Source organism: Labrenzia sp. OB1, from assembly GCF_001624695.1.
Lineage (GTDB): Bacteria > Pseudomonadota > Alphaproteobacteria > Rhizobiales > Stappiaceae > Roseibium.
In genome coordinates, this window is the sequence record NZ_JSEP01000002.1 from 401,214 (window position 1) to 485,519 (window position 84,306).

Below are 84,306 nucleotides of genomic sequence, written 5' to 3' on the forward strand. Positions count from 1 at the left end.
GTCTACGAGGCAGAACTCCTGTTCGACGTGACCAATGAAAAGGGCGAAGTGGTCCAGTTCGGCTCCGTCGGTGGCGGTGGACGCTATGACGGGCTGGTCAAGCGCTTCACGGGCCGCGACGTTCCCGCCACCGGCTTTTCCATCGGCGTTTCGCGCCTGATGACGGCGTTGAAGAACCTCGGCAAGCTGAACACGTCCGACGTGAGCGCGCCGGTGCTGGTCACCGTCATGGACGGCGACGTGGAGGCGCTCGGCCGCTACCAGAAAATGGCGCAGGACCTGCGCAATGCAGGCATCCGGGCGGAGATGTACCAGGGCAACTGGAAGAAGTTCGGAAATCAGCTCAAATACGCCGACCGGCGCGACTGCCCGATCGCGATCATTCAGGGATCGGACGAGCGGGACGCCGGCGAGATTCAGATCAAGGATCTGATCGAGGGCAAACGCCTGTCCGAGGAAATCACCGACAACATCACCTGGCGCGAAAGCCGTCCGGCGCAGATCACCGTCAAGGAAGCGGACCTGCTGACGGCGGTCAAGGGCATTCTGGAGAGCCACGCCGAGGACCGCAAACGGGCGAGTGAGGGCTGAGCCATGACGGCAGCACAGACAACCGGACTGGATCCGGCGAAGATCGACGCGGTTCTGGAGCGGTTCTCGGCGGAAGGCCATGCTTTGGTCAGCCCGCCGATCCTGCAGCCGGCCGACGTCTTTCTGGACCTGACCGGCGAGGACATCCGCCGCCGTCTTTTCCTGACCAGCGGTACGGACGGTGCCGACCTGTGCCTGCGGCCAGACTTCACCATCCCGGTCTGCCGTCATCACCTGGCCCGCTCCGACGCGAAGCTGCCTGCCGCGTATTGTTATAACGGGCCGGTGTTCCGGCAGCGTCCGGACGGTCTTGGCGAAATTCCGCAGCTTGGCGCGGAAAGCCTCGGACGCACCGATACCGCACAGGCGGATGCGGATCTTCTGGCACTTTCTGTCCGGGCTCTGGAGACATTCGGTCTCGATGATTGTTCCATCCGCATCGGCGACGAGACACTGTTCGCCGCCGTTCTGGAGGGCCTCGACCTTCCGGCCGTCTGGCGCCGTCGCCTGCGCGATCTCTTCGGCGAGACCTACCGGCTTGCCGACGCCATCGGCCGCATGGCCGGCGGATCGGCGTCGGATGACGACAGCCGTGATGTTCGCCTCGGCTTCCTCTCTGCACTGGACGGCACCGATCCGGAAGCGGCCCATGCGGTTGTGGAAGATCTTCTGTCCATCGCAGGAATTTCCGCTGTCGGTGGCCGCACCCCCGGTGAAATCGCCGACAGGTTTCTGGAACAGGCTGCCCTTTCCAGCGGCGCGCGCGGCCACGACAAGGCCGCGGAGACGCTGAGCGCCTATCTCGCCCTCAAGTCGGACGCCGCCGCCGCGCCTGGCGTGCTGCGCGATTTCAGCAGAGAGTACAGCCTCGGTCTCGATATGCCTCTGACCGCCTTCGAGCAGCGTCTCTCGGCGCTCGACGCGGGTGGGATAAGCCCTTCACGGCTGAGTTTTGCCGCCGATTTCGGCCGGCGCCTCGATTATTATTCCGGTTTCGTTTTCGAAATCCACGCAGCTTCCGGAAAAGTCGAGGGACCGCTTGTCGGCGGTGGCCGTTACGACAAGCTGGTGACGTTGCTGGGCTCGGAACAGGACGTTCCGGCTATCGGCTTTTCCATGTGGCTCGACCGCATTGCCTTGAGCGTGAGGGGCTGACTCATGAGCAAACTGATCATCGCCATTCCCTCGAAGGGACGCCTTCAGGAAAACACTCACGACTTCTTCGGCCGTGCGGGCCTGAAGGTGATACAGCCGGGCGGCGCGCGCAATTATCGCGGCGCCATAGAGGGTCTTGGCGATGTGGAGATCGCCTTTCTGTCCGCCTCAGAGATCGCCCGCGCGCTTGCCGACGGCACCGTTCATTTCGGCATCACCGGGCTCGATCTGGTGCATGAGAACATTACCGATCCGGAAAATTCGGTGCACATCGTCACCCCGCTCGGCTTTGGTCCGGCGAATGTGGTCGTCGCCGTGCCGAAAGCATGGATCGATGTGGAAACCATGGCGGATCTTTCCGACGTCGCCTCCGATTTCCGCAACCGCCACGGCCGCCGTCTCAGGGTCGCGACCAAATATGTCACGCTGACCCGCGCCTTCTTCGCCCGATATGGCATCGCCGACTACCGGATCGTGGAAAGCGCCGGCGCAACGGAAGGCGCCCCGGCTGCCGGTTCCGCGGAACTGATTGTCGATATCACCACCACGGGGGCGACCCTGCAGGCCAACAACCTGAAGATCCTGCCCGATGGCGTGATCCTGAAAAGCCAGGCCAATCTGGTCGCCTCTCTCAAGGCCGACTGGTCCGAGACCGCGCTAGCGGCGGCACGGGCCATTCTGGACCGGATTGCGGCCGAGGAGGCCGCCCGCGATGTCAAACTGGTCAAGGCCGTCGTCGATGACCGCACGCAGGCGCTCAGATCCGTCAGCCAGATCGGCGCACTGCAGCGGTTTTCCGACACGCCTGATGGCCATCATGTCAGCGTGCTGTGTCCGAAGGACGCCGTCGCCGACTGCGCCCAGTTGCTCATTCAGGAAGGCGCGGAGACGGTCACCGTGGAAACGCTCGACTATGTCTTCTCAAGGGAAAACTGCCTGTTTGCCCCGCTGAAGGACAAAGTGGGCAGTTAGAATTTCAGGCCGGTCCGGCATTGCCGGCTTCCGGCCGGCCCGCATCTCCCGGGTGTCAACAGCAACCGATAGCGCTATCGCTTTCGTGCGCTGAAGACCCCGGGATCCCTCTGCCCGTCACGCCGGCCTTTTGAAGTCTGCCCGCGCCTTTTCGATCCGATCGCGGCAGCAGCAGCCCTCCAGATGGTCGTTGACCATGCCCATCGACTGCATGAAGGCATAGATGGTGGTGGGACCGACGAAACTCCAGCCGCGTTTTTTCAGGTCCTTCGAGAGCGCTGTGCTCTCCTCAGTCTTGCCGAGCGTTCTTACCGTAGCGAAATCGATTTTTTCCGGCCGGTTCGCCGGTTCGGGCTCAAAGGACCAGAAATAGGCGGCGAGCGTGCCGAATTCGGCTTTCAGTTCCAGTGCGCGTTTCGCGTTGTTGATGGTCGATTCGATTTTCTTGCGGTGACGGACGATGCCGGCATCCTCCAGACAGCGCTCGACATCGGCTTCGGTGAACGTGGCGACCGTTTCGAATTCAAAATTTGCGAAGGCCGCCCGGAAGGCGTCGCGCTTGCGCAGAATGGTCAACCAGGAGAGGCCGGACTGGAACCCTTCCAGGCAGACCTTCTCGAAAAGGCGGCGATCCTCGTCGATCGGCCAGCCCCATTCGGTGTCGTGATAGAGCAGGTAGTCCTCCAGGTTGCCGTGCCACCAGCACCGCTGCCGTCCGTCGCTTCCGGCCAGCAGTCCCGTGACCGGATCGCGCTCCGCCTTCGTGGCACCGCCACTGTCCTGTTCTGCCATCGCAATGCCCTTTATTCACTTTTTGTTCTCATGTTGATAAGATCGAAAGGACCGGAGCGCAAGGGCGAATGATGTCGTGGCAATCCGGTATGAAACAAAAAACCCGGCACAAGGCCGGGTTTTTCGAAAACGGTCTGGAAGCTGTCAGGCAAACAGGGCGTCGATGTCGTCCTGACTTGCGACATCCACGTCGTGGTCGAGCGATGGGCCGTTGAGCAGCGCCGCATCGCCTTCCTTCTGCTCGCGTTCTTCGATCTCGATGTCCTGGAAGCTTTCGATGCCGCCCCAGATATCCATCATCTGCGTGATCCGGTCCTCGACGAAGCGCAGGGTGTTGACCACCTTGGTGATGCGCTGACCGGTCAGGTCCTGAAAGTTACAGGCTTCGAAAATGTGAACGACCTTGTCCTGAATGTCGTTCGCCAGATCCTGATCCTGAGCACTGAGCCTGGCGGAAAGGGTGTTCGCGGTCTCGTCGATAAACTCGGCCGCCGTCAGAATGGATTCCGTCGCACCCTCGGTACCGTCAACGACAGCGTCCAGCTCGTTGGTTACGCGAGTCATTTCCTCACCTTCGGACCCGGTGGTCTGGTGAAGAGTCGCGATTTCCTTCTTGGTCTGCGCTATTGCTTCATAGATCGCATCGAGTTCGGTCTTCAGCTTGGCCGCTTCAGACATTTCCTTGCGGAACTCCGACAGGACCTTGGCGCTCATGGCTTCCGGATCCATCGCGGCCTGCTGCTGCCCTTCTCCGCTACGGATCAGGGATTTTACGCTGGCCAGTTCTGCCAGGAGCTCCTGATGGCGGCGTTCTTCAGCAAATGCAGGGCTGTCGGAGGCCCCGGAATTCATGCGTATCAAGCTTTCCGCTCGAAAGGATCTTTTCACCGCGGCCATGCCTACTCCCGTCCCGCGCCTTTCCAGGCGTATTCAAATCAATCTGTCCTGCTCTTATAGCCGGGGAAGCTTAAAGAATTGTTTTTGAGATGCTTGCCGAAGAGGGAGGACCGATTTGACCTTTGGTAACTGTTTCTTGGCTTTCCTCTTCGCAGACCATTCGCTATCCTCGCGTTGAATCAACGGAGCAGCCCATCGCATGCTAAAGTTAGCGGAACTCTGCCAATTTCAAAGAGCTGACGGACCCTGCGCGACACGCGAAGGCGAATTGACCTGAATGCCAGCGATGCGTTTTCTTTCGGCCATTCTGTTCGCAGGATTTTTTTCCACGGCCCCGACTCTGGCCGCGAATGACACTTTTACCACTGAAGAACTTCTCTATGGATTTGAGAAAACAGTATTCGGACTAGAATACCGCAGTTGGAGTTGGCGTCCTTACCTGGTTAAAAAATTCACGCGGCCAGTTTTATTTCAGATCCACAATCTTTCTTCACGCGACCGGACAAAGACCGTCCAGCAATTCGTGCGCGAAATCGACAAGCGGGTCGACGGGTTGAAGACGGCTATCGTCCGCGATCCCGCCGAGGCGAATTTCGAGGTCTATGTGGTCGACCGCGACCAGTATGAGCGTGTCGTCAAAACGGAAATCTACAAGAGCGAGCGCGCAAACGTGCCGGGACGCTGCCTGGTGCGCGTCGTCTCCGGCCGCAACGGGATCAAGCGCTCCGCTGCGGTGATCGTTTCCGATGAAGGCGAATTCCTCTTCAAGCGATGCCTGGTGGAAGAGGTTCTGCAGGGCCTCGGCCCGATGAACGACGACGAGGACCTCACACATTCGGTCTTTAACGATTCCTCGCGTCACAGCCGGTTCACCGTGTTCGACCAGCTCATTTTGAACATGCTTTACGACCCGCGTATCAAGCCGGGCATGTCGCAGAAGCAAACACAGTCGGTTTTGCCACTGGTGGTGCGCGACGCCCGGCAGCGGGTTCGTTAACCAAGGTCTTCACGAAAGACCAAGGATTTCAAGCGCGGCCAAATTGACTTGCCAGCACCTCCCCCAGAGGAAAGTATTTTATTAAGGCTGTTTCTCAACCAACAGATAACCATAAGGAACAATTACCGAAATACACCGCAGCGGATTCACTTTTGAAAGAGCTGGAACCCTTATTATCATTTCCAATCCGTTAATCGGCGGCTAGAAAAGCCGCTGAACGTGGTCGATGACAAGTATCAAGAGTACAGCCATGTTCCAGTTACGCATTGTATCTTCAAAATTGCTGATCCTGGGCGGCGCTTTGTTATTCAGCGCTGCGCTTTTCCTTCCCCAGGCAATCGCCGGACAGGTGTCTCCACCGCCGCTCGTCCTCAGTCCGAACCTGGCGGAACCCTGGGTGCTGCAATTGCAGCCCCGCGCCACCCGACGCGCCGCGGCGCCCGTTCAGCGGCGCCAGGTGGCGCAGCCGCAGGTCCGCCGCGCCAACTGGTGGTCGCCCCGCCAGCAACCGGTGCGCCAGCAGCCGCAGCGCCAGACCAGTGCACTGCAAAGCCGCCAGACCGCGCCGGAATTTCTGCCCACGATCGTCAACTATGACGGCAAGCACAAACCCGGCACGATCGTGATCGACACCAATACCAGGCATCTCTATCTGGTGCAGAACGACGGCACCGCCCGGCGTTACGGCGTCGGCGTCGGCAAGCCCGGCTTCGAGTGGGCCGGAACACACAAGATTACCCGCAAGTCCGAATGGCCTGACTGGCGTCCGCCGGCCGAAATGCGCAAGCGCCGCCCGGAATTGCCGACCTTCATGGCTGGCGGTCCGCAAAATCCGCTCGGTGCCCGCGCGCTCTATCTCGGATCGACGCTTTACCGTATCCATGGCTCCAACCAGCCCTGGACCATCGGCCACGCCGTTTCCTCCGGCTGCATCCGCATGCGCAACGAGGATGTGATTGACCTTTACGAGCGGGTTGGCGTCGGCACCAGGGTCATCGTGATCTAAGGCGAACTGCCATCAGAATACTCATGACTTCCAGGAAACCGCGCGGATAGGCCGTGCGGTTTCCCTCGTCTCTCCGCACTTGCAAGAGCATGGGACCGATATTGATCGCAGCATCCCTTGCAGACCTTCCGCTTTCCCTGCAATTTGTCGATACAGTCGACTGAATCGTCACCCTTCCCCTGACAAAGCCGGTCCGAGGCATGACAGAACGCTTGAAATTCTTTTCTCCCGGATCGGACGCCGCCTATTTCGCCAAGGCAGCTCTGGTGGGCGTGCTCGTCGGAGTGCTCGGCGCCGGTTTCCATTCCGGCGTGGAAATTCTGCTTGCGCAGTCTTCGGCGCTCAGGACTTCACTGGGCACCGGTGTATTGGCCTATGCGGTGTCGATTGCGATATCCGGTGCCGCGGTCGTCGGCGCGTTCTTTCTGGTCCAGCGTATCGCGCCGGAAGCTGCCGGCAGCGGCATTCAGGAGATCGAAGGCGCCATGGAGGACAAGCGGCCCGTACGCTGGGCCAGAGTCCTGATCGCGAAGTTTTTCGGCGGATTGCTCGCTCTGGGATCCGGCCTGGTGCTCGGCCGCGAAGGCCCGACCATTCACATGGGGGCGATGACGGCCGAAGCGCTTTCCAGATCGCAAGGGCTTTCGTCGTCCGATCACAAGGGACTTCTGGCGGCAGGAGCCGCCGCCGGTCTGGCCGCGGCCTTCAATGCGCCGCTCGCGGCGATCCTGTTTATCGTGGAGGAAACCAGGCGGCAGTTTCCGTTCGGCTACCGAACTTACATGGCTGTCATCATCGCCTCGATTCTGAGTGCGGCGGTCACGGTGAAGCTGACGCATATCGGCCCGCCGCTGCTGGTCACGGTGTCCTATGTGCCGATCTGGAGCTTCTTCCTGCTCGGCCTTCTCGGCATTTTTCTCGGCGCACTCGGCGTGTTCTTCAACTGGGCTCTGATCAAGGTCATGGACCTGTTCCAGACAATCCGGCTCGGGCTGCGCTGGCTGCCGGCGCTTGCCGTCGGCGGGATCACGGGGGCTCTCCTGATCGCGTTCCCGGACGCAACCACCGGCGGTGAAGATCTGGTGCGCGGGCTGATCACCTCCCATCAGGGTGTGCTGGTCCTCCTCCTGCTCACCTTGCTGCGCTTCGGCGGCGTGCTGTTTTCCTATGCCTCGGGCGTTCCCGGCGGGATCTTCGCACCGATGCTGTCCATCGCAACCTGCGCCGGGCTCGCCTTCGGCACCGGGGCGGCGGAACTCCTGCCCATCGTGGATGACGACTTCCGGGCCGCCTGCGCGGTGGCTGCCATGGGCGGTTTTTTCGCTGCTTCCGTCCGTGCGCCCCTCGTCGGCGTCGTGCTGGTGATGGAACTGACGGGCGCCTACGCCCTGATCATGCCGGTTCTGGTGACCTGCACCACGGCGTCCCTCACGGCGCATCATCTCGGGGGCCGGCCGATCTACGAGCAACTGCTGGAACGGACCTTGAGACTTGCAGGCCAGGAGCCGGACAAGCAGCCCGAAGACACCCCGATTCAACTGGGTACGCGCGAAGGCTGACCGGGAAAAGCCGGGCGCCCTATTCCGCAGCTTCCAACGGAAGCAGGACGGAGGACAGGCTTTCCGGCTGCCGTCCGCCATAGACCCAATCCAGAAGCTCCACCGTATGCAGGATCGGTATGCCGGTCCCCAGGCCGATCTGGGTCATGCAGCCGATATTTCCGGTGGCGATGACATCAGGCCTGGTTTTCTCGATATTGGCCACCTTCCTGTCACGCAGGCGGCGGGCAATGTCCGGTTGGAGAATGTTGTAGGTTCCCGCCGATCCGCAGCATAAATGCCCTTCCGGCACATCCTTGACACTGAAGCCGGCCGCCGTCAGGAGATCTTTCGGCTGACGGGTAATCTTCTGGCCGTGCTGCATGGAACAGGCGGAATGATAGGCAATGGTCAGCTCCGGTGCGACGGCGGGCGCGCCAAGATCAACCCCGGTCAGGAATTCGGTGACGTCCTTTGCCAGCGCGGAGACCCGGGCTGCCTTCAGGGCATAGTTCGCATCGTCTTTCAGCATGTGGCCGTAGTCCTTGATCGTCGTACCGCACCCCGATGCGGTGATCAGGATGGCGTCAAGTCCACCTGTCTCGACTTCGCGCATCCAGACGTCGACATTGCGCCGGGCGTTTTCCAGAGCGGCCTCTTCCTTGCCCATGTGATGGACAAGCGCACCGCAACAGACCTCACCTTCGGGCAGAACGATCTCATATCCCGCACGGGTCAACAGCCGGATCGTGGCGTCGTTGATACCGGGATTGAGCACCGGCTGGGCACATCCGCCCAGAAGGGCCACGCGGCCCTTGCTGGCCGGGGTTTCCGCCGCAAACACGCCGGGTCCTTCATGTTCCCCGCGTCCGGGAGATCTTGCGGGTGCCAGTTCCAGCATCGCACCGATCTTTTTCATCGGGCCGCCCAGCGCCTTCAGCGCACCGGCAAACGGACGGGCGAAGAATGCGCCGATCAGTGCGAGGCGGAACCGTTTCGGATAGGGCAGCACAAACGCCAGGACGGACCGCAGCAATCTGTCTGACGCCGGCCGTCTGTAGGTCTTTTCGATGTGGGCGCGGGCATGATCGACAAGATGCATGTAGTGCACCCCGGAAGGACAGGTGGTCATGCAGGCAAGGCAGGACAGACACCGGTCGATATGCTTGACGATCTTTTCGTCTGCCGGACGGTCGTTTTCCAGCATGTCCTTGATCAGATAGATCCTGCCACGCGGGCTGTCGAGCTCATCTCCCAGCAACGTGAAGGTCGGGCAGGTTGCCGTGCAGAACCCGCAATGAACGCATTTGCGCAGGATCTTTTCAGACTGCGCGACATGGCTGTCCTTCAGCTGCTCTGCGGTGAAATTGGTCTGCATGGTGTCCGCCGTCCCTCAATTGCCCGCATTCGCTGCGGTATTCTCCTTGCGAGTGATCCGGATCGTAGGGGCTGGGTTTTCACCGCACAAGGTATCATTCCGGCACAAGAGCACCATCAATGCGGAATGAATTGAGCTGAATAAACACAAAACCCGGCCGCAGGATCGCGGCCGGGTTTCGTGTCTTGTCGTCAATGATCGTCAGAACGGCTCAGAACAACCAGGTCTGCGGGTCCGGCACCGGTTCACCGCGGGAGGCAAGCTGAAGACCCTTGATGCAACGAATGATCATCCAGATCAAAAGCGCGATCAGCAGGAAGATGCCAACGACAACAAAGGTCAGGAGAACACCGAGCACGCTGCCGAGCAAACCGATCCAGAAAGTCCGGATCTGGTAGGTATAGTGCGTGTCGACCCAGCCACCGGCCTTGCCCCTGTTCAAATAGGCGAAGATGATGCCGACCAGCATGGTGATACCGAACAAAATGCTCACCAGATACAGAATATAGACAAGGCTGACATTCTTGCCGCCTGGCTCCAGATAACCTTCAGTACCGGATTGTTGTTCCATCATGCTCTCCGCTAGAAATATCCACGTAAAAATACGCTGATAAGACTACACACCCGCGACCATTCGTCCAGCATTCAGAATGCCTTTTGCATCGAACTGCTCCTTCAGGCGCCGGGACAGCGCCGCCAGGGAGCCAGGTTGGGGCTGGAACACCGGCACGGTCGAGCGGACGGACGGATCCGCGCGCACCAGTGTCGCGTGACCTCCGCCGGTTTCCTCTAGCGCCGCGCGAATTTCCACCTCGTGAATTTCTCCGTCGTCGCAGGACAGCCAGACAAGACCGCCGCTCCAGTCGAAGAACGCCCTCATGTCGAAGGCCGCCTTCAGACGCTCCACCAGCATCGGGCCGGAGGCCGGGGCGACGGACACCCGCCACACGGGAGTATGGGCACCTGCGAACGGCACCACATCACGGATGTTCCGCCACAGTTTTCCGGACTCCGCTTCCGCAAGGCGGGCGGGCGCACCAAATTCCGCAAGAAGCTTTTCCAGAGATTTGAACCGGTAGTCGACCGAGGTTTCAAATCCTTCCAGCCGAAGGACCGTCTTGCCGACCTCGCCGTCGATGCCACCGGGCAGATGGGCAGCACCGGACACTTCCGCCGACGAACCCATGGCCCGGCACAGGGCGTCAATTGCGTCTGCCTCTTTCAAACCAGCAAGCAGGAACGTCGCCGAGGTTTCCGGTTTCGGATTGACCTTGAGCGTCACCGTGGTCGCAACAGCCAGAGTGCCGAAAGACCCGCAAAGCGCCCGCGGCAAATCATAGCCGGTGACGTTCTTGACCACCTTGCCGCCGGAATTGAAAATTTCCCCGCGTCCGGAAACGGCTTCCATGCCAAGCACATGGTCCCGCGCCGCGCCCGCCTTGATGCGGCGTGGACCGGAGAGATTTGCCGCCAGCACGCCGCCCAGGGTTCCCCGTCCGGGCTCTTCCCCCAGCAGCGGCCCGTAGTCCATCGGCTCGAACGAGAGTTCCTGGCCGTTGTCCCCGACCAGTTTTTCGACCTCGGCGATCGCCGTTCCCGCCTTGACGGTCAGCACAAGCTCCGCCGGCTCGTAACTCTCGACGCCGGTGAGGTCCGACAGGTCCAGAACATGCGCCGCCTGCACCGGGCGGCCGAGCTTTCTCTTGGATCCGTGCCCGACGATCTCCAGCGGCTGTTCCTCCGCGGCCGCCCATTTCACCGCATCTTCGACCTGCCGCGTATCCTGCGGCTTGAACGTTGCATCCATTTCGGAAATTCCTCAGAAGCGCGGGATATCGGGGAAGGGCAACTGGCCCTTGTGCACATGCATTTTACCCAGTTCGGCGCAGCGGTGCAGCAAGGGGAAGACCTTGCCCGGGTTGAGCAGATGCTTATCGTCGAAAGCACATTTGACCCGCTGCTGTTGCTTGAGATCGTCCTCGGAGAACATTTCCGTCATCAGATCGCGCTTTTCGATGCCGACGCCATGCTCGCCTGTCAGCACACCGCCGACCTCGACGCACAGCCGCAGGATATCGGCACCGAAGGCTTCGGCAGCCTCCAGTTCCCCCGGCTTGTTGGCATCGTAAAGGATCAGCGGATGGAGGTTGCCGTCGCCGGCATGAAAGACATTGGCCACGCGAAGCCCGTGCTTTTCGCCCAGGTCCCGCATGCCGGCGAGCACCTTCGGCAGTTCGCGGCGCGGGATCGTGCCGTCCATGCACAGATAGTCCGGCGAAATTCGCCCGACGGCCGGAAATGCAGCCTTGCGTCCCGCCCAGAAGGTCATGCGTTCCTCTTCGCTGGCCGAGATCCGCACGTGGCTGGCTTCGTTGGCCCGGGCAATTTCCTCGACGCGGCCGATCAGGTAATCGACCTCCTCCTCCGGCCCGTCGAGTTCAACGATCAGCAGGGCCTCGACATCAAGCGGATAGCCTGCGTGGACAAAATCTTCCGCAGCATGAATGGCGAGCCGGTCCATCATTTCCATACCGCCCGGGATGATGCCCGCCGCGATGATTTCTGCGACGCAGCGGCCGCCGTCCTCGCTGGCCGGAAAGCCGATAAGCAGCGCGCGTGCCGTTTCGGGTTTTTGCAGGATGCGGACGGTAACTTCGGTCACCACGCCGAGCAGTCCCTCCGACCCGGTCATCAGCGCCAGAAAATCGTATCCTTCGCTGTCCAGGTGCTTGCCGCCGAGGCGGATCACCTCACCGGTGATCAGCACCATTTCCAGCCCAAGCACGTTGTTTGTGGTCAGCCCGTATTTGAGGCAGTGCACACCACCGGAATTTTCCGCGATGTTGCCGCCGATGGAACAGGCGATCTGGGAAGACGGATCCGGCGCATAATAGAAGCCCTCGCCTTCCACCGCGCGCGTGATGCCGAGATTGGTCACACCCGGCTGTACCACGACGGCCCGGTTGGGATAGTCGATGTCGAGGACCTGATTGAACTTCATCATCGACAGCAGCACGCCGTCCTCCAGCGGCAGGGCGCCGCCGGACAGCGAGGTCCCCGCTCCGCGCGGCACCACCTTGACGTCGTTGTCGTAACAGTACCTGAGGACCCTGGAGACCTGATCGACCGTTTCTGGAAGAACCACAATGAGGGGGAGCTGCCGATAGGCCGTCAGAGCATCCGTTTCATAGGCGCGCATCTCGCGCTCGTCGTGGATCACGCCCTCTCCGGGAACGATCGCCTGAAGCGCGCTCAGGATCTCTCGGCGACGGGCAAGGACATCCCGGTCCGGGGCAGGCATGGCGATCGCGGTCACAGGCTGGACTCCTTTCACATATACGCTTGATGATCCACGGGATTTGCTCGAACGTAAGCAGTGGTGGTAGATCAACGGCTTCCCCGAAGTGTGACAAGTATCTTGGCCAAGGGAAACGCCCGCACGATACTAGATGTCTTTCTGAGAGATTGAAAATGAGCAATCTGACCGACATGGAGATTTTCGCCCGAGTGGTGAGCGCCGGCAGCATGTCCGCCGCCGGGCGAGAAATGAACCTGTCGCCAGCCGTGGTCTCCAAACGCATCCGGCGTCTTGAGGAAAAACTCGGAACGCGTCTCCTGCAGCGAACGACCCGCCAGATCGCCATGACGGAGGCGGGCCAGGGCTTTTATGAAAGGGTCATTGCAATTCTGGCCTCGGTGGAGGAAGCCGAGTCTTTCGTTTCGCGCGGATCCGCCAGGGCCCGCGGCATTTTGAAGGTGGCTGTACCGACGTCCTTCGGCCGTCTTCACATCGCCCCGCATATGGGCAAATTCCTGATCGAGAACCCGGACCTTTCGGTCAATCTCGATCTCTCCGACGACTTCGTCGATATCGTCGGAGATGGTTACGACCTTGCGGTCCGCATTGCCGAGTTGTCCGATTCCAGCCTTGTCGCACGCCGGCTTGCTCCCGTGCACCGGATCCTGTGCGCCAGCCCGGACTATCTGAAACGACACGGCGCGCCCCAGAGCATCGAAGATCTGGCGGCCCACCATGTCACGCTTGCCGCGACAAATCAGGATCCCTGGCGGCTCGCCGGTCCGGACGGCTCCGTGACCATCCGCACCCGCGCGCCCATCAAGACCAACTCCAACGAAGTTGTGCGCGAATGCCTGCTGGCCGGAGTCGGGATAGCGCTTCGCTCGACTTGGGACGTGGGTCCGGAGTTGCGGGCGGGCAAGCTGCAGATCCTTCTGCCGGAATACAGGGCTTCGAAAGATGTCGGCCTCTACGCGGTTTACCCGAGCCGCCAGTTCCTGCCGGCGAAAGTACGGGTCTTCATTGATTTTCTGGCTCATCTATACGGCTCTTCGCCCTATTGGGACGCCGGTCTGGAAGACTGGCTGCACCTTCCGAGCGAGGCGCGGGCGAGCTGATCGCGACACAATGTACCTGCGACCGTGCGTCACTTGCGTCGATCTCCTGCATCCTGTTGTGTGATTGAGAGTTAAATCCGAGGGAGAATACTATGCAGCGATTGCTGATGATCGCCGGAACGGCGCTTCTGGCGCTTACCGTGCATGCAAGTGCCGAAGGCGATCCCGCCAAGGGTGAGAAGGTTTTCAAGAAATGCGCCGCCTGCCATGCGGTCGGTGAAGGCGCCAAGAACAAGGTCGGGCCGGAGCTCAACGGCATTGTCGGCCGGCCCTGGGGTCAGGTCGAGGGCTACAAATACTCCAAGCCGCTGATCGAACTCGGCGAAGGCAAGGTCTGGGACGTCGAGATGCTGGATATCTACCTGACCAAGCCGAAAGACCTCATTCCCAAGGGCAAGATGGCGTTCGCCGGGCTGAGGAAAGAACAGGACCGCGACAACGTGATCGCTTATCTGGCTCAGTTCAACGCAGACGGCACGACCCAGTAAGCTCCATTGGGCCGACAATACGCGAGAGGCCGGGATTTCCCGGCCTCTTTTGTTTTCCTGGCCGAGTTACCAGGCAGCGTTGCCCGATGGACCATGGACGCGGCCGCGTTGCCGGCACCAAATGCTCAGTGATCATTGTGCTTCTTGCGGATGCGCCGGACCAGCCACCAGATCAGGATCACAACGACAGGCACGGCGAGCCCGGTGGTGACATTCGCATCCGGGACGGGCAGTCCGGTCTCCCTTGCAGCCTTGGCCAGATAGGAAATCAGCCCGACCACATAATAGCTGACAGCCGCGACCGACAGCCCCTCGACCGTCTGCTGCAGCCTCAGCTGAAGATGGGCACGGCGGTTCATGGACTGAAGCAGCCTGCTGTTCTGCTCCTCCAGTTCGACATCAACGCGTGTGCGCAGCAAGGTCGTCGCCCTTGCGAGCTTACGGGACAGCATGGCCTGGCGGTCTTCGGTCGCCTGACAGGTCTGCATGGCGGGCGTCAAACGCCGGGTCAGGAACGCAGCCAACGACAGATCTCCGGGAGCAGCCTCCTCCTTCAGCGCATTCAACCTGGCCTTGACGATCCCGTCATAGGCCCGGCTGGCGCCAAAGCGGAACGCGCTCGCCGTCGCCCCGGCTTCCAGGGCAGCTGCCATTTCGCTCAACCTGCCGAGCAACTGCTGGTTCGCCCCCAGGCCGGAGTTTTCCTTCAATTGGTTCGTCAACTCGGCCAGTTCGATCTCGAACCGTCTGATCTCCGGTTGCAGCTCCGTCGCCTTGAACAGGCCCAGCATGGCCAGCGTTCGATAGGTCTCCAATTCCAGGAGGCGCTGCGCGACCGCGCCGAGACGCACGTCGCTGAGCGACCGGTTGAGTACAAGAAACCGGGTCAGGCCGTCGCCGTCCTGGCGGAAATCGGTCGCCACCAGAGCGGCGCTGTTCTCCACCTCCGACACGGTCAGACTGCCGGTGTCGAACCTCTCCCGCCAGTCCTCAAGGTCGCCGGACCCTCGCACTTCCAGACGGACAGCGACCAGCAGGTCTCCAGGAGCCCTGAAAGCAGCACCGAAGGGATGAGATGCCGGAACCGGTCCGAAAAGCGCCTCCGACTTCGCGGCCCCATCCCAGGTGTAGGTGGTGAATTCCGCATGCTGTTCCCAGCTGAGCGTACCGCCGCCGAAGGAAAGCCTGTGATAACGCGCGCCGGGCGCCGGGCCGTGCCAGCCTCTGGAAACGCAAAATTCGTTCAGCCAGACATGATCTCCGGCCGCTTCCTCCACATTGGTCAAAAAGGCGTAGTGCAACACGGTGCGCGGACTGCCAAGCGGGCGCAGCGGGCGGGCATGCACTTCCCCCAGAACCTTTTCGCGCAGCGGCGATGTCCGGAATACGGGTAAGGACGATCTGTTTTCCGAGTCCTGATCCAAGCTGACAACCCCGTTTGCACACATTCGTTCCTGGAGCTCACCTTCGCCCCGTGACATCCGGAGACCAACCAAGATCAACGCGACCGGGACAATATGACACTGGTGTATGGTGTTTGCGCATTGCCGAATTGGATAAGAAAATTGACCAATTCTTGTTTCAACGCTATTTTCCGGCCTTGAGTGAAGAGGCTGGCCAGCATGTTTCAACCCGTAGACCATCAGAAAACGGCGAACGCCGCCGTGGAACAGATCGAGGATCTGATCCTGAAGGGGGTGCTCCAGTCCGGTGACAGACTGCCGCCGGAAAGAAATCTGGCTGAGCTCATGAAGGTGTCGAGGCCGGTTCTCAGGGAAGCCCTGAAGCAACTGGAGGAGCGGATGCTGATCGAAGCCCGCCAGGGTGGCGGCACCTTTGTCTGCGACTTGATCGGCCCGATTTTCTCCGAGGCCATCGTTCAGCTGATCGCCCGCCATCCCTCCGCCATCAGCGACTATTTCGAATTCCGGCGCGGTATCGAGAGCCAGGCCGCGGCGCAGGCAGCCGTTCGGGCGGCGCCATCCGACATCGCTCGCCTCGACGAGATCGTCCGGCGGATGCAGAGCGCCCATGACGCGGAAGATCTGGCCGCTGAAGCCCGGCTGGATGTCGACTTTCATCATGCCGTCGGCGAGGCCGCCCACAATGTGGTGATGCTGCACACCTTGCGATCCTGCTACCGGCTCCTGGAAAACGGCGTTTTCTATAACCGCGGGCGTCTCTATGACCATCCGACCGCGCGCATTGAACTGTTGCAGCAGCACAAGACTATCGCGGAGGCCATCCGCCGGCGGGACCCCGATGAGGCCCACCGGGCGTCGCAGGATCACATCGACTATGTGCGCGGCACCCTGGCCGACGCGCAGGCAATGGACCGGCGCGAACAGCTCGCCGGTCTGAGAATGAATAAACCCATGAAGAATTCTGCTCGTTCCTGAGCATCCTGGAGGAAACCCCATGACAATTGTGACCGATGTTGCGGATCTGCAGGCTCTGGCAAAACGCCGGGTGCCGAAAATGTTTTACGAATATGCCGACACGGGGTCCTGGACCCAGAGCACCTACCACGAGAACGAGGCGGCGCTGCAGCGTCAGAAGCTGCGCCAGCGGGTCGCCCGCAACATCGACAATCGCTCCGTCACGACGACGATGATCGGTGAGGAAGTAGCCATGCCGGTCGCTCTCGCGCCGGTCGGCCTGACCGGGATGCAACACGCCGATGGCGAAATCCTCGCCGCCCAGGCGGCCGAGGAATTCGGTGTCCCTTTCACCTTGTCCACCATGAGCATCTGCTCAATCGAGGACGTCGCGGAACACACAAAGTCGCCTTTCTGGTTCCAGCTCTACGTGATGCGTGACCGCGGTTTTTCCGAAAGGCTGATGCAGCGGGCGCACACGGCCGGCTGCTCGGCGCTGGTACTGACGCTCGACCTGCAAGTGCTCGGCCAGCGTCACCGGGACATCAAGAACGGTCTGTCGACACCACCCAAGCCCGGACCGGCCGTTCTGGCGGATCTCGCGCTCAAGCCCCGCTGGTGCTGGCAAATGCTGCAGACCAAGCGGCGTCAATTCGGCAACATTCACGGCCACGTCTCGGGCGTTGACGACATGACATCGCTGGCCGAATGGACCAACAGCCAGTTCGACCCGACGCTGGACTGGTCCTCCGTCGAATGGGTGAAGAAACACTGGGACCGCAAGCTCATCCTCAAGGGCATCAACGACGTCGAGGACGCGAAAATCGCAGCCGATATCGGGGCCGACGCCATCGTGGTTTCAAACCATGGCGGCCGCCAGCTCGACGGTGCGCTGGCCTCCTACGAGGTTCTGGGAGATATCGTCGATGCGGTCGGCGACAGGATCGAGGTTCATTTCGACGGCGGCATCCGCTCCGGCCAGGACATTTTCAAGGCCGTCGCCATGGGCGCCCGCAGCACCTATATCGGCCGCGCCTTCATCTATGGCCTCGGCGCCAACGGCAAGGACGGCGTGACCAAGGTGCTGGAGATCCTGCACAAGGAACTCGATGTCACCATGGGACTTTGCGGTGAAACCGATATCGCCAAGGCCGGCCGGCACAATATGGTTCTTTGAGGAGCGGCACGGCGCACCGGGCAACGCAAGACAGGCCGAGAACGCGCGGCGCCGGTCATGTCGGCCCGCACGGCATGGAGGCAGGCGTCGCTTTCGAAGCGCCGGCCTGAATCGGCAGATTCGCTTCAGACTTATCGCCTTTGCTGATGAGAACATCAAAAACAATCACTTGTTCTGATAAGGCGGGGCGATCAGATTACCCTCCATCACATTCTGGATCGGTTCTCACATGAGCGTTGCCACGCCTGCCCTGCGCCGGGAAAACGCCGGTTTCACTCCGGCCGACTACGGTCTTTATGCCACCACCGTGCTCTCCTGGGGCTTCAGCTGGATTGCAATGAAGAGCCAGATCGCGACTGTCTCACCGGAAGTCTCCGTCTTCTGGCGTTTCGTGCTGGCGGCCGCGGTCATGATGATCTGGGCGAAAGCGCGGGGGCACAGGATGTCGTTCCCCTTCCGGGACCATCTGCGTTTCGCCGGTCTCGGCGCGTTCCTGTTCTCGACCAATTTCACGCTTTTCTACTATGGCGCTTCCTACCTGCCCTCCGGCCTGCTCGCGGTGATTTTTTCCACGGCGTCCATATTCAATCTGTTCCTGGGCCTCATTCTCTTCCGTCAGAGGCCTAATCTCCTCGCGCTCACCGCCGGTTTCCTGGGTTTCATAGGCATCGGCCTGATGTTCTGGCCGCAGCTCACGGGCGCCGAGTTCAATTTGCAGGCAGCCATCGGACTGGCCTTCTGTATCGGGGGGACGCTGTCCTTCTGCTTCGGGAACATGCTGTCGGCCGACACTCAGCGGCGCGGTATCGGCGTGACGCCGGCCACTGCCTGGGGCATGGTCTACGGCATGGCGTTCCTGGGGATTGTCTCGCTACTCAGAGGGCAGAGCTTTGCCGTGGAGTGGTCGCTCGCCTATTTCGGCGGCCTCGTCTATCTGGCGATCATCGCGTCGGTGATCGCCTTCGCCTCCTACCTGACACTACTCGGCCGGATCGGCTCGGCGCGGGCGGGTTATGCCACCGTTCTGTTCCCCGTGCTCGCGCTGACGCTGTCAACGATCTTCGAAGGCTATCACTGGACGCCCCTGGCCGTGGCCGGGCTCTTCTGTGTCCTGGGCGGAAATCTGATCATGCTGCGCGCACGCTGAAAAACCCCGGCTGCCGGTATTTTCTGCTGAAAGGTTGATACGGCAGACTATTCGGCGGCCAGTTGTACGGATCCGGCGCCGACATTGCCGATGGCCGCAACCAGGTGATTGCAGAGCGTGTCATGCATGGCTTCGCGCGCCTCATCGGACCGCAGCAGAGCAATGTCGCAGAACGGCAACGAGGGGAACCCGTCCCGTTCATCCAGAATGCGCATGCCGTCGCGGATAGCGCTTTCCGGGAAAACCGTAACGGCCAGACCGACCTGAACCGCACCTACGAGCCCGGCCGCACTGGCGCTGGTGTAGGACACCCGGTAGCGAAGTCCGGCGCGGTCGAGTGCGTCCATGGAAAGTCGTCGCCAGTTGCAGGTCGCCGGGCCCAGCGCCAGACGGATCACATCCTGAGTGTGAGCACAATGCTGGGCCGAAGTGACCCAGTAAAGCGGTTCCCGCCGGATGATCTCGCCGCGCAGGTTGAGGGTGTCTCCGGACGTGGTGATCGCCACGTCGAGCTGCCCGTCGCGGATCGCTTCGGTGAGTTTCGCGCTACTCGAGCATTCGACCTGAACCTCGATGGAAGGATTGAGGCGATTGAATGCCGCCAGAACCTGCGGCAGCAACCTGTCCGCATAGTCGTCCGGCACGCCGAGCTTCACATGACCGACTTCCTTCCGGCCATTGAAAGCCGACAGGGTTTCATCGTTCAGAAGGATCATCCGCCGGGCGAACTCGACCAACCGAAGACCATCTTCGGTCAGCCTCGACTGGCGGCCATCCTTGATGAAGATCGGTTGCCCGACGCGCTCTTCAAGACGACGCATCTGCATGGAGACAGCTGACTGGGTCTTGTGCACCGCTTCACCCGCCTTGGTAAAGCTTCCCAGCTCGGCAATCGCCAGAAACGTGCGCAACTGGTCAATATCTAGTGCGTGACTCATAAAAGACCCTGTAGATGAGCTGTATCCAGCCCGGAAGATTTGAGATTCGAATTAATAAATGGATTATACATCACAAATATTTACAACTCAATGACAATTTAAGCCCGGGAGGATGGGCGAAATTTGAATAAGCCCTTATAAAACAATCTTGTATCCGGTCACTTCGCAACTATTCTGCGGCCTGAGGGACCGAAAGGTTGTCCAGTGACGACACGATGTGTTCGACCAGGGCGTCGGTGACCCTGGAGCTGTTGTGCCAGGATCGCATGATGCCGATCTCGCAATCGGGCAGGCGTGGAAAGCCTTCGGCTTCCGTCAGAACGCGCATGCCGGATCGCAAAGCGGATTCCGGCAGAACCGAAATCGCCAGACCGGCAAGCACCGCCGCGCCGACAGCGGTCGAATTCCAGCTTGAATAAAGCAGCCGGTGCTCACGTACCTGATCGCTCAGGGCATTGATCGCCGCCTTGCGCCAGTCACAGGTCGCCCGGCCGAGCGCCAGGGGAAGCGGGGACTCGTTTTCCACCGCATGACGGGCCGACACGACCCACAGCAGCGGCTCGCGGCGGACCAGATCGACATTCTTGCGGCCCTTCCTCTGAACGTGGGTGATAATCGCCACATCCAGCTCACCTTCCGAAATCATGTCGGCCAGGTTGGGTGTCGGCGCGCAGACCACACTCACTTCCGCCTTGGGATTCGATCTCGAAAACCGCGCCAGAATTTCCGGAAGAAACCGGTCGGCATAGTCGTCCGGCGTCCCCAGCCGGACCAGACCGGCGAGCTCGGTGTCATCGAAGGCCGCGAGGGTTTCATCGTTAAGCTGAACAAGTCGGCGCGCGTAATGCAGCAGCCGTTCGCCGTGTTCCGTCAGGCGGGACTGGCGGCCGACACGGACAAAAAGCGGTTTTCCAACGCGCTCTTCCAGACGGCGCATCTGCATGGAGACCGCCGATTGGGTCTTGTGCACATTGTCCGCAGCGCGCGTAAAGCTGCCGCCTTCGGCAATCGCCACAAAGGTTCGAAGCTGATCCAGATCGAGCATAAGCGCCTCAAATATAAGACAAACTGATGTTTGCCACCAAACCTATTCAAAGTTGAAATGTTTCGGCCGGCTGTCAGCATTTGTCAGCGCTCCGGAACACCTTGCTCCATCACATCACAATTTTCGATCAATGGCATCAAAAACATTCGTTGGAATAATATTTGAAATACCGCCATCTATGGAGTGTTCCACAAACAGGACTGCCAATAGTTGGCCGGGAACAGGCTGCCGGAAATTCCTTCGGCCGCTCACAGGAGAATTATGCCATGACCCATACAACAAGCACCCCGTCCTTCGCGCTCTTCGGGCAGATGGTTGCCCGTGCATGGCGTGTATTCAAAAACCGGCGTCAGTTTACCGAACTCACGCATTGGTCTGACGAGCAGTTGAAGGATGTCGGCCTCACCCGGAGCGACGTTCGACGCGCCTTGGCACAGCCATTCTATCGCGATCCGACCTCCTCCCTATTGAGCGCTTCCCCGGCGCTTAACCGCAGGCTGAGCCTGCAGGCGGCGAATGCGCCCCGGGAGAGAGCGAACCTTACGCTTGTGGACACCGGCAAGACCGCTGACAACGGCCAGATTGCCGCCTGATTCCGGGCCTGGCGGCCCGACGAGCACTTGATTTGCAGCCCCTGTCGGCAATTAGCCTTGCTGACGCAACTGACCCGCCTTCCGGCGGGTCTTTTTTTGCGCAGGTATGGCTTTAAGATCAGGTTGCCCCGAAATCCTTCGCCGCTTTCTTGAAAAAGCTGTCGAAGGCGTTGAACTGGCTGGACTGAAAGTCGCGACCTGCCTCCATCCAGTCGGCGACCATTCCGTCAAATTCCGAGGCTTCGCCGGAACTACCCTCATCTGAAGCGTCATCCTCCGGCTGAAGGTCCTCTTCCTCCGGTTCCGCCTCCTCCTCAGGCTCGACGTCAGCTTCGACGACCCTGGCAGGCTGCAGAAAAACACCCCAGAAGGCCTGCATGGCCTCGGCGTAACCCTGCAGGTAGTCGGCCGGCGTCGGCTGCGGCTTGGGCCGCCCGCGCGCGAAGCCGCGCAGGTAGGCGTCAAGAAGGTTGCGCGCTTCGCCGTGCACGAAGGGCCGGGCGACCTGGCCCATTGCGAGGGTCGCGGCCACGGGCATCATTTCCTGGATGGCATCACCCTGCAGTCCGGTCAGCGTGGCGATCTGCCCGGCCAATGCCTTCTGGACCGCTTCCGGCCCGAAGAACGGCGTCAGCGCCTCCTGCGAAGGCCCCTGATACAGTCCGGTGTAGCCGGCGAAGGGATTTTGCGCTGCGGAGCCGAATGGTGAAGAGCCGAACGGTGAAGATTGGCCGAGGAACTCGCTGAACCCGGGAATGGTGCCGCCGAAATAGCGAAAACCGTTGAGCGCGGCTGGCATGAGCTGCCCCATGACGCTGTTCAGATCGTCATTGGACCAGCCGAATCGCTCTCGCACATCTTCCGTCAGCGAAAAGATATCGAATGGGGGAGCTGCCGTTTCGTTGCCAGTCATCGCACTGCTCCGCTCGGGGTTCCGCCAGGTCTTGAGAAACAGGACCAACCTAGGGAACAGGCTCAGAATATTGTATTTTCAGGCATCAAACCGGCAAAGAAGAACGAGGAAAAGCCTGCTGAGCCATGCTGGAGCACGACCCAAAGGCTTTGACTCAGCCCTCGCCGCCGGGCTGGTGCCTGAAAACACAGTTTGTTGAGCCCGTACCCTATGCAGAGAGTGACCCTTTGTAGGCGTTAGGTCAATTCACGGATGACAGCGCGAGTTTTCCTTGCCCTTGGAAACTTTCAGGCAGCGGGTTTCTCGGCGCGCTGCCTGCCTCAATAGGCATAGTCGCTGAACACACGGGTAACATCGCCGTTCCAGGACCCGTGGTAACGCTGCAGCAGGACATCGGCCGGGCTCATGCCCGAGGCAAGCCCCTCCTCGACCGGCGCCAGATGCACCCGCTCGTCCAGATCACCGTCACTCATCCTGTTTCGGCGTTTCAGGCCTTCCTGGGAGAGTGACAGAACCTGTCTGGCGACATCCAGTACCGTCCCGTCGCGGAAAGGTGTCTGCAACGCCGTCTTGGGAACATCCCGGCGCAGTGCCGCACGCTCTTCGCGGGTCCAGTCCTTCACCAGCTCATAAGCCTGGTCGAGGACCCCCTTGTCATAGAGCAGACCGACCCAAAGTGCGGGCAAGGCACAGATGCGCCGCCAGGGGCCACCGTCGGCACCGCGCATCTCGATATATTTCTTCAACCGGACATCCGGGAACAGGGTCGACAGATGGTTGTTCCAGTCGCCGAGCGTGGGGGTCGCATCCGGCACCCTGCTTTTGAGAGCACCGTTCATGAACTGCCGGAACGTCGTGCCGGTGACGTCGTAATAGGTCTCGCCGCGCTTGACGAAATACATAGGCACATCCATCGCCCATTCCACATAGCGCTCGAAGCCAAAGCCTTCCTCGAAGGCGAAGGGCATGTCGCCGGTCCGGTCCGCGTCGGTGTCGGTCCAGATCTGGGCACGGAAGGACTTGAAGCCGTTCGGTTTGCCGTCGGTAAAAGGCGAATTGGCGAATATGGCGGTTGCGATCGGCTGCAGCGCGAGGCCGACACGCATTTTCGTCACCATGTCGGCTTCGCAGGAGAAGTCGAGATTCACCTGGATGGTGGACGTCCGGTACATCATGTCCAGGCCGAGGGAACCGACCTTGGGCATGTAGTTGGTCATGATGTCATAACGGGATTTCGGCATGCGCGGCATATCGGAGCGCGCCCAGGTGGGCGCCATGCCGATGCCCAGAAAACCGACGCCCATCGGTTCGGCCACCTGACGGACCTGCGCCAGGTGCTGGTTGGCTTCCCGGCAAGTCTCGTGAAGTGTTTCAAGCGGCGCGCCGGAGAGTTCGAACTGGCCACCCGGCTCGATGGAAATGGCACCGCCGCCGCGATCGTCCGAGAGGCCGATGATCTTTCCGGCATCCTCGATCCGTTCCCAACCGATCAGCTTTTCCATTCCGGTCAGGACGGCTTCCACGCCGTTGGGGCCTTCATAGGGGATCGGGCCGAGTTCCTTCAGGCAGAACCCGAACTTTTCGTGTTCGGTGCCAATCCTGAACCGGACTTCCGGCTTCGAGCCCTCATTGAGCGTCGCGGCCAGATCCGCCACAGTTTCAATCGGTGTGGTGTCGACCGTGTCGCGGGCCATGAAACCGTCCTAGTTGCTGAGCGGTGCGTCAGCCGGAGTGTCGTAAGACCCCGCGAACCGCTTGAATCCGGCGCGTCCGCAAAACGAACGCTTTTGAGCTTCGGTGATTTAGGTTTGTTGCGGCCAGAATGCAAGGATGGAATACGAGCGTAGTCCGCGCTCAAGCCATTCCGGCCCCGGGAAAAGCAGCGCGCCAGGCACGCTCTCCGTTCCGGACGGATCGGACAGGGCTCAAAATGTCGCGCCCAGTCGCCTTACTTCCAGTCACCCAGCGTTGCCTGAATGATCGTGAGCGCGGCGACCGCGGCTGTATCGGCTCGCAGAATGCGGGGCCCGAGCGGTATCGGCGTGACGAACTCCAGCGCGCGCAGTTCCGCCCGCTCCTCTTCGGAAAACCCGCCTTCGGGGCCGATCAAAACAGCCAGTGGCTGATCGCCCTTGTCCTTCATCTGGGCCAGGGCAAGAAGAGGATTGTTCGTGCCTTCCGCCTCGTCGCAAAAGAGCAGCCGGCGGCCGGGTTGCGCTTCCTGCCAGACTGCGAGGACATCGCTCAACGGTTGCGGTGCAAGCACGTCGGGAACGCAGAGCACGCCGCATTGTTCGGCGGCCTCGATCACATTGGCCTCCATGCGCTCCAGATTGACCCGGCTTGACTGGGTATGCCGGGTGATGACCGGCTTCAGGCTGCCGGCGCCCATTTCCACGGCCTTTTGAACCATATAGTCGAGACGGGCGTGTTTGAGCGGGGCGAACATATACATCAGGTCATTGGGCGCGGTCTGTTCGCGCACGCGCTCGATGAGTTGCAGCGCGCAATCCCTGCGCCCGTTGCTGGCGATTTTCGCCAGCCATTCGCCGTCACCGCCGTTGAACACCAGAACGTAATCGCCGTCCTTCAGGCGCAGGACATTCATGAGGTAATTGGCCTGGCCACGATCCGCCTCGATCCGGGCACCGTCCGCGAGAATATGCCGTAAGAACAAACGTTGCATTTTGAACTCGTATTTTGCCATGGGTTTCAGGTAGTCGATGGAATGTGAGGGTTTCAAGGCGGAACGCGGTGCGCGCGGCACTGTTCACATTATTCGATTCCCCACGCCATCCCCACCCGAGTTGTTTGCTCCTGTTACCGTTCCGAAGCCGCCTCTTGACCCTCCCCGGCTTTATGGCCAGTTTCGCAAGGTCAGAAGGAATCATCCGTGGACGAAAAACCCTCGAACGCCGCCGAATTCACCGTTTCCGAAATCTCCTTTTCCATCAAGCGCACGATGGAGGACGCCTTCGGCTATGTCCGGGTGCGCGGCGAGCTGGGGCGGATCTCGCGACCCGGGTCCGGGCATATCTATCTGGACCTCAAGGACGACCGGTCGGTGCTCTCCGGCGTGATCTGGCGCGGTGTCGCCTCGAAGCTGAAAATTCAGCCGGAACAGGGACTGGAGGTGATCGCCACGGGCAAGATCACCACCTTCCCCGGCCAATCCAAATACCAGATGGTGATCGAGGCGCTGGAACCGGCCGGCGCGGGAGCTCTGATGGCGCTGCTGGAAGAGCGCAAGAAGAAGCTTGCGGCAGAGGGTCTGTTCGCCGAGGAACGCAAGCGGCCGCTGCCGCCGCTGCCCAGGATCATCGGTGTGGTCACCTCGCCGACCGGCGCTGTCATTCGCGACATTCTGCACCGGATCGATGACCGTTTTCCCCTGCATGTGCTGGTGTGGCCCGTGCGGGTGCAGGGCGAAACCAGCGGCGCGGAAGTCGCCAACGGCATTCGCGGTTTCAATGCGCTCCTGCCCGGCGGCCCGGTCCCGCGTCCGGATCTGCTGATCGTCGCGCGCGGCGGCGGCAGCATCGAGGACCTGTGGGGCTTCAACGAGGAGGCCGTCGTGCGCGCCGCCGCCGAGAGCGAGATCCCGCTGATATCCGCGGTCGGCCACGAGACGGACTGGACACTTCTCGATCTTGCCGCGGATGTGCGCGCGCCGACGCCAACAGGCGCGGCGGAAATCGCCGTGCCGGTCAAGGCCGAGCTGATGGCAATGGTCGACGACCGGTCGCGGCGCCTGAATTCCGGCCTGGTGCGTTTCGTCACCACCCGGCGGACCGAACTGCGCGCCGCGAGCGCGGCCCTGCCCGCCCCGCAGGACCTGCTGGCCCTGCCGCGCCAGAAGTTCGACACCCTTGCAAGCGGCCTCGGGCGGGCGCTGATCGTCAGCACAAGAACACATCGCACCCATCATCAGAATCTCGCGGGACGCCTGTCGCCGGTCCTGCTCTCCCGTCTGACCTCCAAGGCCAGGCAGGATCTTGCCAACCACAGCGAACGCCAGCAACGGGCGCTGCTTGTCGCGGTATCGCAGAAGCGCCAGACCTTCGCTGCGCTGGCGGTCCGGTTGACCCCGGTGCGCCTCGCCCAGCAGACAACGCTAGGCAAGGAACGCCTTACCGGCCTGACGGGCCGGCTGGACCGGGCCTATCTCTCGCGTGTCGGTCAGGAGAAGGCACGGCTGGACGGCCTGCAGAAGCTGCTGAAGTCCCTGTCCTACAAGGACGTTCTTGCGCGCGGCTATGCGGTGGTGCGCGACGACGGCGGACAGCCGGTCCGCTCCGCCGCCGCTGTCGCATCCGGCGCGGCCCTGTCGATCGAGCTTGCGGATGGCAGCATCGATGCGGTCGCCATGAGCGACAGCGCCGCGCCCAAGCCGGCGAAGCCCAAGAAAGGCGGCTCAGCCAAACCGGCACGGACAGATCAGGGTACGCTGTTTTAGGTCTGTGGAGTGAAAACGCCGCTTTCCTTCAGTTTTAACGAACTCCCTAACGTCAAATTTAAGCATCTCACCTAAGGTCACCTTCGTTCGATCATAAAATATCGGTGACGGAGACTATGGTGACAATGCAGCGCAAGGAATTCGGAAGGCGCGGCCTTTCGCAGGAGAACCCGTCTCAGCGGGGGAAACGGCAGTCGCATTATTCATCCGGCCGCATGACGGCGTCCTACGCTCAGGCGGGAGGCGCTCTTGCCCTGGACGATGCAGACAGCTTCTCCCTCTGGACAGCGTTCTCAACCACCCTTGCGCTGTTGTTCAGCTTTCAGGGGCGGATCGGGCGGATGGAATACTGGTCCATCGGCATCGCCCGATGTGTGCTGCTGCTGGCGCTTTTTTTCGCTCTCATCGACACGACCCAGCCCGGACTGGCGGAGATGGACGAGGCCGCTCTCGCCATTGCCCTTTTCACGTCGACTTCCGGCCTGGTGTATACAGCGCTCTTCATCGCCGGGATCGTCAATTACTGGTCGCTGGAAGCTCGGCGCTGCCACGACAGGGATGTTTCCGGCCTGGTGCTGCTCCTCCTGTTCGTACCGATTTTCGGCACTTTCTACGCCCTGTATCTCTTCATCATGAACGGCTTCTTTCCGGGTACACCGGGAACCAACCGGTTCGACACGGCACAGGGTCTGGCGCCGGTCTTCGACTGAGAAGACCGGCCAGTTACCGGACCTGAATTCCAAGAGATTTGTTGTCCCCGCAACAAACGAAAAGCGCCGCCGGAAAAATGTCTCCGGCGGCGCTTTGTTTTTTTCAGGTAACGTTGCGCGGGATCAGCCCATCAGTTGTGGCAGGATGGTGATGATCGACGGGAAGGCAAGCAGGCCGCCGATTGTCAGTACATCCGCCACGAAGAACGGAACGCAACCCCGGAAGACTTCCTGGACCGGGATGTCCGGCCGCACGCCGGAAACCACGAAACAGTTGAGTCCTATCGGCGGCGTTATCAGACAGAGCTCCGCCATCTTGACCACCAGTATCCCGAACCAGATGGCACAGGCCTCGCCCGACATGCCGAAAGCGCTGTCGGCCGCGGAAACGCCTTCACCGCCATTCAGGGCCATGACCGCCGGATAGACCACCGGCAACGTCAGGATCAACATGCCGATCGCATCCATGAACATGCCGAGCACGGCATAGGCCAGGAGAATGCAGATCATGACTATCCATGGCGAGAATTCGAGCGCCACGATGAAGTCCTTGAAGGCTTCCGGCAGCCCGGCGAAGCCCAGAAAGCGCACATAGACCAGCACCCCCCAGATCAGCGTGAAGATCATCACGGTCAGTTTTGCCGTCTCATGCAGCGCCTGGCCGAGCTGTCGGGTCCTCATGCCTTTCGCGAAGGCGACCACCAGAACCACGAAAGCCCCCAGGGAACCGGCTTCGGTGGGCGTTGCCAGTCCGAAGAAGAACGAGCAGAAGATGATCGCCACCACGGCGATGATCGGCAGGGTGCCCGGAACGCTTTCGAAACGCTCTTTCCAGGTGAACCCCTTGACCGCCGGAGCATCGCCGCGCCAACTGGCGACAGCGACGATGATGCCGACATAGACCAGCGCGGAAAACACGCCGGGCAGAAAACCGGCGATCAGCAGCTTGCCAACCGACTGTTCCACCAGGATGGCGTAGATCACCAGAATGGCGGAGGGCGGGATCAGGGAGGCCAGCGTACCGCCCGCAGCGACGACCGCCGACGACAAACGCTTTGAATAGCCGGCCGCCAGCATTTCGGGAATGGCCACGCGGGCAAAGACGGCCGCGGTCGCGACGGAGGCGCCGGACACGGCCGCGAATCCCGCCGTGGAGAAAACCGTGCCGACGGCCATGCCGCCCGGCAGCCAGCCCAGCCAGCGTTTGGCCGCCTCGAAGAGCTGTTTGGTGAACCCGGCGTAGAATGCCAGGAACCCGATCAGAATGAAGGTCGGCAGCACCGACAGGGCATAGGTGACGGATTTGGAATGCGGGATCGTCCCGGCCATCTTGAGCGCAACGAAGAAGCCGCGTTCAAAGCCCATCTTCATCGAGAACAACACGATCAGGCCGACAAGGCCGGTGAAGGCGGCGGCGAAGGCCACACGCACGCCGATCACCACGAGAACAAGCAGGACGCCGGTCATCATGATGCCTACTTCGAACGGCGTCATTTGGCATCTCCTTCGCCGGTTCCTGCGCCGTTTCCGTCATCACTTCCGGCGACGGCATCGGCCCCGAGGGCATCTTCGATTTCGTGTCTGGCGTGGTCTTCCACATTCTCGATCATCGGCACCGCGACAGGGTCCCGGCCGGGATTGGCGACCAGTCGGCCATAGCCGTAGATCTGCATGAGAAGACGGAGAAACAGAAGGCCGAGCGCCGCCGGGATGATCAGCTTGGAGGGCCAGGTCGGCAGGCGTATGTCCATGGTGCTGTCGCCGATGCCCCAGGACCGGTCGAAATGAAACCACGACCCCCAGATCAGCAACGCGACCGTAAACGCGATCAGGATGACGCCGAGCATTTCGCAGACATAGAGTGTGCGCCCGCTCAGCTTGCCGAGCACGATCTCCATACGGATGTGCCCGCCGACACGCTGGCAATAGGCGACGCCCGCGAAAGCGAAGATTGCCATCGCCTGCTCGGTGATGTCGATGAAGCCCGGGACCGGCATGTTGAACAGCAGCCGGCCCACCACCTGGGCAACGGCCAGCAGCATCAGGGCAAGGATCGAAAAGGCCGCGAACAGGTTGAAGGCGTTTTCGACCTGGCCGAGCCAGCCGTCGAAACGGATAAAGGTGACCGGGCGTTCCGACGCGGAACGGCCACCGGGATCAATTGTCATCATGAGTATAAGCCCCGCGCAGGGCTTTCCGGCACCCGTTCAAATGAACGGCGCCGGAAAGCATGAGGTCAATCCGGTTGGACCGGATTATTCGGCGATGGTCTTCTTGACCATGTCGAGCAGTTCCTGGGCGGGCAGCCCGTTGGCGGATTGCTCTTCGATCCAGGCAGCATGGATCGGCCCGGCCTTTTCAGCGAAGGCGGCCAGTTCCTCGTCGGAGAACTCGACCTGCGTAACGCCGCGGCTTTCCAGCTCCGGCCACCACTTGTCATAGACCTTGGCGTAGGTGTCGAGGTAATGCGCGATCGCCGGATCGACCGAAGCGTCCAGCGCGGCCTTCATGTCGTCCGGCAGTTCGTTGTAGGCATCCACATTGACCACCACCGGGCAATGCACGGTGCCGGGGTTGAGGTTCTTGGTCCACCAGTCGGCGACCTCGACCACCTTGAAGGAGAGGTGCGCATGCGGCGCGAAGCCGGCGGCCTGAACAGTGCCTGAATCGATGGACTGATAGGTTTCAGACGCGGTCACGGACGTAGGCACGGCACCAACGGCTTCCATCAGTTTGCCAAGACCGCCCAGCGCGCGCACGCGCATACCGTCGAAGTCAGATATGGATTGCGGCACATCGCCCTTGCCGGCGAAATTATACTGCGGCATCGGCGACGGCATCAGAAGCTTGGCATTCCAGCGTGCGAGATCGGCCTGAACGGCGGGATGATCGTAAAGGGCCTTGGAGACCTTCACTTCGGTTTCCAGATCGGAAACTCCGAGGAAGGGCAGTTCCAGAACCGTCAGGCTCGGGTTCTTGTCGGCATGGTAGGAGGCACAGAATTGCGCCATTTCGAAAGCACCGAAAGAGATCCCGTCCAGATTCTCGCGGGATTTGGACAGCGCGCCGCCGTAATGCAGCTTGATTTCGAATTTGCCGTCGGTCCGGGCGGACACTTCCTCTGCCAGTTTCTCGATATGCTCGGTGAAAGCGCGCCGTTTGCCCCAGAGCGAGACGTTCCAGGTGACGTCCGCTGCAAAGGTTTCGGTGGCGAAAACGACGGATAGAGCAACCGCGGATACGGCGGTCGCCGACTTGAGTGAAAAGAGCATGAAATCCTCCCGAATTATTTTGCTCATTTCCTTGGTCGCTCAGCCTGCACGCTCCCCGCGCCGCAAGCCCGAACCAAGTCGAAGAACCCATAGCATGACCCGTGCCAGTTCCCTTTGACAACACTTCTTTCGCGGAACCTCGCCCGTTCCCGCACCGTCCGGAAACAATACCGCACCGCACCTCGGCAAGATCTTGCTTGCGCATATCCTCCATCGGCAAGATTCCGCCGAAGCCTGCAGCCGACCTCACGTCCAGATTATCGCCTGGCAGATGCTTTCGGTCAGGTCTCCGTCGTGTCCGCAAGGCCGGTCCGCTCCCGGCTCAGGCCCAGGCGGGTCATTTTCTCGTTCAGGGTCCTGCGCGGCAGATTGAGTTCGCCCATGACCTCCTGAATGCGGCCGCCATGCCGGCGCAGGGAACCTTCGATCAGGTTGCGCTCATAGGCATCCATGAGGTCCTTCAAACCGCCTGCCGCGGGAAGTGCACCGGTGTCGTGCCGGCCTGTCACCAGCGCCTCGAGGGGCTGCGGACTGACCGGCGCGTTCAGCACGAACCGTTCGGCCGCGTTGCGCAGTTCACGCACGTTGCCGGGCCAGGCATAGGTCAGCAGAAAAGCCTCGTCGCGGGCACTCGCGGCGGGCGCATCGAGGCCATAACGGGCCGCGAAGCGGTTGACGAAGGTGTCGAACAGAAGCAGGGCATCGCGGCCGCGTTCGCGCAATGGCGGCACCCGTAGCTCGATCGCATTCACCCGGAACAGCAGATCCTCGCGCAGGTGACCCGACCGCACGGCTTCCGCCGGGTCCAGATTGGCGGCGCTGACCAGACGGATATCGACATCCACCGGCTGTGTCCCGCCGATCCGGTCGACCTTCTTCTCCTGCAGGACCCGCAACAGCTTCGGTTGCAGGGGCAAGGGCATGGAAACGATCTCGTCGAGGAACAGCACACCGCCGCCCGCGGCCTCTATCCTGCCGACCCTGCGGCGGTCCGCGCCCGTGAAGGCGCCCGCCTCGTGACCGAACAGTTCGGCTTCCACCATGGCTTCCGGCAGCGCCGCCGCATTGATCGCCATGAACGGTCCGTCCTTGCGCGGACTGAAGTCGTGCAACGCCTGCGCAATGACTTCCTTGCCGGTGCCGGTTTCGCCGACGATCAGCACGGCGGCGTCCGTCGCTGCGAAATGCAGGACCTGACGCCGCAGCGCCTCCATCGCCGAACTGGCTCCGAGCAACCGGCTTTCCAGGCCGGCGCTGTCTGTAAGCTGCATCCTGAGGGCGCGGTTTTCCATCACCAGCATTCGCTTGTCGCAGGCCCGGCGAACCACATCGGCGATATGATCGGGATCGAAAGGCTTTTCGACGAAGTCATAGGCGCCGGCCCGCATGGCCTCGACCGCCATCGGCACGTCGCCGTGGCCGGTGATCAGCACCACCGGCAAATCGGCGTCCAGTTCCACGATCCTCCGCAGCAGCGACATGCCGTCTTCACCGTCAAGCATGACGTCCGTGACCACGCAACCGGTGAAGTCCCGCGACAGGCGGGTCAGGGCCTCATCCGGTGTCGCGACTTCCCGGGTCTCGAACCCGGCCAACCGGATCCATTGCCGGAGCGCCGCCCGCATGGACGGATCATCGTCGACGATCAGGACGGGCACTTTGGCAGGATGATCTGTCATTCAGCGGCTTCGGATTTCAGTTCCGGCAATGGGCCCTGACCTGCAATCCCGGCGGTAAGCGCAGGCAGGCGAAGTTCGAACACCGCTCCTTTAGGCATGTTCGCACGCACTGACAAGCCGCCGCCCAGATCCTCTGCAAGACGGATCGAGATCGCCAGGCCGAGCCCCATGCCATCGGAACTGGCCTTGGTCGAGAAGAACGGATCGAAGATCCGCTCGCGCAGGTCATCCGGGATGCCCGGGCCGTTGTCTGAAATCTTGAGGATCACCTGCCCCTCCAGCCGCGCCGCCGTCAGCGTGACCGTGCCGCCTTGCTCTGCCGCCGCCGCATCCGCACCGTTGCGCAGAAGGTTGACGAGGATCTGTTCAATCCTGAGCGGCGCCGTTTCAACCTCCAGCGGGGAGTCCGGAAGATCGAGCTCAAGCGTGACGCCTGTCTCCTCAAAACGGGGCCGTACGATCTTTTCCGCGACCCGGACACTTTCCCTGAGATCGATTTTCTCGATCCGGCTTTCCCTCGGACGGGCAAAGCGCTTGAGCTCCTGGGTCAGGGAGGCCATGCGCATCTGCAGGGAATCGATCTCATCGAGATTTTCGGCGGCCGTGGCCGTATCGCCCTTTTCAAGGAACTTGCGCGTGCCGGCAACGAACATCCGCAGGGCCGACAACGGCTGGCTGAGTTCATGCACGACCGCCGCGGACATCTCGCCGACGGCGGCCAGCCTGTTCGACCGGGCGAGGCCGCGCTGAGCCTCCAGCAGTTCCCGTTCCACCCGGCGGCGTTCCTGGACCTCGTCCACCAGACGGGTGTTCAATTCCTTCAGGCTTGCCGATTCCTGACGCAGCAAGACGGACGCCTTGCGCAATCGTCGGCCACGCAGCATCAGCACAATGACGGCATAGACGAGGCACAGCGTGATGGCAGCGGCCCAGATGGGCAGGACACTCTTGCGCGCTTCCTCCACCGGCACCAGAAAATGCAGCGTCCAGCCGAGCAGGCCGACTTGCGCGGAATTGTGGCGATAGGCCTTTCCCTCGATGCGCAACTGTTCCATCGACCGGCCGGAGGGATCGCCGACCGGCTCAAGGCTCTGCCCGGCATACTGGCGTGTGGCCTCGATGGCGCTGCGCACATCGCCGGGCAGCGTGTCAAGCGTGCGGTAGCGCCAGTCCGGCTGGCTCGACAGGAAGATCACGCCGTTGCTGTCGGAAGCAAACACGGTTTCCCCGCCTTCCGCCCAGGCCTCTTCCAGCGGTCCCATATCGACCTTGACGACAGCCACGCCCTTCGGCTCGCCGGTGACCGGCGTCGGCCGGGCCAGAAACAGCCCCGGTTCGCCCAATGTGGCGCCGATTGCGAAAAACCGACCCTCCTCGCCTGTGATCGCGGACTTGAAATAAGGCCGGAACCCATAGTTGCGCCCGACCAGAGACAGCTCGTCACGCCAGTTGCTTGCCGCCAGCGTCGTGCCCTCAGCGTTCATCACGTAAAGCAGCCCGGCGCCGGAATTCTCAGCCATTTCCTCAAGGAATCGGTTGGCACTTTCGACCGGCTGGCCGAAACCGAGCGCTGCAGTCGCTCTCGGATCCCGCGCGATCATATAGGGCAGATACCGGTATTTCTGGTACTCGCCCAGAATGGTCTGACGGTACAGCGTCAGACGTTCGGCCGCCTTGCGGTCAATGCTGTCCTCGTCCAGCTCCAGAAAAAGCTGAACCAGCACAAAGGCGGCGGCCACGAACACCAGGGGCGGCAGCGCCAGATAAAACCAGCGTTTCGACATGACTCCATATTGCGCATTTTTTTGGTTCCCGCCACCCGAACGCGAATTGCCGTTGATACGGGTCAAGGATCATGGGTTGCGTGTCGTCTAGAATTTTGACAAGGCTGGTCGATATCGGTGTTTCCAGCCGTAGGAGAGATAAATGCCTATCAAAGATATTTTGACCGTCTTGGATCTTGCCGGCGACCAGCCGGCCGCCAAATACGCCTTGGAATTCGGCCGCACACACGATGCTCATGTCACGGGGCTGGCTGTGTCGTTCGAACCTGTGGTCCCTGCATTCGCGGCGGCGCCGATGCCTGTCGATTATCTGCAGGCCGCGCACGAGCAGGCTTTGGCCGCAGCAAAGGAATCCAGGAAGCAGTTTGACGAACTCGCCAGACTGGCCGGAACGAAAAACGAAAGCCGTATGGCGGAAATCCTGACGGGCGGCCCGCTGGAAAACGTCCTTGCCCATTGCCGTCCGACCGATCTGGTGGTCATCGGTCAGGCCAATCCGGACATTCCGGAGCCGATGCGCGAGCTGCTGATCGAAACCATCCTGTTCGAAAGCGGCGTGCCGGTTCTGATCGTGCCTTATATCGGCAGCGAGGCATATCAGCCGAAAAAGGTTCTGGTCGGTTGGGACGGCAGTTCCACTGCAACCCGCGCCATTCACGCCGCCCTGCCGGTACTGGAGAAGGCGGACGACATCACCGTGCTGGTAATCGAGAAAAAGGCAACGCCGGAAAACGGCCAGCCGGGTGCCGATGTGGCCAATTATCTCGCCCGCCACAACATGAATGTCACGATCGAGGTCGTTACAAACCCCCAGACCGGTGTTGCGGACGCTGTTCTGAACCACGTTTCAGACAACGGCAACGACCTGGTGGTGATGGGCGGCTACGGGCACAGCCGGATGAGGGAATTCCTCTTCGGCGGTGCCACACGGGAGATCCTGGAAGCCATGACGGTTCCGGTTCTGATGGCGCATTAGAACAGCTCCATCAAAGGGTCCGATATTTGGAGCATGTGCTCTGGAAAAATTCTCGCCTTCCAAAGACCCGCGGGACCGGGGCAATCCGGGTCTGCGGGTCTTTTGTCTCCAAGTTGCCCTGAAACTTGACTACGTTTGGTGTCGTCTCCGGCTTTTTCGAAAGGACCGCCGCCGTGACCATCCGCAACATCGAAGGCTTTTTCGCGCCGCGTTCCATTGCCGTCCTTGGTCCGTACCGGCATCCCGGCGTATTGACGGACAAGCTGGTCGATTGCCTCCGGGACCTTGAGACCGGGCATGGCGTGACGCTGGTGGGGTTCGATCAGGACGTCCCGTTCGAGGGCATGAAAGCCGAAAGGCTGGACGACCTGGAGGCGATGCCGGACCTGGCAATTTATCTGGCCGCAGCCGAAGCTCTGCCGGAGACGATCGGACAGCTCGGCGCAGGCGGCACCCGTGCGGTCCTCATTCCCTCGCCGGGCTTTGAAAGCTGGCCCGAGGACCTGATGCAGGCCTGCCGGGTCGCGGCCAGAAAATTCAATCTTCGCATGATCGGCCCCGGCAGTCTCGGACTGGCGGTCCCAGCAAGCGGGTTGAATGCGCTGTTGAGCGCCGAACGGCCGGTAAAGGGGGATATAGCCTTCTTCTCCAGATCGGGAGCCGTGCTCAATGCAACGCTCTCCTGGGCGAACACCCACAACGCCGGTTTCTCCGCCGTCGTCTCCCTCGGCGCCCGCATGGACGTGGATGTCGGTGACCTGATCGACTATTTCGCGCAGGACTACCGGACCCGATCGATCATGCTCCATGTGGAAGGCATCGCCTTTCCCGGGAAATTCATTTCAGCCGCGCGGGCGGCGGCGCGCAGCAAACCCGTGATCGTCATCCGTTCCGGCAAAAGCCGCGACACCGGCGGAACCGGCCTGACCCATGCCGGCCGTCTCGCCGGGACCGACATGGTCTATGAAGCGGTCTTCCGCAGAACCGGCCTGCTTCGGGTGAACGATCTTGATGAAATGTTCGAAGCCCTGCAGACGCTCTCCAATGTGCGCGTTCCGCGCTGTGAGACCCTTGCGGTGATCGCCAGCGGCCGCTGCCTCGCGAGCCTTGCCATCGACCGGCTCATCGATTTCGGTGGACATTTCGCCGACCTCGGCCCCGAAACGCGCGAGGCGCTTGCCGGTCTGAGCCGCAGCTATGCCGACCTCGACGTGACCCCGGCGGCGGGTGGAACCGTCGTGTTGCGCGAGAATGTTTCCCCGCAAGACATCACCACCGCTGTCACGACCGTCCTGAAGGATCCGGCGGTCGACGGGGCGCTCGTGCTGCAGGCCGCCAGCGCCTTCCAGTCCCTGTCCGCCATCGCCGGAGCGATCACCGAGGCCACCGCAATCGAGCGTAAACGCACCGGCCGGCGCAAGGCTCTGGTTGCCGGCCTCATCGGCGCGGACGAAGGGCTCAGGTCGCAATTGTCTGAAATCAAGATCCCCTGTTACGCCAGTCCCGCAGAAGCGGCCCGCAGCCTCATGCATCTGGCCCATGATGCCAAGGCCCGCAAATTCCTGATGGCGGCACCGCCAAGCCTGCCGACAACTTTCACGCCGGATGTCGCCCGCGCCCGCGGCATCGTGGACAAGGCACTTGCCGAAGACCGCAGCTGGCTCAGCCCGCCGGAGGTCTGCGCCGTACTTGAAGCCTATGAACTGCCCATCATCGAAACGGCCATGGCGACCACCGCGGAGGAGGCCGCCACCCTTTCGCAGCCCTTTTTCGCGACCGCGAGACATTGCGTCGCCAAGCTGATTTCGCCGGACCTGCCGTTCAAGTCCCGCATCGACGGTGTCCGGCTCGGACTGGAGAGCCCCGCTGCCGTCAGGGACGCCGCGAACGAACTGATCACCAGGACCCGCAAGGATTACCCGCAGGCCCGGATCGCGGGAATTTCCGTCCATCCGATGCTGGAAGACCGGCACGGGCTGGAGCTATACATGGGGCTCGCGGAAACGCCGGAATTCGGACCCGTGATCGTTTTCGGACAGGGTGGAACGTCCATCGAGGAGAGCCGCGACATTGCCCTGGAACTGCCGCCGCTTGATCTGAACCTCGCCGAAGCGCAGATCGACCGCACGCAGATCGCGCGGCTGCTGAGCGGCGGCCCTGCCCGCCCGGAGCTGGACAAGGCAGCTCTTTCCCAGGCTCTGGTCAAGCTCTCGCAGATCACCATCGACATCCCGGAAATTCTGGAACTGGACATCAACCCGATGGTCTCGCTCCCCGCCGGACTGATCGCCCTCGACGCCCGCATGACCCTGTGCCACCCGGAAAAGCGCCCCGGGCGCACCGGCGGCTCCCGCCTGGCAATCGCGCCCTATCCGCAGGAATGGGAACAGAAACAGACGCTGAAGGACGGAAGCGATATTTTCATACGGCCGGTACGGCCGGAAGACGAGGATATGTTCAAGGCTTTTTTCGAAGCCGTCACGCCGGAGGATCTGCGCCTGCGTTTCTTCGCGCCGGTTCGAGACTTCAGCCATCGTTTCCTCGCCCAACTGACCCAGCTCGATTATGCCAGGTCTATCGCCTTCGCGGCTCTCGACCCAAATGACGGAACCCTGCTCGGTGTGGTGCGCCTGCACGCAGACCCCGATCATCAGACCGGCGAATATGCGATCATGGTGCGATCCGACCTCAAGGGTGTGGGGCTTGGATGGATGCTGATGAAACTTATCATCCGCTATGCAAAGGCCGACGGCATTGAAACGATCAAGGGGGAAGTCCTGAAGGACAACACCCAGATGATCTCCATGTGCCGAAACCTGGGCTTCAACGTCGGCACCTCGCCCGGCGATCCCGGCATCGCCCTGGTCACCCTGCCGGTCGCGGACCTGCCGGAAGACGTCTGAACCTACGCCTTCAAGGACATGCGACGGGCTTGCGGATCAGCTTCGCGCCGGAGTCCGTAAGGCTGGGCGACGGACCTCAGTTTCGTTGTTCCGCCGCTGCGCGGATTTCGGACAGGGATGCCGACGGGGTGAGCGCTTCGGGATCCAGCTTCAGATGCAGGATTGCCGGAAGCCCAGCGGCACGGGCGCGCTCGAACGCAGGACCGAACGCATCCGTCGTCTCAACCGTTTCACCGAAAGCACCGTAGCTACGGGCGAGCGCGGCGAAGTCCGGGTTCACCAGCCGTGTCGCTGATGGGCGTCCCGGATAATTGCGTTCCTGATGCATGCGGATGGTGCCGTACATACCGTTGTCGATGGCCAGTACAATGATGTTCGCGCCTTCCTGGCAAGCGGTGCCGAATTCCTGCAGGGTCATCTGCAGGCAGCCGTCACCGGCGAAACAGACAACTTCCCGATCGGGAAACGCCAGTTTGGCTGCAACAGCAGCCGGCAGTCCGTAACCCATCGATCCAGAAGTCGGCGCGGCCTGCGTGCCGAAGCGGCGGAAACGGTGGAACCGGTGCAGCCAGGTGGCGTAATTGCCCGCGCCGTTGGTGCAGATCGCATCCTCGCCGAGATTGTTCTCAAGCCAGTCCATGACGCCCGCCATCTGCAGAGTGCCGGGGGTTTCCGGACGGGCGCCGGACCAGTCCAGGTAGTCCTGATGAGCCCTGGCGGCCTCGCCCGCACCCTTGATCTCGTTCGGGGGCTGCAGTCCTTCCGCGGCCTTGCAGAACGCGGTCGCACTGGCGTGGATCGCCATTGCGGGACGGTAGACGCGGCCCAGTTCTTCGGCATCGGCGTGAACATGCACGAGTTGCTGCGCCGGAGCCGGGATGTCAAAAAGCGAATAGGACTGGCTCGGCATTTCGGACAGCCGTCCGCCGACCAGCAGAACAAGGTCGGATGCCTTTATCCGCGCCAACAGTTTCGGGTTGATGCCGATGCCGACATCGCCGGCATAATTGCCATGCAGATTGTCGAACAGCATCTGGCGGCGGAAGGAGCAGGCGACGGGCAGATCGAAGCGCTCGGCAAACCTTGTGAAGGCGGCAACGGCGTCTTCCGACCAGCGGCTGCCACCCAGGATCGCGATCGGACGTTCCGCCGCCCAGAGCCGCTTCTGCAGATCGGCCATCTGCGTCAGGCCGGGATGGGTTTCCACCTGGCTCCAGGCCTGCGGCTGGGGAGCTGCTGCCATTTCCGTCAGCATGTCTTCCGGCAAGGCCAGCACGACCGGTCCCGGACGGCCGGAGGTGGCCACGTGATAGGCGCGGGAAATGAATTCGGGAACGCGGGCCGCATGATCGATCTCGGCGACCCATTTGGCGATACCGCCGAACATCTGCCGGTAGTCGATTTCCTGAAAGGCTTCCCGCTCGCGCATGCTGCGATCGATCTGCCCGACGAAGAGGATCATCGGTGTGGAATCCTGGGCGGCGACATGTACGCCGGCGGAGGCATTGGTCGCCCCCGGTCCACGTGTGACCATGCAGATGCCCGGTTTGCCCGTCAGCTTGCCGTGGGCATCGGCCATCATCGCCGCGCCGCCTTCCTGACGGCACACGGTGACCGGGATGGACGCATCGTAAAGCGCGTCGAGGACTGCCAGATAACTCTCTCCCGGCACGCAGAACACCCGTTCCGCGCCGTGAAGCTCTAGCGCTTCCACCAACAATTCACCGCCGGTCTTCTGATCCATGTCCCGCTTCCTGATCGAAAAATTCACTGATCATTCTATAGCGTATGGAAGACCGGCCTGTCAGAGCCCAAAACCAGATTAATTGGAAATGACTTCATTCCCGCTTGGAAGGAAGCTGAAGTGGCACGCGGCACTACTGCGGCGGGTGCCGCGAGAAGTCCGCGGCCGAACAACCTGTCTGCCCTCAGGATGAAACCCCGTCAAGACAGGTTCACCGGCCTCCACGGGGAAACGCTCAGACAGGCTGGACGGTCACCACCTGGAATGTGTGCAGGTCACCGTCCTCATCCTTGATCGAGACATATTCACCGGGATTGAAGGCATGCGCGCCGAAGCGGTAACCGGCTTCGTCGTCATCATCGCCATCGATGTCGTAATGAAAGGCCCAGGAGCCGCCCGGGCGGTGAATCAGATGGCCGATTTCCTCTTCCTCGCCGCCCCAGAACCGGCGTACGCGGCAATGATCGCGCTCTTTTTTCCAGAGCGCGGCATCGATATGGCCGGTTTCATCCAGCGGAGCGGCAAACTCGTAGCCATGGCGAGCCGAGCCTTGCGGAAATTCTTTCGTTCTGGCCAGGTTCAGCCTGATCTTTTTCAAAGCCGGATGGTCGCCCATGGTTTCTTCCTTTGCTGACATTTCAGAGTATATGTGCCACATCGCCCTGATGTCACATTGAGAAGGATCAAACCGGCACGGACGCTCATGAGGCACAGTCTTGCCGGCATCAGCAAAAGGACAAATCATGGCTCCGGCCCGTTCCCAGGACGACGTCCTGAAATTCCTGGAAACCCTGCCTTCGGACGATCCGGGATGTGACAGCGTCAAGCGGATCGACACTCACGCCAACATTGTTTTCCTGACCGGCGGCAAGGCCTACAAGGTCAAGCGTGAGGTCAGGTTTCCCTTTCTGGACTACTCCACTCTGGCCTTGCGCGAAGAAGCCTGCCGGGCGGAAATCACCTGCAACAGGGACAATGCCCCGCAAATCTACCTGCGGGCCTTGCCGGTAACGCTCGAAGCCGACGGCCGGCTGGCGCTGGACGGTGCGGGAGATCCGGTGGAGTGGGCCGTCGAGATGAACCGCTTCGACCGAAGTAACGAACTGGACATCATGGCGGAACGCGCGCCATTTTCCGACGATCTGTCCGACAGCCTCGCAGAAATGATGGTGAGCGCCCATGAAGCGGCGCCTTTGCGCGGCGGCGCCGGGTTCCATGACGAACTCGCCACCTATATCGAGCAGAACGAGGCGGCGTTTCACGAATTTCCCGAATTGTTCGCGAGCGAGGACGTACGCCACCTGGGCGACACGTCTCGGTCTGTCCTCACTTCGCTCCGTGAGCTGATTTTGAAACGGGGCGAACAGGGACTGGTGCGGCGATGTCATGGCGATGCGCATCTGCGCAATATTGTCCAGATCGATGGCAAGCCGGTCCTGTTCGACGCGGTCGAATTCTCCGACGCCATCGCCACCGGCGACGTACTCTACGATCTGGCCTTCCTGCTGATGGATCTGTGGGAGCGCGGCCAGCGACGCGCCGCGAACCGGGTTTTCAACCGCTACCTGGACAAGTCCCGGCTGGACGAACACCCGGACGGACTGGCGGCCCTGCCCTTCTACCTGATGATGCGCGCGGCGATCCGCTCCAAAATCGCGGCCAGTGCCGCCCTCAACCAGAAGGCCCCTGACCAGAGAGATGCCCAGCAGCAGCAGGCGCGCACCTATTTCAAATACGCGCTTTCCTTCCTGGATCCCTCCGAGCCGCATCTGGTTGCCATCGGCGGGCTGTCCGGCACCGGCAAAACCACTCTGGCCTACAGTCTTGCACCCGGGATCGGCCACGCTCCCGGCGCAAGGGTTCTGCGTACGGATGTGACGCGCAAACGGCTGCTGAATATTCCCGAGACCGGGCAGGCGCCGGCGGAAGCCTACACACAGGAGGCGAGCGACCGGGTTTATCAGACCCTCGACGAAACGATCCGGGCGGTGCTGGCGGCAGGTCATTCTGCCATCTTCGATGCGGTATTCGCCGCGCAGGACGAGCGGTCGCGGATAGAGGCGATCGCCCGGCATGTGGAAGCCGGCTTCACCGGACTGTGGCTGACCGCGCCGGGCACAACGCTCAAGGCGCGGGTTTCCGGACGCGTGGGCGACGCCTCGGATGCCACCACGGATGTCGTCGACAAACAGCTCGGCTACGACTTGGGCCAGATGACATGGGCTGAAATCGACGCGGGCGGCAGCATGGACAACACCACGCAGCTTGCGGGTGCCTCACTCGGTTTGAAAGACTGGAGCACGTCGCGTTGAATTGATTTCAGAAAACCTTTTAAACGCGACAGGCGCTAAAGCCCTGCCGCTCTCAGCCCGGCGGCAGCCGACGCGGCGGCGAAGACGGCGATATATTCCTTGCGCAACCGCACCTGGACCGCGGCCGCCACGATAAGACAGAGGCCGACGGCAAGACCGCCTTGAAGCACGATAGGCAACACCGTGGAAACGATGATTGCTCCGGGCAGGGATTCCAGCCCCCTGCGCACCCTCGGCGTGATTGGCAGACGGCCCATGACCCAGTAGCCGCCCGCCCTCAGCGCATAGGTGAACATGGCCATGCAGACCACGGCCAGAACAAACATCCTGTCGGCGGAGAATGCGGCGTCAGTCATCGAGATACGCCCCTGCGAACGCGCCTGCGATCGCGCCGGTGAAGATGCTCCAGTAGCCACCGACCAGGTACCAGGTCAGAGCTGCGACGGCGCCTGCGGCCAGCCAGCTCACGGTCTGGCGCTTGCCCTTCCAGAGCGGGATCAGAAGCGCGGCAAAAAAGGCCGGCAGGATCACATCCAGCCCGAAGGCCTTGGGATCGGCAATCAGGCTGCCGGCAAAATATCCAGGGATGACCGCGAGCGACCACACCGACCAGACGATCAATCCGCTGCCGAGGTAGATACCCCAGTCCCGCTCCCCCTTGCCATATTCGGACAGCGCCAGAAGCCAGTTGAGATCGGTGAGAAGGTACAAGGCCGGGTAGGACTGATAGGCGGGAACCCTGCCGAGCCACGGCCGCAGGCTTGCACCAATCAGAAGCATGCGCATATTGACGGCGCCGGTGACGCCGACCATTGCAACAAGTGAGCCCCAGGTGAGCGGATCGCCGTAGACTTCCATGGCGACGAACTGGCTGGCGCCGGCGAAGACCAGCGAATTGATCAAGAGCGTTTCGAGGAATGTCAGCCCCTTTTGCGCCGCCACAGTGCCGAACACGGCGCCGAGCGCGATGATGCCGGGAAAGACCGGAACACACATCATAGCACCGCGCACGCAGCCCTTGAGGCTGAGGGTGACATCTTTCTCAGGCATAGTTGTCCATGAATTGAGAAGACCGCAGCAGAGCGGCGGCGAGATCCGGCATTATCTCCCGAAACCCCGCTCCGGACCAATGAAACCTTTTGATCGTCCCATCAGCGATCCTTGATCATATCCCGGTGCGTTCGTCAGAAGACGGCGCCGTAGATCATGCGCAGACCTGTAACGCCAAGGAACAGCGCGAAGACCAGCTTGAGTTTGGACGGGTCTATCGCGTGCGCAATCTTGGCGCCCAGCGGCGCGGTCAGGGTCGAAACGGGGATAATCAGCAACAAACCGATCAGATTGACATAGCCGAGCGACAGCGGCGGACGGCCCTCGACACCCCAGCCGAAGTAGATCGACAGCAAGGTTCCCGGCACCGCGATAATCAGACCGATAGCCGCCGCCGTGCCGACCGCCTTGTGGATCGGGTAATTGAACAGGGTGAGTGTCGGCACACCAAGTGTTCCCCCGCCGATGCCCATCATCACAGAGATGCCGCCGATCAGGAAGGCAAGCACCTCCTTCAGGGGGCTTGCCGGAAGGCGTTCCGAAAGGGCGGAACCGTTCTTGCGAAACAGCATGTTGGCGGAGACGGCCAGAGCGACGATACCGAAAACGAGCGTCAGCGCACCACCGGAAATGTTGCCCGCCACGGTCCCTCCGACAATCACACCCAGCGCGATCGCCCACCACCAACTCTTCAGCAGATCCATATCCACGCTGCCGCGTTTGTAATGAGCGCGGGCGGAAGCGGCACCGGTTGCCAGGATCGTCGCCAGCGACGTTCCAACCGCCACATGCATCAGAACCGACGATTCAATTTTCAGCGCTGTGAACATGTAGAAAAGCACCGGAACGATGACAATCCCGCCCCCAACCCCGAGCAGTCCCGCGATGATCCCCGCCACCAGACCGGTTGCCAAAAGAGCAAGGGCCAGAAGGCCAAGGGAGAGTAGGCTGAGATCTTCCACGCTGAAATCCTTGTTCCCGGCGGTTGCGCGCAAGTCCGGCACGCCAATTCGTTGCTTCAGCGCTTAGCCCAGCACGCAGGATTTTTCCAGCCGTGTTTGCGGGCAATGTGGATGGAAGGTGGGGTAAATCGTCAGAATCCACCCGTTCCACAGCGCCGTTTCACCTGCAGGAAGCCGGTTGCGCGCAGTGCCCAGATCGGCCCCCTCCCCCGCAACACGGGCAGAGACGCAGGCCGGCGCTTTGCCCCATCAGCTTGACGGGGCCTCCGGCTCTGAAACTGGCGCGCAGCCGCGCAGGGCAAACAGGGCGTTGGTAAGCATGTCGCCAGCCTGCTCGAAAGCGGTTGCGGTAATCTGCGGCCCGGCTTCGCCAAGGCCTCTGGCAGCCTGCCGAATGCCGGACAGGTTGCTGTTCAGTTCCGTAAGTTGCCGGTTCAGGTCGCCCCGCCCCTGCAATTCCGGGTTGGCCAGCCGCTCCGAAAGCTCAGCGATCCGGCCTTCCAGAGTCTCCAGGCGGACTTTGAATTCGGCCGGCGTTGTCTGCAGGCGGGCGATAGCCGCATCGGTTACGTCCCCGGCAATCCGTTCACTTGCTGTGTCCACCCGGTTCAGCACGACGATCACCAGAACGCAGGCGACAATGACCAGCACCGCAGTTGCATTGACCATGGCCACCAGCAACTGTCCTGGCAACCGGATCAGGCGGCTCCTCAAGTCTCTTGCCTCATGTTGCATATGTACTTCCTCCCGCGAAACAGATTTCATCCGAAGCAAACCAGTTTCCCCAACGTCAGTTTTCCGGATCATTCAACCCCGACGCGTGGCGGTACACAACTTCATTTGCGTGAAAGCCCCGAGCGGCATTTGAGCAGAAGCAAATTGCGCCGGAAGGCCCCGTCAGGAACCGTCCCGGATCATCTTGTCCGCATCTTCGAATTTCAAATAAAAATGGTACAGACGAGTGGATTCGAACCACCGACCTTCGGAGCCACAATCCGACGCTCTAACCAACTGAGCTACGTCTGCTTAAGGGTCATCAAAACGGCGCGGACCATATTGACCCAAACCGTCGATTGCAAGGGCGTCTTCTAACCCCGTTTTTGCAAACCGGCAAGTCTGAATTTTCCGAAAAAAACCGGTCTGTTGAAAAGCAAATGCCCGGGAAAAACCCGGGCATCGCATCTGATAGCCGTCTTGAGCGTTCAGCTCAAAAAGCTCAGTGAAGCTTCATTTCCTTGAAGGACTTTTCGAAAGCTTCCTTGACCGGAGCAGAAACGTCGGTACCAAGCTTGGTCGCCATTTCCTGTATTTCCTTGGTCTGGCTGCTCACGGCTTCGAACTGCTCACGTGCGAACGTGGACTGCAGTTCGATAGCTTCGGCAACGGATTTCGCGGACATGATGTCCTTGAAGAAGGTGAACGCCGCATCGGTGTTCGCCTTGGCCGCATCGACAGCCTTGTGGTTGAACTCGACAACGCCCTGGCGGGACGTTTCGAAGGTGTCTTCCATCAGGTCTGTTGCGTCTTCTGCAGCGGTTTTCACCTTTGCATATGCGTCGCGTGCGTTTTCGATGCCTTTTTCGGTGGCTTCACGGAACGCGGCAGGAACTTCCATCTTCGGCATTGCGAAGGCTTCGAAGTCCGGGAAAGCACCACCGGCAGGAGCCGCTTTGGCTTTGCTTGCACGTGCTTTCGGGGCCGCTTTGGCTGTCGTGGTTGTCTCAGTCATGATCTCATCTCCTAGAGTTCGGATGCGATCATTGGTGTGATTTCTTTCCGCCGAAACATTTGTCGGCGGACCCTGTCGTCATCCGCAGGCTCTACATAATGCATCCCTTGTTGCATTGCAACATTTTTTTGCACTGCACAATAAAATGAATTCGGGAGAGCTTTCAGGCCGTCTGGAGATGATGCACGGAGGCCGCTGCCGGCAGCGTCAATCCGCACGTCCTGATCAAGTCGTCATTTATTTTACTACAACTGGAACATGCAGTCTAGCGGTCTGAACCAAGTAGTGCATGCAATGTGACCGCCTCGCGCAGGAGGACACGCCCGGGCGGTGCGATCGCATCCCGCCCGCAAAGATCGGCCAGCGACAGACGGTTACTTCTTCTGGGTTGCCTTGGCCGCGTCCTGGACCGCCTTGGTGGCGGAGTTGGAGAACTCGCGGGCCTGCTCGCCGAGGTTTTCCATCTGGCTGCGCAGATAATCCTGCTGGAGCTTCATCATGTCCTCAAGGTTATCCGCCTTGACGAGTTGCTGAGCAAACTGGAAAGCGGCGTCGACATGCTCCTCGGCGTAGCTCAGGGCCTTCTTGTTGACATCCGCGGCTCCGGCCTGAACGGCGCTGGCGCTGTCTTCCACATTGGAGACCGCTTTTTGGGTCGCGCCCATGAAATCGTCGAACGCCTTGCGCGCTTGGTCGACACTCTTGTCGGCGAACTCACGCATCTGGTCGGGGATTTCGAAACCGTTCTTGTCTGTACTCATGTCGGCGCTCCTGAGGTCGCAGGATGATAGGTGTGTGGAAATCCTGAAATCGTTTCCTGCAAAAAATACGTAACATGGACATGGCGATCCGGCAAACCTGCGTCCCCGGATGGCGCCCCTGCGAACAGATTGAACCGGCGGACGGGAAACCGCCGGATACAAAATGCCAAGTTGTAGACGGCAGTCCCGTTTCCATTGCCCAGCACCAGGGTGTGAAACCGGCGCTCAGCCCCCGCGCCACTCCGATCCGGCCGTTCGGGAAAGAGCATCAAGGGTGGCCGGCAAGGCATTCTCTTCCCCTCCCAAAGTGCCGCAACGTTGTTTTCGGGAGCCTCGGAAGACAACTTCCGTCCGGCGAAATCAGGCCTGCAACCGTTACAGGTTCGTCGTCCGGATTAACCACGCCTTCACGTAACCCCTTTTACAACCATGCTTTACGTGGACGACGCGTGAGTTTGCTTGTATTAACGGGTTGTTTACCAATGCAGGCAGATCCGGCAGCCGCGTGCACCGTAAACCGGTGTTGCAGACCAGTTTGGAGCAGAGCCATGGACAGTCAGACCCAATCATTCCTGGAACTGTGCGCCATGGATGATCTGGTTGAGTTGATTGCCGACAAAAGAGCGGCCTGGCTCTGGTCGGCCGACGGAGCGCGCATCCTCTGGGCGAATGCCGCAGGTGCGTCGTTTTTTTCCGTTTCCGCCGTTTCCGGCCTTGCCACCCTCAGCTCTCTGGAGCGCTCTCCGGCGCGTCCTCATATTGCCCGCATCGCGCAATCCGGTTCGACGGACAAATTCAGCATCGATCGCCTGCGGTTCTACCGGGGCCTGAGGGTCATGCTTCTTACGTGCCAGTGCAGACGGGTCGAGCTGGAAAACGGCGAGGATGCGGCCCTGATCGTCTGCGGTGACAAAGGTCTTGTCTCGACGCGCGAGCCCGTCGCGGCTTTCGCCCGCATGCTGACCGGTGACGGAACGACGATCTTCCTGACGTCCGGCGAAGTAGTCGAAGAGCGCCTTGGCGATCTGGAAGGCGCTTTGGAGGATCCGGGTCTGCCAGAGGATCAAAAGGCCCTGTTCGGCCCGCTGGAACTTGACGGCGGCTTCCATGAAGGGGTCGTGCTGGAAGTTGCGACCGGCCGGCGGCTGATCGTTCTGGACAATGCTGCCCTGGCGGACGAAGCCACCGGCGAAACAGACGCCTCCGTGCCCTCCCCCGAACCGGTGCTTTCGGCGGCTGTTCCCGACGATACGTCCGATGCAACACAAGAGACCGGCAACGGCGCTTCCGAAGACTTCGGCAACGATGAGCCGGAAAGCGGGCACGAGCCCGACAGCGCCGTGGCTCCTGAAAACGAACAGCCTCTCCCGCTTGAGGACACAGCAGACCAGGACCTCTCCCAGGGCGCGGACACTCCGGAGGAAACTCCAGCCGTCGTGCCGGGCCTGGCCGCCGGGGACGAACACTTTGCCGGTGACGATGATGCGGCGCCTCGTGACGAGACTGAAGAGAACGCAGAACCGGACGCGGGTCTGGTGATCTCGACAGAAGAAGACACTTCGCAGGAGACTGCGGACATTTCAGAGGAACAGCCTGTCGCAGACGAAGGCGAGGTGTTTGTCTTCCGTCCGCGCCGCCGTCCCGTCCGCTTCGCCTGGAAAATGGACATCGACCAGCGGTTCACGTTTCTGTCGGATGAAGTCTCTGAAGTGCTTGGGCCGGAATCGGCGGATATCGTCGGCCTGACCTGGGAAGAAGTTTCGGAAAAATTCGATCTGGATCCGCGCGGCAACATCGCTCGAGCGCTCGACCGCCGCGACACATGGAGCGGCAAGACGGTCGACTGGCCTGTAAGCGGTGCCCCGCTCCGGGTTCCGGTGGACATGGCCGCCCTGCCCGCCTTTGACCGCAACCGGAAGTTCGAGGGCTATCGCGGTTTCGGCGTCTGCCGGACCGCCGATGCGGTTGAAGCCAAGGACGTTCATTTAAGCCCCGCCCTGACCGTATTCGATGAGACGTTCTCCGAGCAGTCCAACACCGAAAATCCGGTGACCGAAAGCAAAGACGATTTGGCCGAAGATGCGGGTTCGGAGATCGAAGCCGGCACCGACGAGCCCCTTCAGGTCGAGCATGTAGCCGCGACTGCCGGGGCAGCTTCGGAAATAGACAGCCAGGCGAGCGGGAGCCCGCATATCGAAGCGCCGGCTGCCGCACCGGATGACCCTGAGAGAGCCGGGGAAGACGACTTGCCTGACAGCAAAGACCAGAGTGTGAGTGAAGACCCGCCTGGCGACCAAGACTTCGGACCGAACGATGAGCCTGTCGCCTCTGCCCGAACTGTCGTGACGGATGCCGGGAATGCCGCCCCGGCGGAGGAGGTTGACGATGCGCCGAAGGACAGCCTCGCCGATCTGAAACCGGCACAGCCCGACAGTTTCGGCGGAAAGACATTCCTTGGCGCCAGCGCTGCCGCCCTGGTCGGGTCCCTTGCCAGATTCACCGGAACGCCCGCATCGAAGCCCCCCGCCGAAGACAACGAAAAACCGGAAGAGGCGGAAGCACCGGAGCAGTTGTCCGAGAGCGACGAGGACTACGAAGACACCCGGCGCGTCGCGGCTTCGCTGGACGACAAGCTGAAAGCGCTTGAGACCGGTACTGCCCTTCCGGAGGAACCGGCTTTCGACGAAACCAGCTCCGTCCCAGCGGATACTCGCGTGAATGAAGCCCCGGACGCAGACACCGATTACAGTGACACCGCGTCAGAAACGGACGCCCCGGATCTCTTGGAGCCGGACGTTTCGCTGAGCGTCGGCGCATCTTCCGCCGAAGAAGGCCCCGCTGAGGAGGAACCCATCGGGATAGCCGGTTCCGCCCCCCTGGAACCTGCGGAAATTGAAAACGCGGTCCGGTCGCTGGCGAAAAACTCCGACATGGCGAAAAAGAAATCGCGTGATCTGTTTGACCGGGAAGACGCTGCCTCGAACGGTACATCCGCGCCGGTCACGGAACGGGACAATGGCCCTGCCAGGACACAAGCTGCCGACGAGACCCCCGCCGAAGAGGCTGCGGAAGACGACCGGTACGAACCGGCTCCCCCTCTGGAAGAGGCCAATTTCGACATCATCGAAGAGGACGGCCGGAAAACCGGGGACGCGGCCGCTGAACTGGAAACGGATGACAGCAGCGACGACGAGCGCGACTTTTATGAGGAAACCGCCGCGTTTGTGACCGAAGAAGGGACATCGGATCCGGCGGTTGATGACAGTGACGACCCCGCTCAGGAACCGCACAGACCGACCGGAAAAGTCATCCCGCTCGCGACTGCAAGACCCCGTGTCGTCCCGGTCGACACATCCAGCCTTTCGCGCCCGGAACGTCAGGCCTTCCGCAAGATCGCAGAAGCTCTCGGGGCCCGGCTTGAAGGCGACCTTGTCGACTTCGACGGATCCGATGGCCCCGAGATCGACGACCTGCCGCAGGAAGAACCGCAAGCAGGCCCGATCGACCCAAGCCTGCTCGACCGGCTACCGATCGGCATCGCGGTCGTGCATGACCGCGAAGTGCTCTATGCCAACAAGGTTCTCCTCGGCATGCTCGGTTACAAGTCGGTCGCCGCACTTTGCGAGGCGGGCGGACTTGAAGCACTGTTCATTGACGACACCGAAGATCTTCCCGATGCCGTCGGCATGGACGGTGAAGTCGATGAAGCGATGAAGATGCGTCTTGCCGGTGGCGGCGTACTGACCGTCGATGCGCATATGCACTCCGTTCCATGGAACGGCAGCCGTGGACTGATGATCTCCATAACGGAGCGCCAGGTCAAACAGGCGCCCGTGGCCGCCAGCCCACAGTCGGCGCCGAACTTTTTCGCCGAAGTGCGCTCCGAACTGGAAAGCGCCCGCGGCCAGATCGCCGAAATGGACACAATCCTGGAAACGGCGACGGACGGAGTTCTGGTTCTTGATCAGACCGGCAACATCCTCAAGGTCAACGGCTCCGCCGAAGCGTTGTTCAGCGCCAACCGCTCCGACATGATCGGCGCGCCGCTCACCGAATTTCTGGCGCCGGAAAGCCACCGGGCCGCTGCGGACTATCTGGACGGCCTTACGCGCAACGGTGTCGCCAGCATCCTCAACGATGGGCGGGAAGTGCTCGGCAAGGTTCCGGCGGGCGGCCTCATTCCACTGTTCATGACCATAGGCCGGATCACCAACAGCAAGGACGACGCGAAGTACTGCGCGGTGCTGCGCGACATAACGCAGTGGAAGACGGCGGAAGAGGAGTTGACGCAGGCCAAGCGCCAGGCGGAGAATGCCAGTTCGCAGAAATCCGACTTTCTGGCCAAGATCAGCCACGAAATCCGCACTCCGCTGAATGCGATCATCGGGTTTTCCGAGGTCATGATGGAAGAGCGGTTCGGCCCTATCGGCAATGACCGCTACAAGGACTACCTGAAGGACATCCGCACGTCCGGTTCGCATATCATGAGCCTGATCAACGATCTGCTGGATCTCTCCAAGATCGAGGCCGGCAAGCTGGACCTGAAGTTCTCGGCGGTGTCGACAAATGACGTGATCAACGAATGCGTGGCGCTGATGCAGCCGCAGGCAAACCGGGAACGCATCATCATTCGCGCCAGTCTGCCGGAATCCGTGCCGGACGTGGTGGCCGATCCACGCTCCCTCCGTCAGATCGTGCTCAATCTTCTGTCCAATGCAATCAAATACAACAAGTCCGGTGGCCAGGTGATCCTGTCCACGGCGCTGGAGATCAACGGCGAGGTTGCGCTCAGGGTCCGCGATACAGGAACCGGCATGACGGCCAAGCAGCTCGCGGCGGCGCTCGAACCGTTCCGCCAGCTTCACACCGCGAGCCGCGGCGGGGGCACAGGTCTCGGACTGCCCCTGACCAAGGCGCTGGTTGAAGCCAACCGGGCGAGCTTTCATATCGACTCCACACCGGATCAGGGCACGCTCGTGGAGATCGTCTTTCCAACCCAGCGGGTTCTGTCGGAATAACAGCCGGCCAAGCGGTTCAGTCCGGCACCGGACCCCGGGCGCCGCATGGCGCGATCAAACATTTTCGTGATCGCGCCGGAGAAAACCACCGGGGCATGAACTAAAGTTGATGTTTAAACTCTTGTTTTCTAATCACTTTTTCGAAATATAGTGGAGTACAATCCTCCAGTTAGTTTTGAATAATTCTAAACTGTTGATTTTGCTGTGTTTATTGACTTGCCACCCCCTTCGCGACATATTCTCGCTCAAATAAACATGCCATTTTGCCTTTACGGCAGGTGGCAGGATTTCTGGGAGAAAAATATGCGTGCCACGATCCAAGCACTTACGGGTGCCCTCGCCCTGACTTCAGTTGCGTTCGCCGCCGTACCGGCAGCCGCTGACGGTGAAGTCAATATTTACTCCTACCGGCAGCCGTTTCTGATCCAGCCGCTTCTGGACGCATTCACGGCCGAGACCGGTATCGACACCAATGTGGTCTTCGCCTCCAAAGGCCTTGGCGAACGGATTGCAGCGGAAGGTGCGAACTCACCGGCGGATGTTCTTCTCACCGTCGACATCGGCCGCCTGGACGGCGCCAAGCAGCTCGGCATTTCCCAGCCGGTGACATCACAGACCGTCAATCAGAATGTCCCGGTGGAATTCCGCGATCCGGAGGGACACTGGATCGGCCTGACGAACCGCGCACGCATCGTCTATGCTTCCAGGGAGCGCGTCGATCAGGACACGATCACCTATGAGGAACTCTCCGATCCGAAATGGAAGGGCCGCATCTGCACCCGTTCCGGTCAGCATGTGTACACGATCGGCCTGGTGGCATCGATGGTTGCTCATCACGGCGCCGAGAAGACCGAAGAATGGCTGGAAGGCGTTCGCGACAATCTCGCCCGAAAGCCGGCCGGCAACGACCGCGCGCAGGTTCAGGCAATCTATGCGGGCGAATGCGACATCGCGCTCGGCAACACCTATTACATGGGTCTGATGCAGACCAATGAGAAAGAACCCGAGCAGCAGGAATGGGCTGAAAGCGTCCGCATCCTCTTCCCGAATTCCGGTGATCGCGGCAGTCACGTGAACCTGGCCGGCGTCGTCCTGACCAAAAACGCGCCGAACAAGGACAACGCCGTCAAGCTGATCGAATTCCTGTCTTCGGAAAAAGCTCAGAAGATCTACGCGGAAACCAACCACGAATACCCGGTCAAGCCGGGCGTGGAAGTTTCCGAGCGCGTGAAAAGCTGGGGCGAGATCAAGAAGGACCCGATTGCGCTGGCGGATGTCGCCAAGAACCGCAAGACCGCGAGTGAACTCGTCGACAAGGTCGGTTTCGACGACGGCCCGTCCTCCTGAGTTTCAGCAGCAATCAGTGATGCAAAGCGCCGTGTGTAAAAGCACGGCGCTTTTTGCTTTTTGACGCAATAACTATTACAGCTTCTGCAGATCTTCCCCAACGAACAGTCCCGATTTGCTGCGCACGCCCACCCTTTCCCTTGTCGATCGTTTCTGGCAGATCGCGGCACTCTTTATCGCGGCTCTTGTGTTGCTGCCGCTGGGCGCCATTGTGTGGATCTCCCTGACACCGTCAGGCGATGTCTGGAGTCATTTGATCCGGACGGTGCTGCCGGGGGCATTCTGGACCACGTTGCTGTTGATGCTCGGTGTCGGACTGATAACCGGGGTTGTTGGCGTCGGCACGGCCTGGCTCGTGACCATGTGCAATTTTCCAGGCCGGAAAATCATGGACTGGGCCCTTCTGGTGCCGCTCGCCGTTCCGACCTATATCGTCGCGTTTTCCTATGTGGAGGTGCTCGAATATACCGGACCCGTCCAGGGGCTGATCCGCGATATCTTCGGCTTCACCACCTCGCGCGACTACTGGTTTCCGGAGATACGCTCCCTTGGAGGGGCTATCTTCGTCATGGGTGCAGTGCTCTACCCTTATGTCTATCTCACCACCAGGGCCAGTTTCCTCATCCAGTCGGCTTCGACACTGGATGTGTCCCGTACGCTCGGGGCCTCGCCCTACCGGCTGTTCTTCCGCATCGCGCTGCCGCTCGCCCGTCCGGCGATCGCGATCGGCATTTCGCTGGCGCTGATGGAATGCCTGAACGATATCGGCGCGGTCACCTTTTTCGGCGTCCGGACGCTGACCTTCTCCGTCTATGACACGTGGTTGAACCGCTCCAGCCTGGGCGCTGCCGCCCAGCTGGCGCTGGCCATGCTGCTGATGGTGTTTTTTCTGCTCTGGCTGGAGCGCTTCGGCCGCCGCAAGCAGCGGTTCGATGCAGGCGGCGGCAGCAAAAGCCATCCGCCGACGCGCTTCGACCTGGGCGGTTGGCAGGCTCTGCTCGCGCTTGTCTTGTGCCTGCTGCCGATCCTTGTCGGCTTTGTCGTTCCGGGTCTTCTTCTGGCCGACCGGGCCAGCCGGCGGCTGGATGATTTCTGGTCCGGCGGGTTTCTGGAAACCGTCTGGAACAGTTTCAGCCTCGCCGCCGTCGCAGCGCTCCTCACCGTCGTCATCTCCGTTTCGCTGGCCTATGCGCTGCGTCTCAACAACAGGGGTGCCCTGCGCACAGCGGTACGCCTCGCCTCCATCGGCTATGCGATACCCGGAACCGTTCTGGCGATCGGCATCCTGATCCCGCTCGCACAATTCGACAATTTCCTCGACGGCCGCATGGAAACCTGGTTCGGCATCAATACCGGCCTGCTGTTGCTGGGCAGCGGTACGGGTCTGGTATATGCCTATGTGGTTCGTTTTCTCGCCGTTTCCTACGGCCAGGTGGAAGGTGGCTTCGGCCGTATCACGCCGCATCTGGACATGGCCGCACGCACGCTCGGCCGCGACAGCTTCCAGACACTCGGCCAGATACATCTGCCTATCCTGAAACCCGTGCTGCTGTCGGCCGCGCTGCTCAGTTTTGTCGACTGCATGAAGGAACTGCCGGCGACGATCCTCCTGAGGCCATTCAACTTCGAGACCCTGGCAACCACCGTCTTCGAAGCGGCGTCCCGTGAAGCCTTCGAGGAAGCCGCCCTGCCGTCGCTGGCGATTGTGCTGGTCGGCCTCATACCGGTTATCTACCTCGCCCGCTCCAGTGCTTCCTCCTTCAGGACGAAGCTTTCAAAGCGCCAGCCCGGACCGGTTGTCTGAACAATTCGACCGCCGCAATGTCTTGACAGCACCTGATCAAGGCGACCCAATGGCCGCACTCTTGCAACTCTTCCTGCCTGCATCTTCCGGGACACGTTTTCGATGGAAAAAAAGCATCAGATCAATCTTTGGTACGCTTTTGCGGCGATGACGATGGTGTTCGTCTTCCAGAGCTGGTGGACCACCTACAAGACCGTCGAGCCCATCCCCTACAGTGAGTTCGAGCAATATCTCAAAGACAAGAAGATTGACGAAATCTCGGTTGAGGAGAACACCATCAGAGGCAAGTTCAAGGACCCTCTGAAGGACGGCAAACAGTATTTCGTCACCACTCGCGTCGATATTCCGCTAGCCGACGAGCTCAGCAAATACGACGTGAAGTTTACCGGCGTCGTGCAGAACACGCTTATACGGGACATCCTGTCCTGGGTCCTGCCGGTGCTGCTGCTGTTCGGCCTGTGGATGTTCTTCATTCGCCGATTGGCCGAGAAACAGGGTTTCGGCGGCATGATGACCGTCGGTAAATCCAAGGCCAAGGTCTTTGTGGAAACCGATGTTTCCGTCCGCTTTGAAAATGTCGCGGGTGTCGACGAGGCCAAACGCGAGCTTCAGGAAGTTGTCGATTTCCTGAAGGATCCAACCTCATATGGACGCCTGGGCGCGCATGTGCCCAAAGGTATCCTTCTGGTCGGGCCACCGGGAACCGGCAAGACGCTGATGGCGCGCGCGGTTGCCGGGGAGGCCGGCGTTCCTTTCTTCTCGATTTCCGGCTCTGAATTCGTCGAGATGTTCGTCGGTGTCGGCGCGGCGCGTGTGCGCGACCTGTTCGACCAGGCCCGCAAGGCGGCTCCCGCGATCATCTTCATTGACGAGCTCGACGCGCTCGGCCGCGCCAGGGCAAGCGGTCCGATGGCGACGAACGATGAAAAGGAACAGACGCTCAACCAGCTGCTGACCGAACTGGACGGCTTCGACCCCTCCAGCGGCATTATCCTGCTGGCGGCCACAAACCGGCCGGAGATCCTCGATCCTGCCCTGTTGCGGGCCGGCCGCTTCGACAGGCAGGTACTTGTCGATCGCCCCGAGAAGACCGGCCGCCGCGCAATCCTCGACGTGCATGTCAAGAAAATCACACTGTCTCCCGAAACGGATCTCGATCAGGTCGCCCAACTCACGGCCGGCTTTTCCGGTGCGGATCTTGCAACACTGGTGAACGAGGCGGCCCTGCTCGCAACCCGGCGGAACGCGGATGCCGTGACCCTGCAGGATTTCAACGAAGCCATCGAAAGGGTGATCGCGGGGATCGAAAAACGCAGCAGGATCCTGTCGGACAAGGAACGCACGACCGTCGCCCATCACGAGATGGGCCACGCGCTCGTCGCCGCGAACCTGGAGGGCTGCGATCCGGTGCACAAGATCTCGATCATTCCGCGCGGTATCGGCGCGCTGGGTTACACCATGCAGCGACCGACGGAAGACCGGTTCCTTCTCACCACCAGAGACCTGGAGAACAGGATGACCGTGCTGATGGGCGGACGGGCGGCGGAAGATATCGTCTTTGGAGAAATTTCCACGGGCGCGTCGGATGACCTGCAGAAGGTGACGGAAGTCGCCCGGGACATGGTCATGCGCTACGGCATGGAAACCGCGCTCGGCAACCGCGTCTATTCCTCACAGAGACAGAACTTTCTGGGACAGCCCGCCGGTGACGTCACCGAAGTGTCCGAAGAGACCCAGCGGGAAATCGACCTTGCGATCAAGGCGCGTGTGGAAGCGGCTTTTACCCACGCAAAGGAACTGTTGAACGGCCGTCGCAAGGAACTGGACGAAGGAGCGCAGCTGCTGCTTGACCGGGAAACGCTGACCGACCGGGACTTTCCGCCCATACGCCCTGTTTCCGAACGCACGAAAGACGCCGAGTCCAGCGCTGCGGTATGACGAAAAGAGCGCCGGTGCATGACACCGGCGCTCCGATTGAGGGATCTGCAGTCGGTTTCAGGATACCGTTCAGTTTCCTGTGGCATCCTGTCTGCAGTAAACCGAATCCGCTTTCCTTTACAGAAGAGTGGCCTGCGTGCTTGCCTTCACCTCTTCCAGCGTCACATCCGGTGCGAGTTCGACGACTTTCAGGCCGTCGTCGCTCACGTCGAAGACACCGAAATTCGTGATGATCCGGTCAACGCATTTCACGCCCGTGAGCGGCAGGGAGCATTCCTTCAGGAGTTTCGGATCGCCCGCCTTGGACGTGTGATCCATGATCACCACGACGCGCTTGACGCCGGCGACCAGATCCATGGCACCGCCCATGCCCTTGACCATCTTTCCCGGGATCATCCAGTTGGCCAGGTCACCGCTCTGCGAGACCTCCATTGCCCCCAGAATCGACAGATCGATGTGACCGCCGCGGATCATGCCGAAGCTGTCGGCGGAGGAGAAGAAACTGGTTTGCGGCAGTTCTGTGATGGTCTGCTTGCCCGCGTTGATGAGGTCGGCGTCGACTTCATCGTCGGTGGGGAACGGACCCATGCCGAGCATGCCGTTTTCCGACTGCAAGGTCACATGAACGCCATCGGGAATATAGTTCGACACCAGGGTCGGAATACCGATACCCAGGTTCACATAAAAGCCGTCTTCAAGCTCTTGCGCGGCGCGCTTAGCCATATCATCACGTGTCCAGGCCATGATGGGTCCTCCTCAGGCTGCGCGCGTGGTGCGCTTTTCGATGCGTTTTTCGTGATTGCCGACGATGATCCGGTCGACGAAGATCCCCGCGGTGTGGATGTTGTCCGCATCGAGTTCACCGATCTCGACGAGTTCTTCCACTTCCACCACGCAGGTCTTTCCCGCCGTCGCCATCATCGGATTGAAGTTGCGCGCGGTCTTGCGGTAGACAAGATTGCCTTCCTTGTCGGCCTTCCAGGCCTTGACCAGTGCGACGTCCGCGACGAGACCGGTTTCAAGGATGTAGGTTTCGCCGTTGAAATCCTTGTGTTCCTTGCCTTCCGCGATCAGCGTACCGACACCGGTCTTGGTGTAGAAACCGGGAATACCGGCACCGCCGGCGCGGATCCGTTCGGCAAGCGTGCCCTGCGGATTGAATTCCAGTTCCAGCTCACCGTTCAGGTACTGCTTTTCGAATGTGGCGTTTTCGCCGACATAGGACGACACCATTTTCTTGATCTGGCGTGTCTGAAGCAGAAGGCCGAGACCGAAATCGTCCACACCGGCATTGTTGGAAATGGCGGTGATGTTGCCGGCTCCGGAGTCGCGCAGCGCGGTAATCAGGTTTTCCGGAATACCGCAAAGACCGAAGCCGCCGGCCATCACCGTCATGCCGTCAAAGGTCAGCCCCTCCAAGGCTGCCTTCGCATCCGGGTAGATTTTGTTCATGTGTCACTCCCAATCCGTGTCGTTAGGCGCATGGGCGGCACATTTACCGCTTGCCCCCGTCCGGTCAAGATCTCTTTGATGCATTGCAGCGAAAAACATGAACGCTCCGTCAGAATCCGGACAATCCATGATTTCCTGCGAAGCGGACTATCGCCTGTGCTGAGATCTCCCCGGTTTTCTGCCGGGCAGAATATGGTAAGAGGAAAGAACGCCTTCAAGAAAGATACCATGGCCCGTGTACCAGTTCCTCTCGACAGTTATCAAGATCGCCGTCTTCTCGCTGCTTGTCGGCGCCGGACTGTCGCTCATCGATATCTCGGCGGATGACATCCTGGGTTATGTCGGTCTCAGCCCCATGGCGCTTTGGGTCTATCTCAATCTCTTCATCGACTGGGCGATCCCGAACATGATCCTCGGGGCGTTCATCGTCGTGCCCGTCTGGCTGATAATTTACCTTTTCAGGCCGCCAAGCACCTGATTGCGGCATCTGCAGACCCGTCAGTCCTCCGCCCCGAACGCCGCCCGCTCGTCCCGTTCCTTTTGAACCTGCTGCCGCCGGGTCGCGAGGGAGGCGGCGATCACGCCGATGGTGACCAGCACAACGAGAATGGTGCACACGGCATTGATTTCCGGCGTCACGCCGAGCCTGACCTGGGAATAGATTTTCATGGGCAGGGTCGTCGCTCCCGGTCCGGTCGTGAAGCTGGCAACGACCAGATCGTCAAGCGAAAGGGTGAAGGCCAGCATCCAGCCCGCAACGACGCCGGGCAGAATGATCGGCAGGGTGATCTGGAAGAACGTCTTGACCGGCGGACAACCGAGATCTTCCGCGGCCTCCTCGATGGATTTGTCGAAGCCGACCAGCCGTGACTGCACGACGACGGCGACGTAACACATGGCGAATGTGGTGTGCGCCAGGATCACGGTCCAGAACCCCCGCGACTGATCCATCGCCACGAACAACAGCAGCAGCGACAGGCCGAGAATGACTTCGGGCATCACCAGCGGCGCGAAGATCATGCCGGAGAACAGCGAGCGTCCGAAGAAGCGGCCGGAGCGGACCAGAACGAGCGCCGCCGCGGTACCGAGGACTGTCGCGACGCTGGCGGAGACAAAGGCCACCCTGAGGGTCACCCAGGCCGCGTCCAGAAGCTGCTCGTTGTGCAGCAGAGACACGTACCACTCGACGGAGAACCCGCCCCAGACGGTGACAAGCCGGCTCTTGTTGAAGGAGTAGATCACCAGGAGAACGATGGGCAGGTACAGAAACGAAAAACCCACGACAAGAGAAGTCACATTGAACCAGGAGGGGCCGCGCGTCATGCCTCTTTCTCCGCAATTTTCTGCTGCTGGTTCTGGAAGAGGACGATCGGGATCACCAGGATCATCAGCAGGATCACGGCAACGGCGGAAGAGACCGGCCAGTCACGGTTGTTGAAGAACTCGGTCCACAGCGTCTTGCCGATCATCAGCGTATCGGAACCGCCGAGCAGATCGGGGATGACGAACTCGCCAACGGCAGGAATGAACACCAGGAAACATCCGGCGATCACCCCGGGAAGCGAGAGAGGCAGGGTGATTTTCCAGAAGGCCAGCCAGGGCGGGCAACCGAGGTCCTCGGCGGCTTCCAGCAGACTGCCGTCGAGCCGCTCCAGGCTCGCGTAGAGCGGCAGGACCAGAAACGGCAGATAGGAATAGACGATACCGATATAGACCGCGATGTTGGTGTTGAGAATGACGAGAGGTTCGTCGATCAGGCCCAGCGACAACAGAAGCTGATTGAGCAGACCTTCATTCTTGAGGATGCCGATCCAGGCATAAACGCGGATCAGGAAGCTGGTCCAGAAGGGCAGGATCACCAGCATCAGCAGCGTCGGGCGAAGCGACTGGGGACTGCGGGCCATGCCATAGGCGATCGGATAGCCGATCAGCAATGTCAGCAGCGTCGAGATGCCCGCGATAACCACCGAGGAAACATAGGATTTCCAGTAGAGGTCATCTTCCGTCAGCCAGAGATAGTTTTCGAACGACAGTTCACCCAGCTTTTCGAAAAAGGCCTGCCATCCGGAGGCAAGATCGAATGCCGGCAAATAAGGCGGGATGGCGACCGCGATCTGCGAGAGCGAGATCTTGAAGACGATCAGGAACGGCGCCAGGAAGAAGATCAGCAGCCAGACATAAGGCACCGCGATCAGCGCCCAGCCTCCAAGGGATCTCTTTACGGGGACGGGTGCATCCATCGTTCTCTCACCCCCTCAAGATGACGCCGGCGTCGCGGTCGAAAGAGAGGACCACCTCGTCGTCCCAGGTGATGGGATTTTCCACCATGCGCGAGACATTGGCGAAGGTGGCCCGCAAGATTGTGTCCTTTTCGACCTCGCCGACCTTCGAATGGATGATCGATACGTCGCCGAGATAGGCAATGTCCCAGACCAGGCCATCGACCTGATTGGCGGCGCCCTTCTCGCGGCGGCCGTGCGCGATGCGGACCTTTTCGGGCCGGATGGCGTACCAGACCGTGTCGCCGACACCTGCATCTGTTTCCTGATTTGTCTCGATGGCGAAGCCCCGGCAAACGGATTCAAGCCGTGTGCCCTCCCTGGACTTCCCGGCGACCGTAGCTGCGATGAGGTTCACGTCGCCGATAAAATCGGCCACGAACCTGGAATTCGGCGCTTCGTAGATTTCCGCCGGTGTCGCCACCTGGACCAGTTTGCCCTTGTCCATCACCGCGATCCGGTCGGCGACGGTCATCGCCTCTTCCTGGTCGTGGGTGACGATCAGGAAGGTCATCTTGAGCTCTTCCTGCAGGTTCATCAGCTCGAACTGGGTTTCCTCGCGCAGTTTTCTGTCGAGCGCGCCGAGCGGTTCGTCCAGCAGCAGGACCTTGGGGCGTTTGGCAAGGGACCTGGCAAGCGCCACACGCTGGCGCTGACCGCCGGAAAGCTGGTGCGGCCTGCGCTTGGCGAACTGCTCAAGTTTGGTGAGCCGCAACATCTCCCCGACGCGATCGCCGATCTCCGCGGCATCCAGCTTGTCCTGCTTCAGACCGAAAGCGATGTTCTTTTCAACGCTCATATGCGGGAACAGCGCATAGGACTGGAACATCATGTTAGAGGGACGGCGGTAAGCCGGAATGCCGGCCAGATCCTGTCCGTCCAGAAAGATCTGTCCCGATGTCGGCGTTTCGAACCCGGCCAGCATGCGCATCAGGGTCGTCTTGCCGCACCCCGAGCCGCCGAGCAGCGCGAAAAACTCGCGTTCGTAGATTTTCAGGGAGAGATTGTCGACCGCGGTGAAATCACCGAATTTCTTGGTGACTTCACGGAACTCGATGAAGGGGGGATGCTCGGGATTTTCCCAAGGGGTGTATTCCCGGCGCACAGGTCCTATCGATTTCTTTGCCACAACAATCCCCGCCCCTAAGAGAATTTTGAAGTCAGCGGCCGACCGGGCTTTGCGTTGAAAGCCCGGTCCTGCCTCAAGGACCTACTGGCCGCTTTTCACCGTTGTCCAGGTGCGGGTGACAATCCGGTTCACCTTCGGCGGATAGGGGGTCACGGTGTAAAGGTTCTTCACCGCTTCCTCGCTGGGATAGATCGCCGGATCGCCGATGACGTCGTCGTTGAGGAGTTCCTGGGACGCCTTGTTGCCATTGGCGTAATAGACGTAGTTGGACGCCTTCGCCATGACGTCCGGACGCATGATGTAGTTCAGGAACTCATGCGCTTCGTCGCTGTGCGGCGCGTCGGCCGGGATCGCCATCTGGTCGAACCACATCAGCGCGCCTTCCTTGGGAATGGCATATTCCACGGTCACGCCGTTGTCGGCCTCCGCGGCGCGGTCACGGGCCTGAAGCACATCGCCGGACCAGCCGACCGCGAGGCAGATATCGCCGTTGGCCAGGGCGTTGATATATTCGGACGAATGGAATTTCTGAATATAGGGGCGGATGGACGTAAGCAGTTCGCCCGCCTTTTCGATTTCCGCCGGATCCTTGCTGTCCGGGTCAAGCCCGAGATACTTGAGCGCGGCCGGGAACATCTCGGTCGGCGCATCCAGAACATACACGCCGCAGTCCGCCAGCTTTTCCATGTTCTCCGGTTTGAAGAAGAGGTCCCAGCTGTCGACCGGTGCGTCCTCGCCAAGGGCGGCCTTCACCTTCTCCACATTGTAGCCGAGGCCGGTGGTGCCCCACATGTAATTGATGGAATAAGCGTTGCCCGGATCATACTTCTCAACCCGCTCCTCGATGTCCGTCCACATGTTGGACAGGTTGGGCAGCTTGGATTTGTCAAGTTCGGCGAACACGCCTGCCTGGATCTGGCGCGCAAGGAAGGTACCCGTAGGCACGACGATATCGTAGCCGGTTCCGCCGGCCAGCAGCTTGGTTTCCAGCACTTCGTTGCTGTCGAAGACGTCATAGACGACTTCAATTCCGGTTTCCTTGGTAAAATCCTCGAGGATCGACTCGTCGATGTAGTCTGACCAGTTATAGACCCTGACTTCACGGTCCTGGGCAAAGGCCGCGCCGCCCAGCAGGCTGAGCGCGGCTGCACCGGTCAAAATGGATTTCAGTGACATATTGTAACTCCCCTTCAGAGATTTGCGGTGACCTGATTCCGGTCCTGTTTTTCTAATTCAAACGGCCATAGACACTTGTCTCGACTTGGCTTTCCCGAACTCTGACGGTGGTCCGGTTTTTTGTCCAGCGCCTATTTTGAGCAGCAACTGCATCACAAATAGGTCTGGCGTTCCAGAGAGGAAATCTCACGTCCGAATTCGTTCAGTTCTTCCCGTTTGATCTCGGTCAGCACCTTGTGCATCTCCTTGCCGACCGCCTTTTTCATCAGCTTGGACGCCTCAAAGGCATCGATGGCCTCATCCATCCACGGGGTGAGACGTTTCCTGCGCTTTTCATAGGCGTTGCCGGCAATCGGAGCCGGCGGGTCCTTCTTCAGCCGCAGGCCTTCCATCATACCCTCGAGAATGCCGGTCAGCACAAGGTAGGGGTTGGCGTCGGCGCCGGCGATGCGGTGTTCGACACGCGCCGCTTCCGGCGTGGAGGCCGGAACGCGCAGGGCGACCGAGCGGTTGTCATAGCCCCAGCAAATCGACGCCGGTGCATAAGACCCCGGCTGCATGCGGCGGAACCCGTTGAAGGTGGAGATGAACATCAGCAAGGCTTCCGGCATTGTCTTCAACAGGCCGTTGATCGCGTAACCGAGCTGCTCGCCCCCCTTGTCGGGATCGGCGAACAGATTGCCGTTGTTGTCCTCCATGGAGACATGCACGTGCATGCCATTGCCCGGCCACTGCACGAAGGGCTTGGCCATGAAGGAGGCCTTGAGTTCGTGCTTGCGCGCGACACCGGCCACCAGCCTGCGCAGCAGCACCACATCGTCGGCCGCCAACAGCGGATCGCGCCGGTGGTGCAGATTCAGCTCGAACTGGCCCGGAGCCGCTTCGGACACGGCGGCGTCGGCCGGAATGCCCTGGGCATCGCAGGCCCTGCGCAGATCGTCGACCACGGGCAGCAGCGCTTCCAGGTCTGAGAGCGCGTACATGTTCTGGCGGGCTGGACCCAGGTGGGTTGCAAACAGCGGCTTGGGCTGCTCCGTCCAGTCGCCGTCACTTTCCTCGAACAGGTAGAATTCCAGCTCGAAGGCGCAGGTCGCGGTGACGCCGAATTCTTCCCTCAGCCGCTCCACCGAGGTTTTCAGGACGTGACGCGGGTCCGCAGGAAAGGGTTGCCCGTCCCGGTCATACATGGACAGCAGCACCTGGGCGGTCTTGCGATCGGCCCAGGGCACGAGCTTGAGCGTTTCGGGGATCGGCCAGCAGACACCGTCCTTGTCGCCCGTCTCCAGATGCATGCCGGTGGCCTCGACCTCGCGGCCCCAGACATCCAGACCGAAAAGCGAATAGGGAAAGGCGACGCCGCCTTCAAACACTTTCGGCAGCGCCTTGCCGGGCAACCATTTGCCGCGCAGGACACCGTTGGTATCGGGCAGGACAACTTCCAGAGTGTCCAGATCCGGGTGTTCGGCCATGAAGGCGTTGAAGTCGGCTTTCCATCCCGGTTCGGCGGGATGCTCAAGAGTCTGGTGGGGAAGCTCGTTCATTGAGAGTCTGTTTGCCCCTGTATCGGCGGCCCTTGCCGGAACGCTCCTGTTGACCGGCGGTCCGCTTTTGTTTGCGTGCCTTGCAAAAATGTGATCACTTTCGCCTGAGCCTGTCAAGACGGATCATGGAAAACCATCTTTTTCACCCTGCGAGGAAAGCATCATTGCCCATTCGGCGTTCCGCTCTCAAATCCGGACCGGCAAAGACCGAGACCAGACAAGCAACCTCACGCGGTGCGACCCGTGAGCAGGTGGACGCGGCGATCCGCACAGGTCTGCTGACCGGGCGCTTCATTCCCGGAAAGGCGGTGACGATCCGGGGGCTCGCGGCGGAACTCGGCGTCAGCCCGATGCCGGTGCGCGAGGTTCTCCAGCGGCTCGCGGCGGAAAATGCACTGGAAGTCAAACCCAACGGCCGCGTCCAGGTGCCGGACATGACACCCGCCCGTTTCGACGAGGTGCTCAAGGCACGTCTTCTGCTGGAGCCTGAACTTGCCGAACTGGCCCTCCCCCACCTGACCGCCGGCGCCGCGGGCGATCTGCAGTCCATCGACGACGATATCGACCGGTGCCTCGTCAGCGGCGATGCGGAAGCCTATATGCGGCTGAACCACGCCTTCCATTTCAGCATCTACCGGGCGACCGGCTCGAAAGTCCTGCTGCCCCTGATCGACAGTCTCTGGCTGCAATTCGCTCCTTTCATGCGCACGGTTTACGGCCGGGTCGGCACCGCCAGTCTTGTGGACCGGCACAAGGAAGCCATCCGGGCCATCAAACTGCGCGACAAACAAGCCTTGCGCGTTGCCATCGCTGCCGATATCTCCCAGGGCATGGGCATATTGGGTAAGGAAATTCTCGCCGGCACATGAGGGTGTTGATCCCTTTCCCGTACCGTGTCATTTTGTGATCACAAAATCCTGCTGCCTTGCAAGGGCGCCGGACACAGGATGGGTGATCGGTCATCGTCCCGGACCGTTTTCCTTTCCGGTGACTAACAATTGGAGCCTCCCGTGACTGCAGACACACCTGCCAGTGAAATCCAGAATCCGTCGGAAAGCCTGCGCGGCGTGCCGGATGTCGATGCCGCGCGGGAATGGCTGAACGCGCGCAACATTCAGGACATCGAGTGCATCGTTCCCGATATCGCCGGCGTCGCGCGCGGCAAGATGATGCCGACCGGAAAGTTCTTTTCCGGTCCCGTGATGACCATGCCGGCATCCATCTTCGCCCAGACGATTTCGGGAGACTATCCGGAAGACGACGACCGGTTTCAGCATAACGCCACAGACGGCGACCTGTATTTCCGGCCGGACTACAGCACGCTGACCACGGTTCCCTGGGAAAGCGATCCGACCGCACAGCTCATTCACGATGCCTATACACGGGGAGGCGACCCGCTTGAAACCGCCCCGCGCAACGTCTTGAAGCGGGTCCTGAAACTCTATGAGGACAAGGGCTGGGAACCGGTGATTGCCCCGGAAATCGAGTTCTACCTGGTGCGGCCCAACACCGATCCGGACTACCCGCTCGAGCCGCCGCGGGGCCGCTCCGGCCGCCCGGAAGTCGGCCGCCAGTCCTATTCGATTTCCGCGCTCAATGAGTTCGACGACCTTATCGACGACATCTACGACCTGTCGGAACAGCAGGGCCTCGAGATCGACACCATGATCCACGAGGAAGGCGCCGCGCAGATGGAGATCAACCTGCGCCACGGCAATCCGCTGGCGCTGGCCGACCAGGTCTTCCTGTTCAAGCGCACCATCCGTGAAGCCGCGCTGCGGCACGAAATGTATGCCACCTTCATGTCCAAGCCGATGTCGCATCAGCCCGGTTCGGCCATGCATATCCACCAGTCTCTGGTCGACAAGGAAACCGGGCTGAATATTTTTGCCGGCGAAGACGGCGAGGAAACACCCCTGTTTCTGTCCTTCATCGCCGGTCACCAGAAGTATCTGCCGAAGGTGACCTGCATCATGGCGCCTTACGTCAACTCCTACCGGCGGTTCTCGAAAACCTCGACGTCGCCGGTCAATGTCTACTGGGGATACGACAACCGGACCGTCGGCCTGCGCGTGCCTTATTCCGACCCGCAAGCCCGGCGGCTGGAAAACCGCATCCCCGGCTCCGACGCCAATCCGTATCTGGCCATCGCGGCAAGCCTGGCCTGCGGCTACCTGGGCATCGTCAACGGATTGAAGCCGGACGCCCCCAAGGCCGACGACTGTACCGACAGAGCCAAGTCCCTGCCGCGCGGGCTGCCTGAAGCTCTCGGCAAATTCGAAAAGGCCGACGAGATGATCGAGGTGTTCGGCGAGCAGTTCGTCGCCACCTACCGGGCGATCAAATACGAAGAATTCGAAACCTTCATGTCCGTGATCAGCCCCTGGGAGCGGGAATACCTGCTGCTCAACGTCTGATCCCGTCCACCTTTATCCGGAGCTTCCGCCATGACGGCCCATTCCAATATTTATCCGACCAAGGCCCTGCAAGACCTTGACGCCGCCCACCACTGGCACCCCTTCTCCGACATGAAGGCGCTGAATGCGGAAGGCACCCGGATCATCACCAGTGCCGACGGCGTGTGGTTGCGGGATTCCAACGGCAAGGAAGTTCTGGACGGCATGGCGGGCCTTTGGTGCGTGCAGGTGGGTCACGGCCGTACCGAGATCGCCGATGCCGTGCACAAGCAGATGGTCGAGCTGTCCTACTACAACACCTTCTTCAAGACGACCCATCCGCCCGCCGTCGCGCTTTCCGAAAAGCTTGCCAAACTGGCGCCCGCGCACATCAACAGGGTGTTTTACTGCTCCTCCGGCTCGGAGGCCAACGACACCGTGTTCCGCATGGTGCGCACCTATTGGGACAAACTCGGCAAACCGGACAAGAAGGTGATCATCGGGCGCTGGAACGGCTATCACGGCTCCACGCTTGCCGGGACCAGCCTGGGCGGCATGAAGGCCATGCACAAGCAGGGCGACCTGCCCGTTCCGGGCGTGCATCACATCGACCAGCCCTACTGGTTCGGCGAAGGCCATGACATGAGCCCGCATGACTTCGGCATTGCCGCCGCGCGCAAGCTGGAACAGGCCATCGACGAGCTCGGTGAAGACAAGGTCGCTGCCTTCATCGCCGAACCGATCCAGGGCGCTGGCGGCGTGATCATCCCGCCGGACAGCTACTGGCCGGAAGTCCGCCGCATCCTCAAGGAACGTGACATCCTGTTCGTTTCCGACGAAGTCATCTGCGGGTTCGGCCGCATGGGCGAATGGTTCGGGTCAGGCTTTTACGGCATGGAGCCGGACCTGATGCCCATCGCCAAGGGGCTCACATCGGGCTATCTGCCGATGGGCGGCGTTCTGGTCTCCGACCGGGTGGCCGAGGGGCTGATGCTGGCCGGTGAGGATTTCAATCACGGCTATACCTATTCCGGTCATCCGGCCTGCGCCGCGGCAGCGCTTGCCAATCTGGATATCATCGAGCGGGAAGGTCTCGTCGGGCGGGTGAAATCAGACATCGGCCCGTATCTGAAGGAGCGCTGGCTGAAGCTTGGCGAGCATCCTCTGGTCGGCGAGGCCCGCATGACCGGGCTCATGGGCGCACTGGAACTGGTGCCCGAGAAGACCAACCCGCACAAGCCGTTCCGCGACGTGGGCGCAGCCGGCACCATCTGCCGGGATGTCTCCTTCGAAAACGGCATGGTGATGCGTGCGGTCCGCGACAGCATGATCATCTCCCCGCCGCTGGTGCTCACCCATGAAGAGGCGGATATTCTCGTCAAGACCGTAGAGAAGACCCTCGACGGCACCTTCCAGGTCCTGAAACAGGAAGGCATGCTGGGCTGACATAAGACTGCCGGCCGGTTCCCTTCAGATGGGGACGGCCGGCTCTTTTCGGCAGGCGTTTTATTTTTCGACTTTTTCCTGAGCTGTCGGACAAGGTTACATCCGGACGTTCAACGGGCATCGCACCGAGGAAGCGGAATGCCGGCAGAAGGCGTTCATTGCGCTGAGAACGAATGACCGGAAAGGTGCCGACTGCCGACTGGCGGCTTGCGAACACACAAGTTACCTACGCGGACATTCGCACTGAGCTGGTTCACTGTAACTTCCGGCCCATAGCTGACATTTTGAATGCACGACATTCTCGCCCGACCATTCGTCTCGGCGCATTCAATGGACAACGGCGGGAATGCACTATTGTTTGCCAACGGCTGCCTGTGAGCTAGAGCCTCCGCTGAAAAATCTTCGCACCCTTCAGGCATAAAACCGCGTTTCGCCGCACCACGAACGAACGTCGGTATTGCCCCTCACCTCAAGACTTGCCTCAGATCAAGCAGCTTCGTTCTCCTCTTGCTGTGCTATCAGCCGATTGACTTCGCAGGCCAGCAGAACCGCCGCGGTAATCGTCGGCAGCTCCCAAACACCCCCAAACCGGAAGTTCGGTGATTCTTGGTCCGTTCTGCAAAGCAGCTGTTAGCTGCAAGCTCGGTTCACAAAGCTGCGAGACAATCTGAGAGAAGCCGAACACCCCGATTATACGACAACGTCAACCGGCTCAGCTTCAATTACCGGTTCAGACACGGACACAGTTTGTTCAGGCGAAGCGCCAGCTTGCGTCTCCACTCCGGACACAGCCTCCGGCGCCTTAGTTGACATCCATTGACAAGACAGGCTCTGGTTCTGCGGCTTGATCCTGGCGCGTCAGTGTTTTTGTGCTGCCATCACCAAACATGAGGATAGTATCATCCTCTGAATCTCCGATCACAAGGGACAGCTGCTCATCTCGTCCTTCGAAGGCAATTGAAACCGTGTTTCCATCAATGGAAATCTGGGCCTTGTCTGCTGTCAGCTCCGCCCCGAACATGACCGTCCCCGAGGACATTGCAACTGTGTCCTGTCCGTCTCCAGCATTGAAAATGACAGTTGCCTGCCCCCTAACCAATATATTGTCATTTCCCTTGCCACCAACAACCGTGCTGCCGTGACCTGCAGATAAGCTATCGTTGCCTTCGCCTCCGTCCAGATAACTGCCGTCCAAAGCATAAATCTGATCATTTCCGGCACCGCCAGTCGCGATTCCGGTTCCATGCAAGGTCACGCTGTCGTTGCCAGAGCCACCGTGAGCACTACCATCGCCAAAAACGGTGACAAAGTCGGAACCGCTTCCGCCGCTAGCAGCCCCATCTCCGTGGACATGAACTTCATCGTTGCCATCACCACCATGAGCCGAACCGCCGCCCATCACACTGATGTAATCGGCGCCGCCCCCGCCATGCACAACCGAATTTGTATGCGCATAAATTGTGTCGTCTCCCGAACCGCCATCCACTCGGCTATCTGACCATGCATCGATGACATCATTGCCACTGCCTCCAAACACCTCGGAATTTGACCACGCCTTGATAAGGTCGTCTCCCGCTCCGCCATCAACCCGGCTATCTGACCATGCATCGATGACATCATTCCCGTGACCTCCGGACACCAAGGAGTTAGACCACGCCTTGATGAAATCATCTCCATCGCCGCCGTCGACACGGCTCTCAGACCACGCATCGATATAATCGCTACCTGAACCACCATTCACAATCGAATTGGACCAAACACGGAGAAAGTCGTCGCCGTCGCCGCCATCAACCCTCGCATCGCTCCCCGCCAAAACCTGATCGTTGCCTTTACCGGCCTCAACAACAGAATTGCTTCCAACAGCGAACAACTCGTCCGCATCAGTCCCTTCAACACTAACATTGCTGCCGAATGTGACAGGTGTTCCGGAGAAGAAATCACCAAAGAAAGGACTTAGCTTCTCGTCGTCCCGACCGCCGTTGCCGGATGGTGTTTCATTGCCGTCTGATCCGCCCCTGAGTTGATCCAGCTTGTCTTGCAACCGGTTAGCCACTTCCCGCGCGACTTGGATGCCTGACAGGAAATCTCTGGCTTGAGCGGACAATTCGACTTCCACCGCATTGCCGATTGAAGGTTCTGCTTCACCGGATGCCAACGCGCTGCCATTCTGGCTGGCAATTGTCGACTTCCCCAAAGTTGCGGATGTTAAGTAAGTTGAAATTCCTGTCATCATTTCACAAATTCCTTTTGTGAAAAATATCGAAACTAACGACGAATAAACCTAAAGTTGAATTTGTAAACGGCAGGTTAATACCGCGAAAAATGACAATAATATGATGGTCTTCACCCCGTTTCTGGTCCGGGTGTCATGCGACCTTTTGAGCTTCGTTCAGTTCGTCCGAGAAGAGTGTCTGGACGGACACGTTATCCCCATCATACGCCGGCAGCCCCCCAAGTCCGATGTTCGGTGTTTCTCGGTCCTATCTGCAATGCAGCTGCTAGCTGCAATCTCATCGAATGCCTTGAAAGGGCGGCGCGCGCGGAACCTCAAGAGGCAATCAAGGCGGCTATCGGGCCGAGTTTTTTCAACGGAATACGCCTTCCTCGAACTTTTCGGCACCGTGCAACGAACGGTGGCTTTCATACAATGCCCCCTTGCAGCTGGACGGTCGAAATGGGCGCGCAAAGCGCGCCACACCCAACGACATCCAACCTCCCCATCCACCCACAGTTGACCCGCCCCGTTTTGCGAACACACCGGAACAGACGGGCCGCGGGAGCAGTCCTTGGGGCTCCGGGTTCGGGGAAAAGCATGATCACGGTGCCGCTTGTCTGGCTGGTCAGTGTCCTGACGACCTTTGCCGCCTTCGCACTGGTGCAGGAGACGCGGTTGAAGGGCGCGGCGCGGGTGCAGCCGTTCTTGGTGGTGATGGTTGCGCCCTGGCCTATCCCGGCTTTGCCGCGCTCATCCAGGACGGCGGGGCGAACTGGCGCCGGACGCTGCTTGTCAACGGCGCGCCGGTGGTGTTCGTGCAATGGCAGTCTGCGTTCGCTCGAACGCAGACTGCTTCCGGGACTGCACTCCTGAACCCTCCCGGTCAGCCAGGCAGGCCTCTTCTTTGCGATCAGGCGAGCGCGGTGCGAATGGCTTCGAGCGTTTGCGCGCGATCCCGCCGTGCCGCCAGGGCGGCGTTCATATCCACCTTGACGAAACGGGTCGATGTGTGTGGCTGCAATTGGCCGATCAGATCCATGTCGGCGGAAATGACCGTGCCGATCATGAAGTAGCCGCCGCCCGACACTGCGTCGCGGTGCAGGATGATCGGTTCGGTTCCGCTTGGAACCTGAATGGACCCATAAGGATAGCAGGCATCGGTGATGTTGGAGGGATCGGCGCCGGCGCCGAAGGGCTGTTCCCGCTCCACGAACGCCAGCTTGTGTCCCCCCTGGAACCGGTAGCCCATACGATCGGCCTCGTTGGCCACCTTCCAGGTATCCTTGAAGAACCCTTCCTGCGCCGCTTCCGTGATCCGGTGCCAGTACAGACCCGGCAGCATCCGCAGTTCCGCCGGATTGCCCGGTCCCCTGCGCAACGCGTCCGGGACACTCAGGCCTTCCCTGACCGGAGCCTTCGGGCGTCCGAGCGGCAGCGTATCGCCGGGCTGAACCGCCCGGCCGTCAATGCCGCCGAGAGCGCCGATGGCATAGGTCGAGCGGCTGCCGAGCATGGGCGGCGTGTTGATCCCGCCGCTGATGGCAATATAGGCGCGGGCACCGGACTTCAGGAAGTCAAAGGACAGGACCTGCCCCGCCCTGACGGCAATGGCGCTCCACGTCGGGCGCTCCTCGCCATCGATCTTCGGCGGCAGCTCGGCACCGCAAACGGCAACCGTTGCATCCTCGGTGAATTCGAGTTCCGGACCGACGAATACGGATTCCAGCCCGGCGGCGTCTTCCTCGTTGCCAACCAGAAGATTGGCTGTGCGCAGCGCCAGGCGATCCATCGCCCCGCCCATCGGAATGCCGAGGTGATAGTAACCCGGACGGCCAAGGTCCTGGATGGTTGTCGCAATGCCTGCGGAAAGGACATTAATCGGCATAGAGAACCTCCATCAGCTTGGCGTTGGTGCCGTCGATATCGGCGTTGTAGTCGTCGAGAGAGAAGCGCACGTTCCTGACACGCGGCGCGAAGGTGCCCGCCTGCACGTCTTCCACCGCCCGGTCGTATTCCTCCCGGTTGATCGGTTTCCATTTGACGATGTCGCCCGGCTTGAAGAACACCATGAAGTCCTTGAGATAGGAGACTTCCTGCTCCGGGTCGTAGATCGGCATGGGTGTAATGCCGAACATCTGGTAGCCACCGGCGCCGCGCACGGAATAGATGCACGAAAAACATCCGCCATAGCCCACGGTGAGGCGCGGCGTATCGGTCCGCGGGCGCAGATACTTGGGCACCTCGATCTGCCGCGGGCGGTCAACCATCTGATACAGGAACGGCAGACCGGAGACGAAACCGACCATCGAGACGAACCACGGGGCACCAGCATGGGCCTCGATGAATTTGTCGACCGTTTCAAAGCCGTTGATCTCGGCGGCATATTCGATATCGGTCGCGTTCGGATCCTGATGGCGCTCGCGGAAGCGCATCAGCGTTTCATGGGTCCAGGGGTCCTGATAGTAGACCGGGATCTCGACAATCCGGGTCTCGAGGACCGGCTCCGCGCTTTCGGCCGTGGCCTCCAGCTGCTGCAGCCTGGCGAGCAGATCGTCCGGGTGAATGATGTCCGGATTGAACTTGATCTGGAAAGAGGCGTTCGCGGGACAGATTTCCGTGACCCCCTCGATATTGGCGTCGCGCACCGCGTTGGTCATGGAGAGACTTACGAAAAAGGCCTCGAGTGACATGGCTTCGTCGACCTCGACAAAAATATGCTCGTCGCCTCCGAAAGTGTATCGACAGGTCATAAGGCTTTGCCTCCTTGTTGCGCGATGAGTTCGGGATTTTCTTCAAGCCACGATTCAAGCCAGCGGGTATGAACCTCGTTGCAACGCAGGTCGTCGCTCTCCAGCAGGGCTTCGAACAGGGGAGCCGTTGTCGGCAGTCCTTCTATCCTGAGTTCGCCGAGCGCACGCTTCAACCGCCGAAGGGCGGCCTCCCGGTCGTCAGCCCAGACAATCAGCTTGCCGAGCAGCGAGTCGTAGAAGGGCGGAATGGCGTAGCCGGGATAAAGCATGTGATCGAAGCGCACGCCGGGCCCGTCGGGCGTCAGCAATTCGCCGACGACACCGGGAAACGGCATGAAATTGTTCGCGGGATCTTCCGCGTTCAACCGAACCTCGATTGCGTGACCGGAGCGCCTGATCTGATCCTGGGTCGATTGAAGAGCGGCACCCCCGGCGATGGCGATCATCTGCGCCACAAGATCTGTGCCGCAGATCATCTCGCTGACGGGATGTTCGACCTGAATACGGGTATTCATCTCGATGAAATAGAAATCGCCGCTCTTGTCGTCATACAGATACTCAATGGTGCCCGCGCCGCGGTAGTTGACCGCCTTCGCCAGAGCGACAGCGGACCGGCACAACTCATCCCGGACCTCGTCGGAAAGAGCTGCCGAGGGCGCCTCTTCCCAGACCTTCTGACGTCTGCGTTGCAGGGAGCATTCCCGATCGAAGAAATGAACGACGTTCTTTCCGTCGCCGAGCACCTGAACCTCGATGTGGCGCGCCCGCTCGATCACCTTTTCGATATAGATACCGCCGTCACCGAACGCCGCGCTGGCTTCCGATGAGGCCTGCGGTGCGAGCGACCTGAATTCGGCAGTGTCGCGGGCAATGCGAATGCCGCGCCCGCCGCCACCGGCCGCAGCCTTGATCATGACCGGGAAACCGATCTGCGCGGCCAGGTCAGCCGCCACGTCCATGTCGTCGATCACACCGTCGCTGCCGGGAACCGTCGGAACGCCCGCTTTCTTCGCCTCCGAACGGGCTGCCGCCTTGTCCCCCATCAGGCGGATCGTGTCGCCGGAGGGGCCGACGAAAACGAGCCCCGCAGCCGCAACCGCATCTGCGAAATCGGCATTCTCGGCGAGAAATCCGTAGCCGGGATGCACGGCGTCGGCGCCTGTTTCGGCTGCGGCTTTCAGGATGGCGCTGACATCCAGATAGGACTTTGCAGCTTGCGGCGGGCCGATATTCACCGCCTCATCGGCCATCTGCACCGCGCGGCTGTCCGTGTCGGCCTCGCTGTGCACCTGGACCGTGACGATGCCCAGGTCGCGCGCGGCGCGAATGATGCGCACCGCGATCTCGCCACGATTTGCGATCAGCAGCTTGTTGATGTTGCCCTTGGTCACAGCGGCCTCAATCAAGCTCGACAATCGGTTGACCGGCCATCACCGGTTCGTTGTCGCCGATTGGAAACCCTGAAATCGTACCGTCGGCATCGGCCTTGATTTCATGAAATGTCTTCATCACCTCGACAATGCCGACCGTATCGCCCTTGGACACTATGTCCCCCACCTCCTTGAAAGGCGGCTGATCGGGCGAGGGTTTGCGGTAAAAGGTTCCCGGTATTGGGGACTTGATCTCATGTGTGGCCATCGGGTTATCTCCTTCTAGTTCAGCGGGCTCGTTCAGCGGGCTCGTTCGGCGCACGCGTCACGGGCGCATGTGTCAGGCGGCTTCGATCTCCGCGATTGCTCCTTGAACGGCTTTCGCGATCCCCACCGCGTCCGGCGTGTCCGAATGGACGCAGACCGTTTCGGCCCGGACAGGCACCGGCTTGCCGTTGATCGACGCGACCATTCCTTCACGAACGGCCATCTGGACGCGCTTTGCGGCCTGCACCGCGTCGACCGGCTTATGCTCACGTGTGATCAGCAGCCGGCCATCGTCATCGTAGTCGAGATCGGCGAAAAATTCGGCCTGAAAACCGACGCCCCTTGCCTTGAAGACTTCCTCGTGGAGGGTTCCCGCAAGTCCGAGCACCGGAACATCGAACACCTGCGCGACATCGGCAACGGCCTGGGCTATGGGCTCCATGCGTGCCGCCATTCCATACAGGGCGCCGTGCGGCTTCAGATGCATGAGTTTGAGACCGGCGAACTCGAGAAATCCCTTGATGGCACCGACCTGGTAAATGATGATGTTCACCATCTCCTCGCGTTCGATCTTCATCTCACGCCGGCCGAAGCCCGGCAGATCCGGCAAGGAGAAATGCGCCCCGACCTTCACGTCGAACTTGCGCGCCAGTTCGACGGCGCGGCGCATGTGGTTCGGGTCGGAACCATGGAAGCCGCAGGCAATATTCGCTTGCGAGATGAACGGCATGATCCCTTCGTCATCGCCCATTTTGTAGAGCCCGTAGCTCTCTCCCATGTCGCAGTTAAGTTCGACCGGCATTGTTGTTTTTCTCCGTGATTTCTCAGTCTTTGAGCGATGCGACATACCGCAGGCGGATCTGGTCGGCGATGACGGCCAGGATCAGAAGGGCGCCGAGCACCACCGTCTGCAGGTAGGATTCTATGCGGGCCAGGTTCATCCCGTTCTGGACGAGACCGATGAAGAGCGCGCCGAGGATGACATTTTCCAGGCGGCCGACGCCGCCGCGCAGACTGACCCCAGCGATGACACAGGCGGCGATCGATTCCAGCGGCATGGCGGAGCCGATATTGGCTTCCCCCGTATCCAGCCGCGCCGTGAGCAACATGCCCGCGACCGCCGCGAAGAAGGCACACAGGACGTAGGTGAAGAACAGCGTTCCCGCGGTATTGATCCCCGACAGGGACGCAGCCTTCAGATTGCCGCCGACGGCATAGAAATAGCGGCCCTGCGGTGTGCGGTAGAGGAAGGCATAAAGCGCTGCGATCAGGAGTGCCGCGACATAGACAGGCGCCGGTATTCCCAGGAACACGCCGAAACCGAATATGTTTCCGAACTCCATGGGCATGCCGTAAACCGGGACACCGCCGGTCAGATAGAGCGCGATGCCGAAGCCGACGGACGCCATCCCGAGCGACATCATGAAGGGCGATACATTGAAGAAGGCAACGCCGATACCGTTCATGACACCGATTGAAACGCCCGCTGCAATCCCGGCGAAGCAGCCGAGCGCAATCGCCAGCCCGATCATGTCGGGAAACGCCGCCGCGAAGGCCGCCATCGCCATGGCGCCGACCACGGAAGACAGGGCCAGGATCGTGCCGACCGAAAGATCGAAGCCACCGGTCAGCAGCGCCAGCATCTGCCCCATGGAAACGATCATCAGGTAGACCGACTGGCGCAGCACATTCATGAGATTTCGCGGTGTCAGAAAATTGTCCGACATCAGCGTGAAGACAACAAGCGCCACGACAAGCAGGAAGGGCAGAATGCCCAGCTTCACGAAGAGCCGCTTGACGATATCCCCGGCACCGGAGGATGGTCGCGCGATCGCGGTTTTACCGGCCATCAAGCAGCCTCCCTTTCAAAAAAATGCGCCAGAACATTTTCCTCGGTGAGCTGCCCGGCCGTGAGTTCGGCCTGGATGCGTCCGCGATAGAAAACATAAGCCCGCGAGGTGAGATGCAGGACCTCGGGAAGATCGGAGGAAATGAGCACGATTGCCGTTCCCTGCTTTGCAAGTTCAACGATGAATTCGTAAATCGAGGCGCGCGTTCCCACATCGACACCCACCGTCGGTTCGTCGAACACAATCAGGTCGTAGGAACGCGTCAGGCTGCGCGCGAGCATCGCCTTTTGCTGATTTCCGCCGGAAAAATGATCGACCGCCCGTTCGATGCGTGGCGGTGACAGGTTCAGCCTCTCCGCCAGACCGGACACAGCCCGCGCCTCCCCGGACCTGTCCATCCAGAGCCCGTTGGAAAACGGCGCGATGTCGAGCGATGCCAGCGACACGTTTTCGCGCACCGACCGCATCATCATCAGGCCTTCCTTGCGCCGGTCGGCAGGCAGGTAGAGAAAACCTGCGCGAATGCTGTGTCGCGGCGGTTTGCCGGTAATATCCGCGCCGTTCAGCTGCACGCTCCCGCTTTCGATCTGTAAGGCGCCGAAACAGGCCTGCAGCAATTCCGATTTGCCCGACCCCACCAGGCCGGCCATGCCGACGATCTCGCCGGCGCGAACCTCCACCGAAGCCGCGCGAACCGCGTCGCCGGCCGTGCTCAGATCCTTGACCTGCAGCACCTGCCGGCCCGGTTCGCCAAGATCGAGTTCGGGGAAAATGCTGCCGACGACGCGTCCGGTCATCAACCGGACAAGGTCGTCCTCCGACGTCGCCCTGGCATCCACCGTGTCAATGTAGCGGCCATCGCGCAGGACGGTGATCCGGTCGCCGATGCGGCGGATTTCTGCCATCCGGTGGGTGATATAGACGATACCGACGCCACGCTTGGTGAGCTGGGCGATCAGGTCGAACAGATGGTCCGTCTCGTGACTGGTGAGCGAGGCCGTCGGCTCGTCGAGAATGAGGACGGACAGATCGGAACGGAACGCCTTGGCGATTTCCACCATCTGCTGCTCGGCGCGCGTGAGATGGTCGACACGCTGACGGGGGTTCAGGTTGAAGCCCAGTTCGTCCAGAATGGCCCTGGCCTCGCGGCGGATGCGGTCCTTGTCGATAAATCCGCGGTTTGTAGGCTCTCCACCCAGGAAGAGGTTTTCCTCAACCGTCATTTGCGGAATGAGCGAGAATTCCTGGAAAACGGCAGAAATTCCGATTTCACGTGCATCGTGCACGGAATGCAGTTGCTGCGCTTCACCGCGCAGGAAGATCTCTCCGGCGGTGGGTTGATTGGCTCCTGCGAGGATCGAGATCAGCGTCGATTTGCCGGCGCCGTTTTCGCCGAAAACAACATGAACCTCGCCTGGGCGGAGTTCGAAATTCACCTGGTCCAGCGCCGTGACGCCGGGATATTCCTTGGTCAGGTTTTTCGCTTCCAGCAAGGGGGATGCAGCCGCTGGCTGCATCCTGTCTTGAGCGGGCGTTTGCCGGTTCGACATTGTTTTGCCGCCGCCTTCGCCTACTGGACCGAGAAGACCGGGCGGAACCCGTTCGGAGCCAGCGTCGACGAGGGGTCGAATTCGCCGTGATTTTCCTCCGTCACGACATAGAGCGCCGGACCGACATGTTTCAGGTAGTCCTCACCTTCCAGAATGCGCACGGCCTGATCGACGGCGATGCGGCCCTGGACAACGGTTGAATCCGTCGGTGCGGCAAGGATCTGACCGCGGGCGATGCCCTGATCGACGCCCGGAGTGTAGTAGTAGGAAACCACCTTGACCTGATCCGTCAGCCCGCGTGCGCGCAGGATCGGCACCGCCGCCTCGGCGGTGACCGCCGTCCCGACGATGTAGTCGAGGTCCGGATAGGCTTCGAGCGTGTCCTCGACAAGCTTGGCCTGGGCCTCCTTGCCCGTGTCGCCGTATTTGGTGTCGACCAGTTCAAGCGCGCTGCCCTCGATCGCGCCCTGGAAACCCGTGTTGCCGGCCTCGACCCAGCCGGCGCCGGCCGGTCCGGGGAACCACGCCACCTTGGCGGCGGTGCCACCCCCGGGGTGAAGGGATGCCAGGAAGGCACCGGCCTTGGCGCCCATCTCGCCGAAGGAGACCAGCGACTTGGCCGACAGCTTGTCGGAGGACATGCCGTTGATCACGTCGATGACGGGGATGTTCTTGGCGGCCAGTTCCGCCACCACATTGTTCAGTCCGTCAAAGGAGATGGCGCCGATGATCACGGCGTCCGCGCCTGCCGAGACGCAATCCTCGATCTGGGAAATCTGCTTGTTGAGCTCGGTGTAGCCACCGGCTTCCACGACGTTCACCTTGACGCCGATGCGCTTGGCTTCCTCGGTAACGCCGTAATCGACGCCGAGCCAATAGGCGTCCTTCATGTGCGGAAAGGACACGCACAGGTCCCATGGCTTCGATGCCTTGGCGAGCGGTGCATAGTCCACCGACGAGCGCGGGCTTGCCATATCGAAAGGCGGGTCCCAGACCTCGACGGAATAGGGGAACCAGTCCTCGGCCGATGCTCCGCCAGTGGTGACGAATGCGATGGCCGCTGACGCGGTCACGAGTTTGATCAGATGCTTCATATTTGCGCCTCCTGATGTCTGCGGGTCTTCATGACCCGATCTGCCGACCGCCACCGGAGGGACGGTGAAAGAATGAAAGAACGCGCAGGCGTGTTTGTAAAATACGATTATCAGGTATATATTTTCTGATTTTCAGAACATTAAACTGCAAAATATGGGCACGCCTACAAACTAATCACAAGAGAGCCCAATTTTTGATAAACTCAATATTTTCAGATGGCTGATGACGCGAGTTTTCGTTTTTTAAAATTAAATCGACCGGTTTTGTAAATTGATCAGATATAATAATGACAAGACCTCATCTGCAAATCAGATAAAGAATATCAGAAAAATGAATGAACCTTCCCTCCGCCAGATCCGCTATTTCATAGCCGTTGCGAATATGGGTCAGGTCTCCCGTGCGGCGGTGGAGCTGAACGTTTCCCAATCCGCCGTCACCACGGCCATAAAACACCTGGAGGACATCGTCGGGGTGCCGCTTTTCGATCGTCACGCCGGCGGCATGACACTGACATTCGAGGGCAATATTTTTCTCGACCACGGCAGACGGGTGACGGCTGCCGTCCAGGAGGCGGTGCAGTCGCCGCGACGGTCGCGCGAGACGGTCAAGGGAACCTTGCGCCTCGCCATGACCTATACGGTCGCGGGCTATTACATCCCCCCCTATCTGGAGCGCTTCAGCCAGGCCTTCCCGCGTGTGAAGCTCCAACTGACCGAAGCGCCGAGAACAGCCATAGAAGACGGGCTGGTATCGGGCACCTTCGATCTGGCGGTGATGCTGACATCGAACATCCTGGACCAGGAAGGCCTGGCGTATGACACCCTGCTGCAGTCCCGGCGCCGTCTCTGGGTGTCGTCCCAACATCCCCTTCTGGAGCGGCCCTCCGTCAGCCTCTCCGATGTGGCGAACGAACCTTACATCATGCTGACGGTGGACGAGGCCTCCAACACGGCCCAGCGCTACTGGAACCGCACGAGTTATCGCCCGGGCACCAAATTCCGGACCTCCTCGGTCGAAGCGGTCCGGTCCATGGTCGCCGGTGGAATGGGCGTCACGATCCTGTCCGACATGGTCTACCGGCCCTGGTCCCTGGACGGGCGAAGGGTGGAGGTGATTTCCCTGTCCGATGCGATCCCGACGATGGATGTCGGCCTCGCCTGGGCGGCGAGCATCGACCAGCAGCCCGCCGTGGCCGCTTTCCGGGAGTTCATGCATCTTGGCGAGGAACAGCATGTGCGGTGATGCCGGTCTTTTCTTTTTTCTCCCTTTTTGACTCCTTTTTCCCGGGCACTGTCGGCTAAGGTCACCTGCGGACGTTCCTTGAGTATCGCGCCCAGGACACCGGAGGATCCGACATGCTGTTTTCCGTATTGATCTATTCCAGCGAAGACTTCATCGACGCGCTGACGCCCGAGGAACATGCGCTTCTTTTGAAAAAACACGGCGCCTTTCACGACCACACCAAGACCAACAGAACCTTCGCTGCAGCGGCCAAGCTGATGTCGACCGGCACGGCGATGACCGTCACAAAAGACAGCGACGATTTCGTCGTTACAGACGGGCCTTTCGCGGAAACGAAAGAACAGTTCATGGGTTTTTATCTGATCGACTGCGCCAATCTGGACGACGCCATCGAAGCGGTGAAGCTGCTGCCGCTGGACCATGGGCGCATTGAAATCCGCCCGATCGAATTCTTCGAGGGAGCCGAGTTCAAGAATGCCGAGCGCGTGGTTATCGACGCATCTTAGGGCCGCACGGCCAAGGGTGATCGCCGCCCTGAACCGGGCCTTCGGCGACATCGACCTTGCCGAGGACGCGTTTCAGGAAGCCTCGCTCCGGGCGTTGAGGGCCTGGCGGCCGGAGGCCCTGCCCGGCGATCCGGTTGCCTGGCTGATCGTTGCCGGGCGCAATGCCGGCATCGACGCGATCCGCCGGAAATCCCGCGAGACCCTGTCGCCGCCGGACGAGATCGAACCGGCGTTCGACGGTCCCCATCCGGAAGAGCTGTTGAGCGAGACCCTCGACCAGGCGGTCTACAGGGACGATATCCTGCGTCTGCTGTTCACCTGCTGCCATCCGGTGCTGCGCCGCGACCAGCAGATCGCCCTCGCGCTCAAGGTCGTCGCCGGCCTGTCCGTCGACGAAATCGCCCGGGCCTTTCTGGTGCAGCCGAAGACGATGGAACAAAGGATCACCCGCGCCAAGAAGCGGTTGCGGGCAGCCAGGCTCTCCTATGAGGAACCGGACGGGCCCGGACGGGCCCAGCGCCTGTCCGCCGTCGCCAATGCGGTCTATCTGGTCTTCAACGAAGGCTATTCCGCCTCGCAGGGGCCGGAGTTGATCCGCGAGACCCTGTGCGAGGAAGCCATCCGCCTTGCCCGCCTGCTTGTGCGCCTGTTTCCCGAGGAGCCGGAGCTGCGCGGCCTGCTGGCGCTGTGCCTGATCCAGCATTCCCGCCGCCGCGCCCGGCTGACCGGCTGCGGCCGGGCGGTGACGCTGGAGGACCAGGACCGCACGCTGTGGGAACGCATACCAATTGCCGAGGGCACCATCCTATTGGAGGCGGCCCTGCGCGCCGGCCGCCCCGGCCCGCTGCAGATCGAGGCGGCCATCGCCGCCACCCACGCCCGCGCCGCCACTTACGAGGCCACCGACTGGCACGAGATCGACCGCCTCTACCACGCCCTGGAACACATCCGTCCCTCCCCCGTCGTCGCCCTCAACCGCGCCGTGGTGCAGGCAAAACTCGACGGCATCCCGGCCGCACTCGCCCGCCTTGACCACCTCTCCACCCCACTCGCCCGCTATGCCGGCTATCACACCGTGCGCGGCTCGTTTCTGGCGGAACTGGGGCGCGCGCGGGAAGCACAGGAGGCCTATGAAACCGGGCTTGAACTGGCAGGAACGGAGGTGGAGCGGGCGTTTATTCGGGGGAAGCTGGGGGAGATTGGGGCGTGAGGGGATGGCTGGGGGTGATGGACGGTCTGCTCCTACGTGCTCCGATTGGGATCTAGCCGACCTTCGCCGACGCTGAATGCGTCAGCGCTGCCGGCCCGGAACCAGCGTTATTGCAAAGTGTAACGAAGGAGCGCTCAAACACCCTTGATATTGCATCGCTGCGGAAATCGGCTTTTGATAACAGCCATGAAGTTCGACCAGAAAATCCACACAGAACGGCTTTCGTTACGGTCTCTCCGCTGGCGGGATTTTGGGTTCTTTTACGCGCTGATGCGGAACAGGCGTGTCAGACAGTATTTGGGCGGCCCAGTCATATGGAGCCAACGGATTCCGCGCTTTATCCGATATCGAGCTGCTCCGAACGATGTCGGCGTTTGGGTCGTTAGCCTCGTAGAACGCAGTCAACCCATAGGGATTGTCGAACTGGGACCACACAAAGACGGAAAAGACTACGAAATTTCATATCAATTTCACCCGACCTTTTGGGGGCAGGGCCTTGCGCGCGAGGCTATTCAGGCAGTCGTCAAAAGTGCGCTGAATGAAACCGGGTTGGTGAGGATCATAGCAGAAACACAAAGCGCAAATTCAGCATCCTGTCGTTTGCTGAGTGAACTGGGAATGCTGGAGGTTGAACGAATTCAGAGATTTGGAGCAGAGCAGATTATTTTTACAACAAGCTGAAAACCGCCATTGGCGCAGCCGCAGCGAACTCACACCACGTCCGCACTTCGCTCGTTCGTTCAGTATCCAGAAAATGTCCGGTTTCAGGATCAGATGGCAATACGCCGGGCGACCGAACCGGGAGCGCGATGCTGTCCGGCTGCGTGCAGCAGTCAAACGGTTGATGCCGACTTTCACCCAAAGTGTTCACATTGGCGCTTCCGGCCCGGAGCCGTTGTTCGTCGGTAGAGTGGGGCTGCAACGCGGATTTCTGGAAGCTGCCATTCGCGAAGTTGACGTGATCTCGATGTCGCGAGGACCGGAATGCGGGACCTATCAGCCATTCGCTTCAATGGCTATCTACGCATCATTTGCTTTTCTCTACAGCTTTTAAATATTGAGGTGCCTCGGTGCGGTCATACAATCCGTAGTCTCTTGATACGCGAGCCAGGAGCGCGGTCAGGACGCAATCGGCACTTTGCGCTTCGTCGATTTTTGATTTTCCGTCAACTTCACGGGTGACATCAAATACACTAAGGAACGAGTCGGTTTCTGTGACGCTGGCGAAGGTCTCGCAGTCCTGTATTCCAAGTTGCTTCCGCGACCTCAGAATGCCAATGAAACGGTCAGTCCGAAGCTGCGATGCCCTGTATGAGCCGTCATTGCTCCATTCTCGCACACGTGCATTTGGTTCCGCATAGCGTAACACGTGCGAAATCCGAATGCGGTGATCTTCGAAATGCTTGAAACGCCCTGCGGTCTGAGACTTATGGTGCTCCTTATTGGCTCTCCATCGCGCAATTGACGCCTCATCCCTCCATAGCGAATGAGAGAGGATAACTTTCGGGCGGGTTAGTGATTTGAACCGTTCAATATAAATCAGGCCGTCATGCTGCATCAGAATTGGACGGAGCTTTGTAGCATGCCGGAAGTAATGGTCTTCATGGCCATCACGTGGCTCCATTTCGAAAAGCAGCGCATGCATCCCTCATTCTCCCTTTGATTTTACCCACTGCTGTCCGGTTTAAATTGGATTAAGGTTTAGGGTCATCTGCCTTGTGTCTGTTTCCGGTGGTGGTTTGTGAGTGTTTAGTGCGTTGATTGTGCGTCGATGCATGAGGTTGAGGCGAACAAGGCGTGCGAAGGCGAGTGGTTGCTTGACTGCGGTCTGGGTCGCCTGAGCGGCTCTCAGCAGGATATAGGCGATCAAGGCGATGAAGATCTGGATGCGTACGGCATTCTCGGACGTTCCGAGGAAATGCCGGATCTTCAGGTTCTGCTTGATCCACTTGAAGAACAGCTCGAT

Annotated in this window: 73 protein-coding genes and 1 tRNA gene (1 of these 74 cut by a window edge); 30 read left to right on the forward strand and 44 right to left on the reverse strand. The window is 60.7% G+C overall.

Features of this window, described 5'->3' with window-relative positions; genetic code table 11:
- The 3 genes in view from hisS to hisG are tightly spaced (at most 3 nt apart) and all read left to right on the forward strand, a layout consistent with a single transcriptional unit that may run on beyond the window.
- Positions 1-591: the 3' portion of a histidine--tRNA ligase gene (gene hisS / locus OA90_RS04105; protein WP_068407495.1), read on the forward strand. The gene continues 927 nt to the left of window position 1, outside the view; only the last 591 of its 1,518 coding nucleotides appear in the window; its start codon lies off the left edge, out of view; it ends in the stop codon at positions 589-591.
- A 3-nt stretch (positions 592-594) separates the two neighbouring features.
- Positions 595-1,746 carry an ATP phosphoribosyltransferase regulatory subunit gene (locus tag OA90_RS04110; RefSeq protein WP_068407497.1) on the forward strand — a complete coding sequence of 384 codons (1,152 nt, stop codon included), beginning with the start codon at positions 595-597 and terminating at the stop codon, positions 1,744-1,746.
- Positions 1,747-1,749: 3 nt separating this feature from the next.
- Complete coding sequence (hisG, locus tag OA90_RS04115) at positions 1,750-2,718, forward strand: ATP phosphoribosyltransferase (protein ID WP_068407500.1); 969 nt, start codon at positions 1,750-1,752, stop codon at positions 2,716-2,718.
- Positions 2,719-2,835: 117 nt separating this feature from the next.
- Here the strand turns inward: hisG and OA90_RS04120 are convergent, their stop codons facing one another.
- Together OA90_RS04120 and OA90_RS04125 are read right to left on the reverse strand one after the other, a co-directional pair.
- The gene (locus tag OA90_RS04120) at positions 2,836-3,510 is read right to left on the reverse strand and encodes a DNA-3-methyladenine glycosylase I (RefSeq protein WP_068407504.1); all 675 of its coding nucleotides are present in this window, start codon (positions 3,508-3,510) and stop codon (positions 2,836-2,838) included.
- Between the two features lie 144 nt (positions 3,511-3,654).
- Positions 3,655-4,362 (reverse strand): protein phosphatase CheZ, encoded by a 708-nt coding sequence (locus OA90_RS04125; protein ID WP_244274532.1) that lies wholly within the window; start codon positions 4,360-4,362, stop codon positions 3,655-3,657.
- Positions 4,363-4,693: 331 nt separating this feature from the next.
- On the opposite strand from OA90_RS04125, the gene OA90_RS04130 reads away from it, so the two are divergent.
- From OA90_RS04130 to clcA, 3 genes are all read left to right on the forward strand, one after another.
- The gene (locus tag OA90_RS04130) at positions 4,694-5,404 is read left to right on the forward strand and encodes a DUF2927 domain-containing protein (RefSeq protein ID WP_156510377.1); all 711 of its coding nucleotides are present in this window, start codon (positions 4,694-4,696) and stop codon (positions 5,402-5,404) included.
- Between the two features lie 250 nt (positions 5,405-5,654).
- Positions 5,655-6,410, forward strand: coding sequence for a L,D-transpeptidase (locus OA90_RS04135; RefSeq protein ID WP_199823600.1), 756 nt, complete (start codon positions 5,655-5,657; stop codon positions 6,408-6,410).
- A 200-nt stretch (positions 6,411-6,610) separates the two neighbouring features.
- A complete protein-coding gene (gene clcA / locus OA90_RS04140; RefSeq protein WP_068407517.1) occupies positions 6,611-7,969 on the forward strand; it encodes a H(+)/Cl(-) exchange transporter ClcA in 1,359 nt (452 codons plus the stop codon).
- Between the two features lie 19 nt (positions 7,970-7,988).
- Here the strand turns inward: clcA and glcF are convergent, their stop codons facing one another.
- From glcF to OA90_RS04160, 4 genes are all read right to left on the reverse strand, one after another.
- A complete protein-coding gene (gene glcF, locus OA90_RS04145) occupies positions 7,989-9,326 on the reverse strand; it encodes a glycolate oxidase subunit GlcF (RefSeq protein WP_068407520.1) in 1,338 nt (445 codons plus the stop codon).
- Between the two features lie 211 nt (positions 9,327-9,537).
- The gene (locus tag OA90_RS04150) at positions 9,538-9,897 is read right to left on the reverse strand and encodes a hypothetical protein (RefSeq protein WP_156510378.1); all 360 of its coding nucleotides are present in this window, start codon (positions 9,895-9,897) and stop codon (positions 9,538-9,540) included.
- Between the two features lie 45 nt (positions 9,898-9,942).
- The gene (gene glcE, locus OA90_RS04155) at positions 9,943-11,133 is read right to left on the reverse strand and encodes a glycolate oxidase subunit GlcE (protein ID WP_068407527.1); all 1,191 of its coding nucleotides are present in this window, start codon (positions 11,131-11,133) and stop codon (positions 9,943-9,945) included.
- 12 nt (positions 11,134-11,145) lie between these two features.
- A complete protein-coding gene (locus OA90_RS04160; protein ID WP_068407530.1) occupies positions 11,146-12,642 on the reverse strand; it encodes an FAD-linked oxidase C-terminal domain-containing protein in 1,497 nt (498 codons plus the stop codon).
- A 155-nt stretch (positions 12,643-12,797) separates the two neighbouring features.
- On the opposite strand from OA90_RS04160, the gene OA90_RS04165 reads away from it, so the two are divergent.
- Positions 12,798-13,742 carry a LysR family transcriptional regulator gene (locus tag OA90_RS04165; protein WP_068407533.1) on the forward strand — a complete coding sequence of 315 codons (945 nt, stop codon included), beginning with the start codon at positions 12,798-12,800 and terminating at the stop codon, positions 13,740-13,742.
- Between the two features lie 92 nt (positions 13,743-13,834).
- Positions 13,835-14,230, forward strand: a complete 396-nt coding sequence (locus OA90_RS04170; protein WP_068407536.1) for a cytochrome c family protein — start codon at positions 13,835-13,837, stop codon at positions 14,228-14,230.
- Between the two features lie 125 nt (positions 14,231-14,355).
- Here OA90_RS04170 and OA90_RS04175 read toward each other — a convergent pair whose 3' ends face one another.
- Positions 14,356-15,654 carry a DUF3422 domain-containing protein gene (locus tag OA90_RS04175; protein ID WP_068407539.1) on the reverse strand — a complete coding sequence of 433 codons (1,299 nt, stop codon included), beginning with the start codon at positions 15,652-15,654 and terminating at the stop codon, positions 14,356-14,358.
- Between the two features lie 198 nt (positions 15,655-15,852).
- On the opposite strand from OA90_RS04175, the gene OA90_RS04180 reads away from it, so the two are divergent.
- From OA90_RS04180 to OA90_RS04190, 3 genes are all read left to right on the forward strand, one after another.
- Positions 15,853-16,629, forward strand: a complete 777-nt coding sequence (locus OA90_RS04180; protein ID WP_082836826.1) for a FadR/GntR family transcriptional regulator — start codon at positions 15,853-15,855, stop codon at positions 16,627-16,629.
- A gap of 19 nt (positions 16,630-16,648) precedes the next feature.
- Positions 16,649-17,785 carry an alpha-hydroxy acid oxidase gene (locus OA90_RS04185; protein ID WP_068407542.1) on the forward strand — a complete coding sequence of 379 codons (1,137 nt, stop codon included), beginning with the start codon at positions 16,649-16,651 and terminating at the stop codon, positions 17,783-17,785.
- A gap of 229 nt (positions 17,786-18,014) precedes the next feature.
- Positions 18,015-18,932 carry a DMT family transporter gene (locus OA90_RS04190; RefSeq protein ID WP_068407546.1) on the forward strand — a complete coding sequence of 306 codons (918 nt, stop codon included), beginning with the start codon at positions 18,015-18,017 and terminating at the stop codon, positions 18,930-18,932.
- Positions 18,933-18,979: 47 nt separating this feature from the next.
- Here OA90_RS04190 and OA90_RS04195 read toward each other — a convergent pair whose 3' ends face one another.
- Both OA90_RS04195 and OA90_RS04200 read right to left on the reverse strand, forming a co-directional pair.
- On the reverse strand, positions 18,980-19,870 hold the full coding sequence (locus OA90_RS04195; protein ID WP_068407549.1) for a LysR substrate-binding domain-containing protein: 891 nt from the start codon (positions 19,868-19,870) through the stop codon (positions 18,980-18,982).
- Between the two features lie 169 nt (positions 19,871-20,039).
- Positions 20,040-20,915 (reverse strand): LysR substrate-binding domain-containing protein, encoded by an 876-nt coding sequence (locus OA90_RS04200; RefSeq protein WP_068407552.1) that lies wholly within the window; start codon positions 20,913-20,915, stop codon positions 20,040-20,042.
- 266 nt (positions 20,916-21,181) lie between these two features.
- Between OA90_RS04200 and OA90_RS04205 the strand changes: the two genes are divergently transcribed.
- Positions 21,182-21,508: a DUF1127 domain-containing protein gene (locus tag OA90_RS04205; RefSeq protein WP_068407555.1), complete on the forward strand. Its 327-nt coding sequence runs from the start codon at positions 21,182-21,184 to the stop codon at positions 21,506-21,508.
- A 118-nt stretch (positions 21,509-21,626) separates the two neighbouring features.
- On the opposite strand, the gene OA90_RS04210 is transcribed toward OA90_RS04205, so the two are convergent.
- The 3 genes from OA90_RS04210 to OA90_RS04220 form a co-directional block, all read right to left on the reverse strand.
- Positions 21,627-22,421 (reverse strand): hypothetical protein, encoded by a 795-nt coding sequence (locus OA90_RS04210; protein ID WP_068407920.1) that lies wholly within the window; start codon positions 22,419-22,421, stop codon positions 21,627-21,629.
- 320 nt (positions 22,422-22,741) lie between these two features.
- Entirely contained in the window at positions 22,742-24,115 is a 1,374-nt protein-coding gene (locus OA90_RS04215) for a glutamate--cysteine ligase (RefSeq protein ID WP_068407558.1), read from the reverse strand.
- Positions 24,116-24,369: 254 nt separating this feature from the next.
- A complete protein-coding gene (locus OA90_RS04220) occupies positions 24,370-25,128 on the reverse strand; it encodes a 16S rRNA (uracil(1498)-N(3))-methyltransferase (protein WP_068407561.1) in 759 nt (252 codons plus the stop codon).
- A gap of 186 nt (positions 25,129-25,314) precedes the next feature.
- On the opposite strand from OA90_RS04220, the gene xseA reads away from it, so the two are divergent.
- Both xseA and OA90_RS04230 read left to right on the forward strand, forming a co-directional pair.
- Complete coding sequence (gene xseA / locus OA90_RS04225; RefSeq protein WP_068407565.1) at positions 25,315-26,877, forward strand: exodeoxyribonuclease VII large subunit; 1,563 nt, start codon at positions 25,315-25,317, stop codon at positions 26,875-26,877.
- Positions 26,878-27,002: 125 nt separating this feature from the next.
- Positions 27,003-27,587, forward strand: coding sequence for a DUF805 domain-containing protein (locus OA90_RS04230; protein WP_199823602.1), 585 nt, complete (start codon positions 27,003-27,005; stop codon positions 27,585-27,587).
- Between the two features lie 123 nt (positions 27,588-27,710).
- On the opposite strand, the gene OA90_RS04235 is transcribed toward OA90_RS04230, so the two are convergent.
- The 5 genes from OA90_RS04235 to OA90_RS04255 all read right to left on the reverse strand — a co-directional run bounded on the left by OA90_RS04235 (position 27,711) and on the right by OA90_RS04255 (position 34,322).
- Complete coding sequence (locus OA90_RS04235) at positions 27,711-29,081, reverse strand: TRAP transporter large permease (RefSeq protein WP_068407571.1); 1,371 nt, start codon at positions 29,079-29,081, stop codon at positions 27,711-27,713.
- Entirely contained in the window at positions 29,078-29,758 is a 681-nt protein-coding gene (locus OA90_RS04240; protein ID WP_068407574.1) for a TRAP transporter small permease, read from the reverse strand. The genes OA90_RS04235 and OA90_RS04240 overlap by 4 nt, the downstream gene beginning before the upstream one ends.
- An 84-nt stretch (positions 29,759-29,842) precedes the next feature.
- A complete protein-coding gene (locus tag OA90_RS04245) occupies positions 29,843-30,859 on the reverse strand; it encodes a C4-dicarboxylate TRAP transporter substrate-binding protein (protein WP_068407578.1) in 1,017 nt (338 codons plus the stop codon).
- Between the two features lie 281 nt (positions 30,860-31,140).
- Positions 31,141-32,538 carry a sigma-54 dependent transcriptional regulator gene (locus OA90_RS04250; RefSeq protein ID WP_068407581.1) on the reverse strand — a complete coding sequence of 466 codons (1,398 nt, stop codon included), beginning with the start codon at positions 32,536-32,538 and terminating at the stop codon, positions 31,141-31,143.
- On the reverse strand, positions 32,535-34,322 hold the full coding sequence (locus OA90_RS04255) for an ATP-binding protein (protein WP_068407923.1): 1,788 nt from the start codon (positions 34,320-34,322) through the stop codon (positions 32,535-32,537). The genes OA90_RS04250 and OA90_RS04255 overlap by 4 nt, the downstream gene beginning before the upstream one ends.
- A 142-nt stretch (positions 34,323-34,464) precedes the next feature.
- Between OA90_RS04255 and OA90_RS04260 the strand changes: the two genes are divergently transcribed.
- Positions 34,465-35,298 (forward strand): universal stress protein, encoded by an 834-nt coding sequence (locus tag OA90_RS04260; protein ID WP_068407585.1) that lies wholly within the window; start codon positions 34,465-34,467, stop codon positions 35,296-35,298.
- A 173-nt stretch (positions 35,299-35,471) separates the two neighbouring features.
- On the forward strand, positions 35,472-38,201 hold the full coding sequence (locus tag OA90_RS04265) for a GNAT family N-acetyltransferase (RefSeq protein WP_068407928.1): 2,730 nt from the start codon (positions 35,472-35,474) through the stop codon (positions 38,199-38,201).
- A gap of 76 nt (positions 38,202-38,277) precedes the next feature.
- Here the strand turns inward: OA90_RS04265 and OA90_RS04270 are convergent, their stop codons facing one another.
- Together OA90_RS04270 and OA90_RS04275 are read right to left on the reverse strand one after the other, a co-directional pair.
- Positions 38,278-39,945 (reverse strand): thiamine pyrophosphate-binding protein, encoded by a 1,668-nt coding sequence (locus tag OA90_RS04270; protein ID WP_068407588.1) that lies wholly within the window; start codon positions 39,943-39,945, stop codon positions 38,278-38,280.
- Between the two features lie 235 nt (positions 39,946-40,180).
- The gene (locus OA90_RS04275; protein WP_082836827.1) at positions 40,181-40,561 is read right to left on the reverse strand and encodes a hypothetical protein; all 381 of its coding nucleotides are present in this window, start codon (positions 40,559-40,561) and stop codon (positions 40,181-40,183) included.
- A 127-nt stretch (positions 40,562-40,688) separates the two neighbouring features.
- Here OA90_RS04275 and OA90_RS04280 point away from each other — a divergent pair, with 127 nt between their 5' ends.
- Complete coding sequence (locus OA90_RS04280; RefSeq protein WP_068407593.1) at positions 40,689-42,257, forward strand: bifunctional aminoglycoside phosphotransferase/ATP-binding protein; 1,569 nt, start codon at positions 40,689-40,691, stop codon at positions 42,255-42,257.
- A gap of 35 nt (positions 42,258-42,292) precedes the next feature.
- Here the strand turns inward: OA90_RS04280 and OA90_RS04285 are convergent, their stop codons facing one another.
- The 7 genes from OA90_RS04285 to OA90_RS04315 all read right to left on the reverse strand — a co-directional run bounded on the left by OA90_RS04285 (position 42,293) and on the right by OA90_RS04315 (position 46,759).
- The gene (locus tag OA90_RS04285; RefSeq protein ID WP_068407596.1) at positions 42,293-42,613 is read right to left on the reverse strand and encodes an AzlD domain-containing protein; all 321 of its coding nucleotides are present in this window, start codon (positions 42,611-42,613) and stop codon (positions 42,293-42,295) included.
- A complete protein-coding gene (locus tag OA90_RS04290; RefSeq protein ID WP_068407598.1) occupies positions 42,606-43,307 on the reverse strand; it encodes an AzlC family ABC transporter permease in 702 nt (233 codons plus the stop codon). Before OA90_RS04290 ends, OA90_RS04285 begins: the two co-directional genes overlap by 8 nt.
- A gap of 134 nt (positions 43,308-43,441) precedes the next feature.
- Complete coding sequence (locus OA90_RS04295; RefSeq protein WP_068407929.1) at positions 43,442-44,269, reverse strand: sulfite exporter TauE/SafE family protein; 828 nt, start codon at positions 44,267-44,269, stop codon at positions 43,442-43,444.
- A gap of 249 nt (positions 44,270-44,518) precedes the next feature.
- Positions 44,519-45,004, reverse strand: a complete 486-nt coding sequence (locus OA90_RS04300) for a hypothetical protein (protein WP_068407939.1) — start codon at positions 45,002-45,004, stop codon at positions 44,519-44,521.
- Positions 45,005-45,218: 214 nt separating this feature from the next.
- Positions 45,219-45,295 (reverse strand) — tRNA-His (locus tag OA90_RS04305).
- A 190-nt stretch (positions 45,296-45,485) separates the two neighbouring features.
- Positions 45,486-45,998, reverse strand: a complete 513-nt coding sequence (locus OA90_RS04310; protein WP_068407601.1) for a phasin — start codon at positions 45,996-45,998, stop codon at positions 45,486-45,488.
- A 374-nt stretch (positions 45,999-46,372) separates the two neighbouring features.
- Positions 46,373-46,759 (reverse strand): phasin, encoded by a 387-nt coding sequence (locus OA90_RS04315; protein WP_068407604.1) that lies wholly within the window; start codon positions 46,757-46,759, stop codon positions 46,373-46,375.
- A gap of 548 nt (positions 46,760-47,307) precedes the next feature.
- On the opposite strand from OA90_RS04315, the gene OA90_RS29430 reads away from it, so the two are divergent.
- From OA90_RS29430 to ftsH, 4 genes are all read left to right on the forward strand, one after another.
- Positions 47,308-51,777, forward strand: a complete 4,470-nt coding sequence (locus tag OA90_RS29430) for an ATP-binding protein (RefSeq protein ID WP_068407610.1) — start codon at positions 47,308-47,310, stop codon at positions 51,775-51,777.
- A gap of 303 nt (positions 51,778-52,080) precedes the next feature.
- Positions 52,081-53,124, forward strand: a complete 1,044-nt coding sequence (locus OA90_RS04330) for a Fe(3+) ABC transporter substrate-binding protein (RefSeq protein WP_082836828.1) — start codon at positions 52,081-52,083, stop codon at positions 53,122-53,124.
- Positions 53,125-53,239: 115 nt separating this feature from the next.
- Complete coding sequence (locus tag OA90_RS04335; protein WP_068407613.1) at positions 53,240-54,928, forward strand: iron ABC transporter permease; 1,689 nt, start codon at positions 53,240-53,242, stop codon at positions 54,926-54,928.
- A gap of 102 nt (positions 54,929-55,030) precedes the next feature.
- A complete protein-coding gene (ftsH, locus tag OA90_RS04340) occupies positions 55,031-56,866 on the forward strand; it encodes an ATP-dependent zinc metalloprotease FtsH (RefSeq protein WP_068407617.1) in 1,836 nt (611 codons plus the stop codon).
- Positions 56,867-56,983: 117 nt separating this feature from the next.
- Here ftsH and OA90_RS04345 read toward each other — a convergent pair whose 3' ends face one another.
- Positions 56,984-57,610 (reverse strand): CoA transferase subunit B, encoded by a 627-nt coding sequence (locus OA90_RS04345; RefSeq protein ID WP_068407620.1) that lies wholly within the window; start codon positions 57,608-57,610, stop codon positions 56,984-56,986.
- 12 nt (positions 57,611-57,622) lie between these two features.
- Entirely contained in the window at positions 57,623-58,318 is a 696-nt protein-coding gene (locus OA90_RS04350) for a CoA transferase subunit A (RefSeq protein ID WP_068407622.1), read from the reverse strand.
- A gap of 235 nt (positions 58,319-58,553) precedes the next feature.
- Between OA90_RS04350 and OA90_RS04355 the strand changes: the two genes are divergently transcribed.
- Positions 58,554-58,796 carry a DUF6460 domain-containing protein gene (locus OA90_RS04355; protein ID WP_068407625.1) on the forward strand — a complete coding sequence of 81 codons (243 nt, stop codon included), beginning with the start codon at positions 58,554-58,556 and terminating at the stop codon, positions 58,794-58,796.
- Positions 58,797-58,816: 20 nt separating this feature from the next.
- Here OA90_RS04355 and OA90_RS04360 read toward each other — a convergent pair whose 3' ends face one another.
- The 5 genes from OA90_RS04360 to OA90_RS04380 form a co-directional block, all read right to left on the reverse strand.
- On the reverse strand, positions 58,817-59,641 hold the full coding sequence (locus OA90_RS04360; RefSeq protein WP_068407628.1) for an ABC transporter permease: 825 nt from the start codon (positions 59,639-59,641) through the stop codon (positions 58,817-58,819).
- Positions 59,638-60,558, reverse strand: a complete 921-nt coding sequence (locus OA90_RS04365) for an ABC transporter permease subunit (protein ID WP_068407630.1) — start codon at positions 60,556-60,558, stop codon at positions 59,638-59,640. Before OA90_RS04365 ends, OA90_RS04360 begins: the two co-directional genes overlap by 4 nt.
- A gap of 7 nt (positions 60,559-60,565) precedes the next feature.
- Entirely contained in the window at positions 60,566-61,726 is a 1,161-nt protein-coding gene (locus tag OA90_RS04370) for an ABC transporter ATP-binding protein (RefSeq protein ID WP_068407633.1), read from the reverse strand.
- 81 nt (positions 61,727-61,807) lie between these two features.
- Complete coding sequence (locus tag OA90_RS04375) at positions 61,808-62,902, reverse strand: polyamine ABC transporter substrate-binding protein (RefSeq protein ID WP_199823604.1); 1,095 nt, start codon at positions 62,900-62,902, stop codon at positions 61,808-61,810.
- A gap of 152 nt (positions 62,903-63,054) precedes the next feature.
- Positions 63,055-64,443 carry a glutamine synthetase family protein gene (locus OA90_RS04380; RefSeq protein WP_068407636.1) on the reverse strand — a complete coding sequence of 463 codons (1,389 nt, stop codon included), beginning with the start codon at positions 64,441-64,443 and terminating at the stop codon, positions 63,055-63,057.
- 164 nt (positions 64,444-64,607) lie between these two features.
- On the opposite strand from OA90_RS04380, the gene OA90_RS04385 reads away from it, so the two are divergent.
- The 3 genes from OA90_RS04385 to OA90_RS04395 all read left to right on the forward strand — a co-directional run bounded on the left by OA90_RS04385 (position 64,608) and on the right by OA90_RS04395 (position 68,285).
- Positions 64,608-65,312: a GntR family transcriptional regulator gene (locus OA90_RS04385; protein WP_208985961.1), complete on the forward strand. Its 705-nt coding sequence runs from the start codon at positions 64,608-64,610 to the stop codon at positions 65,310-65,312.
- A gap of 141 nt (positions 65,313-65,453) precedes the next feature.
- Positions 65,454-66,860: a glutamine synthetase family protein gene (locus OA90_RS04390; RefSeq protein WP_068407639.1), complete on the forward strand. Its 1,407-nt coding sequence runs from the start codon at positions 65,454-65,456 to the stop codon at positions 66,858-66,860.
- A 30-nt stretch (positions 66,861-66,890) separates the two neighbouring features.
- A complete protein-coding gene (locus OA90_RS04395) occupies positions 66,891-68,285 on the forward strand; it encodes an aspartate aminotransferase family protein (RefSeq protein WP_068407642.1) in 1,395 nt (464 codons plus the stop codon).
- 802 nt (positions 68,286-69,087) lie between these two features.
- On the opposite strand, the gene OA90_RS04400 is transcribed toward OA90_RS04395, so the two are convergent.
- Positions 69,088-70,518 carry a hypothetical protein gene (locus OA90_RS04400; protein WP_156510380.1) on the reverse strand — a complete coding sequence of 477 codons (1,431 nt, stop codon included), beginning with the start codon at positions 70,516-70,518 and terminating at the stop codon, positions 69,088-69,090.
- Positions 70,519-71,097: 579 nt separating this feature from the next.
- Between OA90_RS04400 and OA90_RS04405 the strand changes: the two genes are divergently transcribed.
- On the forward strand, positions 71,098-71,373 hold the full coding sequence (locus OA90_RS04405; RefSeq protein ID WP_068407648.1) for a hypothetical protein: 276 nt from the start codon (positions 71,098-71,100) through the stop codon (positions 71,371-71,373).
- A gap of 37 nt (positions 71,374-71,410) precedes the next feature.
- On the opposite strand, the gene OA90_RS04410 is transcribed toward OA90_RS04405, so the two are convergent.
- From OA90_RS04410 to torT, 8 genes are all read right to left on the reverse strand, one after another.
- Positions 71,411-72,385, reverse strand: coding sequence for a biotin-dependent carboxyltransferase family protein (locus OA90_RS04410; protein ID WP_068407651.1), 975 nt, complete (start codon positions 72,383-72,385; stop codon positions 71,411-71,413).
- The gene (locus tag OA90_RS04415) at positions 72,375-73,250 is read right to left on the reverse strand and encodes a carboxyltransferase domain-containing protein (protein ID WP_068407654.1); all 876 of its coding nucleotides are present in this window, start codon (positions 73,248-73,250) and stop codon (positions 72,375-72,377) included. The genes OA90_RS04410 and OA90_RS04415 overlap by 11 nt, the downstream gene beginning before the upstream one ends.
- Positions 73,247-74,665: an acetyl-CoA carboxylase biotin carboxylase subunit gene (locus tag OA90_RS04420; protein ID WP_244274534.1), complete on the reverse strand. Its 1,419-nt coding sequence runs from the start codon at positions 74,663-74,665 to the stop codon at positions 73,247-73,249. Before OA90_RS04420 ends, OA90_RS04415 begins: the two co-directional genes overlap by 4 nt.
- Positions 74,649-74,888 carry an acetyl-CoA carboxylase gene (locus tag OA90_RS04425; RefSeq protein WP_068407657.1) on the reverse strand — a complete coding sequence of 80 codons (240 nt, stop codon included), beginning with the start codon at positions 74,886-74,888 and terminating at the stop codon, positions 74,649-74,651. Before OA90_RS04425 ends, OA90_RS04420 begins: the two co-directional genes overlap by 17 nt.
- Positions 74,889-74,960: 72 nt before the next feature.
- The gene (gene pxpA, locus OA90_RS04430; protein ID WP_068407660.1) at positions 74,961-75,689 is read right to left on the reverse strand and encodes a 5-oxoprolinase subunit PxpA; all 729 of its coding nucleotides are present in this window, start codon (positions 75,687-75,689) and stop codon (positions 74,961-74,963) included.
- 22 nt (positions 75,690-75,711) lie between these two features.
- On the reverse strand, positions 75,712-76,737 hold the full coding sequence (locus tag OA90_RS04435; RefSeq protein WP_068407663.1) for an ABC transporter permease: 1,026 nt from the start codon (positions 76,735-76,737) through the stop codon (positions 75,712-75,714).
- Positions 76,737-78,287, reverse strand: a complete 1,551-nt coding sequence (locus OA90_RS04440; RefSeq protein WP_068407666.1) for a sugar ABC transporter ATP-binding protein — start codon at positions 78,285-78,287, stop codon at positions 76,737-76,739. Before OA90_RS04440 ends, OA90_RS04435 begins: the two co-directional genes overlap by 1 nt.
- Positions 78,288-78,307: 20 nt before the next feature.
- Positions 78,308-79,381, reverse strand: coding sequence for a TMAO reductase system periplasmic protein TorT (gene torT, locus OA90_RS04445; protein WP_068407669.1), 1,074 nt, complete (start codon positions 79,379-79,381; stop codon positions 78,308-78,310).
- A gap of 331 nt (positions 79,382-79,712) precedes the next feature.
- On the opposite strand from torT, the gene OA90_RS04450 reads away from it, so the two are divergent.
- The 4 genes from OA90_RS04450 to OA90_RS28465 all read left to right on the forward strand — a co-directional run bounded on the left by OA90_RS04450 (position 79,713) and on the right by OA90_RS28465 (position 83,394).
- On the forward strand, positions 79,713-80,624 hold the full coding sequence (locus tag OA90_RS04450; RefSeq protein ID WP_068407672.1) for a LysR family transcriptional regulator: 912 nt from the start codon (positions 79,713-79,715) through the stop codon (positions 80,622-80,624).
- 113 nt (positions 80,625-80,737) lie between these two features.
- Entirely contained in the window at positions 80,738-81,130 is a 393-nt protein-coding gene (locus OA90_RS04455; RefSeq protein WP_068407676.1) for a YciI family protein, read from the forward strand.
- Positions 81,099-82,340 carry an RNA polymerase sigma factor gene (locus tag OA90_RS04460; protein ID WP_068407679.1) on the forward strand — a complete coding sequence of 414 codons (1,242 nt, stop codon included), beginning with the start codon at positions 81,099-81,101 and terminating at the stop codon, positions 82,338-82,340. The genes OA90_RS04455 and OA90_RS04460 overlap by 32 nt, the downstream gene beginning before the upstream one ends.
- Before the next feature lie 628 nt (positions 82,341-82,968).
- Entirely contained in the window at positions 82,969-83,394 is a 426-nt protein-coding gene (locus OA90_RS28465; protein ID WP_156510381.1) for a hypothetical protein, read from the forward strand.
- Here OA90_RS28465 and OA90_RS04470 read toward each other — a convergent pair.
- Both OA90_RS04470 and OA90_RS29255 read right to left on the reverse strand, forming a co-directional pair.
- A complete protein-coding gene (locus OA90_RS04470) occupies positions 83,368-83,985 on the reverse strand; it encodes an antibiotic biosynthesis monooxygenase (RefSeq protein WP_068407686.1) in 618 nt (205 codons plus the stop codon). The two genes, OA90_RS28465 and OA90_RS04470, sit on opposite strands and share 27 nt — an antisense overlap.
- Positions 83,986-84,024: 39 nt before the next feature.
- The coding region (locus OA90_RS29255; RefSeq protein ID WP_156510382.1) for a transposase at positions 84,025-84,306 on the reverse strand (282 nt) is incomplete at its 5' end.

Excerpts from the sequence above, each read along its gene's own strand:
- OA90_RS04110 (WP_068407497.1), top strand. The coding sequence starts at position 595 with ATGACGGCAGCACAGACAACCGGACTGGATCCGGCGAAGATCGACGCG.
- hisG (WP_068407500.1), top strand. The coding sequence starts at position 1,750 with ATGAGCAAACTGATCATCGCCATTCCCTCGAAGGGACGCCTTCAGGAA.
- OA90_RS04120 (WP_068407504.1), bottom strand. The coding sequence starts at position 3,510 with ATGGCAGAACAGGACAGTGGCGGTGCCACGAAGGCGGAGCGCGATCCG.
- OA90_RS04125 (WP_244274532.1), bottom strand. The coding sequence starts at position 4,362 with ATGAATTCCGGGGCCTCCGACAGCCCTGCATTTGCTGAAGAACGCCGC.
- OA90_RS04130 (WP_156510377.1), top strand. The coding sequence starts at position 4,694 with ATGCGTTTTCTTTCGGCCATTCTGTTCGCAGGATTTTTTTCCACGGCC.
- OA90_RS04135 (WP_199823600.1), top strand. The coding sequence starts at position 5,655 with ATGTTCCAGTTACGCATTGTATCTTCAAAATTGCTGATCCTGGGCGGC.
- clcA (WP_068407517.1), top strand. The coding sequence starts at position 6,611 with ATGACAGAACGCTTGAAATTCTTTTCTCCCGGATCGGACGCCGCCTAT.
- glcF (WP_068407520.1), bottom strand. The coding sequence starts at position 9,326 with ATGCAGACCAATTTCACCGCAGAGCAGCTGAAGGACAGCCATGTCGCG.
- OA90_RS04150 (WP_156510378.1), bottom strand. The coding sequence starts at position 9,897 with ATGGAACAACAATCCGGTACTGAAGGTTATCTGGAGCCAGGCGGCAAG.
- glcE (WP_068407527.1), bottom strand. The coding sequence starts at position 11,133 with ATGGATGCAACGTTCAAGCCGCAGGATACGCGGCAGGTCGAAGATGCG.
- OA90_RS04165 (WP_068407533.1), top strand. The coding sequence starts at position 12,798 with ATGAGCAATCTGACCGACATGGAGATTTTCGCCCGAGTGGTGAGCGCC.
- OA90_RS04170 (WP_068407536.1), top strand. The coding sequence starts at position 13,835 with ATGCAGCGATTGCTGATGATCGCCGGAACGGCGCTTCTGGCGCTTACC.
- OA90_RS04180 (WP_082836826.1), top strand. The coding sequence starts at position 15,853 with ATGTTTCAACCCGTAGACCATCAGAAAACGGCGAACGCCGCCGTGGAA.
- OA90_RS04185 (WP_068407542.1), top strand. The coding sequence starts at position 16,649 with ATGACAATTGTGACCGATGTTGCGGATCTGCAGGCTCTGGCAAAACGC.
- OA90_RS04190 (WP_068407546.1), top strand. The coding sequence starts at position 18,015 with ATGAGCGTTGCCACGCCTGCCCTGCGCCGGGAAAACGCCGGTTTCACT.
- OA90_RS04195 (WP_068407549.1), bottom strand. The coding sequence starts at position 19,870 with ATGAGTCACGCACTAGATATTGACCAGTTGCGCACGTTTCTGGCGATT.
- OA90_RS04200 (WP_068407552.1), bottom strand. The coding sequence starts at position 20,915 with ATGCTCGATCTGGATCAGCTTCGAACCTTTGTGGCGATTGCCGAAGGC.
- OA90_RS04205 (WP_068407555.1), top strand. The coding sequence starts at position 21,182 with ATGACCCATACAACAAGCACCCCGTCCTTCGCGCTCTTCGGGCAGATG.
- OA90_RS04210 (WP_068407920.1), bottom strand. The coding sequence starts at position 22,421 with ATGACTGGCAACGAAACGGCAGCTCCCCCATTCGATATCTTTTCGCTG.
- OA90_RS04215 (WP_068407558.1), bottom strand. The coding sequence starts at position 24,115 with ATGGCCCGCGACACGGTCGACACCACACCGATTGAAACTGTGGCGGAT.
- OA90_RS04220 (WP_068407561.1), bottom strand. The coding sequence starts at position 25,128 with ATGGCAAAATACGAGTTCAAAATGCAACGTTTGTTCTTACGGCATATT.
- OA90_RS04230 (WP_199823602.1), top strand. The coding sequence starts at position 27,003 with ATGCAGCGCAAGGAATTCGGAAGGCGCGGCCTTTCGCAGGAGAACCCG.
- OA90_RS04235 (WP_068407571.1), bottom strand. The coding sequence starts at position 29,081 with ATGACGCCGTTCGAAGTAGGCATCATGATGACCGGCGTCCTGCTTGTT.
- OA90_RS04240 (WP_068407574.1), bottom strand. The coding sequence starts at position 29,758 with ATGATGACAATTGATCCCGGTGGCCGTTCCGCGTCGGAACGCCCGGTC.
- OA90_RS04245 (WP_068407578.1), bottom strand. The coding sequence starts at position 30,859 with ATGCTCTTTTCACTCAAGTCGGCGACCGCCGTATCCGCGGTTGCTCTA.
- OA90_RS04250 (WP_068407581.1), bottom strand. The coding sequence starts at position 32,538 with ATGACAGATCATCCTGCCAAAGTGCCCGTCCTGATCGTCGACGATGAT.
- OA90_RS04255 (WP_068407923.1), bottom strand. The coding sequence starts at position 34,322 with ATGTCGAAACGCTGGTTTTATCTGGCGCTGCCGCCCCTGGTGTTCGTG.
- OA90_RS04260 (WP_068407585.1), top strand. The coding sequence starts at position 34,465 with ATGCCTATCAAAGATATTTTGACCGTCTTGGATCTTGCCGGCGACCAG.
- OA90_RS04270 (WP_068407588.1), bottom strand. The coding sequence starts at position 39,945 with ATGGATCAGAAGACCGGCGGTGAATTGTTGGTGGAAGCGCTAGAGCTT.
- OA90_RS04275 (WP_082836827.1), bottom strand. The coding sequence starts at position 40,561 with ATGGGCGACCATCCGGCTTTGAAAAAGATCAGGCTGAACCTGGCCAGA.
- OA90_RS04280 (WP_068407593.1), top strand. The coding sequence starts at position 40,689 with ATGGCTCCGGCCCGTTCCCAGGACGACGTCCTGAAATTCCTGGAAACC.
- OA90_RS04285 (WP_068407596.1), bottom strand. The coding sequence starts at position 42,613 with ATGACTGACGCCGCATTCTCCGCCGACAGGATGTTTGTTCTGGCCGTG.
- OA90_RS04290 (WP_068407598.1), bottom strand. The coding sequence starts at position 43,307 with ATGCCTGAGAAAGATGTCACCCTCAGCCTCAAGGGCTGCGTGCGCGGT.
- OA90_RS04300 (WP_068407939.1), bottom strand. The coding sequence starts at position 45,004 with ATGCAACATGAGGCAAGAGACTTGAGGAGCCGCCTGATCCGGTTGCCA.
- OA90_RS04310 (WP_068407601.1), bottom strand. The coding sequence starts at position 45,998 with ATGACTGAGACAACCACGACAGCCAAAGCGGCCCCGAAAGCACGTGCA.
- OA90_RS04315 (WP_068407604.1), bottom strand. The coding sequence starts at position 46,759 with ATGAGTACAGACAAGAACGGTTTCGAAATCCCCGACCAGATGCGTGAG.
- OA90_RS29430 (WP_068407610.1), top strand. The coding sequence starts at position 47,308 with ATGGACAGTCAGACCCAATCATTCCTGGAACTGTGCGCCATGGATGAT.
- OA90_RS04330 (WP_082836828.1), top strand. The coding sequence starts at position 52,081 with ATGCGTGCCACGATCCAAGCACTTACGGGTGCCCTCGCCCTGACTTCA.
- ftsH (WP_068407617.1), top strand. The coding sequence starts at position 55,031 with ATGGAAAAAAAGCATCAGATCAATCTTTGGTACGCTTTTGCGGCGATG.
- OA90_RS04345 (WP_068407620.1), bottom strand. The coding sequence starts at position 57,610 with ATGGCCTGGACACGTGATGATATGGCTAAGCGCGCCGCGCAAGAGCTT.
- OA90_RS04350 (WP_068407622.1), bottom strand. The coding sequence starts at position 58,318 with ATGAACAAAATCTACCCGGATGCGAAGGCAGCCTTGGAGGGGCTGACC.
- OA90_RS04360 (WP_068407628.1), bottom strand. The coding sequence starts at position 59,641 with ATGACGCGCGGCCCCTCCTGGTTCAATGTGACTTCTCTTGTCGTGGGT.
- OA90_RS04365 (WP_068407630.1), bottom strand. The coding sequence starts at position 60,558 with ATGGATGCACCCGTCCCCGTAAAGAGATCCCTTGGAGGCTGGGCGCTG.
- OA90_RS04375 (WP_199823604.1), bottom strand. The coding sequence starts at position 62,902 with ATGTCACTGAAATCCATTTTGACCGGTGCAGCCGCGCTCAGCCTGCTG.
- OA90_RS04380 (WP_068407636.1), bottom strand. The coding sequence starts at position 64,443 with ATGAACGAGCTTCCCCACCAGACTCTTGAGCATCCCGCCGAACCGGGA.
- OA90_RS04395 (WP_068407642.1), top strand. The coding sequence starts at position 66,891 with ATGACGGCCCATTCCAATATTTATCCGACCAAGGCCCTGCAAGACCTT.
- OA90_RS04400 (WP_156510380.1), bottom strand. The coding sequence starts at position 70,518 with ATGATGACAGGAATTTCAACTTACTTAACATCCGCAACTTTGGGGAAG.
- OA90_RS04405 (WP_068407648.1), top strand. The coding sequence starts at position 71,098 with ATGATCACGGTGCCGCTTGTCTGGCTGGTCAGTGTCCTGACGACCTTT.
- OA90_RS04410 (WP_068407651.1), bottom strand. The coding sequence starts at position 72,385 with ATGCCGATTAATGTCCTTTCCGCAGGCATTGCGACAACCATCCAGGAC.
- OA90_RS04415 (WP_068407654.1), bottom strand. The coding sequence starts at position 73,250 with ATGACCTGTCGATACACTTTCGGAGGCGACGAGCATATTTTTGTCGAG.
- OA90_RS04425 (WP_068407657.1), bottom strand. The coding sequence starts at position 74,888 with ATGGCCACACATGAGATCAAGTCCCCAATACCGGGAACCTTTTACCGC.
- pxpA (WP_068407660.1), bottom strand. The coding sequence starts at position 75,689 with ATGCCGGTCGAACTTAACTGCGACATGGGAGAGAGCTACGGGCTCTAC.
- OA90_RS04435 (WP_068407663.1), bottom strand. The coding sequence starts at position 76,737 with ATGGCCGGTAAAACCGCGATCGCGCGACCATCCTCCGGTGCCGGGGAT.
- OA90_RS04440 (WP_068407666.1), bottom strand. The coding sequence starts at position 78,287 with ATGTCGAACCGGCAAACGCCCGCTCAAGACAGGATGCAGCCAGCGGCT.
- torT (WP_068407669.1), bottom strand. The coding sequence starts at position 79,381 with ATGAAGCATCTGATCAAACTCGTGACCGCGTCAGCGGCCATCGCATTC.
- OA90_RS04450 (WP_068407672.1), top strand. The coding sequence starts at position 79,713 with ATGAATGAACCTTCCCTCCGCCAGATCCGCTATTTCATAGCCGTTGCG.
- OA90_RS04455 (WP_068407676.1), top strand. The coding sequence starts at position 80,738 with ATGCTGTTTTCCGTATTGATCTATTCCAGCGAAGACTTCATCGACGCG.
- OA90_RS04460 (WP_068407679.1), top strand. The coding sequence starts at position 81,099 with ATGCCGAGCGCGTGGTTATCGACGCATCTTAGGGCCGCACGGCCAAGG.
- OA90_RS04470 (WP_068407686.1), bottom strand. The coding sequence starts at position 83,985 with ATGCATGCGCTGCTTTTCGAAATGGAGCCACGTGATGGCCATGAAGAC.